This is a genomic window from Pseudomonas orientalis (genome assembly GCF_001439815.1).
Classification (GTDB): domain Bacteria; phylum Pseudomonadota; class Gammaproteobacteria; order Pseudomonadales; family Pseudomonadaceae; genus Aquipseudomonas; species Aquipseudomonas orientalis.
The window spans coordinates 1-114,393 of the sequence record NZ_JYLM01000013.1 but is presented as its reverse complement, the minus strand read 5'-3'; the positions used below and the strand labels follow the sequence as shown (position 1 = coordinate 114,393).

The following is a 114,393-nucleotide window of genomic DNA, read 5'->3' as shown; positions in this document are numbered from 1 at the left end:
TCTTCGGATAAAAAACCGCAATGAAAGCGTCACTGCTCAATAAGCTGGATGTACTCCAGGATCGTTTCGAAGAACTGACCGCCTTGCTCGGCGATGGCGAAGTCATCTCCGATCAAACCAAGTTCCGCGCCTATTCCAAGGAATACGCCGAAGTTGAACCGGTTGTGGTCACCTACAAAAACCTGCTGAAAGTACAGGCCGATCTCGAGGGCGCCCAGGCGCTGCTCAAGGACAACGACCCGGACATGCGCGAAATGGCCGTGGAAGAAGTGCGCGAGGCCAAGGAAAAACTCGCGGAACTGGAAGGCGACCTGCAACGCATGTTGCTGCCCAAAGACCCTAACGACGGGCGCAACGTGTTCCTCGAAATCCGTGCCGGCACCGGTGGCGACGAGGCGGCGATTTTCTCCGGCGACCTGTTTCGCATGTACTCGCGTTATGCCGAGCGTCGCGGCTGGCGCGTGGAAATCCTCTCCGAGAACGAAGGTGAGCACGGCGGCTATAAAGAAGTCATCGCGCGGGTTGAAGGCGATAACGTCTATGGCAAGCTGAAGTTCGAGTCCGGCGTGCACCGTGTACAGCGCGTCCCGGCGACTGAGTCCCAAGGTCGTATCCACACGTCGGCCTGCACCGTGGCGGTGTTGCCCGAGCCGGACGAGCAGGAAGCGATCGAGATCAACCCGGCGGACCTGCGCGTCGACACCTACCGCTCGTCGGGCGCGGGTGGCCAGCACGTCAACAAGACCGACTCGGCGATCCGAATCACCCACTTGCCGTCGGGTATCGTGGTGGAATGCCAGGAAGAACGTTCCCAGCACAAGAACCGCGCGCGGGCGATGTCGTGGCTATCGGCCAAGTTGAATGACCAGCAGACCAGTGCCGCCGCCAACGCGATCGCCAGCGAGCGCAAGTTGCTGGTGGGTTCGGGCGACCGCTCCGAGCGCATCCGCACCTACAACTTTGCCCAGGGCCGGGTCACCGACCATCGGGTCAACCTCACCCTGTATTCCCTGGACGAAATCCTCGCCGGTGGCGTGGATGCGGTGATCGAACCGCTGCTCGCCGAATACCAGGCCGACCAATTGGCGGCGATAGGTGAATAAATGACCATCATTGCCAGCCTGTTGCGCGCCGCCGACCTGCCCGACTCGCCCTCCGCGCGCCTGGATGCCGAACTGCTGCTGGCCGCCGCCCTGGGCAAGCCCCGCAGCTACTTGCACACCTGGCCGGAAAAGATCGTCAGCAGCGAGCACGCCCTGACTTTTGCCGACTACCTGCAACGCCGTCGTGGCGGCGAGCCGGTGGCCTATATCCTCGGCCAGCAAGGCTTCTGGAAGCTGGACCTGGAGGTCGCCCCCCACACGCTGATCCCGCGTCCGGATACCGAGCTGCTGGTGGAAGCCGCTCTGGAATTGTTGCAGGCGGTGCCCGCCAAGGTCCTGGACCTGGGCACCGGCAGCGGTGCCATCGCCCTGGCCCTGGCCAGTGAACGCCCGATGTGGCAGGTCACGGCCGTCGACCGTGTGCTGGAAGCCGTGGCCCTGGCCGAGCGCAACCGCCAGCGGCTGCACCTCAATAATGCGGTGGTGCTCAACAGCCATTGGTTCGACGCGCTGCAAGGCCAGACCTATGACCTGATCATCAGCAACCCGCCGTATATCGCCGCCAACGATCCGCACCTGGCAGCGGGCGATGTGCGCTTCGAACCGGCCAGCGCCCTGGTGGCCGGCCATGACGGGCTGGACGACCTGCGCCTGATCATCCAGCAAGCCCCGGCCCACCTGAATGTCGGTGGCCGTCTGTTGCTGGAGCATGGCTACGACCAGGCCTGCGCCGTGCGCGAGCTGTTGCTCGGTGAAGGCTTTGACGAAGTGCACAGCCGCATCGACCTCGGCGGCCACGAACGCATCACCCTGGGGCGCCGCCCGTGCTGAGCGACCACGAGCTGTTGCGCTACAGCCGGCAGATCCTGTTGCAGCAGGTCGACATCGACGGTCAGTTGCGCCTGAAAAACAGCCGCGCGTTGATCGTCGGCCTGGGCGGGCTGGGTGCGCCGGTCGCGTTGTACCTGGCGGCCGCCGGGGTCGGCGCGTTGCATCTGGCGGATTTCGACACGGTCGACCTGACCAACCTGCAACGGCAGATCATCCACGACACCCACAGCGTCGGGCAGACCAAGGTCGATTCGGCCATGGGCCGGCTGAGCGCGATCAATCCCGAGGTCACACTGGTCGCCCATCGCGCCGCGCTGGATGCCGATTCGTTGGCGACGGCCGTTGCGGCGGTGGACGTGGTCCTCGATTGCAGCGACAACTTTTCCACCCGCGAAGCGGTCAACGCGGCCTGTGTTGTCGCCGGCAAACCGTTGATCAGTGGCGCGGCGATTCGCCTTGAAGGGCAGTTGTCGGTCTTCGATCCGCGGCGCCCCGAAAGCCCGTGCTACCACTGCTTGTACGGGCACGGCAGCGACACCGAGCTGACCTGCAGCGAAGCCGGGGTCGTCGGCCCGCTGGTGGGGCTGGTCGGCAGTCTGCAAGCGTTGGAAGCCTTGAAGTTGCTGGCCGGGTTTGGTGAACCGCTGGTGGGGCGTTTGTTGCTGATCGATGCATTGAGCACGCGGTTTCGCGAGCTGCGCGTCAAACGCGACCCCGGTTGCAGCGTGTGCGGGACGCAACATGGTTAAGGACGCGCCCATCGGTGTGTTCGATTCCGGTGTCGGCGGCTTGTCGGTACTCGACGAAATCCAGCAATTATTGCCCCATGAGTCACTGCTGTACGTGGCCGATTGTGGGCACATCCCCTACGGCGAGAAAACCCCGGCTTTCATTCGCGAGCGCTCGCGCCTGGTTGCCGAATTTTTTCGCGGACAGGGCGCCAAGGCATTCGTGATTGCCTGCAACACCGCGACGGTTGCCGCCGTTGCCGATTTGCGCCAGGACTACCCCGATTGGCCTTTGGTCGGCATGGAGCCTGCGGTAAAACCGGCGGCTGCCGCGACGCGCAGTGGCGTGGTCGGCGTGCTGGCCACCACCGGCACCCTGCAAAGCGCCAAGTTCGCCGCCTTGCTCGACCGCTTCGCCACCGACGTGCAGGTAATTACCCAGCCGTGTCCGGGCCTGGTGGAGCTGATTGAAACCGGCGACTTGAACAGCCCGGCCCTGCGCGATTTATTGCAGGGCTATATCGAACCGCTGCTCAGCGCCGGTTGCGACACCATCATCCTCGGCTGCACCCACTATCCCTTCCTCAAGCCACTGCTGGCGCAGATGCTGCCCGCGAGCATCAGTCTGATCGACACCGGCGCCGCCGTCGCGCGCCAGCTCCAGCGTCTACTGGGCGAGCGGGATTTGCTGGCCGGCGGCGCCCCCCTGACTGCGCAGTTCTGGACCAGCGGCGATGTGTCTCACCTCAGAAATATCCTACCAACACTTTGGAAACATCCTGGAGTTGTGCGAAGCTTCGCCTCGTGAAAATTTCGTGAAATCTCGCTGAACTTCCGGCTCTACGCCGACTTCTATAGCGAGATGGCCTGTAAATAATCAATAACTTCGTTCGCAAAGGTAGTTTCTATGAAGCGCTTGTTCTGTATGGCTGCTATTGCGGCTGTGATGGTGGGACACTCTATTACCACCCAGGCCGCCGGCCTGGAGTTCGGGCTGGGCAGCACCAGCGATTCAACGCTGACCTACCGTCTGGGCCTGACCTCGGATTGGGACAAAAGCTGGATGCAGAGCAACGTCGGTCGCCTGACGGGCTACTGGAGCGGCGCTTATACGTATTGGGAAGGTGATGATCGTGCAGGCGCCAGCAGCCTGTCGTTCTCGCCCGTGTTTGTGTATGAGTTTGCCGGGGAATCGGTCAAGCCTTACATCGAGGCCGGGATCGGGGTGGCGTTGTTCTCCCGCACCCGGCTTGAAGATAACAACATCGGTCAATCCTTCCAGTTCGAAGACCGCCTGGGTTTCGGCCTGCGGTTTGCCGGCGGGCATGAAGTGGGCATTCGTGCCACGCACTATTCCAACGCCGGGATCAGCAGCAATAACGATGGGGTAGAGAGCTACGCGCTGCACTACACCATGCCGTTGTAACGCGTCAGAACGACGAAAATCAGTGTGGGAGGGGGCTTGCCCCCGATGGCAGAGTGTCAGCCAATAGATGTATAACTGACCCACCGCTATCGGGGGCAAGCCCCCTCCCACATTTGGATCTGGATCTGGCCAGTCAGCCACTGTACTCATTCAAGTATCAGCGATAGACCGTGGCAATACCTGCACGCTCTTCAAGGCACTCCGGCGCACCCATCTCGAATTCGCGACATATCAACGGCCGAAGCTCATAGATCGTGCACATCATCGTGTCCCGGTCCAGCGCCGCACACCAACCGTCATCCAGGCGCAGCATCACTTCGCCGCCCCAGTCATCGGTATCGATATAGCGATGCGGCACGCCGGTGTCGGTGATCAGCATGACTTCCAGCTGGCAGCAGCAGGCCGCGCACGTCGAGCAGGTGACGGCCGGTTCAGTGATCTGGATGTGAGGGATGTGGGTCATAGGCGCGCAGTGTAAGCCAAGCTGGCGAAGGACGTATAAATGCTCGACGGGCGTCAGCGTGCCAGTCGATGCAGGCCGACGAATACCACGGCCCAGAGTACCGCCAGCCCGGCCATCGTCGGGGCCAGGTCATAGCCGAACTGCACGCCGGCCAGTTGGCTGCCGGCGTAATACGACAGCGGCCCACCCAGCGCGCCCAGCAGTGCGGCGCGCCACCAGGGGCGGGCGCTCCAGGCCAGGCAATGGCGCAAGGTGGTGGCCAGCAAGGCCCACAGCAGCATCAACCAGAATGGAATCAACGGCCCCGGTTCGCTGAAGTGGAAAACCCCCAGCGTGCGCAACAGTGTGTCGAGCAGCGTGCCGGCGAGTGTTACGCCGACGATCAGCACGCCGTCATCCGCCAGCGAACTTATCCACAGCAGGTTGACCGCCAGTACCGCCAGCCCTACCAGTAACCACGGGCTGTCGCCGCCGAGCACACAGGCAAACCAGCCGCATTGAAACAGCGCGGCATTGGCCAGGGATTTAAGCACTGAAGCGCCCAAGCAATGGCGGGTTGATTGCCGCCGGCTTGGCCAGCAGCAACTGCGCGGTGCCGATCGTACGCTCCAGGAAGCCGCCTTCGCAGTAGCACAGGTAAAACTCCCACAAGCGCAGGAAGTACTCGTCGTAGCCAAGCTCCGCGAGGCGGCCATGGGCGCGGCGAAAGTTCTCATGCCACAGGCGCAGGGTGCGCGCGTAGTGCAGGCCGAAATCCTCCATGTGCAGCAGGTTCATGTCAGTGTCGCGGCAGACGATCTGCAACATGTTCTGCACGCTGGGCAGGGCGCCGCCGGGAAAGATGTAGCGCTGGATGAAGTCGACGCTGTTCTTGGCCTGCTCAAACCGTTGTTCGCGGATAGTGATGGCTTGCAGCAGCATCAGGCCGTCGGGTTTGAGCAAGTGGGCGCATTGTTTGAAGTACGTGGGCAGGAAGCGATGGCCTACCGCCTCGATCATTTCGATGGACACCAGCTTGTCGTACTCACCGGTCAGGTCGCGGTAGTCCTGCAGCAACAGGGTCACCCGGTCTTGCAGGCCCGCCGCTTCGATGCGCCTGGCGGTGTAGGCGAACTGTTCCCTGGACAGGGTCGTGGTGGTGACGGTGCAACCATAGTGCTGCGCCGCATACAGCGCCATGCTGCCCCAGCCGGTGCCGATTTCCAGCAGGTGATCGGTAGGCTTGAGCGACAGTTTCTGGCAGATGCGTTCCAGTTTGTTCAGTTGTGCCTGTTCCAGGGTGTCATCGGCGCTGAGAAATTGCGCCGCCGAATACATCATGGTCGGGTCGAGAAACTCCTGAAACAGGTCGTTGCCCAGGTCGTAATGGGCTTCGATGTTTTTCCGCGAGCCCTTGCGTGTGTTGCGGTTGAGCCAATGCAGGCCCTGGGTGAACGGCCGCGCCAGGCGCGCCAGGCCGCCCTCCATGGCATCGAGCACCTCCAGGTTGCTGACCATCACACGCACCACGGCGGTCAGGTCCGGGCTGCTCCAGTAGCCGTGGATAAACGCTTCGCCGGCGCCGATCGAACCGTTGGCGGCCACCAGGCCCCACACCGCCGAATCCAGAATCTGGATTTCCCCCAGCAGGTGCGCTTCCCGTGCGCCGAATACGTGTCGCTCGCCGTCCTCGACGATCACCAATTGACCGTGGCGCAATTGGCCGAGTTGGCGCAATACGCCTTTGCGCAGCAGCGCAGCGGTCATGCCATTGACGTTCAGGCGAGTGGCCTTGACCGATAAGCTAGGGGATTTCATGGCGGCGATCCTTGGTATACCCGACGGCGGTGCTGGAGGCGCCATCGGCGGCCCGGTGGGAAAAAATCGGTGTGCGTTTGAGCAACAGGCGCAGGGCCTGCCAGTAAATCGCCAGGCAGGTTTTGGCGGTCATCCAGGGAAAGCGCCATAAATAGCGATGCAGGCTGGCGCGGTTCAGGGCTTCTTTTTGCAGGCTCAAGGTGGCGTCGAAGACTTTGTGCGCGCCTTGCCAATCGGCCATGTGCACGCCGAGCCTGGCGGCGGGCGGGCTGAAGCTCATGCGGTATTCCAGGTCGCGCGGCAGGAAGGGCGACACATGGAAGGCCTTGGCCACGGCGAAGTGCTGGTGTTCATCGGCGTCCAGTGCCAGGGCCGGCAGCACATAGTGATATCGCTCGCGCCACGGGGTGTTGGTGACTTCGCACAGGATCGCCGCCAGTTGCCCGTCGGCCTCGAAACAATAGAAAAAACTCACCGGATTGAACGCCAGGCCCCAACTGCGCGCCTGGGTCAGCAGGCAGATGGCGCCCTGGGGTGTGCGCCCCAGCGCCTTGCCGACTGCATGGCGCACCGCATCGCTCAGGGACATGCCGTGGCGGGTGAACTCGCGCAGGTAGTCCTGCTGGCGAAAGCCGAACGGCGCCAGGCGACTGCCGCCTGCCAGGGGCGAGAGCGCGAGCACGGCGTCCTGTTCGCTGAGGTCCAGGTACAGCAGGCCGATGCGGTAGCGAAAGGCATGGGCCTTGGGCGCAAACCGGCGATGGGCGATCCAGCCGCTGTACAGGGCGCTGTTCACAGGGTTTCTCCAAAGGCCTGGGCCACGCGCAGGGCGCTGACCACGCCATCCTCATGGAAACCATTGGCCCAGTAGGCACCGCAGTAGAAGGTGTTGCGCGCGCCATGCAACTCTTGCCAGCGCGCCTGCGCGGCCACCGCCGCCAGGCTGTATTGCGGATGGGCATAGGTGTAGCGCGCCAGGATCTTCAGCGGGTTGATCATCGCCGTCTGGTTGAGGCTGACGCAAAAGGTGGTGGCGCTGTCGATGCCTTGCAGGATGTTCATGTCGTAGGTGACGGCGGCCTGCTGCTGTTGATTGCCGCCCAGCCGGTAGTTCCAACTGGCCCAGGCCAGCTTGCGCTCGGGCAGCAGGCGCGTGTCGGTGTGCAGCACCACGTCGTTGTCGGCGTAGGGCAGCGCCCCGAGGATCTGCTGTTCGGCCTCGCTCGGGTCGGCGAGTAGCGCCAGGGCCTGGTCGCTGTGGCAGGCGAACACCACGCGGTCGAAGGTCTCGCTGCCGGCCGGGCTGTGGAGAATCACGCCGTCGTCGGTGCGTTGCACCTTATGCACAGGGCAGTTGAGGCGTATCTGCTCGCGAAAGCTGCGGGTCAAGGGCTCTATATAGCGGCTGGAGCCCCCTTCGATCACGCGCCATTGCGGGCGGTTGCTCACCGACAGCAGGCCGTGGTTCTTGAAGAAGCGCACAAAGAACTGCAACGGAAATTTGAGCATGTCGGCCAATGACATCGACCAGATCGCCGCGCCCATCGGCACGATGTAATGCCGGATAAATCGCGGGCCGTAGCCGCCGGCGTCGAGATAATCGCCCAGGGTCATGTCGGCCTTGATGCGCTGCTCTTGCAGATCCAGCGGCGCCTGGCGGTTGAAGCGCAGGATATCGCGCAGCATGCCCCAGAACCCAGGCGATAGAATGTTGCGGCGCTGGGCAAACAGGCTGTTGAGGTTATTGCCGTTGTATTCGAATCCCGTGCTCTGGTCGCACACCGAAAAACTCATCTCGGTGGGTTTGAAGGTGACGCCGATCTGCCCCAGCAGGCGGATGAAATTGGGGTAGGTCCAGTCGTTGAACACGATGAAACCGGTGTCCACCGCATAGCTTTTGCCGTCGACCGTCACGTTGGCGGTATGGGTATGCCCGCCGAGACAATCACCCGCTTCGAACAGCGTGATGTCGTGGCGACGGCTGAGCAGGTAGGCGCTGGTCAGCCCGGCGATGCCGCTGCCGATAATGGCGATCTTCACAAGTCGTCCTTGTGCGGCGGCGGGCTGCGCAGCATGCGTTTGCCGATGATCAGCTGCGCGCGGTTAGGCAGCTTCGACAGCGGCCACAAAGTGGCGATGAACAGGGCCGGAAAGGCGATCTCCAGGGGGCGCTTTTCCAGCTTGGCGAAGATATGCCTGGCGGCCTTGTCGGCCGGCCAGCTCAACGGCATGGGGAAATCATTGCGTTCGGTCAGCGGCGTGTCGACAAAACCCGGGCTGATCACGGTGACGTCGATGTTTTCCGGGGACAGGTCGATGCGCAGTGACTCAAACAGGTAACGCAGCCCCGCCTTTGAGGCACCGTAGGCTTCAGCGCGGGGCATGGGCAGGTAGGTCACGGCGCTGGCCACGCCCACCAGGTGCGGCGTACGCCCGGCACGCAACAGCGGCAATGCCGCTTCGATGCAATAACTGCTGGCCAGCAGGTTGGTGCGCACCACGTGTTCGATGATCGACGCATCGAATTGCCTGGCGTCCACGTATTCACAGGTGCCGGCGTTGAGGATCACCGTATCCAGCGAGCCCCAGACCTCGCTGATCCGTTCACCGATTTCGCGCACGGTCTGGCTGTTGGTCAAGTCGCCGGCCACTACCAGCACTTGCCCGGGATAACGCTGGGCGAGCGCCTCCAGCGGGCCCTTGGTGCGCGAGCTGAGCGCCACATGGGCGCCGCTGTTGAGCAACTCCACGGCGAGCGCGGCACCGATGCCACTGCTGGCGCCGGTCAACCAATAACGACGGGGCGGTGTCAGGCTCATCCCATTCTCCTTTTCAGCCAACTGATGACGCCTCCGAGGACCGGCAGGTGTTCGTAAAGCAGAGCGCCGGCATCGAAATAATCGCGATGTCGGTAAACCTTGTCGCGCCACATCAAGTGGGAACAGCCCGGCACCCGGATCAACTCGCCGCCGGCCAGGCGCGGGTGCCGAAAACTCATGGTCCAGCGCAGGTAGCCTTCGCCTTCGGCCGTCTGGTCGAAGCCGTGGAAATCAAAGGTCAGCTGGTTGACGTTGCTGTACAGCTGCGCGAAGTAGCGATGCAGTTCGGGCAGGCCGTGGACCTCATGCAGAGGGTCGGCAAACACGATGTCGTCGCTGTACAGGCTGTCGAGCAGAGACAGGTTGTGCTTGTCCAGCGTGGCAAAGGTATGGCCGAAATGGCGCAGGAAGTCAGTCATGTTCGGCCATCTCCTGACGCGAAGGCAGGCTGCGAAAGGCGGCGAGGGCACGCTCCCGGGATTTCTTCAGGTCGACAATGGCGCGCGGGTAGTCGGCCACGCCGAACAAACCGCCGGCCGCTTCGGGGTTGTGCACCTCCTTTTTATTCAGCGCGGCCAGTTCCGGCAGCCAATGCTTGATGAACAGGCCTTCGCTGTCGAATTTTTCCGACTGGCTCAACGGGCTGAAAATCCGGAAATACGGCGCCGAGTCGGTGCCTGTCGATGAGCTCCACTGCCAGCCGCCGTTGTTGGCCGCCAGGTCGCCGTCGATCAAGTGCCGCATGAAGAAGCGCTCGCCCTCGCGCCAGTCGATCAGCAGGTTCTTGGTCAGGAACATCGCCACCACCATGCGCAGGCGGTTGTGCATCCAGCCGGTTTCCAGCAGTTGGCGCATGGCCGCATCGATGATCGGCAAGCCGGTGCGTGCCTGTTGCCAGGCGGCCAGGTCCTTGGGGGCGTCGCGCCAGGCCACCGCTTCGGTTTCGGGTCGGAACGCTCGGTGGCGCGAGACACGCGGGTAGCCCACCAGGATGTGTTTGTAGAATTCGCGCCACAGCAGCTCATTGATCCAGGTGATGGTGCCGATGTCGCCGCTTTCGAACTCGCCCTGGTTGGACTGCAACGCCGCGTGCAGGCACTGGCGTGGCGACACGACCCCAGCGGCCAGGTAGGCGGACAACTGGCTGGTGCCGGGCTTGGCGGGAAAGTCGCGCTCGTTCTTGTAGTAACTGATCTGCTCATCGGCGAAGGCGTCGAGGCGCCGGCGCGCTTCGTCTTCACCGGCGGGCCAGAGCGCGCGCAAGGTTTCACTGGGGGGCTCGAAACCTTCAATGCGGTTGGGGATGGCATCGCTTTGCAGGTCGAGTCCGGCCTGGACCTTGGGGCTTGTCACCAAGGGCGGCAAAGCGCTGTGCAGACGGGTGTAACAGACCTTGCGGAACCGGCTGAACACTTGAAAGTAGGTGCCGGACTTGGTCAACACGCTGCCCGGCTGGAAGAACAACTGGTCGAGGTAACTGTGGAAGGTCACGCCGGCGGCTTCCAGGGCCTGGGCCACGGCGCTGTCGCGACGGCTCTCGTGGATGCCGTATTCCTCGTTGACATGCACCGACTCTACCTTGAGCTCCCGACATAGCTGGCTCAATACGCCTGGGGCCTGGTCCCAGGTGTCGGCGTGGCGGATCAACAGCGGGATATTCAGCTTTCCGAGCGCCTGGCTCAGGGCGTGCAGGTTGCGCAGCCAGAAATCGACCTTGCACGGCGCGTCATCGTGAGCCAGCCATTGTTGCGGGGTGATCAGGTAAATGGCCGCAACCGGGCCTCGCTGGCTGGCGGCAGTCAGGGCGGTGTTGTCGTGAAGGCGCAGGTCGGTGCGCAGCCAGATCAGGTGCATTAGACGATTCCACGCTGGATCAGTATCTGGTGGGCCGCCAACGGGTCTTCGGCGACGAACAACGCTGGGATGTCACGGGCTAATACGGCCAACTCGGCCTGGTGGATGCACACCGTCGGTCCGGCAATCAGCATCGGGCAACGGATGCCCGCCAGCAGTTTGGGAAGTGCCGCTACCTGCAGCGCCTTGCTGGAGTAAAGCAGCACCGCGCGCGGTTGCAGATGTTCCACCGCCAGGGCCAGTTCGCCGGCGGGCAGCGGCCAGTCGAACACCTCCACCGGGCAGTCGGCGCTGCTGGCCAGCCAGGCGCTGAGCCATAGGTGCGGCTCCAGGGGTAAGTCGGAGTGGTTGACCAGCAGCAGCGGGGCGCCGTGGAGCTGGCGGTTGTTGTGATAAATCCGCGCGCCGAACTTGCTGCGCAACCAGGACAGGAAAAATACCCGCTCCATCTGCGCGCCGAATTGACCCTGCCACTTCTGTTCCAGCTCGCTGAGCAACGGCAGCATCAGTTGCTCGCACAAGGTGCGTGGCGGGTAGAGCGCCATGGCCTGGTTGAAGGCATCGTCGACCCGGCGTTCAGCCAGTTCCCCGATGGCCGTCATCAGGGTTTGGCGCAAGGCGTGCCATTCGTTTTCCATCGGCTCGGGATTGGCCTGGGCCGAGTCGATCAAGCCTTTTACCTGGCTGACCGGCACGCCGCGATTGAGCCAGGTGAGGATGGCATGGATGCGTTGCACGTGTTCGGCGCTGAACAACCGATGCCCTTTGGGCGTGCGCTGGGGCACGATCAGGCCGTAACGGCGCTCCCACGCGCGCAGGGTCACGGCGTTGACGCCGGTCTGGCGCGCCACCTCGCGGATCGGCAGCCAGCCGTTTTGCAGGGCTTGGGCGATGTCTTCGCCGGGTTCGTCTTGCAGGGCAGCTTTCATGGTTTAGATCGCATTGCGCAGGCTGAGGTTTTCCGGGTGCGGTTGCAGGTAGGCCTGCTGCGCAATGTAGTGGTCCGGGTGTTGGCGAAAGTGATGCTTGAGCAACGTGAGCGGCACCACCAGCGGCACGATGCCTTGGCGATACTGGCTGATGACGGTCTGCATTTCCTGCTTGTCGCCGGCGCTGATCGCCTGCTTGAGGTAGCCGCTGATGTGTTGCAGCACATTGGTGTGAGTGCCACGGGTGGCGCACTTGGTCAGGCCGGTCATCAGGTCGCTGAAGTAGCAACCGGCCAACTCGTCCAGGTGTGTGTCCCTGGTCATGCTGCCCAGCAGGTGGCCGAGACTTTTGTAATGTGCCGGGCTGTGGGCCATCAGCAGGTATTTGTAGCGCGAGTGAAACGCCAGCAGGCGATGACGCGTCAGGCCTTCGGCGAGCAATTGCCGCCAACTGGCGTAGACGAATACGCGGGTGAGGAAATTTTCGCGCAACACCGGATCATTCAGACGACCGTCCTCTTCCACCGGCAGGTTGGGGTGCCGCGCGCAGAACGCCTGGGCGTAGATACCGCGACCGCCGCCATCCACGGGTGCGCCGTTCTCACGATACACCTTGACCCGCTCCAGGCCGCAGGACGGCGACTTCTGCATGAAGATGTAGCCGCACAGGTCGGTGTGTTCGGCCGCCATCTGCTGGCCGTATTCGTCCAGCGGCTGGGTCACATCGAGTTCGCGGTGCACGGTGCCCACGGCCTGCGGGTTGGCGGCGTCGCCGACCAGGCGAATGGTTTCACGGGGAATGCCCAGGCCGATGGCGACTTCGGGGCACAGCGGCACGTAGTCGAAGTAGTCGGCCAGGGTCTGGGTGCACAGGAGGGATTGCTTATGCCCGCCGTTGAAACGCACGTTTTCGCCCAGCAGGCAGGCGCTGATGCCGATCTTGGGTTTCACGGAATGGGGCATGGGCAAACCTCTGCGAAATTCCTGTACAGTTTCTGACTTCTGTACAACTTATCTCATCATAGATTTGATCTTGTACAAGTCAATAATTTTGTAGAGGTATTTTCCCGGGTTTATTTCCAGCCCATTTTCCAGCTATCCGGGTTCTGCAGGGTCTGCCATGGGAGGCGTTCGCTGCGCCGCGTCATCACCGCTTGCAGCTCGATGTCCAGCACGGTGCCTTCCTCGTCACGGAACAGCTCGGTGACGAGGAAGTGTTTTTCCTTGTTTTTCGGGGAGGTCGCGGTCCATTTCGACAATAGCAGTTTGGTCGGGTTGATGCGGTTCATTGCAGGTGCTCGATCAACCGTCGCGCCGCCTCCTGGCCGCTGAGCCAGGCGCCTTCGACGCGCCCGGACAAACACCAGTCGCCGCAGACGAACAGGCCCAGGTCGGCATCGGCCAGCACGCCGAACTCATGGCTGCTGGACGGCCTGGCGTAGAGCCAGCGGTGTGCCAGGCTGAATGACGGCGCGGGCATCGCGCAGTGCAGCAATTCGGCGAAGGCGCCGTGCAGGTGCTCGATCACGGCTTCCCTGGGCAGGTCCAGGTGCGCCTTGCTCCAGGTGCTGGTCGCATGCAGCACCCAAGTGTCGAGGGCCATGTCTCGCCCGGGTTTGCTGCGGTTGCGCGCCAGCCAGTCGAGGGCGCTGTCTTGCACGAAGCAGCCTTCCATTGGCGTATCCAGGGGTGTGTCGAAGGCCAGGGCGATGGCCCAGGTCGGGTCCATTTTCACCCCGGCCACGGCGCTCGCCAGCTTCGGTGCGGCGGCCAGCAGGGTGGTGGCCTGGGGCGCCGGCGTGGCGATGATCACATGGCTGAACGGGCCGTGACTGCCGCCATCGGCGTCGAGCAGGTTCCAGTGCCGGGTGCCCTGGAACACTTCGGTAATGCGGCAACCGAATTCCACCGGCAGGTCATCGAGCAGGGCGCGGGTAATGGCACTCATGCGCGGCGTACCGACCCAGCGGATCTGTTCGTCGGGGGAGGGCGTCAGTTGGCCGGCCTTGAAGTTGTACAGCTGGGGTTTCCACTGCTCGGCCCAGCCGTGGCGTTGCCAGCGCTGCACCTCGTTGACGAAGCGCCGGTCGCGGGCGGTGAAATACTGTGCGCCCATGTCCAGCGCGCCGGCGTCGCTGCGCTTGCTGGACATACGGCCGCCGCTGCCGCGGCTTTTATCGAACAGTTGTACAGCGTGCCCCGCGTCTCGTAACGCTTGGGCGGCGGAGAGACCGGCGATGCCGGTACCTATGATCGCGATGGGGACAGTCATGGGAGGCCTCGTTTTACCGTTGGGTACAGACTACGCCGACACCAATAGCTGTACAATATTGTTTTTTGGTATAAGTTTTGGCGTGCCTGATTGTGTGGCGTGACCTATGGTTAACCCGAAAGGCTAAACGATCGTCACGCTCGAATATCAAATCGATCCCTGCTTATAAAATAGACCAGTGAGCGGCGGCGAACGTTACATGAGGAGAGTCCCATGCATATTTTGCTGACCGGCGGTACCGGCCTGATCGGCCGTCAACTGTGCCGGCACTGGCTTGCCCAGGGCCATCGCTTGACCGTGTTGAGCCGTACACCCGAGTCCGTGGCGCGAATGTGCGGTGCGCAGGTCCTGGGCGTTGGGCGCCTGCAGGACGTGATCGGCGCGGTGGATGCGGTGGTCAACCTGGCCGGTGCGCCGATTGCCGACCGTCCCTGGACCCACAAGCGCAAGGCACTGCTGTGGAGCAGTCGCATCAGCCTGACCGAAAGTCTGCTGGCGTGGCTGGAAGGCCTGGAGCAGAAACCGGCGGTGCTGATCTCGGGCTCCGCCGTGGGCTGGTATGGCGACGGCGGCGAGCGCGAACTGACTGAAGACAGCGGCCCGGTGCAGGATGATTTTCCCAGCCAGTTGTGTATCGCCTGGGAAGAAACCGCCGCGCGTGCCGAGGCCCTGGGCATTCGCGTGGTGCTGGTGCGCACCGGCCTGGTGCTGGCGGCCGAGGGCGGCTTTTTGTCGCGCCTGTTGCTGCCGTTCAAACTGGCGCTGGGCGGGCCGATGGGCAATGGACGGCAATGGATGCCGTGGGTTCACATTCAGGATCAAATCGCCCTGATTGATTTTCTTCTGCACAAGGCTGACGCCCGTGGTCCTTATAATGCCTGCGCGCCGCACCCGGTGCGTAACCGCGAATTTGCCAGGACGTTGGGCCAGGTGCTGCACCGCCCGGCGTTCATGCCGATGCCGGCCTTTGCGCTGAAGGTCGGCCTGGGCGAATTGTCGGGTTTGTTGCTCGGCGGGCAAAAGGCAGTGCCCGAGCGGCTGTTGGCCGCAGGTTTCACTTTCCAGTTCACTGAATTGCGTGCGGCCCTGGACGACTTGTCCGGCCGCCTCTAGAGATAGGATGTTGCATGACGGATCACGCGTTGTTACTGGTCAACCTGGGCTCGCCAAAGTCCACTTCGGTGGCCGATGTGCGCAGCTACCTCAATCAGTTCCTGATGGACCCTTACGTGATCGACCTGCCGTGGCCGGTGCGTCGCTTGCTGGTGTCGCTGATCCTGATCAAGCGTCCCGAGCAGTCGGCGCACGCCTATGCGTCGATCTGGTGGGACGAGGGCTCGCCGCTGGTGGTCCTCAGCCGTCGCCTGCAACAGCAGATGACTGCGCAATGGACCCAGGGCCCCGTGGAACTGGCGATGCGTTATGGCGAGCCTTCGCTTGAAACGGTGCTGACGCGCCTGGCTGCTCAGGGCATTGAGAACGTGACGCTGGCGCCGCTGTACCCGCAGTTTGCCGACAGCACCGTGACCACGGTGATAGAGGAAGCCAGGCGTGTGGTGCGCGACAAGAAACTGAAGGTGCAATTCTCGATCCTGCAGCCGTTCTACGACCAGCCTGAGTACCTCGATGCTCTGGCCGCGAGTGTGCGGCCGCACGTAGAACAGGCTTACGATCACCTGCTGTTGAGTTTCCACGGTTTGCCCGAGCGTCACCTGACCAAGCTCGACCCGACCGGCCAGCATTGTTTCAAGGATGCCGATTGCTGCAGGAATGCCTCGCCTGAGGTGCTTGCTACCTGTTATCGCGCGCAGTGTTTCAGCGTTGCCCGCGATGTGGCCGAGCGGCTTGGGTTGCCGGATGGCAAGTGGTCGGTGGCGTTCCAGTCGCGCCTGGGCCGCGCCAAGTGGATCGAACCCTACACCGAAGCGCGACTTGAGGCCTTGGCGCAGCAAGGCGTGAAAAAACTGCTGGTGATGTGCCCGGCATTCGTCGCCGATTGCATCGAGACCCTGGAGGAAATCGGTGATCGCGGGCGGGAGCAGTTCCGGGATGCGGGGGGCGAGGAGCTGGTATTGGTGCCCTGCCTGAATGATGACCCGCAGTGGGCGGCGGCGCTCAACACAATCTGCGAAAGAGCGCCCGTCGCCTTGTAATCAAGCCATGCTGTGATCCAAATGTGGGAGGGGGCAAGCCCCCTCCCACATTTTGTGCGGTGCCCGTTTATAGATTGAGGGTAAGGCTGACTGTGAAGTTGCGCGGCTCGCCCGGGTTGACCCAATAGCTGCTGTAGGACCGCTCGTAGTACTGCTCATTGAACAGATTGTTGAGGTTCAGCCCCACGGTGACATGCTCCGTCGCCTTGTAATGCGCCAGCAGATCGACGGTGTGGTAAGCGGGCAGTTCAAAACCTGTCCCCGCCTCACCGGAGCGATCACCCACATAGGTAAACGCCGCCCCCAGGTCCGAACCGCGCAATGCACCGTCCTGGAATTCATACACCCCCAACAGACTGCCGCTGCGCTTGGCGACGCCGAGGATGCGGCTGCCGGCCGGAATGGTTTTATCGCCCTTGGTCACTTCGGCGTCGATGTAGGCCAAAGCGCCGATCACGCGGATGGCGTCGGTGACCTGCCCGGTCAGTTGCAGGTCCAGGCCCTGGCTGCGCGCCTTGCCCATGGCGCGATTGGTGTTGGTTGCCGGGTCCAGGGTCAGCACATTTTCCTTTTCGATGTGGAAGGCGGCGAGGGTGGCGCTGAGGCGGTCGTCAAACAGCTCGCTCTTGACCCCGACTTCGTACCCCACACCTTCTTCCGGCTTGAAGGTCTTGCCACCGGCATCCAGGCCGCTGTTGGGCTTGAACGAGGTGGAGGCGTTGGCGAATACCCCGACCTGCGGCGTGAGTTGATAGAGCAGGCCGGCGCGCTGGGTGAGGGCGTCGTGGGTTTGCCGGCTGTTGAGGTGGTTGCGGGTGAAGTCGTCGGTGCTCTGGTCAAAATGCTCGAAGCGCGCGCCCACCATGCCGCGCAGGCGGTCTGTGAAGACGATCTGGTCCTGCAGGTTCAGCGCATGGCTTTTGGTCTGCTCGAAGAAATCGGTGCCGGAGCGCGTGCCATTGGGTTTTGGCTGGCCGTAGATCGGGTTGTAGAGATCAATGGGGTAGTTGCTGCCGCCGATGGCGGTCACACGTTCCTTCTTGCGGTAGTCCTCGTACTCGGTGCCGACCAGCAGTTCATGCTGCCAGCTGCCAATATCGAACAGCCCGCGCAGTTCCAGCTGGGTGATGCTGTCGTGCCAGCCGGTTGAGCGTTCGCGGTAGCGGCGGTTGACGGTGTGGCCATCGGCGTTCAGCGCGCGGCTTTCCGAAGCGTCGCCCCACAGGCTGCCTTGCTTGTAGTGACTGGCCAGGCGCAGCTTCCAGGCATCGTTGAGATGATGTTCCAGTGCGGCCTGGATACGGTTGTTGTGGTTGCGGATAGTGCCGTCGTCGGGCTCGCCGAGGAAGGTGGAGTGGGACATGCCTGTGTTGGCGACAATGCCGCGGTCGAAGGTGGAGTTGTGGCGCACGAATTCGCTTTCCACCAGCACAGTGGTGTCCGGGTCCAGTTGCCAACTGAAGGACGGCGCGACGAACACTCGCTTGGCGTCCACGTGATCGCGGAAACTGTGGTTGTCCTCAACCGCCAGGTTCACCCGCGACAGCACGCGGCCCTCAGTGTCCAGTGGGGTATTCACATCCAGCGCGGTACGGTAGCGATCCCAGCTGCCGGCGCTGGTTTGCAGCGTGGTGAAGGCCTCGGGCTGGGGTTTCTTGCTGACGATGTTCACCGTGCCACCTGGATCGCCACGCCCGTACAGGCTGGCGGCCGGCCCTTTGAGCACTTCGATGCGTTCGATGTTCGCCGCGTCCGGCGTGCTCGGGTAGCCGCGGTTGGCGCTGAAACCGTCCTGGTAGAACTCGGAGGTGGTGAAGCCGCGCACGCTGTATTCGTAAAGGGTCAGGCCGCCGAAATTGTTTTGCTTGGAGACGCCGCCGGCAAATTCCAGGGCGCGCTCCACGCTGGTGCTGCCCAGGTCCTTGAGCACCGTGGCGGGAATCACGCTGATCGACTGCGGGATATCGCGCAGGGCGGTGTCGGTTTTGGTGGCGCTGGCGGAGCGGGTGGCGCGGTAACCCTGCACCGGGCCGGTCGCCGACTCATAGGCGTCGGTGGTGACGCTGATGGTGTCCAGCTCCAGGGTGTTTTCTTCGGCGTAGGCAGGGTCGAGCAGCAAACCCAAGGCCAGGCCAGCCAAGGGGGCAAACTTTCGAGACGGCATGATAGAGCGTTCCAATGTCGATATTGAAACAATATAACATGTCTAATGAGAAGAATTGCTATGTAATATAACGTTACAAGTGCCCGCGAGCGGGCACTTCGTCGATGCCGCTTATTCCTCTTCCTTCACAGGCGCCGTGGCCGGCGGCGGGCGCAGGCCGATTTCCGCCGACAGCTTGATTTCCTTGCCGTTGCGCATTACCTGGATCGCCACCTTGTCGGTCGGCTTGATCCGCGCCACCTGGTTCATCGACTTTCGGCCATCACCAGCCGGTGCGCCGTCGATGCTGAGGATCACATCGCCCAGTTGCAGGCCGGCTTTCTGCGCCGGGCCGTCGCGGAAAATCCCCGCGACCACGATGCCCGGGCGCCCGGTCAGGCCGAACGACTCGGCCAGTTCTTTGGTCAAGGGCTGCACTTCAATGCCAAGCCAGCCGCGAATCACCTGGCCGTGTTCAATGATCGACTTCATCACCTCCATCGCCAGCTTCACCGGGATCGCAAACCCGATGCCCTGGGAACCGCCGGACTTGGAGAAAATCGCCGTGTTGATGCCTGTCAGGTTGCCATTGGCATCCACCAGCGCGCCGCCGGAGTTGCCGGGGTTGATCGCCGCGTCGGTCTGGATGAAATCTTCGTAGCTGTTAAGGCCCAGTTGGTTGCGCCCGGTGGCGCTGATGATGCCCATGGTTACCGTCTGGCCGACGCCGAACGGGTTGCCGATGGCCAGCGCCACGTCGCCGACGCGCAGGCCGTCGGAGCGGCCTAGGGTGATCGACGGCAAGTCCTTCAGGTCGATCTTCAGCACCGCAAGATCGGTTTCCGGATCGCTGCCGACGACGCGGGCCAGGGTCTCGCGGCCGTCACGCAGGGCCACCACGATCTGGTCGGCGCCGGTGGTCACGTGATTATTGGTGAGAATGTAGCCCTCGGGACTCATGATCACCCCGGAACCGAGGCTCGATTCCATGCGGCGCTGCTTGGGCCCGTTGTCACCGAAATAGCGGCGGAACTGCGGGTCTTCGAACAGGGGATGCGCCGGCTTGTTGATGACCTTGGTGGTGTACAGGTTGACCACGGCGGGGGCGGCGATGACCACGGCGTCCGCATAGGTCACCGGGCCTTGCACCACGGTGCTGGTCTGCGGCGCCTGTTGCAGGTTCACATCCAGGCTGGGCAGGCCGACCCACTGGGGATAACGCTGAATGATCAGCATCGCGATCAGCACGCCAGCCAGCAATGGCCATCCAAAAAAACGCAGTGCCTTGAGCATCAAGTAAGTCCTGACAGGTTGCAGGGGGCGCGGGAGCGCCCATAATGTCGCGCATTATACGAGGCTGTGACGCCTGCGAACCGGATATTTAGGAGTCTTTTATGGCCGTCCCCCTTACCACCCTCGTCGAGGAAGCGGACCGCTACCTTGGCAGCCTGAAAATCGCCGATTACTGCCCCAACGGCCTGCAAGTCGAGGGTCGGCCCCAGGTGATGCGCATCGTCAGTGGCGTCACCGCCAGCCAGGCCCTGCTGGACGCCGCCGTCGAAGCCCAGGCCGACCTGATCCTGGTGCACCACGGGTATTTCTGGAAGGGCGAAAACCCCTGCATCACCGGCATGAAACAGCGTCGCCTCAAGACGTTGCTCAAGCACGACATCAGCCTGCTCGCCTACCACCTGCCCCTGGACCTGCACCCCGATGTCGGCAATAACGTGCAGCTGGCCAGGCAACTGGACATCACCGTCGAAGGCCCGCTGGACCCCGGCGACCCCAAAGTCGTCGGCCTGGTCGGTTCCCTCGCCGAGCCGCTGTCACCGCGTGACTTTGCCCGTCGCGTACAGGACGTGATGGGCCGTGAGCCGCTGCTGATCGAAGGCAGCGCGATGATCCGCCGCGTGGGCTGGTGCACCGGGGGCGGCCAGGGCTACATCGACCACGCGATTGCCGCAGGCGTCGACCTGTTCATCAGCGGCGAAGCGTCCGAGCAGACCTTCCACAGCGCCCGCGAAAACGACATCAGCTTCATCGCCGCCGGCCATCACGCCACCGAGCGCTATGGCGTGCAGGCGCTGGGTGATTACCTGGCGCGACGCTTTGCCCTGGAGCACCTGTTCATCGATTGCCCAAACCCGATCTAAACCTGTCGCAGGGCAAAATGTGGGAGGGGGCTTGCCCCCGATTGCGGTGTGTCAATCAGTACATATGTCACTGATCCACCGCTATCGGGGGCAAGCCCCCTCCCACAGTTGTCCGCATTCCGGGCCAAACTCAGGAGTATATTCATATACCGTTTCGATCTAGTTGGCGCCCTGAATAGAAGCAGTTGCTGTGCTAGCATGCCCCGCTCGAACACGGCCCGCTGGCCGTCCACACGATCGTTTTTCCGTGAGTAGCCATGGTCGACAAACTGACGCATCTGAAACAGCTGGAGGCGGAAAGCATCCACATCATCCGCGAGGTCGCCGCCGAGTTCGACAACCCGGTGATGCTCTACTCGATCGGTAAAGACTCCGCCGTGATGCTGCACCTGGCACGCAAGGCCTTCTTCCCGGGCAAGCTGCCGTTCCCGGTGATGCACGTCGACACTCGCTGGAAATTCCAGGAGATGTACGCGTTCCGCGACAAAATGGTCGAAGAGCTGGGCCTGGACTTGATCACGCACATCAACCCCGATGGCGTGGCGCAGAACATCAACCCCTTCACCCACGGCAGCGCCAAGCACACCGACATCATGAAGACCGAGGGCCTCAAGCAGGCCCTGGACAAGCATGGTTTCGACGCAGCTTTCGGCGGCGCCCGTCGCGATGAAGAGAAATCCCGCGCCAAAGAGCGCGTGTACTCGTTCCGCGACAGCAAGCACCGCTGGGACCCGAAGAACCAGCGCCCTGAGTTGTGGAACGTCTACAACGGCAACGTCAACAAGGGCGAGTCGATCCGTGTGTTCCCGCTGTCCAACTGGACCGAGCTGGACATCTGGCAGTACATCTACCTGGAAGGCATCCCGATCGTGCCGCTGTACTTCGCCGCCGAACGCGAGGTGATCGAGAAGAACGGCACGCTGATCATGATCGACGACGAGCGCATCCTCGAGCACCTGTCCGACGAGGACAAAGCCCGTATCGTCAAAAAGAAAGTCCGTTTCCGTACCCTTGGCTGCTACCCGTTGACGGGCGCGGTGGAGTCCGAAGCCGAAACGCTGACGGACATCATTCAGGAAATGCTCCTGACGCGAACTTCCGAGCGCCAGGGCCGTGTCATCGATCACGATGGCGCAGGCTCGATGGAAGACAAAAAACGTCAGGGTTATTTCTAAGGGGTTGTCATGTCGCACGTATCTGATTTGATCAGCGAGGACATCCTCGCCTACCTGGGCCAGCATGAGCGCAAAGAGATGTTGCGCTTCCTGACCTGCGGCAATGTCGACGACGGCAAGAGCACCCTGATCGGGCGCCTGCTGCACGACTCCAAGATGATCTACGAAGATCACCTGGAAGCCATCACCCGCGATTCGAAGAAATCCGGCACCACCGGCGATGACATCGACCTGGCGCTGCTGGTCGACGGCCTGCAGGCCGAGCGCGAGCAGGGCATCACCATCGATGTTGCCTACCGCTACTTCTCCACCGCCAAACGCAAATTCATCATTGCCGACACCCCAGGCCATGAGCAGTACACCCGCAACATGGCCACCGGTGCCTCCACCTGTGACCTGGCGATCATCCTGATCGACGCCCGCTACGGTGTGCAGACCCAGACCCGTCGCCACAGCTTCATCGCCTCGCTGCTGGGCATCAAGCACATCGTGGTGGCCGTCAACAAGATGGACATCAATGGCTTTGACCAGAGCGTGTTCGAGTCGATCAAGGCCGATTACCTGAAGTTCGCCGACGGCATCGCGTTCAAGCCAAGCACACTGGCGTTCGTGCCGATGTCGGCGCTCAAGGGCGATAACGTGGTGAACAAGAGCGAGCGTTCGCCCTGGTACACCGGCCAGTCGCTGATGGAGATCCTCGAAACCGTCGAGATCGCCAACGACCGCAACTACACCGACCTGCGTTTCCCGGTGCAGTACGTCAACCGGCCGAACCTGAACTTCCGGGGTTTTGCCGGCACCCTGGCCAGCGGTATCGTGCACAAGGGCGACGAAGTGGTGGTGCTGCCGTCGGGCAAAAGCAGCCGCGTGAAATCCATCGTCACCTTCGAGGGCGAGCTGGAACATGCGGGGCCAGGTCAAGCGGTGACGCTGACCATGGAAGACGAGATCGACATCTCCCGTGGCGACCTGCTGGTACACGCCGACAACGTGCCGCAAGTGACCGACGCCTTCGACGCCATGCTGGTGTGGATGGCCGAAGAGCCGATGCTGCCGGGCAAGAAATACGACATCAAGCGCGCCACCAGCTACGTGCCGGGTTCCATCACCAGCATCGTGCACCGTGTGGACGTGAACACCCTGGCCGAAGGCCCGGCCAGCTCGCTGCAGTTGAACGAGATTGGCCGGGTCAAGGTCAGCCTTGACGCCGCCATCGCCCTGGATGGTTACGACAGCAACCGCACCACCGGCGCCTTTATCGTCATCGACCGTTTGACCAACGGCACCGTCGCGGCAGGCATGATCATCGCGCCGCCGGTGAACCATGGCAGCGCAGCACAGCACGGCAGGTTGGCCCATGTGGCCACCGAAGAGCGCGCCCTGCGCTTCGGCCAGCAGCCGGCCACCGTGTTGTTCAGTGGCCTGTCCGGCGCCGGCAAGAGCACTCTGGCCTACGCGGTCGAACGCAAGTTGTTCGACATGGGCCGTGCGGTGTTCGTGCTCGATGGCCAGAACCTGCGTCACGACCTGAACAAAGGTCTGCCGCAGGACCGCGCCGGGCGTACCGAAAACTGGCGGCGTGCCGCTCACGTGGCGCGCCAGTTCAACGAAGCCGGCCTGCTGACCCTGGCCGCGTTTGTCGCGCCAGATGCCGAGGGCCGCGAACAGGCCAAGGCGCTGATTGGCAGCGATCGCCTGCTGACGGTGTACGTGCAAGCGTCGCCATTGGTGTGCGCCGAGCGTGATCCGCAAGGGCTGTACGCCGCCGGTGGGGATAATATCCCTGGCGAATCCTTCCCGTACGACGTGCCGTTGAATGCCGATCTGGTGATCGACACCCAGGCCCTGTCGCTGGAAGACAGCGTCAAACAGGTGCTGGAACTGTTGCGCCAGCGCGGCGCGATCTAAACCGGTACTCGGTCAAAATGTGGGAGGGGGCTTGCCCCCGATGGCGGTGTGTCAGTCAGGATATCTGTCACTGATCCACCGCTATCGGGGGCAAGCCCCCTCCCACATTTTTGATCAGTTGCGGTCTGGGTAATCGGTGTGCAGCTTGTCCAGCAAGGCATCCTTGTCTTCCCACAGCTGGTTGATCCAGCCCTGGAACGCCAACCGATATTCTCCATCCTGCTCATAATTCCTGCCAATGAACTCGGCCGGGATCCGCACTTCTTCAAAGTGCACCACAACGTCCTTCACATTCCCGCACAGCAAATCCCAATACCCCGGACGGCCTTCTGGGTAATGGATGGTCACATTCACCAGTGACTTCAATTGCTCACCCATGGCATCCAGCACAAACGCGATGCCGCCGGCCTTGGGCTTGAGCAGGTAGCGAAACGGTGATTTCTGTTGCGCATGCTTGCCCGGGGTAAATCGCGTGCCCTCGGCAAAGTTGAAGATTCCCACCGGGTTGTCGCGAAACTTCGCACAGGTCTTGCGGGTGGTTTCGAGGTCCTTGCCTTTCTTTTCCGGGTGTTTTTCCAGGTAGGCCTTGCTGTAGCGCTTCATGAACGGGAAGCCCAGGGCCCACCACGCCAGGCCAATCACCGGCACCCAGATCAGTTCCTGCTTGAGGAAGAACTTCAGCGGGCGAATCCGCCGATTGAGCACGTATTGCAGCACCATGATGTCGACCCAGCTCTGGTGATTGCTGGTCACCAGATACGAATGCTGATAGTCCAGGCCATCAAGGCCGCTCAGGTGCCAGCGTGTGCGCCGCATCAGGTTCATCCAGCCCTTGTTGTTGGTGACCCAGGCTTCGTGCGTGTGATTCATCAGCCATTCGCTGAAGCGCTTGGCGAACGGCAGCGCCTTGAACAGCGCGACGATAAACAGGAACGAACACAGCAGGATCGTGTTCAGTGCCAGCAGCAGGGACGCGAGCACCCCGCGTACGGCGGCAGGGAGAAAATCCAGCATTTAGATATCCATAGGTCGGTTGGCGGCTTGGATCGCGGTCAGGGCGATGGTGTACACGATGTCGTCCACCTGGGCGCCGCGTGGCAGGTCGTTGACCGGTTTGCGCAGGCCCTGGAGCATCGGTCCCAGGCTTACGCAATCGGCGCTGCGCTGCACCGCTTTGTAGGTGGTGTTGCCGGTGTTCAGGTCAGGGAACACGAAGACCGTGGCCTTGCCGGCGACCTGGCTGTTAGGCGCCAGTTGCCGGGCCACGCTTTCGTTGGCGGCGGCGTCGTATTGCAGCGGGCCGTCGATCAGCAGCGAGCTTTGCTGTTCGTGGGCGAGCAGGGTGGCTTCGCGGACTTTTTCCACTTCCTCGCCACTGGCCGAATCGCCGCTGGAATAGCTGATCATCGCCACACGCGGGACGATGCCGAACGCGGCCGCCGAGTCGGCGCTCTGCAGGGCAATTTCCGCCAGCTCCGCAGCGCTGGGGTGCGGGTTCATCACGCAGTCGCCGTACACCAGCACCTGCTCGGGAAACAGCATGAAGAACACTGACGACACCAGGGTGCAGCCCGGCGCCGTCTTGATCAGCTGCAGGGCAGGGCGGATGGTATTGGCGGTGGAGTGGATAACGCCGGAGACCAGGCCGTCCACTTCATCCAGGGCGAGCATCATGGTGGCGATCACCACGGTGTCTTCCAACTGCTGTTCGGCCATCGGTGCGTTCAGGCTCTTGCTCTTGCGCAGTGCCACCATCGGCTCGACGTAGCGCTGGCGAATCAGGTCCGGGTCGAGAATCTCCAGGCCATCGGGCAATTCGATGCCCTGGGCGCGAGCGACGGCTTCCACGTCCGCCGGCTTGGCCAGCAGCACGCAACGGGCGATACCGCGCGCCTGGCAGATCGCAGCGGCCTGCACGGTCAGCGGCTCGCTGCCTTCGGGCAACACGATGCGCTTGTTGGCGGCCTGGGCGCGCTGGATCAACTGGTAGCGGAATACCGCCGGTGAAAGGCGCATCTCCCGTGGCGTGCCGCAGCGCTGGTGCAGCCAGCGCGCATCGAGGTGGCTGGCGACGAAGTCGGTGATGATCTCCGCGCGCTCGCGGTCATCGATGGGGATTTCCTTGTTGAGGCTGTTGAGCTGGTTGGCGGTGTCGTAGGAACCGGTGCTCACCGACAGCACCGGCAACCCGGCCTGGAACGCACCGCGGCACAACTCCATGATGCGCGGGTCGGGCAGGGTATCGCTGGTCAGCAGCAGGCCGGCCAGCGGTACGCCGTTGATCGCGGCAAGGCTCACGGCGAGGATGATGTCGTCGCGATCGCCGGGCGTCACCACCAGCACGCCGGGCTTGAGCAGCTCTACGGTGTTGCGCATGGTGCGCGCGCAGATAATGATCTTGGTCATGCGCCGGGTTTCATAATCGCCGGCGTTGAGGATCTGCGCACCCATCAGGTCGGCTACGTCGCGGGTGCGCGGCGCGTTGAGTTCGGGCTGGTAGGGAATGCAGCCGAGCAGGCGGAAATCACCGCTGCGCAGCAGGGGCGAGTGCTCCTTGAGGCGCGCCGAGAAGGCCTCCATGCTTTCGTCGGTGCGCACCTTGTTGAGGATCACGCCGAGTACTTTCGGGTCTTTCGGACCACCGAACAGTTGAGCCTGCAGTTCCACACGGCCGGACAGTTCGGTGAGCACTTCGTTTTCCGGGGCCGAGACCAGGATCACTTCAGCATCCAGGCTCTTGGCCAGGTGCAGGTTGACCCGGGCCGCATAACTGGCGCTGCGGGTCGGCACCATGCCTTCGACGATCAGCACGTCCTTGCCCACGGCGGCCTGCTGGTACAGCGTAATGATTTCTTCGAGCAACTCATCCAGCTGGCCGTCGCCGAGCATGCGCTCGACATGAGCCAGGCCCAGGGGTTGAGGCGGTTTCAGGCCGTGGGTGCGCGCCACCAGTTCGGTCGAGCGCTCCGGGCCGGTATCGCCCGGGTGTGGCTGGGCAATCGGTTTGAAGAAGCCGACTTTCAGCCCGGCTCGTTCCAGGGTACGCACCAGCCCGAGGCTGATGGAGGTCAGGCCCACACCAAAATCGGTGGGCGCGATAAAAAAAGTCTGCATGCGAATTCTCTGGAGGTGCATGGCTGGGGTGGCGCTCTATGCTTGAGTGCCTACCGCGAATCAGGCGCCAAGGTTATCGTTATTCGTGCTGTTGCGCACACCAGCCGCACGCAAAGGGTTGGCCTATTTTTTCAAGGCGTTGCGCGGGGTCGAGCACCCAGGCACGCGACTGCCATGGCGGCTGGTGGCGCAGATGCTGGGTGTGGCCGCAGGACAGCTCGGCGACCCAATGCAGGTCGTCGTCCTGGTGGAATCCGGTGATCGTCGAGACCGTTGGTCGGCCCCGTCCGTCCGGGTTCTGTTCGCTTTCGGACAAATCCTTGTTTAGACTTGTCCGTTCTTCATTCTTATGCAAAAGGTCTCGCCCCATGACGATCGCCGCTAACAAGGCTGTCTCCATCGACTATACCCTGACCAACGACGCTGGTGAGGTCATCGACAGCTCAGCCGGCGGCGCGCCGCTGGTCTACCTGCAAGGCGCGGGTAACATCATCCCAGGCCTGGAAAAGGCGCTGGAAGGCAAGGCAGTTGGTGATGAACTGACTGTTGCCGTAGAACCTGAAGATGCCTATGGCGAATACTCCGCCGAACTGGTCAGCACCTTGAGCCGCAGCATGTTCGAAGGCGTTGACGAACTGGAAGTCGGCATGCAGTTCCACGCTTCCGCGCCGGACGGTCAGATGCAGATCGTGACCATCCGCGATTTGGACGGCGACGACGTGACCGTCGACGGCAACCACCCGCTGGCGGGTCAGCGCCTGAACTTCCAGGTGAAGATCGTTGCCATCCGCGACGCTTCCCAGGAAGAGGTGGCTCACGGCCACGTCCACGGTGAAGGCGGTCACCACCATTGATTGTGGTTTGATCAATCGGTAGCAAAAACGCCCCGACTGGTTCGGGGCGTTTTTTTTGTGCTTGAAAATATCTACCTGACACTCATGGGGTCAATGTGGGAGGGGGCTTGCCCCTGATAGCGGTGTGTCAGTCAACGTATTTCTTACTGAGCCACCGCCATCGGGGGCAAGCCCCCTCCCACATTTTGATCTGTGTACTTCAGAAAACAAAAATGCCCCGGACCTTTCGGTACGGGGCATTTCTTAACTGTTACGCAACCTGCGGTCACGTTGCAGTTGTTACCACTTAGGCTGCAGCAGCAACGTTCAGCGCCTTGATGTGGCCATTCAGGCGGCTCTTATGACGAGCGGCCTTGTTCTTGTGGATGATGCCTTTATCGGCCATACGGTCGATAACTGGCACGGCCAGAACGTAAGCAGCTTGAGCTTTTTCAGCGTCTTTGGTGTCGATGGCTTTAACTACATTCTTGATGTAGGTACGAACCATGGAACGCAGGCTGGCGTTGTGGCTGCGACGCTTCTCAGCCTGTTTTGCACGTTTTTTGGCGGAAGGTGTGTTGGCCACCGTCGAGCTCCTCGAAAGACTTTTTAGGAAATAGCAAACAAAATAGGCCGCGAATCATGCCGATGACTTGACGGGTTGTCAAGGGCGGCTGATGCGAACTGCTGAGTGGTCGATCTGAAGAGGCGGGTGATTTATTTCCGGCGCTTGACCTGTAAACTCGCGAGCTTTGGCTCTGTGCTGTTGCAGGCGCGCAGTATCGCATAAGTGGGCGCTTTGTTCGCCTGCTCTTTATCCATAGGCGCAAACTCTTTCAATGAATCTGCTCAAATCGTTGGCTGCCGTCAGCTCTATCACGATGATCTCCCGGGTTTTGGGGTTTGTGCGTGACACCCTGCTGGCGCGCATTTTTGGCGCCAGTATGGCCACGGATGCCTTCTTTATTGCCTTTAAATTGCCCAACCTGCTGCGGAGGATCTTCGCCGAAGGCGCATTTTCCCAAGCCTTCGTGCCGATCCTGGCCGAATACAAGACCCAGCAGGGCGAGGAGGCGACCCGCACCTTTATCGCCTATGTCTCGGGCCTGTTGACGCTGGTGTTGATGCTGGTGACTATTCTCGGCATGCTCGCCGCCCCCTGGGTGATCTGGGCCACGGCGCCAGGCTTTGCCAATACCCCGGAAAAGTTTGCGCTGACCACTGATCTGCTGCGCGTGACCTTTCCTTATATATTGCTGATTTCTCTGTCATCGCTTGCCGGGGCGATTCTCAATACCTGGAACCGCTTCTCGGTGCCGGCCTTCGTGCCGACCCTGCTGAACGTCAGTATGATCATCTTCGCGCTGTTCCTTACGCCGTACTTCGATCCGCCGGTAATGGCCCTGGGGTGGGCCGTACTGGCCGGTGGCCTGGCGCAATTGCTCTACCAACTGCCGCACCTGAAAAAGATCGGCATGCTCGTGTTGCCGCGCCTGAACCTCAAGGACACCGGCGTGTGGCGCGTGATGCGCAATATGTTGCCGGCGATCCTCGGTGTGTCGGTCAGTCAGATTTCCCTGATCATCAATACGGCCTTCGCTTCGCTGCTGGTGTCCGGTTCGGTGTCGTGGATGTACTACGCCGATCGCCTGATGGAGTTGCCATCCGGTGTGCTCGGGGTGGCCCTGGGCACGATTCTGCTGCCGACGCTGGCGCGCACCTATGCGAGCAAGGACCGCCAGGAATATTCGCGCATTCTCGACTGGGGCCTGCGCCTGTGTTTCCTGCTGGTGTTGCCATGCTCCCTGGCCCTGGGAATCCTGGCTGAGCCCTTGACGGTCTCGCTGTTTCAATACGGGCAATTCGACGCGCACGACGCCCTGATGACCCAGCATGCGCTGGTGGCGTACTCCGTGGGCTTGCTTGGCATTATTGTGATCAAGGTGCTGGCGCCGGGCTTCTACGCCCAGCAAAACATCCGCACACCGGTAAAGATCGCGATTTTCACGTTGATCGTCACGCAACTGCTCAACCTGGTGTTTATCGGCCCGTTGGCCCATGCCGGCCTGGCGCTGGCGATCAGTGCCGGTGCCTGTATCAACGCCGGCCTGCTGTTCTATCAACTGCGCAAGCAGCAGATGTACCAACCGCAGCCCGGCTGGGGCGCGTTCACCCTCAAGTTGCTGGTGGCGGTTGCCGCGATGTCCGCCGTGTTGCTTGGCCTGATGCACGTCATGCCGGCCTGGGACCAGGGTCACATGCTGGAGCGCTTCATGCGTTTGGGCGTATTGGTAGTGGCAGGCGTGGTGGTGTACTTCGGGATGTTGCTGCTTCAGGGCTTCCGTCTGCGCGATTTCAATCGCAAGTCGCTGGGGTAGGGAGTTTACCGCGATAAAACGGCTGTTTTATCGAATCGATCCATTTGGCCTGTGCTGTTGCCTGTCGTCCGGGGCCGGGTGTGGTTATAATCGACCACTTTATGAGCAAGAAGCGCGTTATGCAGCTGGTTCGAGGTCTCCACAACCTGCGCCCCGAGCACCGGGGCTGCGTCGCCACTATTGGCAACTTTGACGGGGTTCACCGTGGCCACCAGGCTATCCTGGCCAGGCTGCGCGAGCGTGCGGTCGAGTTGGGCGTGCCCAGCTGCGTGGTGATTTTCGAGCCGCAGCCGCGGGAATATTTTACCCCCGAGACTGCGCCGGCCCGTCTGGCACGCCTGCGGGACAAGCTGCAACTGCTGGCTGAAGAAGGCGTGGACCGCGTCCTCTGCCTGGCCTTCAACCAGCGTTTGCAAAGCCTCAGCGCCGCCGAGTTCGTCGACCGTATCCTGGTCGATGGCCTGGGCGTTGAGCATTTGGAAGTCGGTGACGACTTCCGTTTTGGTTGCGACCGCGTCGGGGATTTCGATTTCCTGCAACAGGCCGGCGTCAACCAGGGGTTTACCGTCGAAGCCGCGCAAACCGTTGAACTCGACGGCCTGCGCGTGAGCAGTACCCAGGTGCGTAACGCCCTGGCCGCTGCCGACTTCGCCTTGGCCGAGCGTTTGCTCGGTCGCCCGTTCCGCATTGCCGGTCGGGTCCTGCACGGCCAGAAGCTGGCGCGCCAATTGGGCACGCCAACCGCCAACGTGCAACTCAAGCGCCGTCGTGTGCCGCTGACCGGGGTTTACCTGGTCAGCGTCGACATCGACGGCCAATCGTGGCCGGGAGTCGCCAACATAGGCGTCAGGCCCACGGTTGCAGGTGATGGCAAGGCCCACCTGGAAGTTCACCTTTTGGATTTTGCCGGTGACTTGTATGACCGGCGTTTAACCGTGGTTTTCCACCAGAAGCTGCGTGAAGAGCAGCGTTTCGCCTCCCTTGAGGCGTTGAAAACGGCGATCAATGCGGATGTCGCCGCCGCCCGTGCACTAGCCGCACCTAGCGCCCATCGCTAACCGAAGAGCCTTAAATGACCGACTATAAAGCCACGCTAAACCTTCCGGACACCGCCTTCCCAATGAAGGCCGGCCTGCCACAGCGCGAACCGCAGATCCTGCAGCGCTGGGACAGTATTGGCCTGTACGGAAAGTTGCGCGAAATTGGCAAGGATCGTCCGAAATTCGTCCTGCACGACGGCCCTCCTTATGCCAACGGCACGATTCACATCGGTCATGCGCTGAACAAGATTCTCAAGGACATGATCCTGCGTTCGAAAACCCTGTCGGGCTTCGACGCGCCGTATGTCCCGGGTTGGGACTGTCACGGCCTGCCGATCGAACACAAGGTCGAAGTGACCTACGGCAAGAACCTGGGCGCGGATAAAACCCGCGAACTGTGCCGTGCCTACGCCACCGAGCAGATCGAAGGGCAGAAGTCCGAATTCATCCGCCTGGGTGTGCTGGGCGAGTGGGACAACCCGTACAAGACCATGAGCTTCAAGAACGAGGCCGGTGAAATCCGCGCCTTGGCCGAAATCGTCAAGGGCGGTTTCGTGTTCAAGGGTCTCAAGCCCGTGAACTGGTGCTTCGACTGCGGCTCGGCCCTGGCCGAGGCGGAAGTCGAGTACGAAGACAAGAAGTCCTCGACCATCGACGTGGCCTTCCCGATCGCCGACGAGGCCAGGCTGGCCGAGGCCTTTGGCCTGGCGTCGCTGGCCAAACCGGCTGCCATCGTAATCTGGACCACCACACCCTGGACCATCCCGGCCAACCAGGCGCTGAACGTGCACCCCGAGTTCACCTACGCGCTGGTGGACGTGGGTGATCGCCTGCTGGTGCTGGCCGAAGAAATGGTCGAGTCGTGCCTGGCGCGTTACGAGCTGCAAGGTTCGGTGATCGCCACCACCACCGGCTCCGCGCTGGAACTGATCAATTTCCGTCATCCGTTCTACGACCGCCTGTCGCCGGTGTACCTGGCTGACTACGTCGAACTGGGTTCGGGTACCGGCATCGTTCACTGCTCGCCTGCCTATGGTGTGGATGACTTCGTGATCTGCAAAAAGTATGGCCTGGTCAACGATGACATCATCAATCCGGTGCAGAGCAACGGTGTGTACGTGCCGTCGCTGGAGTTCTTCGGCGGCCAGTTCATCTTCAAGGCTGACCCTGCGATCATCGAAAAGCTGCGTGAAGTCGGCGCGCTGATGCAGACCGCCACCATCCAGCACAGCTACATGCACTGCTGGCGCCACAAGACGCCGTTGATCTACCGCGCCACCGCGCAGTGGTTTATCGGCATGGACAAAGAGCCGACCAGTGGCGAAACCCTGCGCATACGCTCGCTCAAGGCCGTCGAAGGCACCAAATTCGTCCCGGCCTGGGGCCAGGCGCGCCTGCACTCGATGATCGCCAACCGTCCGGACTGGTGCATCTCCCGCCAGCGTAACTGGGGCGTGCCGATCCCGTTCTTCCTGAACAAGGAAAGCGGCGAACTGCACCCGCGCACCGTCGAGCTGATGGAAGCCGTGGCCCAGCGCGTTGAACAGGAAGGCATCGAAGCCTGGTTCAAAATGGACGCCGCCGAACTGCTGGGTGATGAAGCGCCGCAGTACGACAAGATCAGCGACACCCTCGACGTGTGGTTCGACTCGGGCACCACCCACTGGCACGTGCTGCGCGGTTCGCACCCGATGGGCCACGAGACCGGCCCGCGTGCCGACCTGTACCTGGAAGGTTCGGACCAGCACCGTGGCTGGTTCCACTCGTCGCTGCTGACCGGTTGCGCCATCGATAACCACGCGCCGTACCGCGAGCTGCTGACCCACGGCTTCACCGTCGACGAAAACGGCCGCAAAATGTCGAAGTCGTTGAAAAACGTGATCGAGCCGAAAAAGATCAATGACACCCTGGGCGCCGACATCATGCGTCTGTGGGTCGCCTCGACCGATTACTCGGGCGAAATCGCCGTGTCGGACCAGATCCTGGCCCGCAGCGCCGATGCCTACCGTCGCATCCGTAATACTGCGCGCTTCCTGTTGTCGAACCTGACCGGTTTCAATCCGGCCACCGACATCCTGCCGGCCGAGGACATGCTCGCCCTCGACCGTTGGGCCGTGGATCGCGCCCTGTTGCTGCAGCGCGAGTTGCAGGAGCACTACGGCGAGTACCGCTTCTGGAATGTCTACTCCAAGATCCACAACTTCTGCGTGCAGGAGCTCGGTGGTTTCTACCTCGACATCATCAAGGACCGCCAGTACACCACCGGCGCCAACAGCAAGGCGCGTCGCTCGGCACAGACCGCGCTGTACCACATCAGCGAAGCGCTGGTGCGCTGGATCGCACCGATCCTGGCGTTCACCGCCGACGAACTGTGGGAATACCTGCCGGGCGAGCGTAACGAGTCCGTCATGCTCAACACCTGGTACGAAGGCCTGACCGAACTGCCTGCCGACTTCGAACTGGGCCGCGAGTACTGGGAAGGTGTGATGGCCGTGAAGGTTGCGGTGAACAAGGAGCTGGAAGTGCAGCGCGCGGCCAAGGCCGTGGGCGGCAACCTGCAAGCCGAAGTCACCCTGTTTGCCGAGGAAGGCCTGACCGCCGACCTGGCCAAGCTGAGCAACGAACTGCGCTTTGTGTTGATCACCTCTACCGCCAGCCTGGCGCCCTTCGCCCAGGCTCCGGCAGATGCCGTGGCTACCGAGGTACCGGGCCTGAAGCTCAAGGTGGTCAAGTCGGCCTTCCCTAAATGCGCCCGTTGCTGGCACTGCCGTGAAGATGTCGGCGTGAACCCCGAGCATCCGGAAATCTGCGGTCGTTGCGTCGATAACATCAGCGGTGCAGGCGAGGTTCGTCACTATGCCTAATGTAGCCAGTCGTTTCGGACGTCTGGGCTGGCTCGTATTGAGCGTGCTGGTGCTGGTCATCGACCAGGTCAGCAAGGCTCATTTCGAAGGCTCCCTGGAAATGTTCCAGCAGATCGTAGTGATCCCGGATTACTTCAGCTGGACCCTGGCCTACAACACCGGTGCGGCCTTCAGCTTCCTCGCCGATGGCGGTGGCTGGCAGCGCTGGTTGTTCGCACTGATCGCCGTGGTGGTCAGTGCGGTGCTGGTGGTCTGGCTCAAGCGCCTGGGCCGGGATGACACCTGGCTGGCCATCGCGCTGGCCCTGGTGTTGGGCGGCGCGCTGGGTAACCTGTACGACCGCATTGCCCTGGGCCATGTGATCGATTTCATTCTGGTGCACTGGCAGAACCGTCATTATTTCCCGGCGTTCAACTTCGCCGACAGTGCTATCACGGTCGGCGCGATCATGCTGGCGCTGGACATGTTCAAGAGCAAGAAAACCGGAGAGACCGTCAATGACTGATCAGGTATTGGCTGAGCAACGCATCGGCCAGAATACGGAAGTCACTTTGCATTTCGCATTGCGCCTGGAGAATGGCGACACGGTCGACAGCACCTTCGACAAAGCGCCGGCGACCTTCAAGGTCGGTGACGGCAACCTGTTGCCGGGTTTTGAAGCGGCGCTGTTCGGCTTCAAGGTCGGTGACAAACGCACCCTGCAGATCCTGCCGGAAAACGCCTTCGGCCAACCCAACCCGCAAAACGTGCAGATCATCCCGCGTTCGCAGTTCGAAGGCATGGACCTGTCGGAAGGCCTGCTGGTGATCTTCAACGATGCGGCGAATACGGAATTGCCCGGCGTGGTCAAAGCCTTCGATGACACGCAAGTGACCATCGACTTCAACCATCCGTTGGCCGGCAAGACCCTGACCTTTGATGTTGAAATCATCGCCGTTAAAGCGCTCTAACTGAAGATTCCGGCCTATTGTAGGAGCGAGCTTGCTCGCGAAGGTCTTCAACGATAATCCTGGCATCCTGAATGATCGCGGTGCCTGTGAAATTTTCGCGAGCAAGCTCGCTCCTACATGGCAATACACGAGGCACAGCATGCAAATCAAACTCGCCAATCCCCGTGGCTTCTGTGCCGGTGTGGACCGGGCGATCGAAATCGTCAACCGCGCCCTGGAAGTCTTCGGGCCGCCGATTTACGTGCGGCATGAAGTCGTCCACAACAAGTTCGTGGTCGAAGACCTGCGTGCGCGCGGCGCTATCTTCGTCGAAGAACTCGACCAGGTGCCTGACGATGTCATCGTCATCTTCAGCGCCCACGGCGTGTCCCAGGCCGTGCGCACCGAAGCGTCCGGCCGTGGCCTGAAGGTGTTCGATGCTACATGTCCGCTGGTGACCAAGGTGCACATCGAGGTGGCGCGCTACAGCCGTGACGGACGTGAATGCATTCTGATCGGCCACGCCGGCCATCCGGAAGTCGAAGGCACCATGGGTCAGTACGACGCCAGCAATGGCGGCGCCATCTACCTGGTGGAAGACGAAAAAGACGTCGCCAACCTGCAGGTGCAGAACCCGGAACGCCTGGCCTTCGTGACCCAGACCACCTTGTCCATGGACGATACCAGTCGCGTTATCGATGCCCTGCGCACGCGCTTCCCGGCCATTGGCGGCCCACGCAAGGACGACATCTGCTACGCCACGCAAAACCGCCAGGACGCGGTAAAGCAACTGGCCGACGAGTGTGATGTGGTGCTGGTGGTCGGCAGCCCCAACAGCTCCAACTCCAACCGCTTGCGTGAGTTGGCCGAGCGTATGGCGACACCGGCGTACCTGATCGACGGCGCCGAGGATATGCAGCGCAGCTGGTTCGACGGTGTCGAGCGCATCGGCATCACGGCGGGCGCCTCGGCCCCGGAAGTCCTGGTGCGTGGAGTGATCCAGCAATTGCATGCCTGGGGCGCCACCGGCGCCGATGAATTGGCAGGACGCGAAGAAAACATCACGTTTTCGATGCCCAAGGAATTGCGGGTGCGCTCGCTGCTCTGAAGCCGGTTCGCTCAGCCACGGCATAATGCCTGCTCGGTCTTGTCACTGCGCAGGCTGACACGCCCACTGGGTGCCAGCACGACCTGATACAGGCTCTGTGCCTGCTTTGTGTCGCAAACGTGCACGGTGCCGGCACGAAATCCGCCGCCTGCAAACACCGGTTCTCCCAGGGCGCTGAAACGAACCTGGCTACTGACCGGGCCATTACCTGCAACCGGTACGCGTCCGCTGTCCTGACGCTCCAGCAGCACCGGGTTGTCGTCATCCAGATGGCCACGACCGCTGATATCCAGGATCACCCGCCACCCCTGGCTCCAGTCCTGCTCCCGTGCATGGATGACCACTGCACGATTGCGTGCGATGGCCTCGCTGCGCGCATAACGCAGCCCTTCGGCCAGTGTCTGGGCCACGCTTTGTCGCTGCTGCGATTCCAGCAAACCCTTGAAGCCGGGTATGGCCAGCTGCGCCAGGAAGCCCGTCACGACCAGTCCCAGCAGTAATTCGATAAGGGTGAAACCTCGTTGTGTCATGTGCGCTCCTTCCGTGGATGCGGGTGATCTTCAAGTGACAGGCATAGGTATAGCGTTGGGTCCCTGATGCTGAATGGTGGCCTTTATGTCCAATGTATTTCCCTTTGTTCCGGTAGCGGCAACAGCGCAAAACCGGCGCTAGTCTTGGGGGCATACAGCAGGGTTCTGCTGTTTTTCCAAGGCCTTCGACATGGATGACGACGGTAATGCCTTTCTGCCGAAATGGATTATTTCTGCGTGCAGTTCATCGACCTCAATCCGGCATGACGCTGATCGAGGTACTGGTGGCGGTGCTGGTCCTGGCTCTCGGGCTGCTGGGGGCTGCGGCTATTCAGCTCAACGCGCTCAAATACACCGACAGCGCACGGATGACCAGCCAAGCCAGTTTCATTGCCTACGACATGCTCGACCGGATTCGCGCCAATGCCGGTGTCGATTACGCCTGGGCGCAAGCCGAGCACGCGCCGCCCGGCACCTCGACCGCCAGCGTGCGTGACCTGGACTTGCATGATTTCGAAGCCAATATTGTTGGTTTTGCCGGAAAAGACGCCAAAGGTGCCGTGGCGGTCAGCGGCAACGAAGTCACCATCAGCATCACCTGGGAAGACGCCAGGTTGGCGAGGAGCCTGGGCGCACGGCAAACCTTCACCCTGACCAGCCGTATCGCCAACGGGCAAGGCAGGTTGCAATGAACCGTCCGGCACGTGGTTTCGGGCTGGTGGAGTTGCTGCTGGCGCTGGCCGTGGGCTTGGTGCTGATCCTCGGCGCGAGCCAGGTGTTGATCAGCGCGCGACTGACCCAGGCCAGCCAGCAGGCCGCCATGGTGCTGCAGGATGACGCGCGATTTGTCCTGAGCAAGCTGGTCCGGGATATTCGCCAGGCAGGCATGCTGGGGTGTCTGGCCCCGGCCTTTATTGACAACGCCCCGGCGGCCTTTGACCGCCCGATTGGCTGGGAAGTGTCGGCGAACGCAACGTCACTGACGCTGGTGACCGCCAATGCCGGCGACGGTGCCGGCAAGCCGGACTGGACGGTGGTGTCCGACTGCAAGGAAGCGGCCCAGGCTTTCGCTGGCATGCCGCCTCTGGTCGCGCCCGGCCAGATTCGTTTTGCCCTACGCGAACTCACTTATATCTATGAGGCGGGACAGTTGAAAATCAGTACCCCGTCAGTACCGGCCAAGGCAGTACTGATAGATAACGTGCGGGCCTTCGAAGTCAATTTTGGAGTAGCGGCCAGGCCTGAGTCGACAGACGTGGCGCGTTACGACAGCCATCCTGCCGATGCTTCATTGATACGCAGCGTACGCATCCGCATGACCCTGCAGGACCCGAGCGGGCGCGTGAAGGATCAGGCCTACAGCGTCGTGGCGGCACTGCGCAACCGGCTGGAGTAGGGCGATGGTCATGGTTGAGAGGAGCGATGTGCGCCAGGCGGGGATGGTACTGCTGGTCAGTCTGGTATTCCTGCTGTTGTTGTCGCTGGTGGGGTTGTCATCAATGCAGGCCGCGATCTCCCAGCAGAAGGTCGCCAGTAGCCTGTGGCAGCGTAATCAATCGTTCCAGACGGCCGAAAGTGGCCTGCGGCTGGGGGAGTTGGCGGTGCGCAGGGCCGGGCTCGCGCTGCCACTTTGCCACTCGATCATCAGCTGCGCGCCGCCCATCGATGCTTTTTCGGTGGTTGGCCCTGGGCCCAATCCGGTCTCGGCGGTCAATTGGGTGGCGTTCAAGGACGGGGTGTATGGCGTTCAATCCCTGGGAGTGGGGAGGGGCCAGGCGCATTTACCGCCGCATGCTCCGGCCGCGCTCTTCCGAGTGACGGCCGTGGGGCTTGGTGGTCAATCGCGCGCGGTGCTTGAGACCGTGTATGCGCGGGTGGAGGAGGGCAACGGCGCGCGCTTTCGGCGAGTCTTATGGCGGCAACTTCAATAAGGAGTCATTCAATGGGCATGGATAGCCAGGGCTTTACCCTGATCGAATTATTGATCGCGCTGGCGATCATCGGATTGCTGGCCGGGATCGCTTACCCCGGATATACCGGCCAGGTGAAAAAGGTGTATCGGGTGCAAATCGTCGCGCTGCTGAGCGAGCAAGCTCAACATCTGGAGCGTTTTTACACGCGCAACGGCACTTTTATTGATGCAAGCGGCGTCAGTACAGGCAATGATCACTATAGAATCAGCGCCGTATTGAACCCTCAGGATTTTGTCCTGCTTGCCACGCCTGCCACGGACTCAGTCATGGCGGACGACGCCTGCGGCCAATTCAGCTTGACCAGCACCGGCATGCGAAGCAATCCGGGAGCGGCGCCGCAAATGCCGCTCAAGACATGCTGGGGGCAGTGATGAGAGTGCTGGATGAATGGGCGCCGGGCGCGCTTTTCCCTTTTTATCGGCTGGATCAAATGATGGCTAAGCAACAGCGAGTAGTGATTGTCGGCGGCGGGGTTATTGGCTTATTGACGGCATACAACCTGGCTGACCGGGGGCAGGCGGTCATATTGCTGGAGCGCGGTGGGCTTGGGCAGGAATCTTCCTGGGCAGGCGGCGGGATTGTTTCGCCGTTGTACCCGTGGCGTTATAGCCCGGCGGTGACCGCCTTGGCCCATTGGTCCCAGGATTTCTACCCGCAACTGGCGCAACGGCTGTTCGCTGCGACCGGCATTGATCCTGAGGTCCACACCACGGGCCTGTATTGGCTCGATCTGGATGACGAAGCCGACGCCCTGGCCTGGGCTGCGCGTGAGGGGCGGCCCTTGAGCAAAGTGGACGTATCGGCTGCCCATGATGCCGTTCCGGCGCTGGGCGGCGGTTATGCGCAGGCGATCTACATGGCCGATGTGGCCAATGTGCGCAACCCGCGTCTGGTCAAATCCCTCAAGGCGGCGTTGTCGGCGCTGCCCGACGTGACGATTCATGAGCAGTGCGAAGTCGATGGATTTATTGTGCAAGGCGACACCGTGGTGGGCGTGCATACGTCCGCTGGCGCCATGACGGGGGATCAAGTTGTGCTCGCCGCCGGTGCCTGGAGCGGGGAGTTGCTGGGAAAACTGGGCCTGGGGCTGCCCGTGGAGCCGGTCAAGGGCCAGATGATTCTCTACAAATGTGCGTCCGACTTTTTATCGAGCATGGTCCTCGCCAAAGGGCGCTATGCGATCCCGCGGCGTGATGGGCATATTCTGATTGGCAGCACCCTGGAGCATGAGGGATTCGACAAAACGCCAACGATAAGCGCGCTGGACAGTCTCAAGGCGTCTGCGGTGGAGCTGCTTCCCGCCCTGGCGGACGCCGAGGTGGTGGGGCACTGGGCGGGTCTGCGGCCCGGCTCGCCGGAAGGTATCCCGTATATCGGCGTGGTACCCGGCTTCAAGGGCTTGTGGCTCAATTGCGGGCATTACCGCAATGGCCTGGTGCTCGCCCCGGCGTCCTGTCAGCTATTTGCCGACTTGCTGCTGGGGCGCGCGCCGATCATCGACCCGGCACCTTACGCGCCCGCCGGTCGAGTCAGCGCTGAATAGACTTCGGCCCCTGCTGCAGGTGCGCCTGGGTGCAATACCATTGCTGGCCTGAGCTCAGCGCACGGTCTTGCGGCACATGCACGCCGCAATGGGCGCAACGCACCATCAAGGCGGCATTGGGTTCGCCGGTGCGGGATTGCCTGGCGGTAGGGCTTTTGAATTTGCGCCAGAGCCATACTGCGGCGGCAATGACGGCGATCCAGAACAATAGACGAAGCATGATGGGCAGTTTCTCGGTAGGTGATGCGCCAGTTTAGCCAAGGTCACCCTGGGCGCACAGCGCAATAAATACTCGTCCATGAAAAAGGGAGCTCCTGAGAGCTCCCTTTTGCGTTGCGTCGAACGGTCAGTCGAACACGCCGAAGGTCATGTAGCTGAACCACGAGCGGTCCTGGTTGTTACCCAGGGCTTGCGGCTCTTCTTCTTCGATCACGTCGCCGTTCTCGTCGTGCGGCTTGAGGTCCGAAGGAATCGCGTCCTTGGCGTCCTGGTACTGCTTGATCACGTCCTGGTTGGCGCGTGTTTCGCCTGGCGGCAGCGGTGGACGGGACTCGATCAGGCCCAGGGTGTACTTGCTCAGCCACGAACGGTTGTCGGCTTCGTCAACCTGAGGCACGAACTGGCCGTCTTTCAGGCTCGGGTGGTCCGGGTAGTTGAGCTTCAGGGTTTCCAGGCTGGTGGCCGCCAGCTCATCCAGGTGCAGACGCTGGTAAGCCTCGGTCATCACGGCCAGGCCGTCACCCACGGAAGGGGTTTCCTGGAAGTTCTCCACCACATAGCGGCCACGGTTGGCAGCGGCCACGTATGCCTGACGGGTCAGGTAGTAATGGGCCACGTGGATCTCGTAGGACGCCAGCAGATTGCGCAGGTAGATCATGCGCTGCTTGGCGTCCGGCGCGTAGCGGCTGTTGGGGTAGCGACTGGTCAGCTGGGCGAACTCGTTGTAGGAGTCGCGAGCGGCGCCCGGGTCGCGCTTGGTCATGTCCAGCGGCAGGAACCGCGCCAGCAGGCCAACGTCCTGGTCGAACGAGGTCAGGCCCTTCATGTAGTAGGCGTAGTCCACGTTCGGGTGCTGCGGATGCAGGCGGATAAAACGCTCGGCGGCGGACTTGGCAGCTTCCGGCTCGGCGTTCTTATAGTTGGCGTAGATCAGCTCGAGCTGGGCCTGGTCGGCATAGCGGCCGAACGGATAGCGCGACTCCAGTGCCTTGAGCTTCGCCGTGGCGCTGGTGTAGCTATTGTTATCCAAGTCCGTCTGAGCTTGCTGGTACAGCTCGACTTCGCTCAGGTTTTCGTCGACGACGTCCTTTGTTGACGAGCAAGCAGCAGTCATGGCGAGGATGGCGATCAGCAGCAGGTGTTTCACTTGCATGGCGGCTTGCGTCCCTATGACGGCCGCTGTCTTGGGCGGGGCCGTCCTGTTATGATGAGCGCCCCGTTGAAAGCCTCGGGGCAAAAGACGCCGTATTTAACCACAAGCGCGCAGCCGAAACCAAAGGCTGTGCCACGCCTAGTCTGAGCATGTCCGATAAAATTGAACTTCGCGCAGAGGTGCCGTCCGAATTGGGCGGCCAACGCCTCGATCAAGTCGCCGCACAATTATTCGCTGAGCACTCGCGCTCGCGCCTTTCCGCCTGGATCAAAGACGGCCGCCTGACTGTGGATGGAGCGGTTATCCGCCCGCGAGACACAGTGCATGGCGGTGCGATTCTTGAGCTGACTGCCGAGCAGGAAGCCCAGGGAGAATGGGTCGCCCAGGACATCGAGCTGGATATCGTCTATGAAGACGACGACATCCTGGTCATCAACAAACCCGCAGGCCTGGTGGTTCACCCGGCGGCCGGGCACGCTGATGGCACCTTGCTCAATGCCTTGCTGCACCACGTGCCGGACATCATCAATGTGCCGCGCTGCGGCATCGTGCACCGTCTGGACAAGGACACCACCGGCTTGATGGTGGTGGCCAAGACCATTCAGGCGCAGACGCAACTTGTTACTCAATTGCAGAGTCGCAGCGTCAGCCGGATCTACGAATGCATCGTGATCGGCGTCGTGGTGGCCGGTGGCAAGATCAACGCGCCTATCGGTCGCCACGGCCAGCAGCGCCAGCGCATGGCGGTGATGGAGGGCGGCAAGCAGGCCGTCAGCCACTATCGCGTGCTGGAGCGTTTCCGTTCCCACACCCATGTGCGGGTCAAGCTGGAAACCGGTCGTACCCACCAGATCCGCGTGCACATGGCCCACATCAACTTCCCGCTGGTCGGTGATCCGGCCTACGGTGGTCGCTTCCGCATTCCGCCTGCGGCCAGCCAGACCATGGTCGAATCGCTCAAGACGTTCCCGCGCCAGGCACTGCATGCACGCTTCCTGGAGCTGGATCATCCGACGAGCGGTAAGCGCATGAGCTGGGAATCGCCGCTTCCAGACGATCTGGTCTGGCTGTTGTCGCTGCTCAAGCAGGATCGCGAGGCGTTTGTCGGATGAGTGACTGGCTGACTCCTGACTGGCCCGCGCCGTCTCAGGTCAAAGCCTGCGTCACCACCCGTGCGGGCGGCGTCAGTGTGGCGCCGTTCGACAGCCTCAACCTGGGCGATCATGTGGAGGACAGCCTTGAGTCTGTCCTGGAAAACCGTCGTCGCCTTAGCGAAGCGTTCGATATCCAGCCGGCCTGGCTGCGCCAGGTCCACGGCACCACGGTGGTCGAGGCCGATCCGGGCCGTATCGCCGAAGCCGATGGCAGTTGGACCAGCACCCCGGGCATCGCCTGCACCTCGATGACGGCCGATTGCCTGCCTGCATTGTTCTGCAATCGAGCGGGCTCCCGTGTCGCGGCGGCTCATGCCGGTTGGCGCGGGTTGGCGGCGGGGGTGCTGGAGGCAACCTTCGAAAGCCTTGAGAGCAAGCCCGCCGACGTTCTGGTCTGGCTTGGTCCGGCCATTGGCCCGCAGGCCTTTGAAGTCGGTCCCGAGGTGCGTGAAGCGTTCATGCTGCAACTGCCGGCGACTGCCCAGGCCTTCATTCCCAGCCCCAATCCCGGCAAGTTCATGGCTGACATCTACCAGCTTGCTCGCCTGCGCCTCGCCGAGCGGGGTATCACCGCCGTCTACGGTGGCGGTGACTGCACCGTGACCGACCCGCGCTTCTTTTCCTATCGCCGCAGCCCGCGTACGGGCCGATTCGCCTCCCTTGTCTGGCTTGAACGCTAGACTGTCCTGATCTGTATCAACCATCCACTGCTTGAATCCCGCAGAATCCACCCCATCTATAGGGGTATCTGGCAGGTTTCTTCATTCAGGATGTGTTTGTTCATAGCTCCGGCCTGCTCAAAAGGAAGGTGACTAATGCGTATTGATCGTTTAACCAGCAAATTGCAGTTGGCCTTATCGGATTCCCAGTCCCTGGCGGTCGGTCTCGACCACCCGGCGATTGAACCGGCGCACTTGATGCAGGCGCTCCTCGAACAGCAAGGTGGTTCCATCAAGCCCTTGTTGATGCAGGTGGGCTTTGACGTCAACAGCCTGCGCAAGGAGTTGAGCAAAGAGCTCGACCAACTGCCGAAAATCCAGAATCCCACCGGCGACGTGAATATGTCGCAGGATCTGGCGCGGCTGCTGAACCAGGCCGACCGCCTGGCCCAGCAAAAAGGTGACCAGTTCATCTCCAGCGAACTGGTGCTGCTCGCCGCCATGGACGACAACAGCAAGCTCGGCAAGTTGTTGCTGGGCCAGGGCGTGAGCAAGAAAGCCCTGGAGAACGCCATCAACAATCTGCGCGGCGGCGAGGCGGTGAACGACCCCAATCACGAGGAATCGCGCCAGGCCCTGGATAAATACACCGTCGACCTGACCAAGCGCGCCGAGGAGGGCAAGCTTGACCCGGTCATCGGCCGTGATGACGAAATCCGCCGCACCATCCAGGTGCTGCAACGTCGCACCAAGAACAACCCGGTACTGATCGGTGAGCCTGGCGTGGGTAAAACCGCAATCGCCGAGGGGCTGGCCCAGCGCATCATCAACGGTGAGGTGCCGGACGGCCTCAAAGGCAAGCGCCTGCTGTCCCTGGACATGGGCTCGTTGATCGCTGGTGCCAAATTCCGTGGCGAGTTCGAAGAGCGTCTGAAATCCCTGCTTAATGAATTATCCAAGCAGGAAGGACAGATCATTCTGTTTATCGACGAACTGCACACCATGGTTGGCGCCGGTAAAGGCGAGGGGTCCATGGATGCCGGCAATATGCTCAAGCCCGCCCTGGCGCGAGGCGAGTTGCATTGCGTCGGTGCCACCACGCTCAACGAGTACCGCCAGTACATAGAAAAGGACGCGGCGCTTGAGCGACGTTTCCAGAAAGTGCTGGTGGAAGAACCCAGCGAAGAGGACACCATCGCTATCTTGCGTGGCCTGAAAGAGCGCTATGAGGTTCACCATAAAGTCGCGATTACTGACGGCGCGATTATTGCGGCGGCCAAGTTGAGCCATCGCTATATCACTGATCGCCAGTTGCCCGACAAAGCCATCGACCTGATCGACGAAGCGGCCAGCCGCATCCGCATGGAGATTGATTCCAAGCCGGAAGTGCTCGACCGCCTGGATCGCCGCCTGATTCAACTGAAGGTCGAATCCCAGGCGCTGAAAAAAGAAGAGGATGAGGCGGCGAAGAAACGCCTGGAGAAACTCCAGGAAGAAATCGTGCGCCTGGAACGCGAGTATTCGGACCTCGAGGAAATCTGGACCTCGGAAAAAGCCGAAGTGCAGGGCTCTGCGCAGATCCAGCAGAAGATCGAGCAGTCGCGCCAGGAACTGGAAGCCGCACGCCGTAAAGGTGACCTGAACCGCATGGCCGAGTTGCAGTACGGGGTGATCCCGGACCTGGAACGCAGCCTGCAGATGGTTGACCAGCACGGCCATAGCGAGAACCAGTTGCTGCGCAGCAAGGTGACCGAGGAAGAAATTGCCGAAGTGGTCTCCAAGTGGACCGGTATACCGGTGTCGAAGATGCTTGAAGGCGAGCGCGACAAGCTGCTGAAAATGGAAAGCCTGTTGCATCAGCGCGTAATCGGCCAGGAAGAGGCCGTGGTGGCGGTCTCCAACGCGGTGCGGCGTTCCCGGGCCGGGCTGTCCGATCCGAACCGTCCGAGCGGCTCGTTCATGTTCCTCGGTCCGACCGGCGTGGGTAAGACCGAACTGTGCAAGGCCTTGGCGGAATTCCTCTTCGATACCGAAGAGGCCATGGTGCGCATCGACATGTCCGAGTTCATGGAGAAACACTCGGTGGCTCGCCTGATCGGCGCACCACCGGGCTACGTGGGCTATGAAGAGGGCGGTTACCTGACCGAAGCCGTGCGGCGCAAGCCCTACTCGGTGATCCTGCTGGATGAGGTCGAGAAGGCGCACCCTGATGTGTTCAACATCCTGCTGCAAGTGCTTGAGGATGGCCGCCTGACCGACAGCCACGGACGTACGGTAGACTTTCGCAACACGGTGATCGTCATGACCTCCAACCTGGGCTCGTCGCAGATCCAGGAACTGGTGGGCGATCGCGAGGCACAGCGGGCCGCTGTCATGGACGCGCTGACCACGCACTTCCGGCCGGAATTTATCAACCGGGTGGACGAAGTGGTGATCTTCGAGCCGTTGGCGCGGGATCAGATAGCCGGCATTACCGAGATCCAGCTGGGACGCTTGCGTGCACGTCTGGCCGAGCGCGAACTGGCCCTGGAGCTGAGCAGCGAGGCGTTGGACAAGCTGATTGCGGTGGGTTACGACCCGGTATATGGCGCACGGCCGTTGAAGCGTGCGATCCAGCGCTGGATCGAGAACCCGCTGGCACAGTTGATCCTGTCGGGCAGCTTTATGCCGGGCACCAGCGTCGAGGCGACGGTGGAGAACGACGAAATCGTCTTCCATTAAGCCCCGCGGCTGGTGCTATTAGAGGAGGCCCCGCATTGCGGGGCCTTTTTTTTCGATAGGGCGTTGAACTGTAAGGCAAAGGCTTGTAAAGTGCGCCCCGCAGCAACGTCAGCCCACGGGTTTCTTCTCCCCAAGAAGAAATCAGAAAGAAGCGCAAATCATTGTCTTAAAAGCAATTTAAAGGGTTGACAGGGGTTTTTAAGATTGTAGAATAGCGCGCCTCAGAGACGCTAACGTAGCGATACGGACAGGGTTGAAGAGAAGCTACAAAGCAGTAATGTTGTACTTTGAAATATGCAGTTCCGTGATAGCTCAGTCGGTAGAGCAAATGACTGTTAATCATTGGGTCCCAGGTTCGAGTCCTGGTCACGGAGCCAATTTCAAACCGGGGTATAGCGCAGTCCGGTAGCGCGCCTGCTTTGGGAGCAGGATGTCGGGAGTTCGAATCCCCCTACCCCGACCATATTTGGGTCGTTAGCTCAGTTGGTAGAGCAGTTGGCTTTTAACCAATTGGTCGTAGGTTCGAATCCCACACGACCCACCATTTTTGAAACCAGTTCACGCTGGAATCAAATCTTAGAATCAGAGGTTCTAGCTCTGATAGAGGCGGTTTTACGGTTTTGGAAAGTGTTACAGCACTTAGATATCGCCGTAGACATGCAGCCGTCTGAGGCGAACAGTAATTTCGGTTCGTCATGATGTCAATGTGCATCGGTTTTGCGATGTGCATTCCGGGGTATAGCGCAGTCCGGTAGCGCGCCTGCTTTGGGAGCAGGATGTCGGGAGTTCGAATCCCCCTACCCCGACCATATTTAATGAAAAAAGGCGCCTTTATGGCGCCTTTTTTTTTGCCTTGCATAAGGGTGTACCGTTCGTCGGAAAGCGGCCGGTTTTCGAAATGATGCTTTATTCCGGGCAGGTGAAAGCCTCTGGCAAACCAGAATTCCCCATAGCCAGTGCGCTTCGATTATCAGCGTGCTAGGGCGATGCTCGAGAAAATGATGAGCTTTGCATTGAATGCTCAGTTGAGGTGCGTTTCCTGAATTTACCAACACCGAGCCCGCTCGCCATTAGCGTCAATAATAGACTTTGCTCCACTTGATCTATTGGTGGGCCCATAGAGCATGTCATTGACTCGCGATGCAGTTGCGCCGATGCGAGCTCGAGAGCCCTCTGTAGAGCGCTTCGGCCAGTCGACTTGGTAGGCTGGTCAATGCTGACCTCTGTGCTGCCAGATTGTTGTGGAGGTGGCAGCTTCTTGGGCTCCGGTTGAGGGATTTCCTGTGGATGCGCGCCTATCTTGGCGGGTAAGGTGATAGGAGGTGTGCCACTTGGATCAACCCGTCTTACCCGGCTTAGAGCGCCTTGAGCCAAGCTTCGCTCATGCAGAACGGCACGCATATGGTCGTAGTCCGCCTCAATGTAATTCATCGTTGTGGCGAGATTCGAGTGATTCAGCAGGCTTTTCGTGAGGTGGATGTTTCGCTCCGGTTGCTTCATCAAGTCTGTTGCTAATGTGTGCCTGAAGCGGTGAGGGGTCATGCGCACGCCGATCTTATCGGTGAGCTTGCCGTACATTGACTCTACCTGGTCGATGTTCATTTCCTTGCCATGGTAGTGACGGGAGAATCTGTTAACGTTGAACAGCTGATCGTCTGGTGAAAATCCGATTTTCTCGGCCTCCCCCAGAATCCTGGATAAGTGCGGAGCCAGTCCTTCCATAATGGGTAGGAAAAACTCCCGATGGGTCTTCTCTGTTTCACCGCGAACCAAGATCATCTGGTTTTCCCAGTCGATATCTTTGTAGCGCAGGCACAGCAGGGCATTCAAACGTATGCCTGTGTAATAAAACATTTCGAAGACGCTGAGCCAGAACCAGGCAGGTGTTATCTGGCTACGTTCATGAGTACAACGTTCTTGGCCTACAAGGGATATGAGCCAGTTGCGTGCTCGTTGGATGGCGTCTCCATTGATTGTCTTGCTGGCTCGCTTTGGTGGGATAACGCTGGTTTTCTTGAATGGGTTGATCGTTGTATGGGTCATCAGGCCGTGTTCTATGGCGTAACCCCAAACAGTGCGAAGGTGATTTGAATAGGTGTTCCAGCTGCGTTTGGATAATCCATTCTCAAGGACTTTTTTTCGCCATGTCAGAACCGCACGATGATCTATCTCCTCAGCTGAGGCAGTTCGGAAGTGCTTGAGCAGCGCTTTGGTCGATGCACGATAGATCTTTGCACTGGCAGGCCGTAGATCATGGGCAAAGATGTATTCCTCCGTCAGATTCGAAGGGGTCGTCATTGTGGCGGCTCCGGTATTTCTGACTTCAAGTAAAGGCTGATGTTGTCGAAGGGAACCTCAGAGAAGATCGTCAGCGGATCCAGAAGCAAGTATCCCTTGAGCTGCTTGGATTTTCTGGGTCCAACTACGTCGCAGGTCCAAATATTCAGGCTTCTATGTGTTTTTCGATGAAGTTTCTGTTTCTCGAAACTACGTTGAACCAGCTGCCAGGCGCTGACTCGCTGTACTTTGGCTTGCTGCTCAATGTGGGGGAACTCAAGGACGTAGCGCTTGAATATTCCAGGCGTTACCAGCATAGCGGTCCCTGCTACGGTATGAACCAGCGCTTTGGTATCGTTGATAATGATGGTCCGGGAAGCGATGCCTTTCTTAAGCCATTCAACAAATCCCTGACCGATCTCGGCGTTATTGCTCGGCATCGGAGTGACTTCTTCAATTATTGCTACAGGCGCACCTCCGTGATTGGAGGTTTGGGAAGGCTGGATGTCATCCAGTTTCGGAGGCGCGGTATGTGCCGCTGAGACCGCTTTGTTTTTGTTGTCTTCTGATGGCTCATTGATGTTACCAAGGAGCGCCAGTAGCTCGTCAAATTCATTGGTACTGCTCGAGGAATGCTGCGGGAGTTCGAACGGTGATGGCTGTGCCGGTGCTAAAGGCGCCGGCACAGGGCTGGATTGAATGTCCGAAGGCAACTTTTTTGCCGGTGCGGCGACGTTATTTTCAGCTGCAGGATCTTCTGCCGGGTTGCCAGCGTCCACCTCAAGAGTCCCAGCGTAAGCTGTGGGCCGATCATTTGGATCATTCCAGATCAGTGCCGGTGAGAGCTTCAGCAGGGTGAAGGTGTTTCGCCAGCCACGACCATTGTCTATCGTGGCTTTCCAGATTGCCTTGTCTTGGGCATTGGTTTGGATTACCCCCTGATCTTGCAGCATGTTGAAGAAAGGCGCATTCGAACTGGGTACACCTTCAACGCCTTGGGTCAGCAAATAGGCTCGCAATTGATCAGCAATAGGCTTGCTAACCAGCCAAAGAGCATCCTGTGTCAGCCAACCATCTGACGGTCCATCGGGTTGATTCAGTTTGAATGTATCTCGGACCAGGTGACGCAACCCATCTGCCAATTGACGCTGCAAAGACTGTTTGGGCGCGGACAGCGCGCGGGCTGGATTTCCACCGAGTTCCTGTGCGACGGACGCCTGATCGGCCTTGACCACGATCTCTCCCAAAATACCGGCATGTTCGTACTGACCAGCCAAAATGAAGATTAACTGCGACCACACTTCGGAGAAATTACTGAGCCAGTCTAAGATTTCTGAGGAGAGGATCTGTGCGTAGATCAGTGCGGCAGCGGCTCCGTGAAGTTGGTAGTTGCGTCCTTTCACGTAGCGGAATCGATAGGGACGATCGATCGGACCGTGCCAGGGGTGCCAGGTTTTCCCTCCTGCCAGCTCGACGTGCACGTCGACGGCGATCTTGCCGAGGTCGTGTATCAGAGCACCATAAGCTGCGGCGGCAGTCCAGGCCTCAGCCTGTGCTGATTGGGACTCCGGCGGTGCGCCTATAGGTAGCAGGTAGCTCTGTCGAATCTTCAAGGCATAGGCGACGATTTCAAGCCCGTGATCCAGCATGCCGCCCGGGTGTGCATGATGGTGGTTTTGCGAAGCAGGGAGCTGCTGGACCAACTCCGCGTAGCGCTCAAGTGGACGCCTATAGAGCTCGACAAATTGTGAGCGAGATAACGATGCGCGCTGCCAAATGTTCTCCAGTAGTTTCTGACGGCGCGGCGATGCCAGTAGTGCTTGGCTAGAGGCCGGCTGTATAAAACCGTTAGGGGAGGGGCTTTGGGCGGGTAGCGCTTTATTGCGGCGGAAAATAGAGAACATCGCCTGCTCCGTAAATGATTCATGGGGCAGGCTTTTCTCCTATCAAAGGGGGGGCGAGCAAGGGGAAAGGATCACTGGTGGTCTCGGGTATTTCTTTTGGCGAAGAGCCATCTTTCTATGGTGGTGACGGAGAAAGGAATGCAGAATTATCGTCGTTTCGGTCTAAGGGCACGGTGCCGCGGATCGACCATGTGAGGAAAAAATGATGGTTTCACTTCGCTACGCTACGAAATCAACCTCAGATAATGTTTGGGCACTTTGTGATTTGATACGTGACAATAAGTGTGACGAGATCGTTCTTTTTGCTAGCGTAGGGAATGATATTGAAGATGAAGAAGCAAGGTGGAACAACAACCTTCCTCTGGTTGTCGCCTTAGCTAAATATATTATTCCTCACGTTGATAGCGTCTTGGTCGTTTTTGATGGTGTGTTTCTAACCGCTGCGCGTTCCGCTCGTTATGGTGAAGTACGTGAACTGCTTGATGTAGCTATCGCGTCTGACAAGGTTTACTACTCTAGCCAGAGAGCCCCACTTACTAGCGAAATGACGCCTGATCAGGCAGTTTCAACGCTTCTCCATTTAGGTCCTATCCAACCCTTGACGTCTGAATCCAGAGCCGATTACTTTTCTTTGCTTAGTAATTTGACAGAAGACGAGTTAGTTGAAATTTATCCAGCTCGGGAAATGCGTTAATGAGATTGGACCTTTTTCCCGCTGAAAGCGGCCCTTTCGGGTAAGGCTTTTACCCTTGTGAACCATTCCATTCGCTTCTACAAAACCTTTTACCTTTTGGGCCATTTTTGTGAAAGGGGGGCATCTGGTGCTGAAGGCAAAGGCCGTTTGTCTCATGATCTTGCAGCAGAGAAAAATCGGTATTATAAGTAATGTCAAATCGCCCCTAGACCGGGTAAGAAGGAGACGCACCATGACCGCACAGACCTCTCAGGGAGTAGCAAGTCGCTTAGGCTATGGCCTGGGTCAGGCTGCGCGCCTCGTTTGGTGCAGTCAGAACCGTACCCTGCGTTGGGTCAAGCGTCTGGTTGTGGCTGCCGTACTCCTATATTTTTCTGCAGACATTTTCAGCGGGATTATCAGCGTTGCAGTATTTACCTTGGTTTTGGGTGGAGGGCTCTGGGCGTTGAATCACAGACCTACGCCTCGCAGAAACCAAATAGAGTATGGTCAATGCTATGGCCCCGATGGCTATGGGTACTATGTTGCTGGTCAACGTGTAGACGACGATGATTAAGGGTCTCATATCAATGATATGAGACCCTCACGTTACATAACGCTACGTTTGACAGTATTCACCCCTTCCTGACCTGCCTTTTGAACATCTTTTGTTCCGCTGGTAAGGCCTTCCAATGCTTTTCCTGCGCTCACCCCTGCCCATCCCAGCGCGCCCATCCAAAACACTGGCAGGATGACGAACATCGAGCCCATCACGAAGTTTAAGATTGCGTCCTGGGTGGCAGTGTTCAAACCCATCACAGGATCAAATGATAAATGCGGAGAGCCGGCTCCATATAAAGCGTCCAGTATCGTGGTATCGACCCATCTAGCCAGTTGAAACCAAAAGTCCACGAATATCAGAGCGAAAAAAACAACGGACATAGTCATGGCCACTTTTAGTTGGTAAGCCCCGACAATTAGCACCAAGGGAATGCAAATCACCATCGCCATTTTCAAGAACGCCATGACCATCGGTAGCGCCTGGCGAACCATGTCCATCGCTGGAAAATAGGCCATAGATCCTAATGCAACCCCGAGAGTCCCCGCTGCCCGGGCTGCACCATTCCACACAGTTCCGTCGATTTGTCCCCCGTAGTCCGTATAAACATCCCCTTTCACCTGGTTCGACGGCGAGACCAGTTGCCGGACAAGCGAGTCAGTGACTTCGTCCGGGGACAACCACTTTGCCCAGCCGAGCATTTTGGTCATGAGGTCCGGCGACACTTGAGCCTTGATACGGTCCCGCAGTCCCACTCCGCTATCTGACCACCATTGTTTGCAAGTTGGATAGCCCCCACCTCCACCCACTTGTGGTAAACCCACATCGCGAGATGCGTTATAGGGCCATGAGGCCCTTGGAGTTTTGGAGTAGTCCGTGTCGTAATAACCCGAGGTGTTCAATAAATAGTGCGAACCAATCCAGCTGAGTTCCTGCGCAAAACGAGGGTCATTCCCTTGCGCTCCCAATTCGGGTTGGCGCATGAATAATCTGGCACGGGAGGGTCCATAGCAATCGTGCGTGAAGTCGCCAATTTCCTGAGCCAATAGCGGGTTGTTGATCTTGGTGTTGCTAACTTCCATGCGTACTTGCCGTAGATCAGTCCCGCAGGGAATTGCTGCTAAAGCGCCACTGGTTAATCCCTTTGATAATGAATGCATTAATGCCCACCACATGGGCATCTGGGCACTCTTTCCTGCCAGTGAGCTGAATGTTGTGTTCCAGCCTGTGTCTGTGGGTTTAGGTAAGTTGTATTGACATTGCTGAGCTCTACTCTGGTCAAATGCCAAGGTATCAAAACTCACATTGACGGCTGGTACAGCGAAGAATGCGACTACGATGTAGCCAACGTAGATATTGGTTTCGATACGTGCCAGTGAGAGAACGCCTTTGTTGCCCTCATCGGCCCCCTCACCACGGACTTTCAGCCACTCTCGAATAACGATGATGCAGAAGGGGAGGGCGAATAGACCGGTATCTGAAATCATCGCCCAGATACCATTGTTGATGATCCAACCGACCAACGTCAGGTAGTACTCTAAATAGTCATTGGTGTAGAGCGTCACAGAACACCCCCTGCCTGATACAGCACCTTGCTCAGTTCAACCATCAGAAATAATAAGATCACCATTATCTCGATCTTCAACAGGCCTTTGCGCCGTTTCGAGCGTTCTGAGTTCGATAACCGTGCCTTGAATTTGAACCAGGCAACGGTCAGTGCGATATAAAGCATTAGGCGCCAAGTAAAGAGCGGCCAATAGTGGTCGGTGCGCCAGGCTTGCCATTGCTCGGCGCTGTCGAACATGTTCATCAGGACAGCGCTGAGTAGGACTACGAGGGCGGCAGTCGCGAGCAAAACACCCAGAACAAGCAGAATGCTCCTCCCGGTTCGTCGAACCAGCGAACGGTTGGGAGCGGCGACAGGCTCCTGTATTTCGGTCATGGCCTTTCTCACTGTTTGTTCTGGGCGGGTGACTGCAACTGGTCCAATCGATTCGTTTCTGGGGCTCCCGGGGACACGCCACGAGAGTCTTCTGCCCGTGCTTTGCTGCGTTCAATGATGGTCAGAGGCGAGTTCTTCGCGAGCTGCTGACGCATGTCCAGTTCCATTTTGAGGTTGCCGATCTCCTGTTGCAGCGAGGAGCTCTGCTGGCCGACTGCCTGGACGGCGAGGTCATTAGCCGCGACGTTCGGTTCCCGACTGCCTGCCATCAAGGTGCGCTGTAGGGTCAGAGCTTTCTCCAACACATCGGACAACGCGACTTCGGAGGCAAGCCGGCGAGCGAGTACGTCTTGGTCGCGCTCATCCTTGAGTGCTGCTACAACGCCTCGGGTGATGGGTAACGAGTTGCTGCTCGCTGCTTCCAGGTTTTCTAGCGACAGCGTTTTGCTTCCGCTCAGCAGTTCCTGCAGGGCCTTCAGCTTGGTGTCGTATGTTTCCTGGATCAGCGGCGTGAGGCCGACGCCTGCGGCTGTCACCGTTTTAGGGCAACTGTCACAGGTCTGCTGTTGTTGTTCACCCAGGACACGATTGGCAAAGGTGGTGGCTTCCTGGGGCGATGACCAGACATTGCACACCATGCCGTTGTTGCAGTTCGCTTTACTGATGGATGCGGTGTCGCCGGCCGCGCGCTTGTTCAGAAGGTTGTAGCCAGCCTTGGTGACGTCGCCTACGATACGAATTGGCTTCTGACCGGAACCACCTGCTCTATCACCACCAACCCAAGTGACGCCATCGTTTCCACCTTTCTTTTCGACTTGTTCCACCGCCGATACTGCGTCTGTGTTGGATGTTAGCGCCTGACTCATAGCCTGACCTTCAGCAAGCTTGCCCCAGCCCATTTGGTTACCGGCGATATCCGCCATCTTTTCGCCAATGGCGCGGCAGGTGCCTTTGGAGCGGTCGAAGTCCAGGCGGGCCTGCAAAATGCCGTTGGTGATGAGGTTGTATAGCGCCGGGTTCGCACGTTGAAGAATCAGTGCCGGCAGCGAAGCCACGGCGCTGGTGGCGCTCTGTACCACCGAGCTCATGATGTTTTTGAAGCCGGAAGTGGCACCATTCAATTGGTTTTCAAGGGTTGTGCTCAGGCTCATGTTTCCGCAGATTAGATTGGTATTCCAACCGCCTCCCACAGAAATACTATCCATGTTACCTGCGCTCCCCATGGTGACTGCGTTGCCGCCGCCAATGCTATACAGCACGTTGTCCCCAATGACGCTTCCGGAGGATGAGACGTTGATTGGATCAGCAGAGAGCGCTATTGCACTGCTGAGGCTGCAGGCGAGCCCTATCGCCAAGGTAGTGAGTTTCATGCTTTGCTCCGATCGCTGTTTCATTGGAAGTCCGTACTGCCGAGGAAGGTCTGTCCACGACGCTGGCAACACGAATAAGGGCGCCAGAGTGCCCAGGCGTAGCCGCCATCCTGCGCATCGATGTTCGGACCGATGGTGGGAAAGGTTGCGCAAGTGGGGTTGAGGACTGGGGTGAGCTCTTGCCACTTACCAGTGGAGGCGTCACCTTCGCGTAGCGGCCCTGCGGGCCAGTAACCGGGGTAGGGAAGGGCGAGCATCGGCAAGTAGACATGGACCTGGCCTGGGCGGGTAACTACGTCGCCGGCACGCTGCGCAATAACTGCGCCCGTTTTGTAGTCGTCAGTCTGGTTAAGGAAGCCGCTACGCGGGTAGACGTTCCCCCAGCTGCTTGCTGAGAGCAGGCTACCGACTTCGCGCATGCCCGGAATGAGTGCTTCGGGGTATACGGATTCCGGGACGCCGTATCGCCAAGCAATGGGGTCAAGGGTGCTCAGAAAGTAAGGCACAAGCGGTAAGGTTGCGCCTTTGCATACATAGCCCGAGGCGCTGGCAAACTGACTCAACGCCGCACCACCTGGATGGCCGATGACATCGGCTTCCTTAAATTTGATGATGTTGTTCTCGGCAACGTGATTGGTAGTGCCGTCGTTGCCCGCTTGGGCCATCGGATTCGGGGTGCCAAGAGGTGACATCTCTATCCAAGGGTTCATCCCGGTATTCGCATATGCAGACACCACAGCGTCCGGTACGTAGTGACGAACCTTGGTCGAGGTTTTGACTTTGCATCCGAATGGCGTGCAGAGCAGCCAATAGCAGATGCCGACCACTTTGTACTCCAGGCAGGTTGGTGACAGGGTCGAGGCAATAATCGCTGCCGAGTTGATCGCAGCCGATGCACTGAATGACAGGCTGAAAGTGATAGCCAGCGACAAAGGCCGGATCGCAAAACGTGAGCGTCTCATCGTGAAAGGCTCCGCGCTCGTTCAATCAACGCGACGGCTTTAGCTACGTCAGGCTCGCCGTACACGACGTAGCGACGATCTACGATCACGGCTGGGAGTTTTTCGACTCGCAGGCTCCAGGCGTCTGTGACGCCCTGCTGGGCTTGGGCCAGCTCGTTTTGCAGATGCCTCCCTGCAGGGCTGATCAGGTAGCGTTGAATGGCCGCTTCTGCCTGGCGTGGGTCGGCTGGTAGCTGGTTGGAAATTTGTTCTTCAAGGCGCTGCTGATCATCCAAGAAGATGACGCGAGCGCCAGAAGGTGCGGATACTGGATGTGCTCGGTTTGTAATGACCCACGTTTCCGCGTGGGACGCAGTGGACAAGAACAGTAGCAGTAAAAACAGCCAGCGCCGCGTCTCGCTAAGGTGGGTAAGGATTTGGAGCATGGCACCGTACCTGATATGGATTCAGGTACAGAAGACCGGATGGTCGTCCTGAGCGCAGTAAGAAATAGGAGTTTGGAGGCTTTGGGTATTTGAGAGCGGCGAATTCGTGAGGGTTGGATTGGAGATGGCACTTAAGGCTACAGGCCCTGGGCTTCCTCTTCGCCTTCGAACGTCCACTGGATCTGGCCTTTCTGATCATCGGGACTCAGGCCCTTGATTTCGTCCATCAGCTCAGGCACAACAAGCTTGTACTTATCCAGCGCTTGTTCGTGGCGTTGCTCTTGCGTCAGTTCATTCACGGTCATGGGGTTCTCACTGATCTTGGGAATGGAAGATGGATCTGGATCCTCAAGGATCTGTCTGACGCGGTCGGACGGCCTCGGAACCATTCACGACCATCTGAAAACTGCTGGGCGATGCTCATGCAGGCTTCGAAAATAGGACGTTTGCAGGGCTAATTGCACGGGTCGTTACATCTCTCCCACAAAAAGTTGATTTGCGGAACGCAAACCCGAATCAGAAGTCGGTACGAGCGTTTGCACTTGGTAAGGAATTCTCGTAATACGGGGTTTTTCGAAGCGTTCGTTTGCTCGGTGTCCGGCCCCATTAGGACACAGGAAGGTTCCTGATCAGCAAAGAGTCAATCACCCTTCGAGCTTGCTTTTGAGCAGTTCGTTGACTTGTTGCGGGTTGGCCTTGCCCTTGGACGCTTTCATCGCCTGGCCGACAAAGAAGCCGAACATCTTGCCGCGCTTGGCTTCGTCAGCCGCACGGTATTGTTCGACCTGCTCGGCGTTCGCCGCGAGCATTTCATCGAGCACGGCCGAAATCGCGCCGCTGTCGGTGACTTGCTTGAGGCCGCGCTTGTCGATGATTTCATCGGCGCTGCCTTCGCCTGCCGCCATCGCTTCGAACACGGTCTTGGCGATCTTGCCGGAGATGGTGTTGTCCTTGATGCGCAGCAGCATGCCGCCCAGTTGCTCGGCGCTCACCGGTGCTTCGTCGATTTCCAGGCCTTGCTTGTTCAACAGGCTGCCCAGCTCGACCATCACCCAGTTGGCCGCCAGCTTGGCGTCGCCGGCAATGCTCACGACTTTCTCGAAGTAGTTGGCTTGCTCGCGGCTGGAGGCCAGCACGCTGGCATCGTAGACCGACAGGCCGAACTGCGCCTGGAAGCGTTCGCGTTTCTGCTGCGGCAACTCCGGCAGGGTGGCGCGGATGTCATTGAGGAACGAATCTTCCAGCACCACCGGCAGCAGGTCCGGGTCGGGGAAGTAACGGTAGTCGTCGGCTTCCTCCTTGCTGCGCATGGCGCGGGTTTCGTCTTTGTTCGGGTCATACAGGCGCGTTTGCTGGATGACCTTGCCGCCATCCTCGATCAACTCGATCTGGCGACGCACTTCGCTGTTGATCGCCTTCTCGATGAAGCGGAACGAGTTGACGTTCTTGATTTCGCAGCGCGTACCGTATTCGGCCTGGCCCTTGGGTCGGATCGACACGTTGCAGTCGCAGCGCAGCGAACCTTCGGCCATGTTGCCGTCGCAGATGCCCAGGTAACGCACCAGCGCGTGGATGGTCTTGACGTAGGCCACGGCTTCCTTGGCGCTGCGCATGTCCGGTTCGGAGACGATTTCCAGCAACGGCGTGCCGGCACGGTTCAGGTCGATACCGGTGGCGCCGGGGAATTCTTCGTGCAAGCTCTTGCCGGCGTCTTCTTCCAGGTGCGCACGGGTGACGCCGACACGCTTGATGGTGCCGTCTTCCAGGGGGATGTCCAGATGGCCCTTGCCGACGATTGGCAGTTCCATCTGGCTGATCTGGTAGCCCTTGGGCAGGTCCGGGTAAAAGTAGTTTTTGCGCGCGAACACGTTGTGCTGGCCGATCTCGGCGTCAATCGCCAGGCCGAACATCACCGCCATGCGCACCGCTTCCTGGTTCAGCACTGGCAGCACGCCGGGCATGCCCAGGTCCACCAGGCTGGTCTGGGTGTTGGGCTCGGAGCCAAACGTGGTGGCGCTACCGGAGAAAATCTTCGATTGGGTGGCGAGCTGGGTATGAATCTCCAGCCCGATCACGACTTCCCATTGCATGTGTGTCTCCTAGCCTTTTGCGGTGTTTTGAAAAGTTGTGAGCGAAGGTAAGCCAGTTTTCAACACTGCATTACCGAGCGCAGCAGTTTCAAAACCCTTGCGGGATGCGGACGTGCCAATCAGTGTGTGATTGATACTGGTGGGCAACGTTCAACAGGCGGCCTTCCTGGAAATATGGAGCGAGCAGTTGCACACCAACCGGCAGACCCTCGACAAAACCGGCCGGCATCGACAGGCCCGGCAGGCCCGCTAGGTTGGCGGTGATTGTGTAGACGTCTTCCAGATAGGCAGCGACCGGATCGTTGTTCTTGGCGCCGAATTTCCAGGCCGGGTTTGGCGTGGTCGGGCCGAGGATGATGTCGACTTCATTAAAGGCCGTCATAAAGTCGTTCTTCACCAGGCGACGGATCTTCTGCGCTTTCAGGTAGTACGCGTCGTAGTAACCGGCGGACAGCGCGTAAGCACCGACCATGATCCGGCGCTGCACTTCGGCACCGAAGCCTTCGCCACGGGAGCGCTTGTACAGGTCTTCGAGGTTATTCGGGTCTTCGCAGCGATGGCCGAAACGCACGCCGTCGAAACGCGACAGGTTGGAGGAGGCCTCTGCCGGGGCGATCACGTAGTAAGCCGGAATCGCGTGCAGTATGTTCGGCAGGCTGATTTCCTTGACCACTGCACCGAGCTTCTGCAGCTCTTTAATACTGTTCTGGATAAGATCGGCAATGCGTGGATCGAGACCGGCGCCGAAGTACTCCTTCGGCACCCCGATGCGCAGGCCTTGCAACGAAGCATTCAGACTGGCGGTGTAGTCCGGCACCGGCTCATCGATGCTGGTGGAGTCGTTCGGATCGAATCCAGCCATACCCTGCAACAAAATCGCACAATCTTCGGCGGTTCGGGCAACTGCACCCGCCTGATCAAGGCTGGAAGCGTAAGCAATGATGCCCCAGCGAGATACGCGACCGTAGGTTGGTTTCAGGCCTGTGACGTTGGTGAACGCAGCCGGCTGACGGATTGAGCCGCCGGTGTCGGTAGCCGTCGCGGCTGGCAACAGACGAGCGGCCACCGCGGCGGCCGAACCACCAGACGAGCCACCCGGCACGTATTCCAGGTTCCACGGGTTTTTCACCGCGCCGTACCAGCTCGAATCACTGGCCGAACCCATTGCGAATTCGTCCATGTTAGTCTTGCCGAGCGTCACGGTGCCAGCGGCAGCCAGTTTGGCGACCACGGTGGCGTCATACGGGGCCTTAAAGTTGTCGAGCATCTTCGACGCGCTGCTGGTGCGGATGCCCCGCGTGCAGAACAGGTCCTTGTGAGCGATCGGCGCCCCGAGCAGGACACCGTTCTCACCGTTGGCCCGGCGCGCGTCGGCGGCTTTCGCCTGCTTGAGGGCCAGCTCTTCGGTGATGCTGATGAAGCTGTTGATCTGCGGGTCGAGCTGGGTAATGCGCGCCAGCAGGACCTTGGTCAGTTCTTCGGAAGAAAACTTTTTATGGGCGAAACCGCGAGCAATCTCGGCCAGAGTCATTTGATGCATTGCAGGCTATTTCCCTTTAGTCAATGACTTTCGGAACCAGGTAGAGGCCGTTTTCGACCGCTGGTGCGATGGACTGATAAGCATCGCGGTTATTGCTTTCGGTCACAACGTCAGCGCGCGTGCGCTGACTGGCCTCCAGAGGGTGGGCCAGCGGCTCGATACCGTCGGTATTGACCGCCTGCATTTCGTTAACCAGCCCGAGAATGCTGTTCAGGGCTGAGGTGATGTGTGGAAGATCAACGTCACTGAGGCCAAGGCTGGCCAGATGAGCGATTTTTTCCACGTCGGAGCGATCAAGTGCCATGGATTTTTTCCAATGGAAAGCGAATGGAATGAGCTGTATGTCAGATTGCGGACAGCTGAACCGCTGGAAATGCTCGCAAGACCGCATCTTCGAAGGCCGACCTCGGAAACACAGAAAATTTAGCACATTGGCCCCTTGCCCAAATTTCTGTCTTTGAAGGTGCTCGCCCTTCAGCAGCAGGCTCTCTGGCAGTCGGAATTTCTCGTTCCGGTTTTAGAAGGCTAAACATCCTGATCAGCTTTTCACAATGCTTCTCTACCCAACGATTGCCATCTTAAGAGGGGCGTCAGGTACTGCCAACCTTGAACAACTCACTGTCGCCACAGTGTGAGTATTGATCGTCAAAGCGAAAGCACTCGCCGCTTTGAAACTGCTCCAACGGCCCCCCGGAGCCTGTACTGTATCAATCTCCAGCCAGGATGATCCGGGATGAAATGGCCTGACAAACAATCGCCAATCCGGATGATCGCGCTCAATCTTGTACTCTCGAATACCGCCTTCACGAATCATTGTTCTGAGTTCGTCCTCACTTATCCATATCGCCATCCTACACCTCCCTATTGGCTCAGCAAGATGCACTTTTCGTCACCTGGCCCGTCTGTAGCCACAGAGCCCAATCATCCCGTCCATTGCTACGCGCAGTAGCTACCGCTGCCTCGACGTGATATTCGACCAAACGATGCTGTGCAACCCAGCCTGAGTTTCTTTTTTCGAGAAGACAATAACGAGCATGCGGGCTTCCGGTCTGAACGTTGTAATCATAGGGGGGGCCCTCTGTGTAGGCCTGCAGACCGACACTGCCGGGATTCACTACCAAACTGTTGCCCAACGCTAGGATCCTGGGGATATGGGAGTGCCCACACAGATAAAGGTTGTAGCGCTTTCCGTGAAGGTGCCTATCAACATACGCGCAGTCTGCGCGAACCAAGGCTCCTCCATTCCAATGTTCGAGCAGACAGGTTGTATCGCTCTGCGGCGTACCATGAAACATCAATACGTCCTGAACAGGTGAGACAATCGACGGCAGGCTTTTAAGCCAGCTATGGTGCCGATCTGTGGTGTGCAGAAACGCAAAATAATCGGAGTGCCCGCCCGGCGTCTCAGCGCAGTCAAGCAATTGCCTTTCGTGATTTCCCTTTATATGAACGCCATCCATCGCCATGAGAATATCGGCTGTTTGTGCCGGTTCCAAGGGTCCTGAAAGTATATCGCCCAAGTTAAGTATCAGATCCACACCCTGCCGACGTATGTCGTTAAGCACTGCTTCCAGCGCCCAAACGTTACCGTGAATATCAGATATTGCAGCAATTTTCATAGCGCCCCCCAACCGTATAAACGAAGCGATCGCTGCCTCCCTTCATGCTACAACCGCGCACTGCTCGACCTTAGTAAACCGCTGGTGGACTAATGCAGCCTCAATGAAGGACCTGAACAAAGGATTGGGAGTCGAGGGTGTCGAGCTGAACTCCGGGTGGAACTGAACGCCAATGAACCACGGATGATCAATTAATTCCACGGCTTCACAAAAGCGTTTGTCATCAGCAGAATGTGCCGATATACGCAGGCCTGCCTTGACCAGGTCAGGCAAATATGACGGCGTCACCTCATACCGATGGCGATGCCGCTCTAACGCTTCACTGCGACCGTAAATCTCACTTAACAAACTTGAAGCCTCGATGGTGAATTTATGCGCCCCTAATCGCATGACACCGTTCGTATCAACATCCGGCGTCAATACCGAATTAGAATCAGCTCGAGCTCGACTAATCAGGGATACAACGGGGAAACACGTATCCGCACATAACTCGGTGGACGAGGCTCCCTTCCAGCCCGCTACGTTCCTGGCAAACTCAGTGACCGCAAGTTGCATACCGAAACAAATGCCAAAAAACGGTTTACGGCGGGTTCGCGCATACTCAATAGCGCGGAGTTTACCCTCAACCCCCCTTGGCCCAAAGCCGCCGGGCACCAGTATTGCGTCCATCCCGTCGAGGACATGGAGGTTGTCTTCGTTGAGCTGCTCGGAGTCGATAGGATAGACATTGACTTTAGCGCGGATATGAATACCCGCATGAATCAGCGCTTCGTTAACGGACTTATAGGCATCGGTGAGGCTAACGTACTTGCCAACCATGGCGATATTGACTTCATGTGTAAAGTTTTCTTTTTTATAAATCAGAGTCTCCCACTTGGAAAGGTCTGAGTGCATGGTGGTCAGGCCAAGCTTTTTACAAACCAACTCATCGAGGCCTTGCCGATTAAGGAGACCAGGTACTTTGTATATGGAGTCGACATCAGTACATGAAATAACTGCTTCGCTTTCGACGTTACAAAAGAGTGCAAGCTTTCGCCGTTCCACTTCCTGGAGCGGATGGGACATCCGACAGATCAGAACGTCTGGTTGAATGCCGATTTGTCGGGCTTCTTTCACGCTGTGTTGAGTCGGTTTGGTCTTGATCTCACCCGCGGCCTCAAGGTAAGGCACATAAGAAAGATGCACAAAACACGTGTCCATACGTCCGCGATCCAGGCGTATTTGCCGAATAGCCTCCAAGAAAGGCTGCGACTCGATATCTCCGACAGTGCCGCCGACCTCGACCAGCGTCACCTCCGCATCGCCAGCGCCAGCATATATCCAACTTTTAATCTCATCGGTGATATGCGGGATGACCTGAACGGTCATCCCCAGATAATCTCCACGCCGCTCCTTGGCAAGCACCGAATTATAAATCTGCCCGGTCGTGAAGTTATTTCGTTTACCCATGCGGGCAGTAATGAATCTCTCATAATGGCCCAGGTCCAGATCGGTTTCTGCGCCGTCTTCAGTAACAAAGACTTCCCCATGCTGCAAAGGGCTCATCATTCCCGGATCGATATTGATATACGGATCCAGCTTCACCAGCGTCACGCGGATGCCACGTGACTCCAGAAGCGCCGCTAACGAAGCCGCGGCGACGCCTTTACCGATCGACGAAACAACCCCACCCGTAATAAATACAAATTTCCGACTTGAACTATCCATACATCACCTCGGCATGCAATTTGGGTATCAACGTCTGAGTCGACTCATGAAACAGTCGCTGATATCTCTCGCACGGAAGATTGATGCTGAACATTCTTCAAGGCGGCCTCCAGAATAGCCAGCCCCTGCCTCAGAGCCTCTTCTTTAATGGTGATACACGGTAACAACTTGACGACTTCGTCTCGAGGTCCACAGGTTTCGACAATCAAACCATTACGAAGGGCTTCAGCCTGAACGAGAGCTGCAGTTTCAGGATTGTCAAAACGCAATCCCCGCAGTAATCCACGCCCTGCCAGTTCGAATGAAAATGTTTTAGGCAATGCCACGCGAATCTCTATCAGGAGTTCATCAAGCAGATTGACTCTAGTCGTCAACCCCTTCACAAAGTCGGCACTTTTCCAGTAAGTTTCAATCACTGCCCTAGCCGCTACGAAAGCAAGGTTATTACCTCTAAAAGTACCGTTGTGCTGCCCTGGCTTCCAGATATCCAACTCCGGTTTCATCAGCACAACAGCGATGGGCAGTCCGATACCGCCCAGTGATTTAGAAAGGGTCACAATGTCTGGCACAATCCCGGCCTCTTCAAAACTGAAGAATCGACCACTTCGGCCACAACCCGTCTGGATTTCATCTGCGATCAAAAGGATCCCGCGCTCATACGCAATACGGCTCAAGCGCTGCATCCATTGGATGCTGGCGGTATTCAGTCCTCCTTCCGCCTGAATTGACTCAAAAATGATTGCAGCGGGCAAATCCACGCCACTGCTAGGGTCATCCAGCATTTTCTCAAGCAATCCCAGCGTGTCGACCCCAGGCATATAACCTTCGAAAGGCAGTCGCGTCACTCCGCCCAGAGAGATGCCCGCTGCATCACGCTTTTCACGATTACCGGTCAGCGACAATGCCCCCAGGGACAGGCCGTGATAAGCATTGGTGAACGCAATGACGTTGCTCCGCTCGGTTTTCATGCGGGCTATCTTGAGAGCAGCCTCTACGGCATTAGCACCGGTCGGCCCGGTAAACTGTATCCGATAGTCAAGGTTCCTGGGCTTCAGGATGACATCATTGAACGACTTCAGAAAATCTCGTTTTGCAGTGGAGTACATATCGAGGGTAGATACGATACCGTTCGATTTCAGGTAATCGACAACAGCCGAAACTGCACACTCTGGATTATGACCATAGTTGAGAGAGCCTGCGGCGGAAAAAAAATCTATGTAATGTCTGCCGTGTTCATCCACAACGTGATGGAACTGCGCAGAATGCAGAACCATCGGAAACGAACGGCAGTAGCTACGAACATTTGACTCAAGCATTTCAAAAATTTCCATGCACTCAACTCCTGAATTAACTTAATGACTCCGAAGTATCGGAGCACTGTATTTAACGCTGAAGAAATCGATCGTGAACAACGGAGATCCCGGATGGGGTTTCATTTAATAGTGCGTAATCAATAATGCCGTCATAATCGGCACCGTGACGACCAATGGCTCCTACACAGACATGTAGAACGTCATTCACTCGGTGTGAAAATGGCCGATGCAAATGTCCCGTTATGACAACATCCGCCGACACCTGAGCCATACGCTGCCCCCATTCCTCGGCTGTACAAGTAAGAGTGAGACCCTTTTCGATATCGCTGGGAGAAGCATGCGTCACGAAGCAAGATGATCGTCCATATTCAAATGACAAAGTTCTTGGCATGCCTTGAATGAACGCGATCTCGGAATTACTTAAGCTCGACCGAAATGCCAGCATGGTCGCCCTTTCTCGAAGGTTCTCCTCATCCGTGGGCTCCCACGCATCGAGCCAGCCAGAAAAGAGATAGTCCTCGGTATTACCTTTAATAAAACCGGTGGCCGGCAGACTCATCACCAGCTCAAGTACGGCTCGTGGGTCCCGCTCCTCCATCCCGGTCCAGAACAGGTCGCCCAAAAAAAGGGGGGGACACTGTATGCCGTTGCACTTGATCCGCTCCAGAGCCTGCAGCAAGCCATCAACATTCCCATGGACATCGCTGAGCAACGGGATTGCATTCTCAGAGAGCCATTTCATGCGCACCCTCCAATCAGGCTGCGCCTGGCTGTCACGCCTAATTCCCAAGTCTCAAAAACCGAGCACTGCTGCAGCAACCCTCCACGCATATCACCAATAAAACCGAAAAGTGCTGCGTCGGCTCCGTATACACAGTGATCCCCTGTTTTGCGACTGGGCACAATCGGCACATCTTTGATGTCAGCCTTGGCTTGGGTCAGAACCGGTGATTGAAGATAATTCCGGCTGTCCCAATGCATCTTGTTCGTCGTTACTCCAAAACTAATGAACTCGACAGGTGTACCCAGTACGCCAACAAATAATTCTTTCACTTGTGTCAATAGGTCGTTTGCATCCATACGTTGTTCATCAAGCCACTGCTGATTAAGCACAAACAGTCCATTTTCAGCAGGGTGGTAAAAACACCGTGAGCGCTGTACGTCAATTGAGCCATTATGAGTAAGGTTCAACCAACCTTTTTGGGCAAGTACGGTGTTTGGGTAAAAGACTCGATGTATGGCCGCCATACCATGATCAGCGCTGACCAAAACTTCTATATCAGGCGCCGCATATTTCAAAATACTAGCAATGAAAGAATCAACCTCTTCCAACACTTCGAGAATCAGCGGCTCCACGAGTTTACGAGCATGCGCCGTAGCATAAGTTGAACCTGGGTCGATGAAACCCAGTAGCTCGTGGAGTACAAGGTCGACCGTCGGAAGATAACCCATGACCAAATCCGCGTCGTTGGCCTGGACGCTGTGGAGCAGCTCCGCCTGGAAGCGTCGGGCCAAGCTCCTGACGGCAAAAACCAAGTTCTTCTCAGCAGTTCCGTCCCCTCCATCATGCAGTGTCTCGCCCAGTCCGGACTCTCTATATAGACGCGAATAAGTCGCACCCTGAAAAGGCAGATTTCGGCAAAATGCGTGTAGTTCACGAACAGATTCCGCATCGCCAAATACAGTCGGCCGCCACATTCCGTGTTCCAATAACAACGCCGATCCGTCGGCAAAAACCAGGGACACCTCGGCACTGAGATTTTCTCCCAGATCCAGCAGCTCAGTCGTATAGGGGGCAAGGTGGATTTCGCGTTGATTCATATCATCAGAAAGAACGACATTTCCATCGCGCAGCCTGGCAGTCCAGGTAGCACCAACCCGTTCATACAACCGCGCAGTAAAGCTCGCCTCAAGCGAATGGACAGTGGGCCCTGACAGCGGTTTTCCAAAGCCTTGGGTAACCGTGACAGCGGCATTTGCGATATCCCGTTCTTTAGCGAACGGGATGTGGCAGAGCCTTATACGACCGCCGTTTCTCGCAACCGCCCCCCAAATGTATTCGGGACGACCAGCAGGATCCATGGAAAATGCATCATCAAAGGAAAGTGGATCCTCACTGTCTATTCGAGGTAAAAAATACCCGGTGACGCCTGTCATCTCTGGAGCCAAACCGCTATAAAGCGAATGCAATGAAGGTGGCGTCTGGCAATTGGGTCGACAAGGCTTTAGGCGTGCGACATTGCCGTTTGCAATCACCTTACCCAATGTTGGCAGCAGCGTGGCAAATCGCTCAACAAGCTCGAAGGGCAAACCGTCGACGAGTAACCAGATAAGCCGCTTCATGACAGGCACTCATAAGCGGACAAGTAGGTATCAAAGAGTTCATCAACAGTCTCGATCAACTCTTCGAGCGACTCCGAACTATTGTCAATGGTGAAGTTGACCGGGATGCGCTTGATAATGGCATCCAACTTGCTAGTTGCGCTCACCTCGAGATCACCGCGGCCTTGCAGCCGTGTATGTCGGATTATTTCCGACGCTTCGACATACAGCACACTGAACCCCAGCTCCTGAAGTACCGGCCAGTCAATATCTAAATCACGAAGGTCATCATTGATGACAATGTCGGCTTCAGTGGCTAGGTATCGTTCTTTGAAATGATTGGCAAGTGACCACTTATCAATAGATCTCAGATGGTCTGCAATCGATTCAAGCAGACGGTGATTCTGTTGATATCTCCCGATAGATATTCTGGCGGTGTCATAGAACTTGGCTTGAATATCGTACAACGGCTCTGCCAATTTGATGACAGCACAGCTTAACCCGCGTTCCTGAGCACGCTCACTGATCAGCCGGGCTACCGTCGATTTCCCTGACCCTGCTGGAGCGATAATGCACAATTTGATTTTGGGTTCAGGCATGATCAGCTCACCGTTTCAATGTGCAGTGGAGCTCCGCCTTCACAGACCAGCCAAGGGAGTTCGCACAAGGGTTTGAGTATTTCAATATCCAGAGTGGGAGAAACCTGAGCCGGGTTGCTGAACAAGCCGTGCCAGTGTCCTGGTGTGAATTCAAATGGGTATTCGACAAACTGAGACAGATATTCGACATTGACCTCAGACTCTGCCATCTGTCTAAACAACTTCCTCTCAGACGATATATTGGGAAAAACTATTCCCTGTAACGTATCGACCGTCCCCGTACTCGCATGCGGAATCACTTCACGATAAATATCAGGGTCCACCAGCTCCTTGTCATGGTCAGCACGGGCTGTTCCCGAGGTTGTCAGGGTGTTGACGCCGAGCTGCTGAGCCAATCCTTGATATTGGCTCAATGTACCCATGCCGATATGAGGATAGTCTGGCCAGCCGCGAACCCATAGCTGCCCATCTCTCAAACGGACCAATACTTTGTCGCCAGAAAAAAGTTTATAGGCTGAACCTAATACGGCGCTAAGCATCGTGGTGGTTTTGCCGGCATGTTTTTCACCGAGGATAAGAAAGGCTCCCTGCTCGTTGGTAACTGCGCTGGCATGCAAAAGCACCGTGCCGTTCGACTCCTCCACCAAAAGCGTCCCATATCGAATAAACTCGATTAGATGAACGAAAGAGTTATCGCTTACATACGCCTTAACCAAACGCTCTTTTCGATCTACGACAAATGCGGTGTTCGTGGAGACGTCCAGTAACGCCACCGTCTCATCTTTAATTTCTCCATACAGACCAGATAGATCAAAAGAGCTTTTAGTACTACGGCGGACGATCAAAGGTTCGCGACAGCAAACAATAACCTCAGACGGCAACTCATCATAGGACAGAAACTGCATACTGAAAGACGGTTTATCTTCCTTGACGACGGAAAAGTAGGGATGAAGAAAACGCAAGAGTTTTGAAACAAGCTTCGTCGTATCGGTGGTTTGACGAATCGCGAATGTGACAACGCCATTAGAGAGAACAATATCTCTGGACATAAGAATACCTTAGGCGATAAAGAACTTTTGCCGTGAGAATCCACAGCAAAAGTAACGAATAATTTATGCTAAAGCCGGTTGCTCGGCCACGTACTCACGAAGGAATGTCAGCTTCGAATAGTTTGTTCGCTGATACTTCAAGCCCAGCTCGTCCATAAACTTCTCGACTTCCTGGGTAATACGCTCGAAATCGCGGTAGATAAGGGACTCATCCGGAGTACCCCGAGTTTTCAGGTATTCGATCTCGCACTGCTGCAAACGACCCTTATGCACTGCATTTTCATCGGCGCCGTGAACACGGCAGTCTTCAAAATTGACCATAAATAGATTGCCTGTTTCGGTAATTTCACAAGCGAGGTCCAGCCGGGTACGCCGCCAATCGGGCAAACGTTTGAGCGGATAATCGAAATACTCGGAAAGCGCGTTGACGGGATCACCTTGCAACCATTGATTTTCGTAGTTTCGCTCCCATCGTTCTAATGCATCTTCGTTGAAAACTTTTTTCTTGAACGTGAACAATGGATCGTCCCAGCTGCTCTTCCTTTTGCAATATTGCATCACCGATACATACCCATTGTCACCTTTGGTGTTCTCGGTAATTTCGCAAAAATGGTTGTCGTAACTCCAATATTGAATCTCATCACCCAACTGCGGCACTACACCTGGGATTTGACGCCCGTCGACGCGCTCCCACCAAGCTTTACAGACAGAGAAATATGGAAAATTCCCTTCAATATGAAATTTTTGCTCCAGTTCGGTATCCGGCAGGCCCTTGATATAGAAGCACTCCCAGTTATTAAGCTGGAGATGGTCTTTATCGAAGGACGAAGCTAAGGTTTTCCACAAGGTGCGTTCCGGCACGGATACTGGAGAGCCTATGCGAATCAGGTGTACTATCCAAGGATCTATCCGAGTCAGTCGATGATGAATTCTATAATGCTTATCTGAAGAGAGCTCTACGACCGCCAGCGGAATTTCATCACCGAACAGATTACTCGTCTTCACAGGTTGGGATCCGACAGACTCGGCTCCATCCGCCGAGATCTCGATGCAGTAATTCGTGTCGATCTGGGCGGCAAGGTCCTCCAGCAAGGTATGGGACGATGCGTCGAGATCAGCCGGTAAGCGATAGAGACGAAGCAAACGCTCACTGTCATCTAACGTAGGCTGAGCAAACCTGAGTTTCCAATTGCCATAGGCCACGAAATAGTTAGACATGGGCAACCTCCTTATCCTTGCTGATTGATTTATCCAGACTTCTGACAAAGTCCAATTTCGAATAAAGGTCCTGTACATAGTTAACACCCTGCTCGGTCAAAAACCGTTCAGCATAAGCACAGGCCACTTCATACTCTTCAAAAATATTCTGCAGCGGTCCCCATGTACGCGACCGACAATATTCAACCTCGCACTGGCTGAAAGCCAACGTTTCAGGGGCATCCACAGAGCGGCAGATATCAAAGAAGATACCGTATACATTACCGGTTTCCAGCGACTCAAAATTGACATCGAAACGTGTGCGACGGTAGGCAGGTAGTCGTTTCACTTTTCCACCGCACAGTTGATTCGCATACTCTTCTTCGTCTTGAGAAGTAATGGTTTCATTGAAACGCAGTGTTTCTTTACGGACCTCTGCGTTTTCCTTGAACCACTTCTGCTTCACGCAGACTTTTCCGTTGGACTGGGGTATGAACGCGATATAACCGGCTTGGTCTTCAGGCTCGAGTACTTCAAAAATTTTGGCCTCGTAGTCGTAAACCTGGAAATCAAGGTTAAACTCGGGAACAAATCCCGGCAAATCGCCGCTAATAACTTTCTCATAGAGCTTGTTAATCAGCTTCCAGGTATCTGGGATACCGTCAAATGTGAATTTTCGCTCGACTTCCAGATCCGGACGCCACCGGCCGTAGTTGCAGGAGTCGTTAGAACTACGGCGCGCAATTTTTAGAGCTTCATGGCCATTTTTAATGGCTTGAACAATGACCTCTGGGGTCGGAGTTGTGCAGTATTCAGAATGGTAATTGACATACACGACGCCCCACGGCCCCATGTCAGCAAATTGATAGACATTGATGGTTCCCGCCTCTGCAATTGCCACCACTAATGGAAACAAATCTGGCAGCTGTTTCGCACTGGCGACAGGCAGGTGCTGCAGCAATGTATCTCGAGCGCTATCGGCTAGAGCTCGTTGTTGTTTCGAGAAGAACGCAAAGTCATAGTTAAACGATTTGAATGACGTATCGTTCCATTCGGTTTTGATTCCCGGTAAAGAAACTTTTTCTGCCTTGAATTTTCCAGTCTCTAAAAAGACGGTGTTACGGCCGTAATGAATTGGCTGCGCAGGCCCACTGACAATTAGAACAGGAGAAGCTTGAAGAGCATTTGGATTGTTGTGCTCTTCCGGTTGCATCATCGCTAAAAAAAGAGTGCTCATGGTTATTTACCTTGTTTCGTTTGGGGGGATCAAGGCCGTGCATCGAGCGTGTAAGAAACGCCGTCATACAGGCTTTCGAATATGGATTCCGATGCCACAGCAGGTACGCCTCTCTCCCTGAGCAAGATCGCCAAATGACAGAGAACCGCTGCACCGGAAAACACGAAGCCGGCCACGTGAGGGATAAGTGGCGCGAGAGCTGCATATGGCCGCGACACCATGACAATCGGAGGTACTTTGTGATCCTGAATACGCCGCATGATTTCATCGAAAGTTTTGCCCATCGTCTCGATATCCGGAACTCCGGTCAGACTCACGGCTGGGCCATCGCTGAGTTCAAGTAACTCTGGGCTGTCTTCAATCAAACAGATCGGACCGGTTACATGACCTACAGATACAACCAGGTCGCCTGACTGATTGCTCATGATTACGCCAGCATCACTGAGCGAGGACATATCAATCAGAAACAATCGATCACCCGAAAGTACCCATTCCAACTGGACCGGTCCGAATGTCTGTTGCGCAACGTGTGTAGCTGAAATGAGAGATGCAAGTGCCGAAGGATTGAACGGTCCTACGGGCTTTGCGTGCTCGTTAACGATTGCCACGTCGGTTTTTGCACCTCCGCGGTTAAGCGCGAGAAGGCCTTCCTTCGTGTACTCGACAAGGACGTCGTCATTCGCCACGACTCGGGTAATGACACCCACGTCACCCCGCAAATAGTCACGAATAAGCACGCAATATCGCCGGCTGGATGCCGACGAAATCCGGCGTAATTCCTCTAGTAATTTCGCCTTGGGCAAGACGATCTGACGCATATTGTCGTTGACGTCCAAGATTACTTGGTCAGCCTGAAAGTGCTCGAGAATTGATACATCGTCAGGGTTAGTAGTGAGGAATAAATTGTCGAAGTAAACGAGCTTCGCACCGCCGACAGCAACATCCCGATTCGCTGCAAACTTGAAAAGCGGTCCGCGCTTGGAACGAAAATACTCGACATAGGCAGGCAATGGACGAAGCGTCTGCATTTCTTGCTCAGACATTCCAAACAAATCATGAATGCGCAATTCACCGACGTCGTCGTCGCTGTCTCGAACGAGCGTGGTGATAGGTCTGACCTGCAGAACGTAAAGTTGATCGTCCAAGAATGCCCATTCGACATCAACTTCATAACCAAAAAGTTCACGCAGCTGATGAGTCGCTTCAAAAACCTGCCGACAGGCTAGCTCTTGGACACCCGTCAACTCACTGAGTCGTTCTTCATTGACCAGTACTGGCGTTTTCCAACCGGACACCAGAGCATCTCCAGTACCTTCCACAAACTCAAGCTGAGCTCCAGCGCCAAGCTGGGGTGACGCGGAGAAAGCAACGCCAGCGATGGTCGCGGGAATGAGCGGTTGCACCATCACATTCATCCTCAGCCCATCGACCAGACTCCCGGCCGATAAACGCTCCGCAACCGCAGCGTACTCGAAATAAGAAGTCCAAACCTCTAGGACGGCCTTTCCAACCGATTCAACGTTAGAAGGAACGCCCAGGAGAGTTTTATATAAGCCGGCGTAGCTGTGGTTTCCATTGTCCTCGCTAACCGCCGCAGAACGGACCGCCAAACCAGAGGACGCATTGAGTAGCAATTTGCCAACGGCTTGCGCAACGGCATCGTCAAACGCAGTCGATGGTTTCAACTGAGTGGCCAGTTTCCGCAACTCTGCCACATGATCTTGCAGAAACGCACCGGAAGTAGCCTGGATCTTGTGCAGCACACGCTCAATCGCCTCGTTGACAACGTGATAGTTCTCAATCGACATTGAAAAAAAACTCTCACCCAGCAATATCGTGGGCGGTACCGTAGTACGCTCGGAAGCGACCATCAAGTTCTGATATTTCCCTGGAAGTGGCATATCTATTCTCGCGATTCTCAATTGAACTCAGCTTCTGCTAAAACTGCCGGAATATCCCGATAGATTTGGGACTTCATAGGCCCACTTGCACCTTGGTATTTGCCGTCATAAATAAGACGTTCACCCTGAGGTTGCCAAAACATCATTTGACCAATTCGCATACCCTCATAGACTTTTACAGGATGGATTGCGAATAACTGGAGCGTCCAATTCCCGATAAACCCAATATCCCCCAGCGGTGCGGATAGATTGATAAACATTCCCAAGCGCGCCACAGAGGAACGTGCGGCGTACGTTGGAGCGTAATAATTACTTCCGATCCGCTCGCGAGTGGCTGCCAGATAAAGCCTAAAGGGTTCCAGGGTTATTTCGCCATCAACCATTTTAATGACTGATGTCTTGTTGTCGGTCTTCGTATCCAGCACTCCAGATTCGTAAACCAAAAACGTGTCCGACAGCGTAAAATTATAACTATTGGGATTAATACAGCTTTCGTCGAACGGTTCGATTACTATTCGCCCGTTATACGTTTCCCTCATAATTTCATTGCCTGTAAGAATCATCGATTTAACTCTGTAAGTTTCGAGTGGAGGACCGTGTTTGAATTTTTGTAACGCCCTGAATATGTGGTGGGTTCACCGCAGTTTTCCCAGAAGCAAATTTTGCCGATTGGCATACCTGCATAAACTCTGACGGGCTGTGCCACCAAGATTTCTAGTGTCCAGGGAATGATGGCGCCGGTGTGTCCAAGCGGAGCACTTGTCTGTATGAATATGCCCGTCAGACTAGTCGACAAACGAGCATATAATTCAGACGCATGGTTAAAACTTCCCATCCGCTCCTGCGTACAACCTAGATAGAATTTTTTAGGATAAAGAACCATCCCTTCGGGCGGTATCTTGAACGTTTCGACATGTTTTTCATCATAGGCATCTACCACGCCCTCCTTGTAGACTAGAATCGTATCGTTCAAATGAAATCGATACGAATTAGGCTCAATATATTCATCATTGAAAGGTTCAATAACAATGCGGCCTGCCGTTACTTCTTCTTTTATTTTATGGCCAGTCAAGATCACCGCAGTTTCTCCAGAAAATGGATATAAACTTCGAACGGACCAGTGCCCCTCCCTAGCAGGGCGACACCGAATTTAGCAGAAGCGAAACAAAGACAATCCAACGTCAGTGCGGCAAAGGACTCACCGCGCCCAACTATCTCTTATAATGTTCATCGACCAATACTGCTGATTGCCCCCCCCTTAAAGGGGCACAACCTTGGACGCAAGATGCTTCACATATACACCATATACAATAAACACCATTGCAGTGAGAATCGTAATTAATGAAAACCACGAGAATTGAAGCCGTGCATCGAACATCTGAATGACGATGAAAACGAGCGGAGCCAAGGCCATCGAAAATGACGCTGTCAGTGGCTCCACCAACTTCAAACCTACCTGCAGTGCATACATGGGAATCAAGTAGCCCAACACTGTAACGAATGCCAACGGTACATAATAGTTCGCGACCGTCGACGATATTGAACTACCGGTGGTCATCACCAATGAAGCCACTATGAGTATAAAGAATCTGAACGCCATAATCTGATGTGGTTGAACTCGCTCGTTGGTCAGTCCCTTTGAAATAACTGTATTCAGAGATACCGAGAGACCACAGAGTATGGACATAGCGATTCCCACATAGAGTCGTTCATGATCCATATCACTCACCGCCGAATGACCAGTGAGAATAACTGCACCACTCATGACCATAGCGATCAAAACACCGATCGACGCAATAGCCTCTTGCAACTTCATCGGACCTTTCTTCAGAACGCTTGCATTGAGCATTAATATAATCACAGGTCCTACCGAGTTTAACAAAGCCGATGCTATTGCCGGTTCAATATATTTTATTGCCCACATAAAGCCGAACCAGTTCCCCAGCGTAGTGAGATTGATAAGGAATAGATTTATCGCGATGGAGCGACTCCATACAAACTCCGAAGAGCGCATCCAAGTAAAAAAACCGAAAAGAATCGTCAGCACCAAAAATATCACGATGATAACGGAGTAGATGTCCGCCTGCTGCAGCATCCCGGATAAATAAACGCCTTGAGCCGCCGAGGCCACTATAAAGAAGAGTATTAGATAAACTCCTTTCAGCTCACTAAACTTCAGCATGCAACACCCATCCCTTATAATAAATATCGATGCAAGCCGGACGTCAGAAAGCTACTAAGCAACACTAACTATGCACGGTAGGGAAAAGCTGAAAATATTTGGCTGTCAGTACACTGGCGCAACACAGCATGAATATAGACAGCGCGACGCTATAACGCTGCTGCGAAAATTTGAAAAATACGTGCCTTCCCAGTGCCATGTAAATTACACCTCCCAGCACGGCATAACCAAGGCTTGTGATCGACCATGTGGAATAACCTTTAAAGATGGTGATCAAGACAATTTGCGTGAAGGCAAAGATTGCATAACCAAAGGCAATGAACTGACGGCAGCGTTTCTTGTCCTCCTCACAGGTGGAGGCATAGTCCGTTAGTAAGCTGCCACCTAGGTTTGTCAGCCCGTGTACTAAGCCTATGATGGCCATTGCTACGCGATTGCTTCTACGCATCAAGGCTCGCACTCTGAGACTGACCCCGCCTGACAAACGCAATGTGGCACTGATTACTAGCAGAATCGCAGCAATGAGTTCGAGCTTGATATCAAATCCGCTTTCGAGTGCGATCCAGAGACCGATTGCCAGCCCCGGCAGAGGCCAAATGGCCAAAGAAGGTTTTACGGTGTCGTTCATACCATCAGCCCATAACTGCAGAATACTCAATGTTAACGAAGCGGGTAGAAGAACCTGAAGTGCCTCTTGGAAAGAGAGCCCCATCAGCAGCAACGTGGGAGTGCCGAAAAGCAACAACCCCACGCCGAACAACGACTGCACAACCGCAAGTAGACAAACTACTAATACTACGTACATCGAGCGCCCCTTCTATGGAATCATTTATATAAAGAATAATAATATGTAACTTAATGCTCAGGCTGACAGGTGACTGGAACGTACTGCTGCAGCCGCTCAAAGTCCGATCTGAGTTCATCATGATTGTCGTTATAGAGGGTCAGAATACCGGCAGCATCAGCAATTGTATTGGCGTTCACCACAGCCCCCCGTTCCACCATCCAGCGTATATCATAACGACTGACTACGTCAGGCTCGTTTAATGAAACAATGCGTCCATGGCCTACCGGCAACAATGCCGCTACGACATTATTTGCTTGCGTGACCCTGATTTCACCCAGTCTATCAGGCAATGTATTCTGGTAAAGATAGGCATCTATCAAGTTAAAGTTCTTATTCATTATATGAAAGTAAACGCCTACCCCTCCCGGGGAGCGACATGCGATTTCCAGAAATGTAGGCTGCCCGGTAGCAGGATTTACAAAAAACTCGTGGTGCGTACAACCGTTTTGCATTCCCAACGCCTTGATGACTCGTGCGTTATAGTCCTCAAGCGTCTTTAATACGTCAGGATCGAGCGTCGGGTAACCTGTAAGAGGTCGCCCTTGCACAAAGTCGAAGTTAGTGCACCCGAGTTCAAAGGTACCGCAGAATTTTATCTGGCCGTTTTGCACAAAAGAGTCACACTGAAACATGTCACCTTCAATGAACTCATCGACCTCATACTTAAATTCATTTTCAAATAGACGAATAGCCTCCATCGCGGCGACAAAATCGCCTACGTTTTCGACTACAAAAACATTAAGGCTACCCGCCGCATCAACTGGTTTGATGACTAGTTTAGCCCCCATCTCACGTTTCAATGCCAGATAGTACTCAGCGGGATCAATAACTGCCAAGTGCAAATCAAGCACGACATGCAAGGGGATTCTGATCCCGGCAGTGCGCACCCTCTCTTTCATGAGTATCTTGTCCCGGAATCCCGATACCAGTTCGGGACGGTCTCCGGGAATACCAAGAGCTTGTCGAACGGCCGCTGCGTCCAGCACATGCCCTTCCTCTTGGCAAAACAAGCGCACCGCTTCGGGCGCTCCAGCCGTGCGCACTTCTTCTTGCACGACAGTCAGAATGTCCTCATATGGAAGTACCGGCCTGATGTTTGTACCCAATCGCCCCGTCAATGGCACTATATCGTCGAAAAAACCATCCAGCGATTTCAGTATTGGCTCGCCAGCGTTTACGAGCAAAACAAGTCGTATGCCAGAGCTTTTTACATCTTGCATGGCTTCAGCGGAAAGCCATTGCAAGTAAGTCTGAGTTACAAATATTACTGTCTTTATCATTTGGAGTGCTCCGGACCGACACAAGAATTGCCACACTACTTGATAGCAAAATTTATAGCCAAACATTCAACTTTTTTAAAATTCAGGCACACGCTCTTAGACCGGCTTGCTAATAGCAAGGTCGGCAGAAGTCGAGCCAATATATTTTGTGCACCCTTAAGAAAGGCAGTAAATAATTATGGAGGCGAGCACCCAGAGGCCAGGAACATGAAACCACAAACATCGAACGGCGAATGTAAATACACATCTATTCGCGGCATCAATGAACAGGTATCTGGCAAAACTGAGAATTGAATAATGCTGATAAAAACGGATCGAGAAGACCCATTTTTGCTGGAGGATAGCGTCCGGTGCTTTATTATTTTGCGCATAATCGCTCCTTGATTTATCGATAAATTATCCTAACGATTTACTAACTGCAACAATTTTTTCCTAAAATATTTTGCCCCAAAATAGCGCGACCCGGGCACTAAGTTTGTGCATGTTTTGACGGCAGAATTCTGGCGTAAATGCCATCTGAATGAATCGCCCCCGGGTTTTGTGGGCACCTCTTTGCCTTAAAAAACTGAGGCCAGTTGGGAGGTGCCATGAGCAACCCGCGTTAACCCGAAGAATTCAAATCCAAGCAGTAAATCAAGTGACCGAAAGAAGCTGCCTGTTGCAGAGGTAGCGGCCCGTCTTGGCCTGTCGACGCATAGCCTCGATGCCTGCATAAAGCGCTAAAGCAAACCTCAAGAAGAACGGCAGCAGGATATCAATGGCCATGTGTTCTATACCGGCGAACAAGGCCACCGATCGCGCATGAATCGACCGAGACGTTCAAGCGGCAGCTGTTGCAGTCCGAGCGTCAAATTGACCGGTCTGCACCAAGGCCATCGCGCGCCTCAAACGTATGCCACACCGCGCCAAATTTGCAATTCATGAGCCCGGGCCTTTGATCGACCATCCTGAGAGCTTGGATGACTTCGAACAGGTTTATCGAGATGGACTGCTGGAAGTTGACGATTACCTCGAGGGTGTGACAGCCATACCACTATGAAACCGCAGAAGAGCTCGATTCCAAAGTGGGTGGATTTCCACTGCCACCTTGACCTCTATCCCGATCACGAGCGTCTCATCGTGGGGTGCGATCAGGCAGAGGCCGCTACCTTGGCCGTGACCACTACACCGAAAGCATGGCGGCGCAATTGTGAGTTTGCGGTCTCGGCTCGGCATGTCCGGGTGGTATTGGGGCTACATCCCCAACTGGTGGCAGAGCGTGAATCGGAGCTGCCACTCCTGGAGCGCCTGCTTGAGGAGACTCGATACGTCGGAGAGGTGGGGCTTGATGCCGGGCCCCAGTTCTATCGAAGCTTTGAGGCCCAGGAGCGGGTGTTCAAGAGGGTGCTCGATGCTTGCTCGGAGCAGGGCGGGAAGATCCTCACTGTCCACAGCGTACGCAGTGTGGGAAAGGTGCTGTCCCATATCGAGCGCCTACTTCCAACTAACCGGGGAACCGTGGTGCTTCATTGGTTCACCGGCTCCGCTAGCGAGGCCAGGCGGGCTGTGGAGCTTGGATGCTATTTCTCGATCAACTCGCAGATGCTGAGCTCCGCCAGGCATCGCAACCTTGTCGCCTCGCTGCCATCTGACCGGCTTCTCACCGAGACCGATGGACCGTTCGTGCAAATCGAAGGACGTGCAACCAGGCCTGCTTCCGATATCCCCAAAACGGTACAGGCGCTGGCGCTGCTTCGAGAGCAATCGCCAGAGCAAGCTGCAGCCCAAATCATTAGTAATCTGCGAGATCTAGTACGTACGTAGTATCAGGTTTTAATGCCTTGCCAGGCAGCGTCTAGGTCTATGAGCTCGTTTTACTACGGCCCGGTCTTCACTCCGAGGAGTTGCGCTTAGACGCGCGAAACTCGCCGCCTGAAAACTGAGAATCCAATCAGCAGTGCTCCTGCCCAGGCCCTCCAGAGGATTTGTCGCTGTACTGAAGCAGGATGCTGAGTTTGTCTCCACGCACCCGGTCAGGTGAGTTGAAGTGCTTCTCTTGGTAGTCGGATGGGCCAAATACTCGGAAATGCTCATCAGGCAGGAATACGGGCGCGTAGACGAAATCCTTACGATGGCCACACTCGTCAGGCAGGGGAATCACAATCTGGTACTGGAAATTCCCGTACTGAAATATGAACTGATACCTATATGTCGATTCTTGAAACGCCTTTCTCACCTTGGCAACGATGCAGGTGATTTTGTTCGGATTGACTCCTCCGCTTATCCCCCACTCGATAACCGGCACGGAGCCACTCAAGCCAGGCTTATGGTTTTTACTCAGAAGCCAGGGTTTCAGATAATCGAATTGGCGGTGATCATCGTCTGGCATCATGGCCAATGCCATTTTGATGAGCATCTTGTGAATGGCTGTCGGGTAGTAGGGTTGGCGCACAACTTGGAAACGGAGTTGATTCTTGCCCTCGACCTCCAACGCATCGACTCCACCTTTATCACCGACACATATGACTAGGTTGGATTGGTCGACAGCCGAAACCTCTAAGTCTGGGGCTTTGTACTTTGGGATGCCATTGCGCCCCCGGATTCGCTGAAATGGACGGTGAGGGTAGGTGTAGGCTGCGAAGCTGTTTTCAAGATGATCCCCGAAGTGGTGATTGCACTGATCACACTCCAGCTCATCGATAATCGTCTTGTTCCCCAGAAAAATGGGTATGGCATGCGACTCTTCGCGGAATGTTGTGGATCTCTCGTCTTTCCCACAATACCGACACACCTTCGGTTGCCTGTGCCCCAGCCTCCGTTTCAGTTGAGTGGGAGAGAACACGTTGAACACATGCAGAACGTAGCGCTCAGTCAGCGCTCTGCCTCGCTTTTCGTTGAACTCAATGAAATTTTCGATCACGCCGCGTGGCTCCGCTGAAAATGAACAGCACCCTGGTGAGGGTCGTTCTTTAGAGGTTCGGCTACACCTGAGCCGCACTATTTGGGAAGGTTAAATGATACTGGTCTGCCGGAATCACGCGTAGGGCGCCGCTCATAGACGCGCTTCATATATGGAAGATCGGTCAGAGGCAGCTTAGACCTGAAGGATCGGCAATCGCCAAGGCGTCGAATTACAGCCTAAAACACGAAATAGCGCTGTTGCCTTACCTGGAAGATGGCGATGTGCCCTTCGATAATAACTGCTACGACAATCCAATCCGGCCGTGTGCTCTTGGTTGCTGGTCATTGGCCGGAATTTAAGTAGCATGTCGCTCGACGCCCAATAATTCGAAACTCTCCCTCGGACCTCCCCGCACCATGGCAATCAAATTAGAGATCAGCTCCACTGACCCGGAAGTCATCGTATTGGTCCAACGTTATTGGGCGCTGAACGAAGAATGTAAGCCTGTCGAGAACGTAAGCGCGATGCTGCCATTTCGCGAGGTACTCAAACCTCATGCCCTCGCGGCCTACGTGAGAACGCATTGCACGGTTTACGACGAGAACCAGACGTGCGCAGTCTGTGGATGTGCCTTGACTGTCACCAGCCGCTCCGGAGTGAAGAGGTTTAAGCAGCGTTCTCTCTGGCCATGCGCGGAGTGCAAGGTGGAGCAGGACGAGGCAAGGCGACTGGTTGAGGAGCAGGCAGAGGCTAACTTGCAAGAAAGGGTAGCGCAGCACGCCGAGCGCGTCCTAGCGAAAACAACTGACTATACGACCATCCCCAATGACCTAGCATTCATCCTAGTGGCGCTAGAGCGCGCAGTCGCTTCACGCTTCTTCGGGGGCAGTTTCACATATGGTGACTGCCAACCTCTATCGCCCATGGATTCGGAGATGTTCATCAATCGTCTTTGGAGGGCCGGCGTGCTGTCTGACGCTCCTCATGCTAGTGGCGCTGATGCCTACTTCGTAGACGCCAATGGCCTGAATTACGTCGTCAATAGAATCCGTTTCATGTTGGTCCGCGATCAGCTCTTGGGCGGAGGCGAGGACGCTTTTAATGAGCTGGTAGTACGTCCCTTCACGAATGTAGGCATATTGGCCCTCTGGTACGACTATGCTGCAGCCGATTGCATGGCCTACCTGCACAATCAATTACGGGAATTCAGGCAAATCTTTCCCGTGGACAAAGCGGATGAAATCAAGAGCGCGATTTACACGGCATTGAGGTATTACAGCACCAGAGAAGTATGGAGCTTGCTGTGGCGGGTCGTGCAAACGGTATCGTCAAATTCGAATCATAGATACTCCAACAAGGAACGTTCGGCCGGCACCATTGGAAAAAAATTGCGGCTTCAGACCGAGAAGGCGCTTAAGGAAAAAACCGATTTGGGGGAATGGAATCGTTTGAAATCGATTACGGCTGGCACATTGGGCCAGCTGTTCTACGAGTTGTATGACATTGATGAAACAACGGAAGCTGCGGTGGTGGCGGAGAGGCTGTCTGATGAAGATTCCCAAGATCGTGCAGTGATCGAGGCGAGCATCGAAACGAGAGTCAGGCAGTTGATGGCTTGCGCACTGGCTAATGGAAGCGGAGCGTCGGCGATATATGATTTTGCAACATTGGTCCGGAATGGTGCGGGAATTTCTGAGGCGGTGGAGCAGATTGCAGATATTTATGCCGTTAACCGTGCCGATGAGCTCTCTAAATGCTAAGCGAGAAAACTAACGCGATAGATCAATCGGCTCTCCGGCCATGGATTTTGTTCGTTTTCGTCGTGTCATCTGTCTCAAGTTGTTTAGGGTAAGCGACCTGCGCAGCAAAGCTGCTTGATTTAGCGGTCGACCATTTCGGAGTTCCGTTGCTCCTTTTTTTGAGCTAGCCAATCAATAGCTGATAACAACAACACCCCATCAGCTGGTCCCTCAAGCTTTACGGAGCTGCCTGTCGTGTTGTCTGTAATTATGACGGTAGGAGTGGCCGTAACCCCGGCTTTGACGGCCTCCTCGGCCTGCTGGCCGACACGCTGGGCAATCACTTTGTCGGTGGCTGCACAGGACAACAGGGCCTGGTTAGTAACACCAACAACGTTCAGATGCCCATCGAAACCCTCACCGTTGCTACGGGTCCGGTCAAAGATCTGGTCAATGGCTTGCCAGAAGGCAGGGGCGCCACCAAGCGCCCCCGCACATTCAGCGAGCTTGGCTTCGTGTACTGCGGTCGGACCGTGCACATCCAGTGGCAGGTGATGCCACTGCAGGTTTACATCCTTCTGCTGCTGTATCCAGGTTTTCAACTCAGGTGTGTAAGTCTTGCAGTAGGGGCACTCCAGATCCGCGAATTCAGCCACTGTCCAGCGTGCTTTGGAAGGACCAAACATCCACGGGCCTATGTTGTGCGGGGGCGGTATCTCGCTTCGAGTGAGGGCTAAGCAGGCCATCGATGTGCCTGCCAAAACGCACCCCAGCATCAACCAATATTTGCGAAGGCCTGTCATGCCCGAGCCTCTGCTGGCTTCGATGAAATCAGCGCTTGTTTACGAAGGGCCTCAAGAAGAGCGTTCTCAGCATTCTCGGGTTGTGGGTGCTGTCGCAGCCAGTTGGCTAACACCGCGTGAAGTTGGGACTCGATGTCACGACGATCCACCGCACGAACCAAAACCTGTTGCAGTTGCTCTATCAAAACGGGGGCACACACCTCAAGGGTTTGAAGGGCGTCTTCACCCGGTTGTTCAAGCAGCTGGGTCAGACTTTCTATCAGGTTCTGGGTCAGGGAATTCAATGCTCTCATGCTTGGCGCTCCAAGGCCGTGACTTGCTCGGGGAAAGTAATGATGTGAGGTTCGATACCGCGATAGCGGTCAAGCGTTGCAGCAACTTCAATCGCGGCATCGAGCTCGCTGCAGCCTTTGGCTTGCATGATGTCGAAGCGTTGCTTTTTCTCTTCTGGCTCGGTCATGGTCAGGGCCAGGTACAAACTCGGTGGTACCGCCCGGAATAACATTTCCATGCTTTTGGACAACACGACGCCCTCGGTGAATTTGCCGCTTTCTTTACGCGCTGACAGCATCATCGACTTTTGTGCAGGAGTCAGTTCACGAAACCGCGCGATCTTCTCCACCTCATCAGGCGGCATGTTTAAGCACATCCACCATTCGATCATGTTGAGCAGGGCTGAGGCCTCTGGCGGCACGTCGTCAACGTTTTGGGTGGCCATCCAGAACCAGGCGCCGAGCTTTCGCCACATTTTGGTGATCTTGACGGAGTAGGGGGATAGGAGTGGGACCTTCAACTGGATGTGGCCTTCGTCGGTGAAGCAGATAAGCGGACGGCCTTTAAACTGGTCACGCTCGGCAATGTTGTTGACCGTGTTGAGCAGGGAAATATAAGCGATGGCCATCTGTGCGCTATAGCCTTCTCGCGCATAGGTGGCAAGGTCGACAATGGTGATGTCCGCTTCTGGCCATGGGGTGCCAGGACGGTTGAACATGTCGCCTTCGGTGCCCATACAGAACATGGACAAGGCTTCCGCCATTTCCAAGAATCGTGTGCTTCGGGCGTCTGGAATACCGGGCTCGAGACCCATGTCTCGCAGCGCTTCACGGATATCTTCCGGCAGAACGATACGTTGTTCCGTCACGCATTTTTTCGCTGCATTCAGTATGCATTGGCGGATGGCGCTACGGTCGGCACGAGTAAGACGGGCATCCTCTTTTTCTTCACCACCGGTGATCATCAGCCTGGCCGCAATTTCCATCTCGCCCAGGATGTCGCGTTGTTCATCCTCGGTCTGGCTAGTCAGATGTTCGTCCGACGCCTCAAGATCATCAGCTTTGATAATCTTCACGTTTTGGCTGGGTTCGATGAGCTTCACGGCATCAGCGAATGGCGCGAGGCTGACACCCGATCCAGGGGCAAGTCGAACCCGGTTTACCGTCAAACCCAACTTTTTGGCGAAATCACCGAGTAAGCCGAAGCTGTTGCCAGCCTCCACAATGAATAGACGTGGCCGATAGATGGCAATGATTTGGCTAAGGATGTTTGTCGCGCTGGCCGATTTACCTGAACCCGTTGGCCCGAAAATGAACAAATGCGCGTTCATCTGCCGGTCCAGCTTGTTCAGCGGGTCGAAGGTTATCGGCGCTCCCCCACGGTTAAACAGGGTAATACCCGGGTGCCCGGTTCCGGTCGACCTACCCCAGACGGGGGCCAGGTTCGCAATGTGTTGGGCGAACATCAGTTGTGCGTACCACTCCAGTGCTTTGCGCGCATTGGGGTCGAAGTTGCCGGGTAGCCATCTAAGGTAGGAGTTCAGCGGTGCCACTTCATCCCGAGGTTCCACCGGCTCCATGCCTGCACCCAGCAATGCGCTGCTGAGTTGCAAACTGCGTTCGTGCAGCTGGGCATCGTCTTTACCCCGCAGGTAAAACGCTACGCTACCTCGGTACAGCTTGTGCTTGCGTCCGAGCAACTGACGGGCGGTGGCGACGTCTTCGCGTGTCAGGATCGAGGCCTGAGTGTCTCCAACTGCCTTGCGTGAAAGCTGTTCCAGATGCCCTTCGAGAATGTCCTGCGGGGTGATCACGAGAGTGATACAGAGAATGGTGTCCTCTGGCATTTTGTCGAACAGCGCGTTGAGCGCATCACCGCCCTTTCGGGTTTCACCGGTTAAGTGCCCGGTCTTGGGAGCATCCCTCAAGCGGTCAAGCATCACCACCTGATGGGGAAGGCCGTCGAAATACCACAGACCTTTCTCTATATCTGACAGTGGTTCGCGATAAAACAGGTTTTGCGAGAAGTCAGTGCCGCTGGCGAGCGGCAGCTCGCCCTCTGCAGCACCAGGTGCTTGCTTGCACACCAATTCGTAGAAGCGGCGAATATCTGCATCGGCAGGGCCAAGATGATCGGGACGTGGATTGAACCAATGAATCAGCCAATGGCGAATGGCGTGGCCATCCATGCGATGGGTTTTAATGCCAGCGTTCGCCAAGCCGCCCACCAAGCGATCGCAGATGATTTTCAGGTAAGGACCTGGCGCCTGGCCTCGCACATCCGCTTGCGCGCCTTGGGTACGGCGGTAGACAACAACACGGACGCGGCGCTGCTGGCCCCTCCAGGGCAGTTGGCTGACCTTGGTGTCTTCAAACAGCCCGCCTGGTTTGGAGATGGATTCCAGGTGTTGCTTCATCAGCTTCAAATAAAGCTCGGTGAATGCACTGCCTTGTGCGCGTGGTTGAACGTAGTCATGCAGTTGCTGAAGGTAATCGTCCCAACTGGTTTCGTCCTGGGCATAGAGCTGAACCACCCAGGGTGAGGTTTCAAGCTCGTCGAAGGAGTCCTGGAGGGCGTTTTCCAGGGCGTCGCGGGCCTTGCGTAACCATTCGGGATCCCGACCTTCAGTACCAATCGGTGTCAGCTCAAAAAAGGCAGCGCGAGACACGCCGTCTTCCAATAGCATGGCTTTTTCTGCAGGCAGGTAATCCACCCAGGGCAGTAGGTCTACGAAGGAGGGGTTGACGTCGTATAGACGGTCAGCATCAGCGGTTGTGGCTGGCTTTTTCTTTGGGTTACGCCAATCGCTCGGCGAGGGAATACCCATGGCAGCAAGGCGTTCGTAGTAACGCTCTGTCGCAGCCTCAAACGTCTCGGTTGCTGGTCCCTGCACATCGTCAGATAACGGCGAACCTGGTGTTACGCCAGGTTCCACACGCTCTGTCGCCCGTCGCGTTTTGAATCGTTCAAAAAAACCCATCAATATGCCTCCGTGCGTTCGCCAGGCATGGCGTATTGCACCCGCTGATACAGCGGAAACACCGTGGTGTAGCCTGGGATCGGTGCCGGGTCTGAACCCGCTAAATGAGGAAAGACGTACATCACCAGGTCGGGATTGGGTAGGCGTTTAAATTGGCTGTAGATCTCGTTCTGTGCGGTACGTGTGAACCTGGTGTTGTCTATTTCCCTCGTCTCCAGAGGCCGACGAAGATCTTGGCGTGCATCGAGCAATTGGCGGCTGCTCGAGCTGCTTGAGCCGCTGGAACCTTGATCCCAAACGTCCATCATTGTGCGATCCCCATGGGGGAGCAATTCGTCTTTGTTGGTGGAACAGGCCGAGGCGAGTAGGGCGATGGCCAGGTATGCACCTAGTTTTAAGCCATGATTAGTCAAGCGCAGTCGAGACATGACGGGCTCCTGAGCGATAGTTGACCTTGCGGCCATTGAGTTCGTAATCGATGGTCAGTTGCTGGTCCAGGTGCACAGCTATCTTTGCCCCGGGTTGTACATACACCGCTGCGAAGGCTTGCCCGTAGAGTTTGTTGACCCAACTGGAGACGTCATTGACGCCCTGGCCAATGATTTTGCCCATGGCTTCACTGCCCGAGCCGCCGACAGAACCGATGGTCCCGGACTGAGGGTTTATAAAAGATCCGCTGTTTCCATCTGACTTGATGAGTGAGGCAGCACCTGCGCCGGCGGCGGTAATCAGTACCTGCGAGCCAATGTATTGCGAGGCGTTGCTTTTGCGGTCGCCACTGATACAAGGAATGCCATAGGCATCGCTTATCCAGCCCAGGCCACCCTGAATGGTGGTTTGGTTGCCATTGTTCTGGTTGTTACTATTTTGACTGCTATTCGTTTCTTCTTGAGGTTGTGGCAGCGTGCGCACAGTGCCGTCATTGAAGACGAACGTCAGGCTTTTTATCTGACCGCGTACGCAAGACAGGGTCCAATCGCCGGAAGCCGTTCCGCTGGCCACCGCGCCGGCGACGTCGGGCAAGTCGATGCCGTTGGCCGTGAGATTGTCCGGCCCAATCAATACCTTGAACGGGTAGGGGTCGTTGACAGTGCCGTCAATGGGCACCCGGCCGATCAGCGCGGACATGGCCACCGAACCCATCAATGTCGAGTTCTGCGGCAAGGTATAGACCTTACGCACCTGTTTGCGGGCCTCCTGTGGCGAGATTTCATTCGCAACACTTTGAGCGCCCGTGCGCAGTGCATTTTGTCCTCGGTCCACGGACTCGCCAAAAGAGGTCGGGAAGTTAAAGCCGCTTGCCGTTTGATTTGACCCAGCAGCGATGGGCTTGCCGTTGACATCGACCGGCGTTGCGTCTTGCGGCTCTATCCAAACAACGTCCGCGCCAGGTCCGCCTTTGAAGCCTTGACCGTCACCTGGCTGTACGCCGAAGCCGATCGGCAAATCAGATCCTGACTCATTGCCACTGCCCGATTTGCTGCTCAGGGTATTGTACTGCTGCTGCAGTGTGTCCAAGAGGGTTTGGCTCTGTTGTTGCGCCTCCTGCTTCATCGTTTGCTGAACGTTTTGCAGTTTGTTATCGACATTGAGGTCGATGTTCTGCAGGCGTTTTTGCAACTCGATGTTCTGTTGCTTTAGCTCGTCATTGTTCTTCAAAGCATTGGAGACTTGGTCCTTGAGTTGTCTGCTTTCCACGACAATGGTGCGCAATGTGTCGCTGGGTGTATCTCCGTCAACCCCAAGCTTTTTAGCCTCTTTCGTACTAAGTACAACCGTTTCCGGTGCATGAACCTGTTGATCGTCACTTCCGCGATTGAATAATTTGACCACTACGTATAGCGCCAGGATCGCGAACGGTATGACCAGGTATTTAACAAGTGGATTACTCTTCACGACGACCTCCCTTCGGGTCGATCTGGCTGATGGCGGCCGGCAATAACGATTCGGCTAGACCATGGCCACGTGTCACCAGGTAGACCGTCGAGGTGTCGCTGGAATCACCTTTGGCGCCAAGGTAGGGATGCTGAAAAGTCGCGGTGACAAAGTCACCCATCAGGTCACGCGGATCCAATGTGAGGTTTTGGGCGCTTGTGTTACGTAGCTTCACCGCCGTGACCCAATACTCGTCTAACCGCCACGACCCCAACGCAGAGGCTTCGACCGGCAATGTCGGCATTAGGGTGGTGAGGTCCAAACCGCGCTTCAGATTTATCTGAGCAATCCCCTCCACGGGCTCAACGGTGCGTAGGGGCGCGTAAAGCATCTGTGCGGCATAGCGCGTCATGACCACCGGAAGTGGGGTCTCACGACGCGGTTTCGGCGCGTCCTTATCCTCCTCGGCTTGAGCGCTGGCTTGGGCCGTGGAAGAAGTTGCATGGTTGCTTGTAGGTTTGGCGTTGACTTGGCCGTAACGCGGGGCGGGACTGTCCCCGGCTACAATTTTAGCCGGCTCGGATGCGACCTGATTCGGTTTCCCTACCGTTGCGATGATATCCACGAGCATGATCTCGCCGGAGTTCATGTTCTGCAGCTGTAAGCGAGTCGGTTCAATCGGCTCTTTCGCCAACAGGTAGAGGGCACCGCCGGTGCTCTGCACGCGCAGTTTGTCGACGAGGTTACGAGGCAGACCCACCCGTACGTTTTGGTCCACAAAGACAATACGCTCCTGACCCACGATCAAGGGCAGTGCTATAGGGATACGATCCCAGCGCAGGATTTCGACGGCGTTGGCCAACCCGCAGAAGTGAAGGGCTACGAGCCCGATGATCAGTAGGCGGCGTGTCATCATTTGCCTCCTGCTCTGGTCGTTTCTGCGGAGACTTCGATGCGTTGTGGATTACTGCTATAACAGTCCCAGGCCAAGCCGAATGGGTTTTTTTCGGGATCGACGTCGAATCGGATAATTCTTAACGGATAGCGAGCAAATGCCCGCTTTACGCGCTCCCCGCCGTAGTGCTCGTCAGCGGTGATGTCCAGGTTGACGGTCCAGTCATTGATGCTGTGCTGTTCAATATGTTGCTCAGACTTATCGTCGATGCCTCTGCCTGGAATTTCAAATACACCCCGCTCACGTTTGCGCAGTTCCCCGCTATTGCGGCGTAGCTCGAAATCTTTCTGCAAGTAGGCTTTGCAGCTGGGAGTCAGGTAGCTTTCCAAGCGGGTAATGTTGTCCTCGTAGTCGGTTTCACCGTCAACGGGCCAACGGTTCATCTGCTGAAAAATGTACAGACCGAAGGCGTATACCGACTCCGGTGGAATATCCCACCACTTACGGGTGCTACCTGAACGTAGATCTGGAGGTACATGAACAGTTAGGTCACGCGGTGCGCTCTGCCAGCCATAAGCCATGTACAGACCCAGGGCAATGAGAAAACCAATGACCATGCGCAGGCTGTTGATGTGGGCCAGTTGGGCGTCTACTTTTTTACGGTAAGTCATTGAACCTCCGTTCGATGACAGGTCCACGCACCTGTACGAGTAATCAGCAGGGCTTTATTCCACGTCGGAAAAAACCGCGCGATGTTCAGTTGCATCTGGCGGTATAGCCATGTATCAGGTCGGCCGCGTTTCCACCGACGCAAGAAACGACTGGCAAGAAACAGCCCTAGGACAGCACAGAGCATGGCGGCGCCAATGATAAGTGCCCAAATCTGGGTCAATATCACGGCCGGAATACCGATAACCAGCCCTGCGCCGGTACTTAACGCCAAGGTGGCCCACATTTCGTCAGCGGTAAGGCCGCCCATGATGACTGGCTGATTGTTCAATCGCACAGGAAGGAAAATCAGGGTCCCATCGTCTGAGAGTTCTGTCATGGCCATGGCTCTTTTAAAGAATATTTGTAGCCTTGGTGATCAGAAAAATGGCGACACCCAGGATCGCGACGCCAACTGCGGCTGTAGCTCCTAGATCTCCCCATTTCTTTTTGCCAAGTTGAATTTCGTGGTAGGTGCCGAAGGCATGCCAAGCAACGCCACTGAAAATGACTGCGCAGATGATGAGACCAAGCAAAGAAAAACCGTCAAAGGCGTAGTTCTGCATGGTTTGCATCAAGTTAGAGCCTTCCCCCCGGGTAGGAGGCTGAGACTGCGGAAGAGCCGCCATGGCCAGTTGAGGGAGAGCAAGCAACCCGATCAGCATGCGGCCCGGTTTCAAGAAAGAAGTCATGGTGTATCTCCCATAGGGTCAACTAAGAACAAATGTGGTGAGGATCATGCAAAGCAGTAGGATGCGGACGACCGAGGTCGAGGAAATCGTGCGATCAAGGTTGCCAGTGGCCCATCCTCGGTAGCAGCTCCAGATAGCCCAGGCGCCCCACATAAAGATGATGGCTACAGCGACGCCGACGAAAAACAGGTAGCTCGTCGAGGCAGGAAATCCTCCTGCCGCTTGAAACGCAGCAGCCTGAGCGCCGCTCATGCTCATGGCTTGCGTCCCTCGGTCGTGTATTGGCCTGACAGCTCAACAGGATCACGAGGCTGGGCTCGGGTTGGGGTTAGATAGCCCTCCAACCCATGACGAATTCGAGCGATATCACCTGCTAGACGCTGGTAATCGAAGAAGTAACGCTTGCCAGGTTCGTCGGCCACTTGAGCGCTACGACGTGCGGTGTCCTCCAAGGCATTCAACTGGCGGATCATCACGTCCAGGTTGGCCTGTTCGGAGGCTGAAGCAGCGATCGCATGAGAGACAGGCAGGCCGCATCCAAAAAGTACGATGAGACCTGGCAAGGCAATTCGGCGAGTGAGTGCAGTGAGATGCGGGTACTGGATCACGGCTGGGCTCTAGTCATTCCTGATGCCGTCAGCTTGCCGTGATCAAGCTATGGTCGCCGCAAGAAAACCATATTCAGGACTGTAAGGATTTCTTCTGGCGGTACTGACATCATCAATCGCAGTGGATAGGGCGTTTGAAGAACAGCAGATACCCGATGGGCAAGGCGAATCCGTAACCCCAGCCTTGGGCGTTTTGATTGCCAACCTTGACTTCTCCTTTGACCACGGGCTGCACACTGACCAGCTCCCAGCCTTCGCTGCCTAATTGAGCAAGGCGGTTTTGACGTTCAGAATCTTCCAGAAAACCCTGGGTGTCGGGTTCAGTAGTGGGCTCTTCGGACTTGAACATGAAGAGCTTTTTGGTTCTGACAACGTACTGAAAGGGAGAGAACTCAGTGTGGTATTCAAATTTCTGATGGCCCAAGGCGACGTCCTCGATGTGCAGAGCTACCAGGGTTTCAATAATGAGCGCGTGCCAGCAATCTGAAATAGTTTGTTGCTAAGCGCGTGATTTCTCAGGTTTTGCTGGAAAGGTCCGATTGCTACCCCGTTACGAACGGCAGAAATCGACAAAAATCAGACTTCCAAAAAAGACCTCAACCATGCCGTAGACAGGCCCAGCTATGGAACGCGCACGTTTTCTTAACGTCAACACCATTTGTCTAGCAAAACTGTTGAGTGGGCTCGTCTACGAGCTGAAAGACGCGCAAATAATTTTCCGAGCATGCTGATATAGCTCACGTTCGTTGACAACTCTGGTTAAGAGGCGATTTCCTTGAGTAAGCAAAAAAAACCAAGCGAGTTCGATATTCAAGCAGCTCTCCAAAAAGTCTGTACAGCAGATGACGTAAAGAACGCATTTGATCTGTTTAAGTCGAATTTACAGCTATTAGAAAATTGGCGAATCGTTTACGCATGCCAAGACATGCGAGGAGCATTCAAAGTCCCGCGGCTAGAATTCGGTAACTCAGGAGTGATCTCTTCCGCTATGGGAGGGCAATCATTAATTGTACTGGATAAAGAGTTCATAAATTCCAAAGGGCCTATTCGGTATGAAATTGGCCATGGGTTATATGCTGATTCAAACGTAGCCTCCTACTTTAGAAGGCTCTCATACAATTCCAGCTCTACGGACAATCTTGAAACGTATAAAAACAATCTCAGGAGAGCGATTGGTGTTGATGGTCTTCAAAGACTCAACCCATTTTATTACATCTGGGAATGCCAGAGAAACTGGAATGAAAAGACCCGCGAGGCATGCGTAGAGACTGTCGCTGCGATTTTGGCTTTTCATATGGATTCTGATCCGCTGGGTCCAGGCTGGAATGATAGATTTATGAATCTTTATCGAGATGCTTGCGAACAGCAGGCGGTGAGTATGATAGATGACCTTCTGACCGAGGCATTGAGCGAAGAAACAATCAATCGGTTGGCGCTGATTGAAGCGATGATCCTACGCACAAAACTGATCGACCTCGGATCCAAGAAATCTGCTTCGCACAAACTCGAGCAATTGATTAGATTTATGTATGAAGAACTCCAAGTTGTGATGGCAAGAGAGCTTATAATTTGCGCCGAAATTCTTTATCGAGGCAAAACCAGCCTGACAAAAAAACTGAACTCATTCGAGAGTAGCGAAAACGCAAACGATATTGTAAGAAATGCTGCCTGGGATATTTTCATGCTCAGGATTATGGATGCAATGGTTACCCCTAAAGGTCTTCCACGCGGCGAGGTTTATTTGCCCGTTCTAATCTCCACTGACAAGGACGTACGGGACCTAATCAAGCTGACGGAATTGAAAGCCATTGCGGTCTGCCGAACCTCTGGTCGAACGTTTCCATTCATCGACCTTGACTTGTTCGAATGGCTTAACACTCGCTTGGGAGCTAAACGTGTGGAGAGCTTAGCCCCTTTGTTTGGACAGGAAAAATTTGAATCGCGTGCAAAGGGGCGAAGCTTGAAGGCGGTAAAGGAGACGTTAGCTGCCGATCAAGTTCGGCTTCGAGAGCATCAAAAGTAGCTATCTTTTAGGCCACCCGTTTATGTCTCATTTTGATGTTGCGACTAGGCGGCCACTGCAATCGGCCGACAGCTTTCATCTGTAAAGGGCAGCTCTGATTCGGTAGTAGGCAGCGGCAACTGAAGCAATCGGATAAAAGCGGCCAGTCTGTCTGATAAATGAATACCCCCCCATTTCCACCTTTTCCGTTGGAAGCGTGTCTGCCGACGCAAGGTACGAGGCGCTGTCTGCAGCCATGTCGTGTGCCTAGCAGTTCTGTTCTGGCGTGGGGTAGAGTGCGCCTACGCCAAGGAGCCGTGTCGTCTCGGCAACTACCGTTACACCATGTAAAAGGGAGAAAAAACGTTGAAGTGGATCAGTGCGCTTGAACTAGGACAGTGGGCCGACACCCTCCAAGGCAGGGATAAGATGCCCGAGCTGGTGGCGGACCTGATCTGGGCCACCGCCACTCGGGTGCGCCGGGTTCGGTTTTTGTCCGGTGACATGGGACAAGTTCGAGGCTTCGATGGCTATCTCGACGTTGATGCAACATCCCCGTTCGTGCCCGACGAAAAGTCAATTTGGGAGTTCGGAACCAATGGTGCCGGCAAATCCAAGGCCGAAGGTGACTACAGCAAGCGCACCAAAGAGGTCACTGCTGAAGATCGTGCTGAGTGCACTTTGGTCATCGTCTCACCTAGGACGTGGAACACGCCAAAAGTAAAAGTTGAAGACTGGCTTGATGAAAAGAACGAGCTGGGCGAGTGGAAGCGTGTCGTCTACCTCGATGGCCCGCTGCTGGAGGATTGGCTTGCGCAAAGTCCAGCAGTTGCCTCGCGCTGGGCGCGGCATGCATTCAAACGCGCGCCCCAACACGGCGTGCTCAGCACAGATGAGTTCTGGGAGTCCTTTTCCCGCCGCTTCGAGCCTGCACTGGTCGAAGACGTTCTACTCGCCGGACGCGAATCCCAGGCCGAAGACTTGCTGCAAAACCTGACCCAGGGAAGTGGGCGACTGGCGTTCGCCGCCGACACTACCGATGAGGTCATTGCCTTCGCGGTCGCTGCGATCCGCAAGGCGCCCGAACCAGTGCGCAAGCCGCTGGAAGCGCGTACCTTGATCGTTGAGACGGAGGAGGCTGCTCGGCACCTGGTTAACACGAGCAACCTTACCTACTTGCCCCGACTCGCCGCGCGCAGCTGCGTAGGAATCTTGAAGACTTCGGGGCCAACAGTGATAAGCGCCGGAGCAGAGGACAAGAAGAACGATCATGTCGACCTAGTACGACCGACCAGCACTCAGCTTGGCAAAGCGTTCACCGGCATGGGTATGTCTGAAAGCGAAGGGTATGAAGTTGCCCGTACTTGTGGTCGGAGCCTGGCGGTCTTGGCTCGACAGAAGCCAAGTGGTACCGCTGAGTTGCCGAGGTGGGTCGGCGATGCGGACGCGTTGATACCGGCCATGTTGGCGGGAGCATGGGTCTGCGATGTTGAACATGATCAACAAATCCTCAGTTCGCTCAGCCAGAAACCTTATGACGAGACCGAGGACGACCTGCTCAAATTTTTGGTTATGCAGGATTCGCCCATCGAGCGGATTGAGAATTTGTGGGCGACTAAAGCCCCAGTCGATGCGTTTCTGCACCTCGCTCATCGGGTTGGGCGCCGGCACCTTGAGCAGTTCAAAACAGCTCTGATCGCCGTTTTCCAGACCGCTGTGGCGTCGCACAAACCACCCACTGCAGACCAACCCTTCGTGCTGCGGAGCAAGCGCGACCAGGAAACCTCGCACAGCGAACAGCTCAGAAACGGGTTGATGACGACGCTGCTACACATCGCCGTGCTGCATAAGCATGCAGGCTTCACCGTGGCGGGTGGTGATCCGCAAGTCTTTGTAGACGACTTGGTCAGATCTATTCCTGGCCTGTCGAGCGACTCCACTTTGATGGCAAGTCTGAGCCAGAATCTTGTGTTGCTTGCAGAGGCATCGCCTAGGTCTTTTCTAGAAGCCCTTGAGCGTCAGCTTGAGGGCGCCTCGCCGAGCATCTTGCCCATTTTCGACGAGCACCCTGGAATGCTCACGCCCGTGACATACCACTGCGGGTTGTTGTGGGCGCTGGAGGTCATCGCCTGGGATGCCGGCTACTTTGAGCGGGCCGTGCTGTGCCTTGCCAAGCTTGCGGCAATCGACCCGGGCGGCAAGTTAAGCAACCGGCCCATCAACAGCCTGCGCGCTATATTCCTCTCTTGGGTGCCATGCACTTCTGTGAGGACGAAGCGTCGGTTGGCCGTTCTGCAATCCACCGTGAACGCCGTCCCGAGCATTGCTTGGCCGCTCCTCGCCAACTTGCTCCCCAGCTCAGGGGATACCAGCTCGCCAACCGAAAAACCGAAGTTTCGGGAGTACGAGCAGGATCACGGTGAAACCCTGACTTATGGTTTGGTCTGGGAGAGTGAAGCCAAGATCATAGCGCTGGCGATCGACGAGGCCGGTTCGATGGCGGAGCGTTGGGTCTCTTTAATTAACGCAATGCAGAACTTCCAGGACGATCCTTTCGTGTCTGCCGTCGAACGGCTCGGCGAAGTGCTAAGCGCCGTCGACGCCGATGACAGAACGCAAATCTGGAAAGCCTTGAACCTGGAGGTCAAGCATCACCAGAAATATTCGAGCGCAGATTGGGCGATGCCGAATGAGCGTATTGAGCGTTTGGCTGTCCTTATCGACCGATATGCCCCAGACGCGTTGGTAGAAAACCATACCTGGTTGTTCGATGATTGGATTCCGCCTGTGGACGGCGTTGATGACGAAGATGCTGATCCAACCCAGGTCGTGGAAGATGCCCGTTTACAGGCTTTGAAGGCGGTCTATGAGGCGCTGGGCGTTCAGGGCATCTTGCAGATGGCGATCCGCGTCAAGATTCCACAGTTCGTAGTTTACTCCGCGTTGCGTCTCGAACTGTCTTACCATGAGCGCCTCGCGTTGTTCACAGGCCTGCTCGCGAGTACCGTGCAGGAGCTTGAGTTCGCAGCTGGAGGAGTCATGGCGGACGGGATCGCACGCTTCGATGAGAAGTGGAAAGAGGAGGTGCGTTCTGCACTTCTGGGCAGTGGCCTGACTGCTGACCGTGTAGCGAGGGTGATCGAACGTATCCCGGAGAATAGGCAGACATGGCTATACGTCGAGACCTTCGGAAATGAAGTGGCGCGAGCCTATTGGACTGTAAAAGGGCCATATCCCCTCGAAGTGAGCGCCGATGAGCTGCTCCATGCAGTGGGCAAATACCGAGAGGTCGGACGTCCTGTCGCCGCCTTGAGCGCCGCATCCCGTCGACTTGGTGAGATTCCGACACAGGAAGTCGTGTCGCTGTTGATGGAGGGAGTTGCAGAGCAAAACGCCAAGCCTGGTGCTCAGTTGGCCACCGGCTTCTTCGACATTGAAAAGGTCATCAGGGAATTGGCCGAGCGACCGGACACGACGGTGGAGCAAATGGCGAGCCTAGAGTTTGCCTACTTCCCCCGGCTGCGCCATGAGCCTGAAGCCTTGCATAGAATGCTGCTTGAGCGTCCGAGCTTTTTCATGGAACTGGTGTGTCTGGTGTTCAGAGCCAAGGGGGCAGAGCCGGTGGAAGCCTCTGCATTGCAGAAGGGGCGGGCCACCACTGCTTACCAATTACTAAAAAGCTTGAAGTCCTTGCCAGGTCAAAAGGATAAAGAGGTCAATCAGGATGCCTTGCTTGGGTGGTGCCTTGAGCTTCGGCGCCTAGCAGCAGAACAGAATCGTCAGGACATTACTGATCAGTTTATCGGCCAAGTACTGGCCCATGCCCCAATGAGCCCTACGGATGGCGCCTGGCCACACGAAGCCGTTCGGCATGTCATCGAGACGCTCGCTTCTTCGCAGGTAGAGCTTGGGATTCGCATCGAAAGGATTAACATGCGAGGCGCGTTCTGCAAAGCATTCGGAGAGGGTGGCGACCAGGAGCGAGGCTTCGCGCAACAAGCAAAAGAATGGGCGCAGGCGTCATTGGATTTCGCACGTACCTACGCAATGCTCGAGCTTATCGCTCGGAAGTGGCTGGATGATGCTGAGCGTGCAGACACGGAGGCAAAGCAGGACGCGCTGCGTCATTGATCCGCAGAATTTTGGTTGCCAGGATTGAACAGGGGGCAGTTATTTTTTCCTCTCGCAGGAACATTGCTTGTTGAGCAGTTGATCACCTAGTGGAGGGCGTTAAGCTACTGTCGCTGTCTCGCTGCTCATGGGGCAACAAAAAGGTCGCAGGTCGTCAAGTGGCCGCTTGTGGCCGATAGCTGTCACTCACTCTAGATGAAAGAGCCTCAAGATCAAGCCCGACGCTTTCTCGCCGTCTGCCTCATAAAGGCTGCGCAATGCAGCCTGATCAGTGAGTTTGTGCAATTTGAAGTGGTTATAGAACGCTTGGCCCAGTCGCTGCTGCTCGAAGCTTCCCAGGCTCCACAACCGCGCGAACTCCTCATAAGCGGCGCGTTCAATCTGCAACGACGAATCGTTTTCCATTCTCGGGCAACCATTAGCAAGGAGACCGAAACGTACCAACTCGCTATCGATCTTTCAAGTTCGCCTGTTCCACGCAGACATTCAGTTTTCGGCCAATAGGGGCCAGAAAAGTAAAAAAAAGAACTAGCCACCAAGACTGCGGCGACTACGCCCTATCTATTCTCCCGGAGTAACAACCCTGCTTGGCATTGTGAACGTGAATGTAACTAACCTCTGGGTCGGCAAACATCCGAGTAACAACTGACTCCATTGCTATTCCATCAACGACGTCGGCATTGAGCATCATCCCATCATCAGCGAATGCGCGAAGTGATAACAGACGGATTCGCATAGACTGGGGTATCTGGTCGACTGCGTCATAAGCTTGCGTGGCCCACTCTCGTATGAAGATAGCGTGTGAGGCACGGTATGGCGTCTCGGCTGGTTGAGAGAGATGGTTGAGTAAAAGCACACTCTGGCCTAGCTCTGCATCCTTTATTTCGATACGGTCAGGAAAGCCTGGGTTTCTGTCAACGATGTAACGCTTTATCCCGAGAGAGGCTAGCTCTTTGTCGGGCAACCCAAACAGCGACTGGAATGGCTCGGGGGAAAGGCCAGTTATACGAAATGACATGGTTAAACTCCTATTGGTTGGAGTCGTATCAGGCTGGAATTCGTACAGCACTACTATCCGTTTCTTGCGGCCTTATTCAAGCTGAGCGAGACTGACTGCTTAGGGTCGAAAGCGATCATCCGTGAGCGGCAGCTATCGGCCAAAAGCAGCCGTTCAGTAAACGCTGACATTGGCTAGAGTGAAGCACGTTCTAGCTGCGGGGCGACATGGGTGTACCAACACCGCTGCAGCGGCAAGCACATCAGGTAGTACATGAGCCAGCACGCGTAGATGCTGGAATGCAGGTAGCAGGCACCAGATGCCAGCTTGCCGTGTGCTATTTCGTGGCGCAGGCACGGGCCGCCTTTGAAATTGAACAGCAGGTCAATCGTGTAGATCAGGTCGATGCCGAAAACCGACTCTAACTGCTCTCGTCGGTTACTCAGCAGCCCACTGAGCGAGCGGTCTTCTTGCAGCAATTCTTCGTCCAGTTTCGATGTATCGATTCCAGCGTTACTGAGCACATGGCGTAGCGAGTTTTCGAGCTGTGGGAACAGCAGATGGCAGGCGGACACCATGTCGCCCTGAAGGAAGCGCGCGAGGCCCAGGGCATAAATGTGCTCGAACCCTGACGGCACGAATGGGCTGGCTGACACGATGGCCATCAGGTGTCGATCGTCGACAGAAAATTTGCCCATGAGGATTTGGGCGGCCGGCTTTACTCGGCTTTCAACACACATTTGGTACTGGATGTCCAAGTAGCGAAGGCTCTCATGGTCATACCACTCGGGTGGCGGCGTGTCGTCTAGATTGATGGTCGGTGCTTGTGTGACGACCCGGCCCAGGACGTCGGTGTAGATCTGTCCGTTGAAGAGGTCGGACAGGAGTGAGTCGCTACGGTCACGGATGATGTCCGTGTGCAGCGCCATTTTCTCCGGTACCTCACAGATCCGGGCAAATGTGTAGAGGAATTCTGGAAGCGTCAGATCCTTGAAGACATTGATGGTGCCTTGGCGCTCCTCGCTCAAATCCATCGGGATCTGGAAGGAAGAGAATTCGTGAGCAGCCTGCGCTTGCAGCTCCAGCAACTCGGCCTTCAACGCTTCCAGTTCTGCTTGCATGCCTGGAATAGCGCGAAGCTCCCGTATGGCATCCCGCGTCCAGCTGGCTCTGGCCATGAAGCTGTCGACGCCTTCTCGCATCCTGAGCGTCTGCTCGATCGACTTTAACTTGCAGCGCCTGAAGCCTGCGTGATCTTTGGATTGATGATGGGCGAGGGCGGCAAGCTCCCACACGACTTTGACGGCCATGGCGTAGTCGCTAGCAGCGGCTGCGCTTGCCGACCTCTCCGCATCCTGTGCAACTTGAGCCCATTCGATCAGGTTGAAGGACTGGCCTAGCCGAGCCAATCGATCAAGCGACGTGAAACACCTCAGTTTCTCGGCATGGGTGTAAAGACGGTTCCACGTTGCGATCACGATCTCGGGCGGTGTTTTTCGCTTGCCTGTGCCGGCTACGATGTGGAAAGCCCTTTCGATCAGATCGACGACTTTGGAGGACAGCCCAGAGGGTGGCTCGTACCTGAACGAGAGCTTGTCGTCCAAGTAGAATTCGATCGTTTGACAGTAGGAAGTGATTGCCAAGACGGCGCTTCGATGCAGGTTTCTGTGGTTATACCAAGCCACATCCGCAACCCGAGCTCGCAGGAGGGGGTGGTCGATCATTTCGGCGATATTGGCAAGCGCCTGGCTCTGCTCTCCAGCGATGTCAGCGGGGATGGGCGTGCGCATGCCATCCCTGATCAACCTTGGGCCGAAGGCATCTTGGCGATCTACAGAAAAATGGTAAGAGCACACCACCATGAGCACTCTGTAAGCCCGGTAGCCGCTGTAGTTCTTGTTCGCCAGCGCCTGCCTGGAGCGTGCGCTCAGCTCAGAGTCGAACGAGTAGAAGTCGAGCGTATCGACGGTCTCCAGCAGCCGGCTGATCTCGGTCTGCTGGAAATCATTGACAGAAGCAAATTCCAGCCGGGAGCGATCTGGTTCGTTACCGATGACCGTTTCCGGTGGTGCAGGAGCTCCCAGAACCAGCTCCATGTCGGGCTCCCTGCCAGAATTCCTGTCCGGCTCCTGTCCGGCTCCTAGCGCCACGTCCTGATCGTTTGATGGCCCGGTCTGTTCGCTCATTCCCTCTCCCTGCTCTGGATGATTTAACTACGCTGGCGGTGATCTGTACGGCTGTTTTTGAACGCAAAATCGTTCTACCAGAAGCCTCCAAGCATGCCACTTTAGTTTAGCGTTCATGGCAGCTTGCCATACATGCAATATGTCACTATCTTGTGTTTTTTGGCAGGTTAATAACTACATATGGTGGTTTTTACAGGTGGCCGTCATATGCGATGTAATTGCTTGGTAAGGGGCAATAGGGCTCTATCGACATTCCCTGCACACGGGGATGAAATGATGCGCACGGATGGCATAAAAGGACTTCTATGCGGTTGATCAATTTCCATACTGAACACCCTGCAACTCAGGACGTGTTCCCCGGTGGTAGCCATGACAAGGTGGCGAGCGCAATCCACGGTCATTTGCTGAGTGACAGCCCCTCAAAGGTTGTAGGCCTGGATGGTGAGTTTGGCTCCGGTAAGAGCTCCATTCTGAGCATGCTGAAGGCAAAGCTGACGGCTGCTGACTCTGATTTCAGGGTCTGGTTTTTCGATTGCGAGCAGAATTACCAGGGTTCGACGAAGAGCAATTTCATCGAGCTTTTCACCGATGAGGTGCTCAAAGAAGTGCCTCATGTCAGCAGGGCTGCTGAGACCCTGAAAGCCTCTCGCGATCGAGCCCTCGGACGCTTGTTCGAGTACAACAAGCGAACAACGAGCCGTGTCAGTGCCTGGGCGTTGGCACTGGTCGCCAGCCTGTTTTTTGCCGCCAGCTCATTCCGGGAGCTTTTTGCACTTTCGCGTAGTTCCCATGCTGCCATCACAGGGACATCGCCCGAAGCCGCTGCGCTTACCAACACGTTGCAAGACCCGTTTTGGTGGCTTATTGCCGTGCACCTCGTTTCATTTTTCAGCCCGGTGCTGATCCTTGTCGTTGCCAAGTTTTGCCATAGGGAGGTTCGGGTAGGCGCTCAGAAATGGAGCCTTCTGAGTTTGTTTAAAGGCTCTAGTGACGATCATATTGAGGAGAAGATTGAGGTTGGCAAGGAGGTGACGTCCCTTGATCTCAAGAAGACGCTTCTCGAACAGCTGAAGGTGGTTGAAGACCAGCGTTATGTCATCATCCTGGACAACCTTGATCGCCTGCCAAAGGACAGCCTGCGGTCGGTGTGGAGCGACCTGGAGATCTTTATTGAGGTCGCTAGCAAGGCTGCGAATCTGACGGTAATCGTTCCGTTTTGCTCAAACAAGGTTGCGGAATACCTGAAGGCAGAAGGTGATCGACGGTACGATGCCAGGGACTTCATAGCGAAAAAATTTCCTGTGGTTTTCCGTTCTCCACCGGTCATCACCTCGGGCTGGAAAAATGGCTTCCGTCAGTTGTGGAATCATAGCTTCCCGGATGTTGACGGCAACGTCATCGAGCAGTGCGCACAGCTGTTGCAGCGCCACAGTCCCATGGCCAACAATCTGGTCACGCCCCGGCTGCAGAAGAAATTCATCAATGATATCGCCACGACAGCATTGGTAGTGGGGGAGGAAATCAGCCTCCTGGCTATCGCCAGCCATCTTCTGCTCTGCAAATATGCCGACCTTTCGCTGGTGGAGATACTGCGCACGGATGGTTTCTCGGATACCTATCAGAAAGGAATTGGGGAGGAGCAAGCTGGGCTGGTCATGGACACTAAAACCCTGCTAGGTGCCACTCTTGGCGATTCCATGGAGACCGGGTGGCAGATCCAGTTCCTGCAGATTCATTATCTGACTACGGGTGATATCGCAATCGCTGAGCTTTTGGACACGCCATTGGCAGAAGCCTTTGCCAGCGAGGATTACGACGCGTTGGGCGGGCTTACTCCACTGTTCGGCTTCTCTGACGCCATGAGGCGTTTCCTATCTCTGCGTCCATCGCTGGCTTCTCTGCTGCCAACCATATCCGGGGCACATCAGGCACGTGAAGGCGACTGGATTGAGCCTCTCTTGAGGCTTATCAATAGCGCGCAACTTGAACTGTTCGGCGAATCCAAAGCAGGGTCTGAGGAGTTCTACGAATCCGTACGTTATTGCAGAGGCCATGGGTTGAAAGGGCAGCTACTGAGTGGTCATGGCGGCCAGTTGAAAACCAGCCTGATGAAAATTCTTAACGCTGCGTTCGACCCTGAACAGCTGAAGTCGGCCTGGAATTTCATGCAGGAATACGACAATTACCTTCAAGCGCTAGGACTGAAGTTTGAAGAGATCGTTGTTAAGCGTTCCGAGTATGTGATGCACCTGCTGCCTGATATCGCCCGCCTGAAAGTGATCAAGGCCAGTGGGTTTACCTTTGCGAACGTGGGTCTGCCAGACGCACATGCGCAGCTGGCCAGCTGTGCTGATCACCAGATGGGTGTAGCGATATTGCCGATTGATTGCGTCGTGCCTGCGCTCGAATGGTTGTACGGCGAGCGCAAATTTGGCGGCGGTATTACCGATGGTATCTCGGCCGGTGACGTCGCCATCCTGGCAAAGTTCACAGGTGCTGCAGGCGAAGTAAATAGCGCGGTGCTGGGACTTGGGTTGGCCGCGAATGTCGACCAGGTCATCGGCGCTGCGACCACAACGTTGCTGGCGAACAATACCAGTGCGCTGATTAAGGCGGTGGCGGCGGTGACATACATTCGGCAAGCCGACGCCGATTTGCTCGCCAAGCTCGATGATCTGGATGGTGTTTTCGAGTCGTCAGTCTTTCGGGCTCTGGCGAACGCATCGCTTACCACAGCTGCTTTGTTCCAACTGGTTGACGACCCCCAAGTGGGCGAGTCGGTTGCGACCTACCTGGCGTACCTGATTCGAGAGCGGCGTATTGGGCCCCTGAGCTGCGACAAGGTTACTACCAAATTTAGTGTAATTTCCCAGGCGCTTTCGAAGGTTGGCCTTGCTGAGGCCGATTTAGCGATTTGGCTTTCAGCTTGGGACGTTTTTATTGCAGAAGCCTCCAAAGACGCTCTTAAGGCGGACGTCCGATTGATCAGTGTCGTCATGGAGGCGGATGAAAATGTCCTGCCGAAAACTCGGGCGGGTCTACTCAAGCAGCTCACGAGTGAGGAGCTGACTCGTGATAACTGGGTACAGATCATCTCGGCAGGGGCCAAACAGCACCAGGTAATCCTGAATGGGATAGTGAGCAATAAAGAGCCCATGCAGTCGATCGCGGCTGTCGGTGATGCCTTGATCCATGTTCTCAACTCCCTCGCGAACGGTAGCGTGACTTCGCAGTGGGGAGCGGCCCAGTACGCCGTGATGGATTCGCTGCTCAAGTTGCTTGATGCCCAGCAGCGTGACGTCATAGGTATCCGATTGAGAACCATGCTCTTCGCAGAGTCCGTGGAACCTGACGATTTCGCAATCCCGTTATCGAAATATGGCCACCTCATTCCGGATGTCCAACCGTCTAACCCGCAAGAGGTTCAACGGATCGTCCTGTTCCTGGCGTACCTGAGCCGCAACCCCGACGGCCTTCCAGCCTTGGCTAAACTTTTCGATGCGAAGGCCGAGCAGATCGCGGCGTTCAGGTACTCGACAGAGCTCAGGAATACGATGGGGGAAGCTGTTGCCAAGTTGTCTGAAATCACCCCGGCTCTCTATAAAAAGTTTGCTCAAACCAAGGGCTTCAAGCGCCTGATCCAGTCGCTCAAAAGGGCCGCGCGTGATCCAGAACCTGAGCAAGACGCGTGAAGGGCTGTTCCTGTTCAGAGCCTAGCATTGGAGATGGCGGAACAGACAGAGGTCTGAAAGCGTACGGCGACGGTCGTGGTATGACCGTCGCTGTCCGTCTAGAAGCGGTCTAGCACCACTCAGCCGTGCAGATTAGATCATACCCGTCAGTAGCGGTTCCAAGGTACATGAAGGCATCACGACCTGAGTGATGCCAACCCGAAAAAACGTGTGGGACGAGAGACTGATTTTGGCCGATTGCTGCCTGTCGCAAATGGCTACAGTCGACCCATTGCGACCATTCGCAGGAACCACCATTACTAGGGGACTTCTCGGGGGGAGGGGACGCATGGTGAGGTGTGGGTTTTGCCGGTACCGGCAAAAGCCTGAACCAGCAGCTTGTCAGCCGTAGAATGGATGATGGGCTGCTGTTTTTGTGTCCACTGCATGGGCAGCTCCTAAAGGTATTTTTTGAAGCTTGAAACGGTGATGTAAACGGACACACCCAACAGCACGGCGCAGGGCAACAGAATCAAAAGGGGGCTGATGCTGATGGGGATGGCCAGGTAGACCGTCCAGGGCACGATGGTCAGCGGAATGATCGTCCCCCGGGCTTTGTGATACAGGTAACTTGACTCGCGGCCGGAGCCGAATTTTCGTAGATCACGCCGCACCAGGCCATCGACCAAGCCAGTGAACGCCGCCAGGGCGAACAGTGGAATCGTCAACGTCAGAATGACCATTCGCACACAGAAGGTCAGGACTGTGTATAACGCGGCTAAGCCATAGTCCTGGAATTTGATCATCGCCCGACCGAGTTCGTAGCGAAGGTTCAAGGTTCCCGTTTGTTGTGGTGATGTTGAGCGAGCGTACTGTGTCAGTGCATTTATGTTGTCCTGCATGCCGGTTTTCACCATCAGCCAGTCATAGACCGTTTGTGCCAGCCAGGTTGCCGTACGCCCCGGTTCTTTGATGACAACGCTGTGCAGCAGATCCTGGGACAGCCAGCCCAGTTCATGTTGGAACATCTGCTGAGCATGTTTCCAGCCGGCATCCGGCCAGAACGTGTACATGCAAAGCCATTCAACGACGATAGCGCCGAGCAAGGAGCCGAACATCACCCCCAAGAGATGAAAAGGGGTAGAGAACAGCATGCCCAGGAAGTTTTTTTGACCTTCCTGTTGTTGCTGGGCTTTTTCCGCGATATCGGCCATGGCTCTGTTCCTTCAAGCCTATGCGGCTTTTCCGTTATTGGCCATCTGGCGGAAGTCGTCTACCAAGTCATCAGGAAGCGACTCACTTAATGCGTCATATCCCGGTGCTTGCCACCAGTCGCTGCTGGTTCCGGATCCTTTACGCATGCCCTCAACCAAGGCCTGAAAATCCTTGGGCATCACTTCATCGGGATCGCTTGCCGGCAACGGCATACGAATCTTCCACAAATTCCCGCCCTCTATCAGGGCAAAGCATTGCCCCTTGGGTAGGGCAACCACATGCGCCGGTTCGATCATCGGTACGCTGACACTTTGGATCTGATCGTGAGTGTTAGAGGTGAAAGCGGTGTTGCCGTTAATAGCGTCGTTTGCACTGCTCGCTGGTGTACTGGTAAACACCTGGACCTTTGGCAACTGGTTGGTCAGCAGCTCGGCGGTTGCAGTCTCACGTACACGTAACATGAACAGGTTGTTGAAGTTACCGATGACTTGGCCAGCTTTAGCCCGGTTACCGATTTTTGCCTCAATATCGCTCATGGTTTGGGTATAGGCCGTGACCTGCATGCCGGCACCACCGCCTTTGTTGATCATCGGTATGAATTCATCGCCCATCAGTTCGTTGAATTCGTCCGCATGTACGTTAATTGCTACCTTGCCGCCGGTGGCCCCGGGCAAGCCATCATCGATGCCAAACTTATAGATGTGACCCGCAACTGACACCAGGTCGCTGAACATCGAGTTGCCCACCGCTGCAGCTACCTCTGTATCAGATAAAGCGTCCAGGCCGACATAGACCACTGCCCGTTTGCGGATGATCTGCATCCAGTCAAAGATTGGACGTGGGTCCTCAAGATCCATGTAGTCGGGAGATAGCAGCTCTGCAATCCGGCCTGTGGTCAGTTTTTCCAGCAATGGCAGAAGGCTGGCCACTATCTTGTCGAAATAGGTTTTGTCATAGCGTACGGCTGATCGCAGACCCTCCATCACTGGGTCGGAGATGCGTTGCTGAGTGAGGTACATGTCCAGGGCCACCACGCGTAGCGGTCGATCCTTCATGGCGAAACTGAGGTTCTTACGATCGATCTTTCCTTCCAGCTCAACGATGGTTTGCCAGGCTTTGGGATCATTTTCAGCAAAGTGCTTCTGCGCATACTCGATAAACAGCGCGTCAATGTTTGTCACATGCTTGAGGATCTGTTCATAGTCAGGCCGACGTCCCAGTGCCACGAGGGCGCGCGCGATGATGTTGACGAAACGCCAGGCGAATTCCCGGAATGCCGCGGAATTGCCTTCCCCCGAAAGTTGGCCGGCAATGCGGGTGGCAACCTCCGAGATCCGACCAAACCGGCCGACGGCGTTGTAGCGAGCGGAGTGATCAGGCCAGCCTAGGTGGAACACGTAGAATTCCTCCAGTCGGTTTGCGCGCTTGCATTCGATGTACATGCGCTTCAGGAGGTCTGCGTCGCCTTTAGGATCGAAGACAATCACCACTTCGCGGTCCAGGTCCATTTCTACATTGCGCTGGCTTCGATGAACGGGTTGCACGCGGCGCCCCATATGAACGCGGCGCCGGGGGCTACGGCGGGTACGCCTGATGTCTTGGGTGATAAACAACTCTGCCAGGCGGGTTTTTCCAACACGAGTAGTCCCCAATACAAGGGAGTGTCCAACCCGCTCACCCAGTGGCAGGCTGACATCCGCTTCATTCGGCTCTATACCGTGTAAGCGCGGTAGCCCCCCGACTGGAGGAAGTGGACGCGCCGGGTTAAATGGCACATCCCACGAGGTAGCCTTTGACAGCAATTTAAGTGGAAAGGGCGCGAACTCCAAACGCTCCTCAATTCTGCGAGCAAAGGTATAGATAGACGTGGGCTCGACATACTCGGCGTACTTTGGGAGGTAAGTCTCCATCAACCGCTGAGTATGTTTTTGGGTCCAGCGAAAGCCTTTACCGATGAATAGCCGCTCATTGCTGACCGGCATGTCTTTGCTGGTCATGGTGTAGTGGGGTAGGCGCCGAATATTTCGCCGGTAACGCAGCACCACCAACGCTTGTTTGAGGCGGACGAACCCTAGACCCAGAAAGCCTGTACCGGCAACCATGCCGAATAAAGGCGTCAGAGCAACCGCCCAGGGCGCGAAAATACAGAGCAACGCCGCAGCGGCACATACGCAAACTGTGTACAGCTCGACGGCAGGGCGTAGTAACGACTCAATGGTGTAGGAGGTGGCCATGGATCACTTCCTATGAGTGAAAGGGGACAGTGGCCCCACTGTTTCGAAATGGAAAACGACTGGCTTGCCTGTCTCAGCGATCAGCCCATAGGACTTGGCCAGGCGGTATATGGGGTGGTAGCTGTTGAGGGAGTTGACGTGTCCAGCAATGCGCTCTCGCCAGACTTCTAGTGGCATCGCTGCCTTGCTCAAATTACACGGCACGCACGCGGGCATCATGTTGCTGATGGCGTGGTTTTCTGGCCGCCCCAAAATGATGGCACCGGAGTACCTGCCGTCCACCCTCTCTGGTTCTCGCCATACTGCTTCCTTGTGGTCCGCATGCCACCGGTCACCCAACAGCACACCGCAGTATGCGCAATGGCCCGCGAATTTAGCGTGAAGCTCGCAGCGTTGCTTCTTGGTCAGCTTCATGGGGCCGGGATCCTCCTTTCATGCGTGATGATGAATTGGCCAACTCTTGCCTCGCTTGCTCAACTGCCTCGGGCAGGCGTTCTTTTAGCCGCTGACATAGCTCCACCTCGTCACCAGGTACGCGGGCGATGACGGTGCCGCCATAGAGCTTGGCGACATAGGTGACCTGTTCAAAAAGCAGTTGGCCTGCTCGTGGGTCATCTGGTTGCTTGATGACCAAGGTGATGTGCGTAAGAGAGGCCATACCCTGGTTACTGCTGGATAGTTGTGGCAGTGATCAACAGCGGGTAATGCTGGACTCCCAGGCGCTGTGCCAGATCATTTGATGGTGCCGGGACCAACTGTAGATTTCCTGCCCATCGTTGGATTTCGGCAAACCGCTCGGCGCTGGCCACGTTAACCACAAGGCCAACTGCCTGCAGTTGCTGTAACTGATCGCGGCGCTGTGATAACCACTTTCTGGAGTTTTCATCGTCGCCTACAAGAAACAATGGTTGCAGGCCAGGTGCATTGATTACCCGGCCCTGTACCTGCCCGGGTGTCAGTTGGTCAGAGCGCACTGGAAACGAGCCTTGCCCACGCACACCAATATTCTCTGACTGTGCTGACTGCTCAGTAGGTTCTGGAGCCAAGTCCTGGTAGTAGGGCAGAGCGGAAACACCCCCTCGGTCTTCAACAACAATCAGCGAGGTGGCATGCACTGCCATGGGGGAGGCCAAAGACAGCAAAACAGGCAGATGCAGCAATCTATTCATGGATTATTCGCCATCAGGTTGATACCGGTGACCCGGCTGAGGTGTTTGGCAAAAGCTCGTCGGTATCGGGCAGCGGGTTCGCCTCCGGCAGGGCGGTGGTACCGACCAGCAGCGGTGATCCAGTCGCCTCCTTTGGCTTTTTGCTCAGCCAGGATCTGGGCCGTAACCGAGAGGTTTTTGTACGGATCCAGCCCTTCGCAGGGGTAGCTATAACGGTGGCCGTTGGCACCGATGTTGGTTTGTCCAAGCCCGACGTCGACTCTATTTGGGCCTGCGGTCTGAAGGGCGATCATCAACGCTCTGCAAGCATCGCTGCGTGTCGCAAAGCGATATCCGGCGCCGGCGACATTCAACGTCCAGGGCCAGGGGACGATCTGGCCGCGAAGTCGGGTGCCGCTCTCTTGCAGCGCAACGGAGTACAGCACCTCGGACGGAACGCCGGCAGGCAGGGCAATCAACTGATAGGCCGGCGGCGGAACCTCGGCACCGTTAGCAAATGCCGCGGTAAGCAGTAGCCCCGCCGTTAAAGCCGCGCGAATTACAGACGCTGCCATTGTCCATTCACCTCGCGTACCACGGCCGGCAGCTCACCGCCGAGTCCAAGGCCAAGCCATCGACCGGCATCGTGATTCAATGTGATCTGTCGGTTTCGCACGCTGGCCGGTTCGACTCCGGCCAAGATGGCCCAGCGGCGAATTATTTCGTCATCACCTTGACTACCAACGAAATACAGATCAAAGGACCGTTTCTGGTTCTGTAAGTCTTTGACGCGGTCAATACATGCGTTGCAACTGTCTTGGACAAAAACGGCTAGTCGTCCAGTGCCTTTCACAGCAGTTAACGCTCCCGAGCCAGGAGCAGATGCAGGGTTGGACGATAGTTGGATGACTTTTTCATTGGGGTAAAGACGTGCGAAGGCTTGGTCATAGGCCCTTTGATACGCCAATTCCTTATCGATACGCTGTCGCTCGGCTCGCACCTGCAGCTCTGCATAGCGACGGCGCTCCTCCTCCGACTTCGCTTCGATGCCAAGTGCTGTCAGAGGATCCAGGCCTGGCGAATAGATTCCGCGAGGACCCTCCATCACAGTTTGAAAACGGGACCATTCTTGGGGGGTCAATCCCCACTCGCGGGCGAGTTCTGTCTGACTTGCTCCTTGAGAAGAGTTGTGAACTTCACTGTTCTGAGTGTTCGAGATCGACGTTGATTGCCCCGAAGCCGCATGACAGCCGTATGCAAACGCGAAGGTGGCCAAGCCTGCAATGAAACCCAAAATGTTCCTGGGCTTCATTGTTTTCGAGGAAGTGGTAGGGGAGTGCATAAAGGAGGTCCTATGGCGCGACGGTTACGGTTTGAGGTGTTCCGGCCACGTCAAAGCGTGCGGATCTTCCGTCCAGCGCGTTGAGTCGCCAGGCGGTGCCCGCCACAGCGTCACCAGGTCGGATAAGGTAAATTTGATTCAACTGCGTGCTGCCAGGCGGTGCTACGGACAAAAAGCGTTCACCGCCGCGATACTCGATACCGACAACGGTAAAAGGGGGTGTTTGCGGTGTGACAGTGGTGGTAGCGGGCGGTGTTGGCCGCTTTGGTTGTCGGGCAACGGGCTTAGGCTTGGGCTTGAGGGGAACAGCAGTGGTTTGTTTGATTCGTGACTGACTGAGTTCTTGAAGACGGCTATCGAGTGTTTCGACGCTGGCTTTGAGGACTACCAATTCACCAGCAGACGCAGCATTTTGAGAGATTTCTTGCGCAGACTCCGCCGCTTGCTTTGCATACGCTTGTGCGGCATCAATTCGATTCGATAAAGCCTGCTGCCCGGCTCGGAAGTCCTCATTGGTCACCAGGTGGTTGCCGGCTACCGTGTCCAGTCGCTCATCGACTTTTCCCAGCCGCGTCAACAACGCATCGAGCGACTCTTTGTCTGCAGTCGCAGCCAAGCTGTTGCTGAGTTGGGAGAGTTGATGATGCTCATAACCCAGAATGCCTGCCAATAATGCAAGGCACAGACTGAGTATCGCTGTGGTTCGAGTAGGGCGTGGTTGGTTCATGGGCGTCCTCGCGCAAAAGCGAAGACACCGTCTCAAATCGGTCGGTTAGGTGCAGTAGGAAATAAATTTTCCAGGCCGTTTGATTTTATATGTTCGGGAAGGACGCCCGTACGCATGCTAGCGAATATTTCACGGTTCAATTGAGGCCGACGGCGCTCTTAGCGCTGGTAACGGAATCAGGCTACGAGTCTTACGTTGTGCTGACCGATGCCTATTCGGTTGAGGACTGGAGTGATTTCGTCATCCAGCACGTCCAGCCGCAGCACAATTGTCTGCAATGTGGTCAGTCGCATGTCGCGGCCCGAGCCCCTTTTTGAAGATTTCTGAGCGGCTTCGATAGAGAGCCCGAGAAATGTTCAAATGCAACGACTTGGATTAGGAGGTTTTTCCTAATCTCGTTTGTGCAGACCACCACTTATGCCATTCCAAGCTGTGAGTCAACCGACCTTACATAATTTTACAATCATGTGGATGCGAAAGCTCTTGAAAGAGTAGAACTGCTTGATCTGGCATACCATGCGTTGCTAGATGCGCGGGTGCTTGCAGAGTTTTTTATTATCATGGTCACACGCATTAATTCGTAAGTTGATTAAATTGATGTTGACTGAAGTGTCCTCCTAGACAAAGACGAATGAAAAAAAGCTAACGATACTGGACTCGCACACCGCCATACACAATCCAAATGTTTGATAACCACGTCGTGAGTAAAACACCGAGCCACACAAGTAGCATGGTCTACGATAGCTAGTACTGGTTACATAATTTTACAAACTGGGCTTACGGCCGTATCAAATTGCTAATGCTTAAAAAAAACTTGACATGAAAGCTGGATTGGCGTTTTATGTGCCGGTGCGGTTTTCAGACGGATTGAGAAGTGCACCAACGAAAAAGGATTACGTTGATATTTCACGGCGTAGCATGCGCCTAGCTCATAAGGATATGTACTGTGTTCAAGACCCCCATTGCTCCCGCCCTTTATTATTCCTCTGGATGTAGTTGCAGATCAAATCTGTAGCATGCATTTAATGCCTCTTGCCCAATTTTCTAAGCGCTAGCACGGTATATCTTTATAGATATTTTGTGGCGTCGCTCGTATGGGGCCAGGCATACCCTACTGTTTCTCGATAGTCACGACTCTTTCAGTGCGCCATATTTAGGCGTTTGAAACTTAATATTCCATGATTATATTTTGGGGTGCTGCTGTGTCAGAGCGAATTAAAGTAGTTATTTCTGGGGCTGATCGCTTGGCCCAGACCTACATTTCTAAGTTAAGTCCTGCGCGTTATGAAGTGAACTTAATTCCGGAGTCATTTCCTGATGAGGCGCGAGTTATTTCCGCAATCACTGATGCTCATATCTACATTCATGCCGGTGAAGAGGTGCTGACTGACGGGATCCTGCAGCACGCTCAGAAACTTAAGCTAGTGGCGTGCCTGGCATCTGGAGCCGAGCATCTGGTCGACATTGATGCGGCTGATCGTTTGGGGATCGCTGTTACCAATACACCAGGCTTGAAAGTGATGTACGAAGCTATGGGCGAGTTTCTAGTGGGATTGGTAATTGCTTTGCGCCGGAAGTTGATTTACTTCCATACAGAACAAAAAAGTGGTCGCCTGCATGAAACGGACACTCCGCTACTGAAGGATGCGGTGATTGGCATTGTTGGTATGGGCAAGGTCGGCTCCAGGGTCGCCCGGATGATGCACGATGCGTTCAAGTCCAAGATCGTTTACACGGCCAACTCGCAAAAACCCGACATAGAGCGCGATACTCAGGCTCAGCGATTATCGATGGAGTCATTGCTAGAAAGTAGTGACGTTGTGATTCTGGCCTGTCCGTATAACGATTCAACACTTGGCTTCATCGGCGAACAAGAGCTTAATTTGATGAAACCCTCGGCCATCCTGATCAATACGTCGGAGTCCGCGTTGGTGGATGGCCGGGCTGTCTACAAGGCCCTACTTGAGCAGAAAATTGCGGGGGCTGCGTTTGACGACAAGAACTGGGATGCACCACCTCTTATCAAGAATGGCGAGGCGATCAACATGCCGATCGCTATGCTCGAGCTGCCTGATGATCGTTTCATCTGCACACCCTACGTAGGAGCCATGACCTCTGCGGTGTGGGATGAGATGGCGAGTGTTGCAATTGGCTCGGTTCTACACTACGTCGAGCATGGGACTGACATACATCTTTACAACCGGAACTTGGATACGGCTAAGCATAGCAAACGTGCTGGCGCTGACTCGTCCCGTGCTGCAGTGCTGGAAGGTTGAGTCGTATGAACGACGCGATGACGCAACTACTTTTGCTGCGGACACGGCATGGACAAGAGTCAGTTGAACTACTCTTTCCTGGAGAGCCAGGTTACGACGAAGGGCGCCAAGTCTATAACAGGATTCACGATCTGCACCCCTTGGTCATCGTGCGCAGCCTTAATCAAGCGGTTATCCGAGCAGTGCTCAAGGTGGTTGCTGATAACCAGCTTGAGCTCGCCATCCGTGGTGGAGGGCATCATATCGCTGGCTTCGGCTCGACAGAAGGCGGTGTATTGCTCGACTTCTCTCCATTCAATGGCGTGCAACTAGACATGCTTCTGGGCATCGCTAGGGTTCAGCCTGGCGCCCGCTTGAGGGACGTAGACACGGAATTGTGTCCTCAAGGATATGTTGTGCCGACCGGGACTGTCAGTGATACCGGGATTGCCGGGCTGACTCTCGGTGGTGGTATCGGTTGGTTCGTCGGAACCTTGGGCTTTACCTGTGACAACTTGGTAGGCGCCGATGTGATGCTTGCAAGTGGCGAGGTTGTTAGGGCCGAAGACCCCCTGCATCATGATCTGCTTTGGGGGCTTCGGGGAGGTGGCGGTAATTTTGGAGTTGTGCTTGAGTTTCGGTATCGCCTATCAAAGCTGCCTAAAGTCTACTGCGGTTCGATAACAGTCGCGTCACATGATGTCTCCCGAGTGCTCCCGCAATTGGCCGCTTATATGGAGCAGGTTTGCCCTGCGAATTTGGTACTAGCTCCTGTCTTCACCCAAAGCGCGGAGAGTAATCAATACCTTTTATCCATTGACTTCTGCCTCAGCAATTACCAGAGCATGGATGCTATCAAGGCGTTAGAAACCGCATTGAATCTTGCAGGTAGTCATAAGTTTATAACTGACGACTTCCGAGAATGGCAGGGTTGGTTCGATGAGAGATTCCAACCACCGATGAGGGGGTACTGGAAGTCGGTTTGCTTGGATGAATTTAATAGTCGTACAATGGATACATTGTTAACGGCAGCCTCGTGTATGCCTGGTGAACGATGTAGCATTACCGTCGAACATCTGAATAAGTCGCGACGTCTAGCAGAAACTAGTGATTCCGCATTTCCTCTTAAATCGAGAGGTTATGGTATCTTGTTTTCTGCTCGCTGGGCTGAAGCAGAGGACGATATCACTTTCGTTCATTGGGTCAAATCTGCTGCGCTAGAACTTGCGGGAAGTGAAGAAGTTTCCTCATATTCAAACTACTCTTTGGCTGATAGCTCGTCACGTACGACATTTAGCGGCAGCGATAACGAGCGCTTGATTAGCATTAAAATGCGTTATGATGCAAACAACATATTTAGGCGAAATCACAATATTATTATTGCTAAATAAGGCGATAACCTCAATCTAATAATGGTGCTGGGGTAGGGTGTCAGAAGGCTTCGGCGCCAACTGCTCAAGTTGGTATCCGTGAGCTCAAGTCTCGCTCGCTTCCACCATTTTCGCCCGGCCGCAGCTGGTTGCGTTCGGGAAGCAAGGCGTATAGCGAGGGAGAATGCACGGTGGCTTGGGCGCCAACTATTTAAGTTGGTAGTCGTGAGTTCGAGTCTCACTCTCTTCCACCATTTTCGTCCGGCCGCAGCTGGTTGCGTTCGGGAAGCAAGGCGTATAGCGGGGGAGAATGCCCGGTGGCTTGGGCGCCAACTATTTAAGTTGGTAGTCGTGAGTTCGAGTCTCACTCTCTTCCACCATTTTCGTCCGGCCGCAGCTGGTTGCGTTCGGGAAGCAAGGCGTATAGCGGGGGAGAATGCCCGGTGGCTTGGGCGCCAACTATTTAAGTTGGTAGTCGTGAGTTCGAGTCTCACTCTCTTCCACCATTTTCGTCCGGCCGCAGCTGGTTGCGTTCGGGAAGCAAGGCGTATAGCGGGGGAGAATGCCCGGTGGCTTGGGCGCCAACTATTTAAGTTGGTAGTCGTGAGTTCGAGTCTCACTCTCTTCCACCATTTTCGTCCGTCCGCAGCTGGTTGCGTTCGGGAAGCAAGGCGTATAGCGGGGGAGAATGCCC

The 114,393-nt window shown here is 56.5% G+C and carries 106 protein-coding genes, 8 tRNA genes and 2 pseudogenes (1 of these 116 only partly in view); 45 read left to right on the top strand and 71 right to left on the bottom strand.

The genetic code is table 11. From position 1 onward, the window contains the following. The 6 genes from hemA to TU82_RS24880 all read left to right on the top strand — a co-directional run. Positions 1-24, top strand: the 3' end of a protein-coding gene (hemA, locus tag TU82_RS24905; protein ID WP_057725883.1) for a glutamyl-tRNA reductase. It extends 1,266 nt beyond the left edge of the window; only the last 24 of its 1,290 coding nucleotides appear in the window; its start codon lies off the left edge, out of view; it ends in the stop codon at positions 22-24. Continuing rightward, positions 21-1,103 (top strand): peptide chain release factor 1, encoded by a 1,083-nt coding sequence (gene prfA, locus TU82_RS24900; RefSeq protein WP_057725882.1) that lies wholly within the window; start codon positions 21-23, stop codon positions 1,101-1,103. Before hemA ends, prfA begins: the two co-directional genes overlap by 4 nt. Beyond that, a complete protein-coding gene (gene prmC / locus TU82_RS24895) occupies positions 1,104-1,934 on the top strand; it encodes a peptide chain release factor N(5)-glutamine methyltransferase (RefSeq protein ID WP_057725881.1) in 831 nt (276 codons plus the stop codon). Further along, positions 1,928-2,683: a molybdopterin-synthase adenylyltransferase MoeB gene (locus TU82_RS24890; RefSeq protein ID WP_057725880.1), complete on the top strand. Its 756-nt coding sequence runs from the start codon at positions 1,928-1,930 to the stop codon at positions 2,681-2,683. The genes prmC and TU82_RS24890 overlap by 7 nt, the downstream gene beginning before the upstream one ends. Next, entirely contained in the window at positions 2,676-3,470 is a 795-nt protein-coding gene (murI, locus tag TU82_RS24885) for a glutamate racemase (RefSeq protein WP_057725879.1), read from the top strand. The genes TU82_RS24890 and murI overlap by 8 nt, the downstream gene beginning before the upstream one ends. 99 nt (positions 3,471-3,569) lie before the next feature. Then, a complete protein-coding gene (locus TU82_RS24880) occupies positions 3,570-4,088 on the top strand; it encodes an acyloxyacyl hydrolase (RefSeq protein ID WP_057725878.1) in 519 nt (172 codons plus the stop codon). Positions 4,089-4,245: 157 nt separating this feature from the next. On the opposite strand, the gene TU82_RS24875 is transcribed toward TU82_RS24880, so the two are convergent. From TU82_RS24875 to TU82_RS24820, 12 genes are all read right to left on the bottom strand, one after another. Continuing rightward, complete coding sequence (locus TU82_RS24875) at positions 4,246-4,551, bottom strand: YkgJ family cysteine cluster protein (RefSeq protein ID WP_057725877.1); 306 nt, start codon at positions 4,549-4,551, stop codon at positions 4,246-4,248. A 53-nt stretch (positions 4,552-4,604) separates the two neighbouring features. Further along, positions 4,605-5,084: a DUF2878 domain-containing protein gene (locus TU82_RS24870; protein ID WP_057725876.1), complete on the bottom strand. Its 480-nt coding sequence runs from the start codon at positions 5,082-5,084 to the stop codon at positions 4,605-4,607. Beyond that, positions 5,077-6,348: an SAM-dependent methyltransferase gene (locus TU82_RS24865; protein WP_057725875.1), complete on the bottom strand. Its 1,272-nt coding sequence runs from the start codon at positions 6,346-6,348 to the stop codon at positions 5,077-5,079. The genes TU82_RS24870 and TU82_RS24865 overlap by 8 nt, the downstream gene beginning before the upstream one ends. Then, positions 6,335-7,144: a DUF1365 domain-containing protein gene (locus TU82_RS24860; protein WP_057725874.1), complete on the bottom strand. Its 810-nt coding sequence runs from the start codon at positions 7,142-7,144 to the stop codon at positions 6,335-6,337. The genes TU82_RS24865 and TU82_RS24860 overlap by 14 nt, the downstream gene beginning before the upstream one ends. Continuing rightward, complete coding sequence (locus TU82_RS24855; protein ID WP_057725873.1) at positions 7,141-8,388, bottom strand: NAD(P)/FAD-dependent oxidoreductase; 1,248 nt, start codon at positions 8,386-8,388, stop codon at positions 7,141-7,143. The genes TU82_RS24860 and TU82_RS24855 overlap by 4 nt, the downstream gene beginning before the upstream one ends. Beyond that, positions 8,385-9,167: an SDR family NAD(P)-dependent oxidoreductase gene (locus TU82_RS24850; protein WP_057725872.1), complete on the bottom strand. Its 783-nt coding sequence runs from the start codon at positions 9,165-9,167 to the stop codon at positions 8,385-8,387. Before TU82_RS24850 ends, TU82_RS24855 begins: the two co-directional genes overlap by 4 nt. Further along, positions 9,164-9,586, bottom strand: a complete 423-nt coding sequence (locus TU82_RS24845; RefSeq protein ID WP_057725871.1) for a nuclear transport factor 2 family protein — start codon at positions 9,584-9,586, stop codon at positions 9,164-9,166. The genes TU82_RS24850 and TU82_RS24845 overlap by 4 nt, the downstream gene beginning before the upstream one ends. Then, on the bottom strand, positions 9,579-11,021 hold the full coding sequence (gene phrB, locus TU82_RS24840; protein ID WP_057725870.1) for a deoxyribodipyrimidine photo-lyase: 1,443 nt from the start codon (positions 11,019-11,021) through the stop codon (positions 9,579-9,581). Before phrB ends, TU82_RS24845 begins: the two co-directional genes overlap by 8 nt. After that, complete coding sequence (locus TU82_RS24835; protein WP_057725869.1) at positions 11,021-11,950, bottom strand: MerR family transcriptional regulator; 930 nt, start codon at positions 11,948-11,950, stop codon at positions 11,021-11,023. Before TU82_RS24835 ends, phrB begins: the two co-directional genes overlap by 1 nt. 3 nt (positions 11,951-11,953) lie before the next feature. Beyond that, positions 11,954-12,913, bottom strand: a complete 960-nt coding sequence (locus TU82_RS24830; RefSeq protein ID WP_057725868.1) for a YbgA family protein — start codon at positions 12,911-12,913, stop codon at positions 11,954-11,956. 110 nt (positions 12,914-13,023) lie between these two features. Further along, a complete protein-coding gene (locus tag TU82_RS24825; protein WP_057725867.1) occupies positions 13,024-13,239 on the bottom strand; it encodes a TIGR02450 family Trp-rich protein in 216 nt (71 codons plus the stop codon). Next, positions 13,236-14,222, bottom strand: a complete 987-nt coding sequence (locus TU82_RS24820) for an NAD(P)/FAD-dependent oxidoreductase (RefSeq protein ID WP_057725866.1) — start codon at positions 14,220-14,222, stop codon at positions 13,236-13,238. Before TU82_RS24820 ends, TU82_RS24825 begins: the two co-directional genes overlap by 4 nt. 213 nt (positions 14,223-14,435) lie before the next feature. Between TU82_RS24820 and TU82_RS24815 the strand changes: the two genes are divergently transcribed. Together TU82_RS24815 and hemH are read left to right on the top strand one after the other, a co-directional pair. Then, entirely contained in the window at positions 14,436-15,335 is a 900-nt protein-coding gene (locus TU82_RS24815; RefSeq protein ID WP_057725865.1) for a TIGR01777 family oxidoreductase, read from the top strand. Positions 15,336-15,349: 14 nt separating this feature from the next. Continuing rightward, positions 15,350-16,375, top strand: a complete 1,026-nt coding sequence (gene hemH, locus TU82_RS24810) for a ferrochelatase (RefSeq protein WP_057725864.1) — start codon at positions 15,350-15,352, stop codon at positions 16,373-16,375. A gap of 67 nt (positions 16,376-16,442) precedes the next feature. On the opposite strand, the gene TU82_RS24805 is transcribed toward hemH, so the two are convergent. Continuing rightward, positions 16,443-18,539 carry a TonB-dependent siderophore receptor gene (locus tag TU82_RS24805; RefSeq protein WP_057725863.1) on the bottom strand — a complete coding sequence of 699 codons (2,097 nt, stop codon included), beginning with the start codon at positions 18,537-18,539 and terminating at the stop codon, positions 16,443-16,445. A 111-nt stretch (positions 18,540-18,650) separates the two neighbouring features. Continuing rightward, positions 18,651-19,811, bottom strand: a complete 1,161-nt coding sequence (algW, locus tag TU82_RS24800; protein WP_057725862.1) for a Do family serine endopeptidase AlgW — start codon at positions 19,809-19,811, stop codon at positions 18,651-18,653. Positions 19,812-19,912: 101 nt separating this feature from the next. Between algW and TU82_RS24795 the strand changes: the two genes are divergently transcribed. The 3 genes from TU82_RS24795 (at position 19,913) to cysN (ending at position 23,754) form a co-directional block, all read left to right on the top strand. Next, entirely contained in the window at positions 19,913-20,671 is a 759-nt protein-coding gene (locus TU82_RS24795) for a Nif3-like dinuclear metal center hexameric protein (RefSeq protein ID WP_057725861.1), read from the top strand. Between the two features lie 257 nt (positions 20,672-20,928). Then, positions 20,929-21,846, top strand: coding sequence for a sulfate adenylyltransferase subunit CysD (cysD, locus tag TU82_RS24790; RefSeq protein ID WP_057725860.1), 918 nt, complete (start codon positions 20,929-20,931; stop codon positions 21,844-21,846). A 9-nt stretch (positions 21,847-21,855) separates the two neighbouring features. After that, positions 21,856-23,754, top strand: coding sequence for a sulfate adenylyltransferase subunit CysN (gene cysN / locus TU82_RS24785; RefSeq protein WP_057725859.1), 1,899 nt, complete (start codon positions 21,856-21,858; stop codon positions 23,752-23,754). 114 nt (positions 23,755-23,868) lie between these two features. Here cysN and TU82_RS24780 read toward each other — a convergent pair whose 3' ends face one another. From TU82_RS24780 to TU82_RS24770, 3 genes are all read right to left on the bottom strand, one after another. Continuing rightward, complete coding sequence (locus TU82_RS24780; RefSeq protein ID WP_057725858.1) at positions 23,869-24,768, bottom strand: 1-acylglycerol-3-phosphate O-acyltransferase, YihG family; 900 nt, start codon at positions 24,766-24,768, stop codon at positions 23,869-23,871. Next, the gene (gene pta, locus TU82_RS24775; RefSeq protein ID WP_057725857.1) at positions 24,769-26,868 is read right to left on the bottom strand and encodes a phosphate acetyltransferase; all 2,100 of its coding nucleotides are present in this window, start codon (positions 26,866-26,868) and stop codon (positions 24,769-24,771) included. Positions 26,869-26,947: 79 nt separating this feature from the next. Beyond that, the gene (locus tag TU82_RS24770) at positions 26,948-27,238 is read right to left on the bottom strand and encodes a DUF3565 domain-containing protein (RefSeq protein WP_122561932.1); all 291 of its coding nucleotides are present in this window, start codon (positions 27,236-27,238) and stop codon (positions 26,948-26,950) included. On the opposite strand from TU82_RS24770, the gene TU82_RS24765 reads away from it, so the two are divergent. Then, positions 27,237-27,722 (top strand): FKBP-type peptidyl-prolyl cis-trans isomerase, encoded by a 486-nt coding sequence (locus tag TU82_RS24765; protein ID WP_003171645.1) that lies wholly within the window; start codon positions 27,237-27,239, stop codon positions 27,720-27,722. The genes TU82_RS24770 and TU82_RS24765 overlap by 2 nt on opposite strands. Positions 27,723-28,008: 286 nt before the next feature. Here TU82_RS24765 and rpsT read toward each other — a convergent pair whose 3' ends face one another. Next, on the bottom strand, positions 28,009-28,287 hold the full coding sequence (rpsT, locus tag TU82_RS24760) for a 30S ribosomal protein S20 (RefSeq protein ID WP_003171647.1): 279 nt from the start codon (positions 28,285-28,287) through the stop codon (positions 28,009-28,011). Between the two features lie 253 nt (positions 28,288-28,540). Between rpsT and murJ the strand changes: the two genes are divergently transcribed. From murJ to ispH, 6 genes are all read left to right on the top strand, one after another. Beyond that, positions 28,541-30,079 carry a murein biosynthesis integral membrane protein MurJ gene (murJ, locus tag TU82_RS24755; protein ID WP_057725855.1) on the top strand — a complete coding sequence of 513 codons (1,539 nt, stop codon included), beginning with the start codon at positions 28,541-28,543 and terminating at the stop codon, positions 30,077-30,079. A 119-nt stretch (positions 30,080-30,198) separates the two neighbouring features. Beyond that, complete coding sequence (gene ribF / locus TU82_RS24750; protein WP_057725854.1) at positions 30,199-31,137, top strand: bifunctional riboflavin kinase/FAD synthetase; 939 nt, start codon at positions 30,199-30,201, stop codon at positions 31,135-31,137. Between the two features lie 14 nt (positions 31,138-31,151). Continuing rightward, on the top strand, positions 31,152-33,983 hold the full coding sequence (ileS, locus tag TU82_RS24745; RefSeq protein ID WP_057725853.1) for an isoleucine--tRNA ligase: 2,832 nt from the start codon (positions 31,152-31,154) through the stop codon (positions 33,981-33,983). Further along, positions 33,976-34,488, top strand: coding sequence for a signal peptidase II (gene lspA, locus TU82_RS24740; RefSeq protein WP_057725852.1), 513 nt, complete (start codon positions 33,976-33,978; stop codon positions 34,486-34,488). Before ileS ends, lspA begins: the two co-directional genes overlap by 8 nt. 7 nt (positions 34,489-34,495) lie before the next feature. Beyond that, positions 34,496-34,933 carry an FKBP-type peptidyl-prolyl cis-trans isomerase gene (locus TU82_RS24735; protein WP_173667508.1) on the top strand — a complete coding sequence of 146 codons (438 nt, stop codon included), beginning with the start codon at positions 34,496-34,498 and terminating at the stop codon, positions 34,931-34,933. A 139-nt stretch (positions 34,934-35,072) separates the two neighbouring features. Then, positions 35,073-36,020: a 4-hydroxy-3-methylbut-2-enyl diphosphate reductase gene (gene ispH / locus TU82_RS24730; protein WP_057725850.1), complete on the top strand. Its 948-nt coding sequence runs from the start codon at positions 35,073-35,075 to the stop codon at positions 36,018-36,020. Here ispH and TU82_RS24725 read toward each other — a convergent pair. After that, a pseudogene (locus TU82_RS24725) lies at positions 35,974-36,550 on the bottom strand (GspH/FimT family pseudopilin). The gene ispH and the pseudogene TU82_RS24725 overlap by 47 nt on opposite strands. A 206-nt stretch (positions 36,551-36,756) precedes the next feature. Between TU82_RS24725 and pilV the strand changes: the two are divergent. From pilV to thiO, 5 genes are all read left to right on the top strand, one after another. After that, positions 36,757-37,242, top strand: a complete 486-nt coding sequence (gene pilV, locus TU82_RS24720; RefSeq protein ID WP_057725848.1) for a type IV pilus modification protein PilV — start codon at positions 36,757-36,759, stop codon at positions 37,240-37,242. Next, positions 37,239-37,946 (top strand): PilW family protein, encoded by a 708-nt coding sequence (locus tag TU82_RS24715; protein ID WP_057725847.1) that lies wholly within the window; start codon positions 37,239-37,241, stop codon positions 37,944-37,946. The genes pilV and TU82_RS24715 overlap by 4 nt, the downstream gene beginning before the upstream one ends. A gap of 4 nt (positions 37,947-37,950) precedes the next feature. Beyond that, the gene (locus tag TU82_RS24710) at positions 37,951-38,481 is read left to right on the top strand and encodes a pilus assembly PilX family protein (protein WP_057725846.1); all 531 of its coding nucleotides are present in this window, start codon (positions 37,951-37,953) and stop codon (positions 38,479-38,481) included. An 11-nt stretch (positions 38,482-38,492) separates the two neighbouring features. After that, positions 38,493-38,894: a type IV pilin protein gene (locus TU82_RS24705; RefSeq protein ID WP_057725845.1), complete on the top strand. Its 402-nt coding sequence runs from the start codon at positions 38,493-38,495 to the stop codon at positions 38,892-38,894. Positions 38,895-38,956: 62 nt separating this feature from the next. After that, positions 38,957-40,066, top strand: coding sequence for a glycine oxidase ThiO (thiO, locus tag TU82_RS24700; RefSeq protein ID WP_057725932.1), 1,110 nt, complete (start codon positions 38,957-38,959; stop codon positions 40,064-40,066). Here the strand turns inward: thiO and TU82_RS24695 are convergent. Together TU82_RS24695 and TU82_RS24690 are read right to left on the bottom strand one after the other, a co-directional pair. Then, entirely contained in the window at positions 40,053-40,286 is a 234-nt protein-coding gene (locus tag TU82_RS24695; RefSeq protein WP_057725844.1) for a PP0621 family protein, read from the bottom strand. The two genes, thiO and TU82_RS24695, sit on opposite strands and share 14 nt — an antisense overlap. Before the next feature lie 126 nt (positions 40,287-40,412). Beyond that, positions 40,413-41,438, bottom strand: coding sequence for an outer membrane protein assembly factor BamD (locus TU82_RS24690; protein ID WP_057725843.1), 1,026 nt, complete (start codon positions 41,436-41,438; stop codon positions 40,413-40,415). Positions 41,439-41,587: 149 nt separating this feature from the next. Between TU82_RS24690 and rluD the strand changes: the two genes are divergently transcribed. From rluD to TU82_RS24655, 7 genes are all read left to right on the top strand, one after another. After that, positions 41,588-42,550 carry a 23S rRNA pseudouridine(1911/1915/1917) synthase RluD gene (gene rluD / locus TU82_RS24685; protein WP_057725842.1) on the top strand — a complete coding sequence of 321 codons (963 nt, stop codon included), beginning with the start codon at positions 41,588-41,590 and terminating at the stop codon, positions 42,548-42,550. Then, positions 42,547-43,272, top strand: coding sequence for a peptidoglycan editing factor PgeF (gene pgeF, locus TU82_RS24680; RefSeq protein ID WP_057725841.1), 726 nt, complete (start codon positions 42,547-42,549; stop codon positions 43,270-43,272). Before rluD ends, pgeF begins: the two co-directional genes overlap by 4 nt. A 135-nt stretch (positions 43,273-43,407) precedes the next feature. Continuing rightward, entirely contained in the window at positions 43,408-45,972 is a 2,565-nt protein-coding gene (gene clpB / locus TU82_RS24675) for an ATP-dependent chaperone ClpB (RefSeq protein WP_057725840.1), read from the top strand. Between the two features lie 301 nt (positions 45,973-46,273). Continuing rightward, a tRNA-Asn gene (locus TU82_RS24670) sits at positions 46,274-46,349 on the top strand. Positions 46,350-46,358: 9 nt separating this feature from the next. Beyond that, positions 46,359-46,435, top strand: a tRNA-Pro gene (locus tag TU82_RS24665). Positions 46,436-46,440: 5 nt separating this feature from the next. Continuing rightward, positions 46,441-46,516: transfer RNA gene (locus TU82_RS24660), tRNA-Lys, on the top strand. A 188-nt stretch (positions 46,517-46,704) separates the two neighbouring features. Beyond that, positions 46,705-46,781 (top strand) — tRNA-Pro (locus TU82_RS24655). 169 nt (positions 46,782-46,950) lie between these two features. On the opposite strand, the gene TU82_RS24650 is transcribed toward TU82_RS24655, so the two are convergent. Continuing rightward, a complete protein-coding gene (locus tag TU82_RS24650; RefSeq protein ID WP_057725839.1) occupies positions 46,951-48,270 on the bottom strand; it encodes a site-specific integrase in 1,320 nt (439 codons plus the stop codon). Then, on the bottom strand, positions 48,267-50,153 hold the full coding sequence (gene mobH, locus TU82_RS24645) for a MobH family relaxase (RefSeq protein WP_057725838.1): 1,887 nt from the start codon (positions 50,151-50,153) through the stop codon (positions 48,267-48,269). Before mobH ends, TU82_RS24650 begins: the two co-directional genes overlap by 4 nt. A gap of 205 nt (positions 50,154-50,358) precedes the next feature. Here mobH and TU82_RS28390 point away from each other — a divergent pair, with 205 nt between their 5' ends. Beyond that, complete coding sequence (locus TU82_RS28390; protein WP_082632088.1) at positions 50,359-50,847, top strand: hypothetical protein; 489 nt, start codon at positions 50,359-50,361, stop codon at positions 50,845-50,847. A gap of 232 nt (positions 50,848-51,079) precedes the next feature. Continuing rightward, complete coding sequence (locus TU82_RS24640; RefSeq protein ID WP_008432855.1) at positions 51,080-51,403, top strand: Ac45/VOA1 transmembrane domain-containing protein; 324 nt, start codon at positions 51,080-51,082, stop codon at positions 51,401-51,403. Positions 51,404-51,435: 32 nt separating this feature from the next. Here TU82_RS24640 and TU82_RS24635 read toward each other — a convergent pair whose 3' ends face one another. The 24 genes from TU82_RS24635 to TU82_RS24530 form a co-directional block, all read right to left on the bottom strand. Further along, positions 51,436-52,950 (bottom strand): conjugal transfer protein TraG N-terminal domain-containing protein, encoded by a 1,515-nt coding sequence (locus TU82_RS24635; RefSeq protein WP_057725837.1) that lies wholly within the window; start codon positions 52,948-52,950, stop codon positions 51,436-51,438. Further along, the gene (locus TU82_RS24630; RefSeq protein ID WP_057725836.1) at positions 52,947-53,327 is read right to left on the bottom strand and encodes a hypothetical protein; all 381 of its coding nucleotides are present in this window, start codon (positions 53,325-53,327) and stop codon (positions 52,947-52,949) included. Before TU82_RS24630 ends, TU82_RS24635 begins: the two co-directional genes overlap by 4 nt. Before the next feature lie 8 nt (positions 53,328-53,335). Further along, entirely contained in the window at positions 53,336-54,697 is a 1,362-nt protein-coding gene (locus TU82_RS24625; RefSeq protein WP_024073345.1) for an integrating conjugative element protein, read from the bottom strand. A 20-nt stretch (positions 54,698-54,717) separates the two neighbouring features. Continuing rightward, positions 54,718-55,659 (bottom strand): TIGR03756 family integrating conjugative element protein, encoded by a 942-nt coding sequence (locus tag TU82_RS24620; protein ID WP_057725835.1) that lies wholly within the window; start codon positions 55,657-55,659, stop codon positions 54,718-54,720. After that, complete coding sequence (locus tag TU82_RS24615; RefSeq protein WP_082632087.1) at positions 55,656-56,084, bottom strand: TIGR03757 family integrating conjugative element protein; 429 nt, start codon at positions 56,082-56,084, stop codon at positions 55,656-55,658. The genes TU82_RS24620 and TU82_RS24615 overlap by 4 nt, the downstream gene beginning before the upstream one ends. 137 nt (positions 56,085-56,221) lie before the next feature. After that, positions 56,222-56,389 carry a hypothetical protein gene (locus TU82_RS24610; protein WP_420892984.1) on the bottom strand — a complete coding sequence of 56 codons (168 nt, stop codon included), beginning with the start codon at positions 56,387-56,389 and terminating at the stop codon, positions 56,222-56,224. Between the two features lie 339 nt (positions 56,390-56,728). Next, a complete protein-coding gene (gatB, locus tag TU82_RS24605; protein WP_057725834.1) occupies positions 56,729-58,174 on the bottom strand; it encodes an Asp-tRNA(Asn)/Glu-tRNA(Gln) amidotransferase subunit GatB in 1,446 nt (481 codons plus the stop codon). Positions 58,175-58,262: 88 nt separating this feature from the next. Continuing rightward, positions 58,263-59,714 carry an Asp-tRNA(Asn)/Glu-tRNA(Gln) amidotransferase subunit GatA gene (gene gatA, locus TU82_RS24600; RefSeq protein ID WP_057725833.1) on the bottom strand — a complete coding sequence of 484 codons (1,452 nt, stop codon included), beginning with the start codon at positions 59,712-59,714 and terminating at the stop codon, positions 58,263-58,265. Positions 59,715-59,730: 16 nt separating this feature from the next. Continuing rightward, positions 59,731-60,018 (bottom strand): Asp-tRNA(Asn)/Glu-tRNA(Gln) amidotransferase subunit GatC, encoded by a 288-nt coding sequence (gatC, locus tag TU82_RS24595; RefSeq protein WP_057725832.1) that lies wholly within the window; start codon positions 60,016-60,018, stop codon positions 59,731-59,733. Between the two features lie 565 nt (positions 60,019-60,583). Then, a complete protein-coding gene (locus TU82_RS28385; RefSeq protein WP_082632092.1) occupies positions 60,584-61,333 on the bottom strand; it encodes a metallophosphoesterase family protein in 750 nt (249 codons plus the stop codon). A gap of 42 nt (positions 61,334-61,375) precedes the next feature. Next, on the bottom strand, positions 61,376-63,040 hold the full coding sequence (gene pyrG / locus TU82_RS24590; RefSeq protein WP_057725831.1) for a CTP synthase: 1,665 nt from the start codon (positions 63,038-63,040) through the stop codon (positions 61,376-61,378). A gap of 44 nt (positions 63,041-63,084) precedes the next feature. Continuing rightward, the gene (ectB, locus tag TU82_RS24585) at positions 63,085-64,371 is read right to left on the bottom strand and encodes a diaminobutyrate--2-oxoglutarate transaminase (RefSeq protein WP_057725830.1); all 1,287 of its coding nucleotides are present in this window, start codon (positions 64,369-64,371) and stop codon (positions 63,085-63,087) included. A 52-nt stretch (positions 64,372-64,423) separates the two neighbouring features. Next, positions 64,424-65,095, bottom strand: a complete 672-nt coding sequence (locus TU82_RS24580; protein ID WP_057725829.1) for a metallophosphoesterase family protein — start codon at positions 65,093-65,095, stop codon at positions 64,424-64,426. After that, complete coding sequence (locus TU82_RS24575) at positions 65,092-66,696, bottom strand: alkaline phosphatase family protein (RefSeq protein ID WP_072024067.1); 1,605 nt, start codon at positions 66,694-66,696, stop codon at positions 65,092-65,094. The genes TU82_RS24580 and TU82_RS24575 overlap by 4 nt, the downstream gene beginning before the upstream one ends. Further along, a complete protein-coding gene (locus TU82_RS24570; protein ID WP_057725827.1) occupies positions 66,693-67,274 on the bottom strand; it encodes an AAA family ATPase in 582 nt (193 codons plus the stop codon). The genes TU82_RS24575 and TU82_RS24570 overlap by 4 nt, the downstream gene beginning before the upstream one ends. Before the next feature lie 2 nt (positions 67,275-67,276). After that, the gene (locus tag TU82_RS24565) at positions 67,277-68,323 is read right to left on the bottom strand and encodes a hypothetical protein (RefSeq protein ID WP_057725826.1); all 1,047 of its coding nucleotides are present in this window, start codon (positions 68,321-68,323) and stop codon (positions 67,277-67,279) included. A 63-nt stretch (positions 68,324-68,386) separates the two neighbouring features. Continuing rightward, on the bottom strand, positions 68,387-69,541 hold the full coding sequence (locus tag TU82_RS24560; RefSeq protein WP_057725825.1) for a hypothetical protein: 1,155 nt from the start codon (positions 69,539-69,541) through the stop codon (positions 68,387-68,389). After that, positions 69,534-70,757, bottom strand: coding sequence for a hypothetical protein (locus tag TU82_RS24555; RefSeq protein ID WP_057725824.1), 1,224 nt, complete (start codon positions 70,755-70,757; stop codon positions 69,534-69,536). Before TU82_RS24555 ends, TU82_RS24560 begins: the two co-directional genes overlap by 8 nt. 29 nt (positions 70,758-70,786) lie before the next feature. After that, positions 70,787-72,658 (bottom strand): PEP/pyruvate-binding domain-containing protein, encoded by a 1,872-nt coding sequence (locus TU82_RS24550; RefSeq protein ID WP_057725823.1) that lies wholly within the window; start codon positions 72,656-72,658, stop codon positions 70,787-70,789. 17 nt (positions 72,659-72,675) lie between these two features. Then, positions 72,676-73,221: a dCTP deaminase gene (locus TU82_RS24545; protein ID WP_057725822.1), complete on the bottom strand. Its 546-nt coding sequence runs from the start codon at positions 73,219-73,221 to the stop codon at positions 72,676-72,678. Beyond that, complete coding sequence (locus tag TU82_RS28380) at positions 73,218-73,736, bottom strand: dCTP deaminase (RefSeq protein ID WP_072024068.1); 519 nt, start codon at positions 73,734-73,736, stop codon at positions 73,218-73,220. Before TU82_RS28380 ends, TU82_RS24545 begins: the two co-directional genes overlap by 4 nt. A 180-nt stretch (positions 73,737-73,916) precedes the next feature. Next, entirely contained in the window at positions 73,917-74,840 is a 924-nt protein-coding gene (locus TU82_RS24540) for an EamA family transporter (protein ID WP_057725821.1), read from the bottom strand. Between the two features lie 64 nt (positions 74,841-74,904). Further along, positions 74,905-75,645 (bottom strand): TSUP family transporter, encoded by a 741-nt coding sequence (locus TU82_RS24535; protein ID WP_057725820.1) that lies wholly within the window; start codon positions 75,643-75,645, stop codon positions 74,905-74,907. A gap of 50 nt (positions 75,646-75,695) precedes the next feature. Beyond that, complete coding sequence (locus TU82_RS24530; protein ID WP_072024069.1) at positions 75,696-76,967, bottom strand: ATP-grasp domain-containing protein; 1,272 nt, start codon at positions 76,965-76,967, stop codon at positions 75,696-75,698. Positions 76,968-77,580: 613 nt separating this feature from the next. Between TU82_RS24530 and TU82_RS28375 the strand changes: the two are divergent. Next, positions 77,581-77,687 (top strand): annotated as a pseudogene (locus TU82_RS28375) (type IV secretory system conjugative DNA transfer family protein); the annotation flags it as partial. A gap of 315 nt (positions 77,688-78,002) precedes the next feature. Next, positions 78,003-78,770 carry a Qat anti-phage system TatD family nuclease QatD gene (qatD, locus tag TU82_RS24520; RefSeq protein ID WP_057725818.1) on the top strand — a complete coding sequence of 256 codons (768 nt, stop codon included), beginning with the start codon at positions 78,003-78,005 and terminating at the stop codon, positions 78,768-78,770. Between the two features lie 127 nt (positions 78,771-78,897). On the opposite strand, the gene TU82_RS24515 is transcribed toward qatD, so the two are convergent. Then, positions 78,898-79,866 carry an HNH endonuclease gene (locus tag TU82_RS24515; RefSeq protein WP_173667484.1) on the bottom strand — a complete coding sequence of 323 codons (969 nt, stop codon included), beginning with the start codon at positions 79,864-79,866 and terminating at the stop codon, positions 78,898-78,900. 113 nt (positions 79,867-79,979) lie between these two features. Here TU82_RS24515 and TU82_RS28370 point away from each other — a divergent pair, with 113 nt between their 5' ends. Both TU82_RS28370 and TU82_RS24510 read left to right on the top strand, forming a co-directional pair. Continuing rightward, on the top strand, positions 79,980-80,207 hold the full coding sequence (locus tag TU82_RS28370; protein ID WP_082632086.1) for an IS66 family transposase: 228 nt from the start codon (positions 79,980-79,982) through the stop codon (positions 80,205-80,207). A gap of 57 nt (positions 80,208-80,264) precedes the next feature. Beyond that, positions 80,265-81,608, top strand: a complete 1,344-nt coding sequence (locus TU82_RS24510; RefSeq protein ID WP_057725817.1) for a hypothetical protein — start codon at positions 80,265-80,267, stop codon at positions 81,606-81,608. Between the two features lie 119 nt (positions 81,609-81,727). Here TU82_RS24510 and TU82_RS24505 read toward each other — a convergent pair whose 3' ends face one another. The 12 genes from TU82_RS24505 to TU82_RS24450 all read right to left on the bottom strand — a co-directional run bounded on the left by TU82_RS24505 (position 81,728) and on the right by TU82_RS24450 (position 90,845). Beyond that, positions 81,728-82,273 carry a DsbA family protein gene (locus TU82_RS24505; protein ID WP_231982731.1) on the bottom strand — a complete coding sequence of 182 codons (546 nt, stop codon included), beginning with the start codon at positions 82,271-82,273 and terminating at the stop codon, positions 81,728-81,730. A gap of 113 nt (positions 82,274-82,386) precedes the next feature. After that, positions 82,387-82,683, bottom strand: coding sequence for a hypothetical protein (locus TU82_RS24500; RefSeq protein ID WP_057725815.1), 297 nt, complete (start codon positions 82,681-82,683; stop codon positions 82,387-82,389). Next, a complete protein-coding gene (locus TU82_RS24495; protein WP_057725814.1) occupies positions 82,680-85,643 on the bottom strand; it encodes a conjugative transfer ATPase in 2,964 nt (987 codons plus the stop codon). The genes TU82_RS24500 and TU82_RS24495 overlap by 4 nt, the downstream gene beginning before the upstream one ends. Then, positions 85,643-86,071: a TIGR03751 family conjugal transfer lipoprotein gene (locus TU82_RS24490; protein WP_057725930.1), complete on the bottom strand. Its 429-nt coding sequence runs from the start codon at positions 86,069-86,071 to the stop codon at positions 85,643-85,645. The genes TU82_RS24495 and TU82_RS24490 overlap by 1 nt, the downstream gene beginning before the upstream one ends. Then, a complete protein-coding gene (locus TU82_RS24485; protein WP_057725813.1) occupies positions 86,049-87,539 on the bottom strand; it encodes a TIGR03752 family integrating conjugative element protein in 1,491 nt (496 codons plus the stop codon). The genes TU82_RS24490 and TU82_RS24485 overlap by 23 nt, the downstream gene beginning before the upstream one ends. Further along, a complete protein-coding gene (locus TU82_RS24480) occupies positions 87,529-88,431 on the bottom strand; it encodes a TIGR03749 family integrating conjugative element protein (protein WP_057725812.1) in 903 nt (300 codons plus the stop codon). The genes TU82_RS24485 and TU82_RS24480 overlap by 11 nt, the downstream gene beginning before the upstream one ends. Next, positions 88,431-89,084, bottom strand: a complete 654-nt coding sequence (locus TU82_RS24475) for a PFL_4703 family integrating conjugative element protein (protein WP_020302977.1) — start codon at positions 89,082-89,084, stop codon at positions 88,431-88,433. The genes TU82_RS24480 and TU82_RS24475 overlap by 1 nt, the downstream gene beginning before the upstream one ends. Further along, positions 89,081-89,461: a TIGR03750 family conjugal transfer protein gene (locus TU82_RS24470; RefSeq protein WP_057725811.1), complete on the bottom strand. Its 381-nt coding sequence runs from the start codon at positions 89,459-89,461 to the stop codon at positions 89,081-89,083. Before TU82_RS24470 ends, TU82_RS24475 begins: the two co-directional genes overlap by 4 nt. A gap of 13 nt (positions 89,462-89,474) precedes the next feature. Then, positions 89,475-89,813, bottom strand: coding sequence for a TIGR03745 family integrating conjugative element membrane protein (locus TU82_RS24465; RefSeq protein ID WP_057725810.1), 339 nt, complete (start codon positions 89,811-89,813; stop codon positions 89,475-89,477). An 18-nt stretch (positions 89,814-89,831) separates the two neighbouring features. Continuing rightward, positions 89,832-90,071, bottom strand: a complete 240-nt coding sequence (locus TU82_RS24460; protein ID WP_057725809.1) for a TIGR03758 family integrating conjugative element protein — start codon at positions 90,069-90,071, stop codon at positions 89,832-89,834. After that, complete coding sequence (locus TU82_RS24455) at positions 90,068-90,382, bottom strand: integrative conjugative element protein, RAQPRD family (protein WP_231982820.1); 315 nt, start codon at positions 90,380-90,382, stop codon at positions 90,068-90,070. Before TU82_RS24455 ends, TU82_RS24460 begins: the two co-directional genes overlap by 4 nt. A gap of 151 nt (positions 90,383-90,533) precedes the next feature. Continuing rightward, positions 90,534-90,845, bottom strand: coding sequence for a hypothetical protein (locus tag TU82_RS24450; protein ID WP_057725807.1), 312 nt, complete (start codon positions 90,843-90,845; stop codon positions 90,534-90,536). A gap of 351 nt (positions 90,846-91,196) precedes the next feature. Between TU82_RS24450 and TU82_RS28795 the strand changes: the two genes are divergently transcribed. Then, complete coding sequence (locus TU82_RS28795; protein ID WP_156421699.1) at positions 91,197-92,444, top strand: hypothetical protein; 1,248 nt, start codon at positions 91,197-91,199, stop codon at positions 92,442-92,444. Between the two features lie 345 nt (positions 92,445-92,789). Next, positions 92,790-96,554, top strand: coding sequence for a hypothetical protein (locus tag TU82_RS24440; RefSeq protein WP_057725805.1), 3,765 nt, complete (start codon positions 92,790-92,792; stop codon positions 96,552-96,554). Positions 96,555-96,740: 186 nt separating this feature from the next. Here the strand turns inward: TU82_RS24440 and TU82_RS24435 are convergent, their stop codons facing one another. From TU82_RS24435 to TU82_RS24425, 3 genes are all read right to left on the bottom strand, one after another. After that, entirely contained in the window at positions 96,741-96,959 is a 219-nt protein-coding gene (locus TU82_RS24435; protein WP_057725804.1) for a hypothetical protein, read from the bottom strand. A gap of 145 nt (positions 96,960-97,104) precedes the next feature. Further along, positions 97,105-97,572 carry a DUF1203 domain-containing protein gene (locus tag TU82_RS24430; RefSeq protein WP_057725803.1) on the bottom strand — a complete coding sequence of 156 codons (468 nt, stop codon included), beginning with the start codon at positions 97,570-97,572 and terminating at the stop codon, positions 97,105-97,107. A 173-nt stretch (positions 97,573-97,745) separates the two neighbouring features. Next, positions 97,746-99,737 (bottom strand): DUF7380 domain-containing protein, encoded by a 1,992-nt coding sequence (locus TU82_RS24425; protein ID WP_057725802.1) that lies wholly within the window; start codon positions 99,735-99,737, stop codon positions 97,746-97,748. Positions 99,738-100,042: 305 nt separating this feature from the next. Between TU82_RS24425 and TU82_RS24420 the strand changes: the two genes are divergently transcribed. Then, positions 100,043-103,429, top strand: coding sequence for a P-loop NTPase fold protein (locus TU82_RS24420; protein WP_057725801.1), 3,387 nt, complete (start codon positions 100,043-100,045; stop codon positions 103,427-103,429). Positions 103,430-103,866: 437 nt separating this feature from the next. Here the strand turns inward: TU82_RS24420 and TU82_RS24415 are convergent, their stop codons facing one another. Genes TU82_RS24415 through TU82_RS28360 form a run of 8 tightly spaced genes read right to left on the bottom strand, consistent with a single transcriptional unit; the run spans position 103,867 to position 110,074 of the window. Beyond that, positions 103,867-104,622, bottom strand: coding sequence for a TIGR03747 family integrating conjugative element membrane protein (locus TU82_RS24415; protein WP_057725800.1), 756 nt, complete (start codon positions 104,620-104,622; stop codon positions 103,867-103,869). Positions 104,623-104,640: 18 nt separating this feature from the next. Beyond that, positions 104,641-106,857 (bottom strand): type IV conjugative transfer system coupling protein TraD, encoded by a 2,217-nt coding sequence (traD, locus tag TU82_RS24410; RefSeq protein ID WP_057725799.1) that lies wholly within the window; start codon positions 106,855-106,857, stop codon positions 104,641-104,643. Positions 106,858-106,860: 3 nt separating this feature from the next. Beyond that, the gene (locus tag TU82_RS24405) at positions 106,861-107,271 is read right to left on the bottom strand and encodes an HNH endonuclease (protein WP_057725798.1); all 411 of its coding nucleotides are present in this window, start codon (positions 107,269-107,271) and stop codon (positions 106,861-106,863) included. Next, positions 107,231-107,515 carry a hypothetical protein gene (locus TU82_RS28790; RefSeq protein ID WP_024073354.1) on the bottom strand — a complete coding sequence of 95 codons (285 nt, stop codon included), beginning with the start codon at positions 107,513-107,515 and terminating at the stop codon, positions 107,231-107,233. Before TU82_RS28790 ends, TU82_RS24405 begins: the two co-directional genes overlap by 41 nt. A 7-nt stretch (positions 107,516-107,522) precedes the next feature. Further along, a complete protein-coding gene (locus tag TU82_RS24400; RefSeq protein ID WP_057725797.1) occupies positions 107,523-108,026 on the bottom strand; it encodes an integrating conjugative element protein in 504 nt (167 codons plus the stop codon). After that, positions 108,023-108,580: a lysozyme family protein gene (locus tag TU82_RS24395; RefSeq protein ID WP_057725796.1), complete on the bottom strand. Its 558-nt coding sequence runs from the start codon at positions 108,578-108,580 to the stop codon at positions 108,023-108,025. Before TU82_RS24395 ends, TU82_RS24400 begins: the two co-directional genes overlap by 4 nt. Beyond that, positions 108,565-109,317 (bottom strand): TIGR03759 family integrating conjugative element protein, encoded by a 753-nt coding sequence (locus tag TU82_RS28365; protein WP_072024071.1) that lies wholly within the window; start codon positions 109,315-109,317, stop codon positions 108,565-108,567. Before TU82_RS28365 ends, TU82_RS24395 begins: the two co-directional genes overlap by 16 nt. Positions 109,318-109,357: 40 nt before the next feature. Continuing rightward, positions 109,358-110,074, bottom strand: coding sequence for a methyl-accepting chemotaxis protein (locus tag TU82_RS28360; RefSeq protein ID WP_082632085.1), 717 nt, complete (start codon positions 110,072-110,074; stop codon positions 109,358-109,360). A 1,244-nt stretch (positions 110,075-111,318) separates the two neighbouring features. Between TU82_RS28360 and TU82_RS24375 the strand changes: the two genes are divergently transcribed. The 6 genes from TU82_RS24375 to TU82_RS24350 all read left to right on the top strand — a co-directional run bounded on the left by TU82_RS24375 (position 111,319) and on the right by TU82_RS24350 (position 114,327). Continuing rightward, a complete protein-coding gene (locus tag TU82_RS24375) occupies positions 111,319-112,350 on the top strand; it encodes a D-isomer specific 2-hydroxyacid dehydrogenase family protein (RefSeq protein ID WP_231982733.1) in 1,032 nt (343 codons plus the stop codon). Between the two features lie 5 nt (positions 112,351-112,355). Continuing rightward, complete coding sequence (locus TU82_RS24370) at positions 112,356-113,720, top strand: FAD-dependent oxidoreductase (protein WP_057725792.1); 1,365 nt, start codon at positions 112,356-112,358, stop codon at positions 113,718-113,720. A 157-nt stretch (positions 113,721-113,877) separates the two neighbouring features. Further along, a tRNA-Lys gene (locus TU82_RS24365) sits at positions 113,878-113,953 on the top strand. A gap of 49 nt (positions 113,954-114,002) precedes the next feature. Then, positions 114,003-114,075, top strand: a tRNA-Lys gene (locus TU82_RS24360). A gap of 53 nt (positions 114,076-114,128) precedes the next feature. Beyond that, positions 114,129-114,201, top strand: a tRNA-Lys gene (locus TU82_RS24355). Between the two features lie 53 nt (positions 114,202-114,254). After that, a tRNA-Lys gene (locus TU82_RS24350) sits at positions 114,255-114,327 on the top strand. The last annotated feature ends 66 nt before the right edge of the window (positions 114,328-114,393 follow it).

What these genes read in the sequence shown, in the direction of transcription:
- prfA (WP_057725882.1), top strand. Translation starts at nt 21, where the DNA reads ATGAAAGCGTCACTGCTCAATAAGCTGGATGTACTCCAGGATCGTTTC.
- prmC (WP_057725881.1), top strand. Translation starts at nt 1,104, where the DNA reads ATGACCATCATTGCCAGCCTGTTGCGCGCCGCCGACCTGCCCGACTCG.
- murI (WP_057725879.1), top strand. Translation starts at nt 2,676, where the DNA reads ATGGTTAAGGACGCGCCCATCGGTGTGTTCGATTCCGGTGTCGGCGGC.
- TU82_RS24880 (WP_057725878.1), top strand. Translation starts at nt 3,570, where the DNA reads ATGAAGCGCTTGTTCTGTATGGCTGCTATTGCGGCTGTGATGGTGGGA.
- TU82_RS24875 (WP_057725877.1), bottom strand. Translation starts at nt 4,551, where the DNA reads ATGACCCACATCCCTCACATCCAGATCACTGAACCGGCCGTCACCTGC.
- TU82_RS24865 (WP_057725875.1), bottom strand. Translation starts at nt 6,348, where the DNA reads ATGAAATCCCCTAGCTTATCGGTCAAGGCCACTCGCCTGAACGTCAAT.
- TU82_RS24850 (WP_057725872.1), bottom strand. Translation starts at nt 9,167, where the DNA reads ATGAGCCTGACACCGCCCCGTCGTTATTGGTTGACCGGCGCCAGCAGT.
- TU82_RS24845 (WP_057725871.1), bottom strand. Translation starts at nt 9,586, where the DNA reads ATGACTGACTTCCTGCGCCATTTCGGCCATACCTTTGCCACGCTGGAC.
- phrB (WP_057725870.1), bottom strand. Translation starts at nt 11,021, where the DNA reads ATGCACCTGATCTGGCTGCGCACCGACCTGCGCCTTCACGACAACACC.
- TU82_RS24835 (WP_057725869.1), bottom strand. Translation starts at nt 11,950, where the DNA reads ATGAAAGCTGCCCTGCAAGACGAACCCGGCGAAGACATCGCCCAAGCC.
- TU82_RS24830 (WP_057725868.1), bottom strand. Translation starts at nt 12,913, where the DNA reads ATGCCCCATTCCGTGAAACCCAAGATCGGCATCAGCGCCTGCCTGCTG.
- TU82_RS24825 (WP_057725867.1), bottom strand. Translation starts at nt 13,239, where the DNA reads ATGAACCGCATCAACCCGACCAAACTGCTATTGTCGAAATGGACCGCG.
- TU82_RS24820 (WP_057725866.1), bottom strand. Translation starts at nt 14,222, where the DNA reads ATGACTGTCCCCATCGCGATCATAGGTACCGGCATCGCCGGTCTCTCC.
- TU82_RS24815 (WP_057725865.1), top strand. Translation starts at nt 14,436, where the DNA reads ATGCATATTTTGCTGACCGGCGGTACCGGCCTGATCGGCCGTCAACTG.
- hemH (WP_057725864.1), top strand. Translation starts at nt 15,350, where the DNA reads ATGACGGATCACGCGTTGTTACTGGTCAACCTGGGCTCGCCAAAGTCC.
- TU82_RS24805 (WP_057725863.1), bottom strand. Translation starts at nt 18,539, where the DNA reads ATGCCGTCTCGAAAGTTTGCCCCCTTGGCTGGCCTGGCCTTGGGTTTG.
- algW (WP_057725862.1), bottom strand. Translation starts at nt 19,811, where the DNA reads ATGCTCAAGGCACTGCGTTTTTTTGGATGGCCATTGCTGGCTGGCGTG.
- TU82_RS24795 (WP_057725861.1), top strand. Translation starts at nt 19,913, where the DNA reads ATGGCCGTCCCCCTTACCACCCTCGTCGAGGAAGCGGACCGCTACCTT.
- cysD (WP_057725860.1), top strand. Translation starts at nt 20,929, where the DNA reads ATGGTCGACAAACTGACGCATCTGAAACAGCTGGAGGCGGAAAGCATC.
- cysN (WP_057725859.1), top strand. Translation starts at nt 21,856, where the DNA reads ATGTCGCACGTATCTGATTTGATCAGCGAGGACATCCTCGCCTACCTG.
- TU82_RS24780 (WP_057725858.1), bottom strand. Translation starts at nt 24,768, where the DNA reads ATGCTGGATTTTCTCCCTGCCGCCGTACGCGGGGTGCTCGCGTCCCTG.
- pta (WP_057725857.1), bottom strand. Translation starts at nt 26,868, where the DNA reads ATGCAGACTTTTTTTATCGCGCCCACCGATTTTGGTGTGGGCCTGACC.
- TU82_RS24765 (WP_003171645.1), top strand. Translation starts at nt 27,237, where the DNA reads ATGACGATCGCCGCTAACAAGGCTGTCTCCATCGACTATACCCTGACC.
- TU82_RS24770 (WP_122561932.1), bottom strand. Translation starts at nt 27,238, where the DNA reads ATGGGGCGAGACCTTTTGCATAAGAATGAAGAACGGACAAGTCTAAAC.
- murJ (WP_057725855.1), top strand. Translation starts at nt 28,541, where the DNA reads ATGAATCTGCTCAAATCGTTGGCTGCCGTCAGCTCTATCACGATGATC.
- ribF (WP_057725854.1), top strand. Translation starts at nt 30,199, where the DNA reads ATGCAGCTGGTTCGAGGTCTCCACAACCTGCGCCCCGAGCACCGGGGC.
- ileS (WP_057725853.1), top strand. Translation starts at nt 31,152, where the DNA reads ATGACCGACTATAAAGCCACGCTAAACCTTCCGGACACCGCCTTCCCA.
- lspA (WP_057725852.1), top strand. Translation starts at nt 33,976, where the DNA reads ATGCCTAATGTAGCCAGTCGTTTCGGACGTCTGGGCTGGCTCGTATTG.
- ispH (WP_057725850.1), top strand. Translation starts at nt 35,073, where the DNA reads ATGCAAATCAAACTCGCCAATCCCCGTGGCTTCTGTGCCGGTGTGGAC.
- pilV (WP_057725848.1), top strand. Translation starts at nt 36,757, where the DNA reads ATGCCTTTCTGCCGAAATGGATTATTTCTGCGTGCAGTTCATCGACCT.
- TU82_RS24715 (WP_057725847.1), top strand. Translation starts at nt 37,239, where the DNA reads ATGAACCGTCCGGCACGTGGTTTCGGGCTGGTGGAGTTGCTGCTGGCG.
- TU82_RS24710 (WP_057725846.1), top strand. Translation starts at nt 37,951, where the DNA reads ATGGTCATGGTTGAGAGGAGCGATGTGCGCCAGGCGGGGATGGTACTG.
- TU82_RS24705 (WP_057725845.1), top strand. Translation starts at nt 38,493, where the DNA reads ATGGGCATGGATAGCCAGGGCTTTACCCTGATCGAATTATTGATCGCG.
- thiO (WP_057725932.1), top strand. Translation starts at nt 38,957, where the DNA reads ATGGCTAAGCAACAGCGAGTAGTGATTGTCGGCGGCGGGGTTATTGGC.
- TU82_RS24695 (WP_057725844.1), bottom strand. Translation starts at nt 40,286, where the DNA reads ATGCTTCGTCTATTGTTCTGGATCGCCGTCATTGCCGCCGCAGTATGG.
- TU82_RS24690 (WP_057725843.1), bottom strand. Translation starts at nt 41,438, where the DNA reads ATGCAAGTGAAACACCTGCTGCTGATCGCCATCCTCGCCATGACTGCT.
- rluD (WP_057725842.1), top strand. Translation starts at nt 41,588, where the DNA reads ATGTCCGATAAAATTGAACTTCGCGCAGAGGTGCCGTCCGAATTGGGC.
- pgeF (WP_057725841.1), top strand. Translation starts at nt 42,547, where the DNA reads ATGAGTGACTGGCTGACTCCTGACTGGCCCGCGCCGTCTCAGGTCAAA.
- clpB (WP_057725840.1), top strand. Translation starts at nt 43,408, where the DNA reads ATGCGTATTGATCGTTTAACCAGCAAATTGCAGTTGGCCTTATCGGAT.
- TU82_RS24650 (WP_057725839.1), bottom strand. Translation starts at nt 48,270, where the DNA reads ATGACGACCCCTTCGAATCTGACGGAGGAATACATCTTTGCCCATGAT.
- mobH (WP_057725838.1), bottom strand. Translation starts at nt 50,153, where the DNA reads ATGTTCTCTATTTTCCGCCGCAATAAAGCGCTACCCGCCCAAAGCCCC.
- TU82_RS28390 (WP_082632088.1), top strand. Translation starts at nt 50,359, where the DNA reads ATGGTTTCACTTCGCTACGCTACGAAATCAACCTCAGATAATGTTTGG.
- TU82_RS24640 (WP_008432855.1), top strand. Translation starts at nt 51,080, where the DNA reads ATGACCGCACAGACCTCTCAGGGAGTAGCAAGTCGCTTAGGCTATGGC.
- TU82_RS24630 (WP_057725836.1), bottom strand. Translation starts at nt 53,327, where the DNA reads ATGACCGAAATACAGGAGCCTGTCGCCGCTCCCAACCGTTCGCTGGTT.
- TU82_RS24625 (WP_024073345.1), bottom strand. Translation starts at nt 54,697, where the DNA reads ATGAAACTCACTACCTTGGCGATAGGGCTCGCCTGCAGCCTCAGCAGT.
- TU82_RS24620 (WP_057725835.1), bottom strand. Translation starts at nt 55,659, where the DNA reads ATGAGACGCTCACGTTTTGCGATCCGGCCTTTGTCGCTGGCTATCACT.
- TU82_RS24615 (WP_082632087.1), bottom strand. Translation starts at nt 56,084, where the DNA reads ATGCTCCAAATCCTTACCCACCTTAGCGAGACGCGGCGCTGGCTGTTT.
- TU82_RS24610 (WP_420892984.1), bottom strand. Translation starts at nt 56,389, where the DNA reads ATGACCGTGAATGAACTGACGCAAGAGCAACGCCACGAACAAGCGCTG.
- gatB (WP_057725834.1), bottom strand. Translation starts at nt 58,174, where the DNA reads ATGCAATGGGAAGTCGTGATCGGGCTGGAGATTCATACCCAGCTCGCC.
- gatA (WP_057725833.1), bottom strand. Translation starts at nt 59,714, where the DNA reads ATGCATCAAATGACTCTGGCCGAGATTGCTCGCGGTTTCGCCCATAAA.
- gatC (WP_057725832.1), bottom strand. Translation starts at nt 60,018, where the DNA reads ATGGCACTTGATCGCTCCGACGTGGAAAAAATCGCTCATCTGGCCAGC.
- TU82_RS28385 (WP_082632092.1), bottom strand. Translation starts at nt 61,333, where the DNA reads ATGAAAATTGCTGCAATATCTGATATTCACGGTAACGTTTGGGCGCTG.
- pyrG (WP_057725831.1), bottom strand. Translation starts at nt 63,040, where the DNA reads ATGGATAGTTCAAGTCGGAAATTTGTATTTATTACGGGTGGGGTTGTT.
- ectB (WP_057725830.1), bottom strand. Translation starts at nt 64,371, where the DNA reads ATGGAAATTTTTGAAATGCTTGAGTCAAATGTTCGTAGCTACTGCCGT.
- TU82_RS24580 (WP_057725829.1), bottom strand. Translation starts at nt 65,095, where the DNA reads ATGAAATGGCTCTCTGAGAATGCAATCCCGTTGCTCAGCGATGTCCAT.
- TU82_RS24575 (WP_072024067.1), bottom strand. Translation starts at nt 66,696, where the DNA reads ATGAAGCGGCTTATCTGGTTACTCGTCGACGGTTTGCCCTTCGAGCTT.
- TU82_RS24570 (WP_057725827.1), bottom strand. Translation starts at nt 67,274, where the DNA reads ATGCCTGAACCCAAAATCAAATTGTGCATTATCGCTCCAGCAGGGTCA.
- TU82_RS24565 (WP_057725826.1), bottom strand. Translation starts at nt 68,323, where the DNA reads ATGTCCAGAGATATTGTTCTCTCTAATGGCGTTGTCACATTCGCGATT.
- TU82_RS24560 (WP_057725825.1), bottom strand. Translation starts at nt 69,541, where the DNA reads ATGTCTAACTATTTCGTGGCCTATGGCAATTGGAAACTCAGGTTTGCT.
- TU82_RS24555 (WP_057725824.1), bottom strand. Translation starts at nt 70,757, where the DNA reads ATGAGCACTCTTTTTTTAGCGATGATGCAACCGGAAGAGCACAACAAT.
- TU82_RS24550 (WP_057725823.1), bottom strand. Translation starts at nt 72,658, where the DNA reads ATGCCACTTCCAGGGAAATATCAGAACTTGATGGTCGCTTCCGAGCGT.
- TU82_RS24545 (WP_057725822.1), bottom strand. Translation starts at nt 73,221, where the DNA reads ATGATTCTTACAGGCAATGAAATTATGAGGGAAACGTATAACGGGCGA.
- TU82_RS24540 (WP_057725821.1), bottom strand. Translation starts at nt 74,840, where the DNA reads ATGCTGAAGTTTAGTGAGCTGAAAGGAGTTTATCTAATACTCTTCTTT.
- TU82_RS24535 (WP_057725820.1), bottom strand. Translation starts at nt 75,645, where the DNA reads ATGTACGTAGTATTAGTAGTTTGTCTACTTGCGGTTGTGCAGTCGTTG.
- TU82_RS24530 (WP_072024069.1), bottom strand. Translation starts at nt 76,967, where the DNA reads ATGATAAAGACAGTAATATTTGTAACTCAGACTTACTTGCAATGGCTT.
- qatD (WP_057725818.1), top strand. Translation starts at nt 78,003, where the DNA reads ATGAAACCGCAGAAGAGCTCGATTCCAAAGTGGGTGGATTTCCACTGC.
- TU82_RS24510 (WP_057725817.1), top strand. Translation starts at nt 80,265, where the DNA reads ATGGCAATCAAATTAGAGATCAGCTCCACTGACCCGGAAGTCATCGTA.
- TU82_RS24505 (WP_231982731.1), bottom strand. Translation starts at nt 82,273, where the DNA reads ATGTTTGGTCCTTCCAAAGCACGCTGGACAGTGGCTGAATTCGCGGAT.
- TU82_RS24500 (WP_057725815.1), bottom strand. Translation starts at nt 82,683, where the DNA reads ATGAGAGCATTGAATTCCCTGACCCAGAACCTGATAGAAAGTCTGACC.
- TU82_RS24495 (WP_057725814.1), bottom strand. Translation starts at nt 85,643, where the DNA reads ATGGGTTTTTTTGAACGATTCAAAACGCGACGGGCGACAGAGCGTGTG.
- TU82_RS24490 (WP_057725930.1), bottom strand. Translation starts at nt 86,071, where the DNA reads ATGTCTCGACTGCGCTTGACTAATCATGGCTTAAAACTAGGTGCATAC.
- TU82_RS24480 (WP_057725812.1), bottom strand. Translation starts at nt 88,431, where the DNA reads ATGACACGCCGCCTACTGATCATCGGGCTCGTAGCCCTTCACTTCTGC.
- TU82_RS24475 (WP_020302977.1), bottom strand. Translation starts at nt 89,084, where the DNA reads ATGACTTACCGTAAAAAAGTAGACGCCCAACTGGCCCACATCAACAGC.
- TU82_RS24470 (WP_057725811.1), bottom strand. Translation starts at nt 89,461, where the DNA reads ATGACAGAACTCTCAGACGATGGGACCCTGATTTTCCTTCCTGTGCGA.
- TU82_RS24465 (WP_057725810.1), bottom strand. Translation starts at nt 89,813, where the DNA reads ATGACTTCTTTCTTGAAACCGGGCCGCATGCTGATCGGGTTGCTTGCT.
- TU82_RS24460 (WP_057725809.1), bottom strand. Translation starts at nt 90,071, where the DNA reads ATGAGCATGAGCGGCGCTCAGGCTGCTGCGTTTCAAGCGGCAGGAGGA.
- TU82_RS24435 (WP_057725804.1), bottom strand. Translation starts at nt 96,959, where the DNA reads ATGGAAAACGATTCGTCGTTGCAGATTGAACGCGCCGCTTATGAGGAG.
- TU82_RS24430 (WP_057725803.1), bottom strand. Translation starts at nt 97,572, where the DNA reads ATGTCATTTCGTATAACTGGCCTTTCCCCCGAGCCATTCCAGTCGCTG.
- TU82_RS24425 (WP_057725802.1), bottom strand. Translation starts at nt 99,737, where the DNA reads ATGAGCGAACAGACCGGGCCATCAAACGATCAGGACGTGGCGCTAGGA.
- TU82_RS24420 (WP_057725801.1), top strand. Translation starts at nt 100,043, where the DNA reads ATGCGGTTGATCAATTTCCATACTGAACACCCTGCAACTCAGGACGTG.
- TU82_RS24415 (WP_057725800.1), bottom strand. Translation starts at nt 104,622, where the DNA reads ATGGCCGATATCGCGGAAAAAGCCCAGCAACAACAGGAAGGTCAAAAA.
- traD (WP_057725799.1), bottom strand. Translation starts at nt 106,857, where the DNA reads ATGGCCACCTCCTACACCATTGAGTCGTTACTACGCCCTGCCGTCGAG.
- TU82_RS24405 (WP_057725798.1), bottom strand. Translation starts at nt 107,271, where the DNA reads ATGAAGCTGACCAAGAAGCAACGCTGCGAGCTTCACGCTAAATTCGCG.
- TU82_RS28790 (WP_024073354.1), bottom strand. Translation starts at nt 107,515, where the DNA reads ATGGCCTCTCTTACGCACATCACCTTGGTCATCAAGCAACCAGATGAC.
- TU82_RS24400 (WP_057725797.1), bottom strand. Translation starts at nt 108,026, where the DNA reads ATGAATAGATTGCTGCATCTGCCTGTTTTGCTGTCTTTGGCCTCCCCC.
- TU82_RS24395 (WP_057725796.1), bottom strand. Translation starts at nt 108,580, where the DNA reads ATGGCAGCGTCTGTAATTCGCGCGGCTTTAACGGCGGGGCTACTGCTT.
- TU82_RS28365 (WP_072024071.1), bottom strand. Translation starts at nt 109,317, where the DNA reads ATGAAGCCCAGGAACATTTTGGGTTTCATTGCAGGCTTGGCCACCTTC.
- TU82_RS28360 (WP_082632085.1), bottom strand. Translation starts at nt 110,074, where the DNA reads ATGAACCAACCACGCCCTACTCGAACCACAGCGATACTCAGTCTGTGC.
- TU82_RS24370 (WP_057725792.1), top strand. Translation starts at nt 112,356, where the DNA reads ATGAACGACGCGATGACGCAACTACTTTTGCTGCGGACACGGCATGGA.